Source organism: Rhodopseudomonas sp. BAL398, from assembly GCF_033001325.1.
Lineage (GTDB): Bacteria > Pseudomonadota > Alphaproteobacteria > Rhizobiales > Xanthobacteraceae > JARJEH01.
In genome coordinates, this window is the sequence record NZ_CP133111.1 from 5366084 (window position 1) to 5479207 (window position 113124).

106 protein-coding genes (1 of these 106 running past the window's edge) are annotated in these 113124 nt (G+C 65.2%); 57 read left to right on the forward strand and 49 right to left on the reverse strand.

The features are described from left to right. The first annotated feature begins 147 nt into the window (after window positions 1–147). From RBJ75_RS25265 to RBJ75_RS25365, 21 genes are all read left to right on the forward strand, one after another. The gene (locus tag RBJ75_RS25265; protein WP_044409492.1) at window positions 148–855 is read left to right on the forward strand and encodes a TetR/AcrR family transcriptional regulator; all 708 of its coding nucleotides are present in this window, start codon (window positions 148–150) and stop codon (window positions 853–855) included. A gap of 149 nt (window positions 856–1004) precedes the next feature. Further along, window positions 1005–1481, forward strand: coding sequence for a DUF2852 domain-containing protein (locus RBJ75_RS25270; RefSeq protein WP_044409489.1), 477 nt, complete (start codon window positions 1005–1007; stop codon window positions 1479–1481). A 332-nt stretch (window positions 1482–1813) separates the two neighbouring features. Then, window positions 1814–2527 carry a protein TolQ gene (gene tolQ / locus RBJ75_RS25275; RefSeq protein ID WP_044409486.1) on the forward strand — a complete coding sequence of 238 codons (714 nt, stop codon included), beginning with the start codon at window positions 1814–1816 and terminating at the stop codon, window positions 2525–2527. A gap of 37 nt (window positions 2528–2564) precedes the next feature. Further along, a complete protein-coding gene (locus tag RBJ75_RS25280) occupies window positions 2565–3038 on the forward strand; it encodes a biopolymer transporter ExbD (protein ID WP_044409483.1) in 474 nt (157 codons plus the stop codon). A gap of 52 nt (window positions 3039–3090) precedes the next feature. Beyond that, entirely contained in the window at window positions 3091–4044 is a 954-nt protein-coding gene (locus RBJ75_RS25285) for a cell envelope integrity protein TolA (protein ID WP_044409480.1), read from the forward strand. A 72-nt stretch (window positions 4045–4116) separates the two neighbouring features. After that, the gene (gene tolB, locus RBJ75_RS25290; protein ID WP_044409477.1) at window positions 4117–5448 is read left to right on the forward strand and encodes a Tol-Pal system beta propeller repeat protein TolB; all 1332 of its coding nucleotides are present in this window, start codon (window positions 4117–4119) and stop codon (window positions 5446–5448) included. A gap of 207 nt (window positions 5449–5655) precedes the next feature. Further along, window positions 5656–7992 carry a putative bifunctional diguanylate cyclase/phosphodiesterase gene (locus RBJ75_RS25295; RefSeq protein ID WP_044409475.1) on the forward strand — a complete coding sequence of 779 codons (2337 nt, stop codon included), beginning with the start codon at window positions 5656–5658 and terminating at the stop codon, window positions 7990–7992. A gap of 228 nt (window positions 7993–8220) precedes the next feature. Further along, window positions 8221–8961, forward strand: coding sequence for an N-acyl amino acid synthase FeeM domain-containing protein (locus tag RBJ75_RS25300; protein ID WP_044409472.1), 741 nt, complete (start codon window positions 8221–8223; stop codon window positions 8959–8961). A 328-nt stretch (window positions 8962–9289) separates the two neighbouring features. Beyond that, window positions 9290–9793 carry a peptidoglycan-associated lipoprotein Pal gene (pal, locus tag RBJ75_RS25305; RefSeq protein WP_044409469.1) on the forward strand — a complete coding sequence of 168 codons (504 nt, stop codon included), beginning with the start codon at window positions 9290–9292 and terminating at the stop codon, window positions 9791–9793. A gap of 228 nt (window positions 9794–10021) precedes the next feature. After that, complete coding sequence (gene ybgF, locus RBJ75_RS25310) at window positions 10022–10987, forward strand: tol-pal system protein YbgF (RefSeq protein ID WP_044409466.1); 966 nt, start codon at window positions 10022–10024, stop codon at window positions 10985–10987. Between the two features lie 132 nt (window positions 10988–11119). Then, a complete protein-coding gene (gene tilS / locus RBJ75_RS25315; RefSeq protein WP_044409463.1) occupies window positions 11120–12166 on the forward strand; it encodes a tRNA lysidine(34) synthetase TilS in 1047 nt (348 codons plus the stop codon). Between the two features lie 209 nt (window positions 12167–12375). Then, window positions 12376–14292, forward strand: coding sequence for an ATP-dependent zinc metalloprotease FtsH (gene ftsH, locus RBJ75_RS25320; protein WP_276156571.1), 1917 nt, complete (start codon window positions 12376–12378; stop codon window positions 14290–14292). Window positions 14293–14580: 288 nt separating this feature from the next. After that, window positions 14581–16245 (forward strand): ArnT family glycosyltransferase, encoded by a 1665-nt coding sequence (locus RBJ75_RS25325; protein WP_044417188.1) that lies wholly within the window; start codon window positions 14581–14583, stop codon window positions 16243–16245. 105 nt (window positions 16246–16350) lie between these two features. Continuing rightward, on the forward strand, window positions 16351–17085 hold the full coding sequence (locus RBJ75_RS25330; RefSeq protein WP_044417189.1) for an AzlC family ABC transporter permease: 735 nt from the start codon (window positions 16351–16353) through the stop codon (window positions 17083–17085). Then, a complete protein-coding gene (locus tag RBJ75_RS25335; RefSeq protein WP_044417187.1) occupies window positions 17082–17399 on the forward strand; it encodes an AzlD family protein in 318 nt (105 codons plus the stop codon). The genes RBJ75_RS25330 and RBJ75_RS25335 overlap by 4 nt, the downstream gene beginning before the upstream one ends. A 167-nt stretch (window positions 17400–17566) precedes the next feature. After that, window positions 17567–18241: a TetR/AcrR family transcriptional regulator gene (locus RBJ75_RS25340; protein ID WP_044417185.1), complete on the forward strand. Its 675-nt coding sequence runs from the start codon at window positions 17567–17569 to the stop codon at window positions 18239–18241. Between the two features lie 40 nt (window positions 18242–18281). Continuing rightward, complete coding sequence (locus tag RBJ75_RS25345) at window positions 18282–19775, forward strand: FAD-linked oxidase C-terminal domain-containing protein (protein WP_044417184.1); 1494 nt, start codon at window positions 18282–18284, stop codon at window positions 19773–19775. Between the two features lie 213 nt (window positions 19776–19988). Further along, window positions 19989–21230, forward strand: a complete 1242-nt coding sequence (locus RBJ75_RS25350; RefSeq protein WP_044413045.1) for an FAD-binding protein — start codon at window positions 19989–19991, stop codon at window positions 21228–21230. After that, a complete protein-coding gene (glcF, locus tag RBJ75_RS25355) occupies window positions 21227–22540 on the forward strand; it encodes a glycolate oxidase subunit GlcF (protein WP_044413033.1) in 1314 nt (437 codons plus the stop codon). The genes RBJ75_RS25350 and glcF overlap by 4 nt, the downstream gene beginning before the upstream one ends. Window positions 22541–22599: 59 nt before the next feature. After that, window positions 22600–23529 (forward strand): hypothetical protein, encoded by a 930-nt coding sequence (locus RBJ75_RS25360; RefSeq protein WP_052628959.1) that lies wholly within the window; start codon window positions 22600–22602, stop codon window positions 23527–23529. Between the two features lie 547 nt (window positions 23530–24076). Next, a complete protein-coding gene (locus RBJ75_RS25365) occupies window positions 24077–25009 on the forward strand; it encodes a TorF family putative porin (protein ID WP_044413047.1) in 933 nt (310 codons plus the stop codon). Between the two features lie 341 nt (window positions 25010–25350). Here RBJ75_RS25365 and RBJ75_RS25370 read toward each other — a convergent pair whose 3' ends face one another. Beyond that, entirely contained in the window at window positions 25351–27099 is a 1749-nt protein-coding gene (locus RBJ75_RS25370) for an ABC transporter ATP-binding protein/permease (RefSeq protein ID WP_044413035.1), read from the reverse strand. Window positions 27100–27352: 253 nt separating this feature from the next. On the opposite strand from RBJ75_RS25370, the gene RBJ75_RS25375 reads away from it, so the two are divergent. Continuing rightward, window positions 27353–27766 carry an META domain-containing protein gene (locus RBJ75_RS25375; protein ID WP_044413038.1) on the forward strand — a complete coding sequence of 138 codons (414 nt, stop codon included), beginning with the start codon at window positions 27353–27355 and terminating at the stop codon, window positions 27764–27766. A gap of 14 nt (window positions 27767–27780) precedes the next feature. Here the strand turns inward: RBJ75_RS25375 and RBJ75_RS25380 are convergent, their stop codons facing one another. The 4 genes from RBJ75_RS25380 to RBJ75_RS25395 form a co-directional block, all read right to left on the reverse strand. Next, window positions 27781–29253, reverse strand: coding sequence for a phytoene desaturase family protein (locus tag RBJ75_RS25380; protein ID WP_044413040.1), 1473 nt, complete (start codon window positions 29251–29253; stop codon window positions 27781–27783). A gap of 118 nt (window positions 29254–29371) precedes the next feature. After that, entirely contained in the window at window positions 29372–30556 is a 1185-nt protein-coding gene (locus RBJ75_RS25385; protein ID WP_044413042.1) for a hypothetical protein, read from the reverse strand. A 152-nt stretch (window positions 30557–30708) separates the two neighbouring features. Beyond that, window positions 30709–32364 (reverse strand): chaperonin GroEL, encoded by a 1656-nt coding sequence (gene groL, locus RBJ75_RS25390; protein ID WP_276156321.1) that lies wholly within the window; start codon window positions 32362–32364, stop codon window positions 30709–30711. A 145-nt stretch (window positions 32365–32509) separates the two neighbouring features. Then, on the reverse strand, window positions 32510–32806 hold the full coding sequence (locus tag RBJ75_RS25395; RefSeq protein ID WP_044419192.1) for a co-chaperone GroES: 297 nt from the start codon (window positions 32804–32806) through the stop codon (window positions 32510–32512). 305 nt (window positions 32807–33111) lie between these two features. On the opposite strand from RBJ75_RS25395, the gene RBJ75_RS25400 reads away from it, so the two are divergent. Further along, window positions 33112–33624: a hypothetical protein gene (locus RBJ75_RS25400; RefSeq protein WP_276156320.1), complete on the forward strand. Its 513-nt coding sequence runs from the start codon at window positions 33112–33114 to the stop codon at window positions 33622–33624. Window positions 33625–33901: 277 nt separating this feature from the next. Here RBJ75_RS25400 and RBJ75_RS25405 read toward each other — a convergent pair whose 3' ends face one another. Continuing rightward, window positions 33902–34684, reverse strand: a complete 783-nt coding sequence (locus tag RBJ75_RS25405; protein ID WP_044411429.1) for a protein phosphatase CheZ — start codon at window positions 34682–34684, stop codon at window positions 33902–33904. A 296-nt stretch (window positions 34685–34980) separates the two neighbouring features. Here RBJ75_RS25405 and RBJ75_RS25410 point away from each other — a divergent pair, with 296 nt between their 5' ends. Then, the gene (locus tag RBJ75_RS25410; protein ID WP_044411427.1) at window positions 34981–35808 is read left to right on the forward strand and encodes a L,D-transpeptidase; all 828 of its coding nucleotides are present in this window, start codon (window positions 34981–34983) and stop codon (window positions 35806–35808) included. 66 nt (window positions 35809–35874) lie between these two features. Here the strand turns inward: RBJ75_RS25410 and RBJ75_RS25415 are convergent, their stop codons facing one another. The 10 genes from RBJ75_RS25415 to RBJ75_RS25460 all read right to left on the reverse strand — a co-directional run bounded on the left by RBJ75_RS25415 (window position 35875) and on the right by RBJ75_RS25460 (window position 44647). Continuing rightward, window positions 35875–36705 carry a DUF2076 domain-containing protein gene (locus tag RBJ75_RS25415; RefSeq protein WP_044411445.1) on the reverse strand — a complete coding sequence of 277 codons (831 nt, stop codon included), beginning with the start codon at window positions 36703–36705 and terminating at the stop codon, window positions 35875–35877. A 114-nt stretch (window positions 36706–36819) separates the two neighbouring features. Beyond that, complete coding sequence (locus tag RBJ75_RS25420) at window positions 36820–37713, reverse strand: ChbG/HpnK family deacetylase (protein ID WP_044411424.1); 894 nt, start codon at window positions 37711–37713, stop codon at window positions 36820–36822. Next, window positions 37710–38756, reverse strand: a complete 1047-nt coding sequence (locus RBJ75_RS25425; RefSeq protein ID WP_044411421.1) for a glycosyltransferase family 2 protein — start codon at window positions 38754–38756, stop codon at window positions 37710–37712. The genes RBJ75_RS25420 and RBJ75_RS25425 overlap by 4 nt, the downstream gene beginning before the upstream one ends. Before the next feature lie 85 nt (window positions 38757–38841). Beyond that, a complete protein-coding gene (hisG, locus tag RBJ75_RS25430) occupies window positions 38842–39822 on the reverse strand; it encodes an ATP phosphoribosyltransferase (RefSeq protein ID WP_044411418.1) in 981 nt (326 codons plus the stop codon). After that, a complete protein-coding gene (locus tag RBJ75_RS25435) occupies window positions 39819–40988 on the reverse strand; it encodes an ATP phosphoribosyltransferase regulatory subunit (RefSeq protein ID WP_044411442.1) in 1170 nt (389 codons plus the stop codon). The genes hisG and RBJ75_RS25435 overlap by 4 nt, the downstream gene beginning before the upstream one ends. Before the next feature lie 154 nt (window positions 40989–41142). Next, on the reverse strand, window positions 41143–41907 hold the full coding sequence (locus tag RBJ75_RS25440) for a 16S rRNA (uracil(1498)-N(3))-methyltransferase (RefSeq protein WP_044411415.1): 765 nt from the start codon (window positions 41905–41907) through the stop codon (window positions 41143–41145). Between the two features lie 107 nt (window positions 41908–42014). Beyond that, the gene (locus RBJ75_RS25445; protein WP_044411412.1) at window positions 42015–43256 is read right to left on the reverse strand and encodes an MFS transporter; all 1242 of its coding nucleotides are present in this window, start codon (window positions 43254–43256) and stop codon (window positions 42015–42017) included. An 8-nt stretch (window positions 43257–43264) separates the two neighbouring features. Next, window positions 43265–43594 (reverse strand): hypothetical protein, encoded by a 330-nt coding sequence (locus tag RBJ75_RS25450; protein ID WP_044411409.1) that lies wholly within the window; start codon window positions 43592–43594, stop codon window positions 43265–43267. Between the two features lie 2 nt (window positions 43595–43596). Beyond that, on the reverse strand, window positions 43597–44160 hold the full coding sequence (locus RBJ75_RS25455; RefSeq protein WP_044411406.1) for an isochorismatase family protein: 564 nt from the start codon (window positions 44158–44160) through the stop codon (window positions 43597–43599). Window positions 44161–44194: 34 nt separating this feature from the next. Further along, window positions 44195–44647: a MarR family winged helix-turn-helix transcriptional regulator gene (locus RBJ75_RS25460; RefSeq protein WP_044411404.1), complete on the reverse strand. Its 453-nt coding sequence runs from the start codon at window positions 44645–44647 to the stop codon at window positions 44195–44197. A gap of 274 nt (window positions 44648–44921) precedes the next feature. Here RBJ75_RS25460 and RBJ75_RS25465 point away from each other — a divergent pair, with 274 nt between their 5' ends. Together RBJ75_RS25465 and ubiA are read left to right on the forward strand one after the other, a co-directional pair. Continuing rightward, the gene (locus RBJ75_RS25465) at window positions 44922–45593 is read left to right on the forward strand and encodes a hypothetical protein (RefSeq protein WP_044411439.1); all 672 of its coding nucleotides are present in this window, start codon (window positions 44922–44924) and stop codon (window positions 45591–45593) included. A gap of 60 nt (window positions 45594–45653) precedes the next feature. Then, window positions 45654–46589 carry a 4-hydroxybenzoate octaprenyltransferase gene (gene ubiA, locus RBJ75_RS25470; protein ID WP_044411402.1) on the forward strand — a complete coding sequence of 312 codons (936 nt, stop codon included), beginning with the start codon at window positions 45654–45656 and terminating at the stop codon, window positions 46587–46589. Between the two features lie 91 nt (window positions 46590–46680). Here ubiA and RBJ75_RS25475 read toward each other — a convergent pair whose 3' ends face one another. Together RBJ75_RS25475 and RBJ75_RS25480 are read right to left on the reverse strand one after the other, a co-directional pair. Further along, window positions 46681–47745 (reverse strand): alpha/beta fold hydrolase, encoded by a 1065-nt coding sequence (locus RBJ75_RS25475; protein WP_044411399.1) that lies wholly within the window; start codon window positions 47743–47745, stop codon window positions 46681–46683. Between the two features lie 14 nt (window positions 47746–47759). Beyond that, the gene (locus RBJ75_RS25480) at window positions 47760–48773 is read right to left on the reverse strand and encodes a DMT family transporter (RefSeq protein ID WP_044411396.1); all 1014 of its coding nucleotides are present in this window, start codon (window positions 48771–48773) and stop codon (window positions 47760–47762) included. Between the two features lie 124 nt (window positions 48774–48897). Here RBJ75_RS25480 and RBJ75_RS25485 point away from each other — a divergent pair, with 124 nt between their 5' ends. Next, entirely contained in the window at window positions 48898–49776 is an 879-nt protein-coding gene (locus RBJ75_RS25485; protein WP_160297939.1) for a LysR family transcriptional regulator, read from the forward strand. 83 nt (window positions 49777–49859) lie between these two features. Here the strand turns inward: RBJ75_RS25485 and RBJ75_RS25490 are convergent, their stop codons facing one another. Further along, a complete protein-coding gene (locus RBJ75_RS25490) occupies window positions 49860–50387 on the reverse strand; it encodes a DUF6101 family protein (protein ID WP_044411390.1) in 528 nt (175 codons plus the stop codon). 87 nt (window positions 50388–50474) lie between these two features. Next, on the reverse strand, window positions 50475–50717 hold the full coding sequence (locus RBJ75_RS25495; protein ID WP_152647720.1) for a hypothetical protein: 243 nt from the start codon (window positions 50715–50717) through the stop codon (window positions 50475–50477). Between RBJ75_RS25495 and RBJ75_RS25500 the strand changes: the two genes are divergently transcribed. From RBJ75_RS25500 to lpxK, 5 genes are all read left to right on the forward strand, one after another. Then, window positions 50686–52092 (forward strand): TldD/PmbA family protein, encoded by a 1407-nt coding sequence (locus tag RBJ75_RS25500; protein WP_173427356.1) that lies wholly within the window; start codon window positions 50686–50688, stop codon window positions 52090–52092. The genes RBJ75_RS25495 and RBJ75_RS25500 overlap by 32 nt on opposite strands. Continuing rightward, complete coding sequence (locus RBJ75_RS25505) at window positions 52079–52888, forward strand: 3'(2'),5'-bisphosphate nucleotidase CysQ (protein WP_044411384.1); 810 nt, start codon at window positions 52079–52081, stop codon at window positions 52886–52888. The genes RBJ75_RS25500 and RBJ75_RS25505 overlap by 14 nt, the downstream gene beginning before the upstream one ends. A gap of 39 nt (window positions 52889–52927) precedes the next feature. Then, on the forward strand, window positions 52928–53173 hold the full coding sequence (locus RBJ75_RS25510) for a DUF4170 domain-containing protein (protein ID WP_044411381.1): 246 nt from the start codon (window positions 52928–52930) through the stop codon (window positions 53171–53173). A gap of 110 nt (window positions 53174–53283) precedes the next feature. Further along, window positions 53284–54588, forward strand: a complete 1305-nt coding sequence (locus RBJ75_RS25515) for a 3-deoxy-D-manno-octulosonic acid transferase (protein ID WP_044411436.1) — start codon at window positions 53284–53286, stop codon at window positions 54586–54588. Then, window positions 54581–55597, forward strand: a complete 1017-nt coding sequence (gene lpxK / locus RBJ75_RS25520) for a tetraacyldisaccharide 4'-kinase (RefSeq protein WP_044411378.1) — start codon at window positions 54581–54583, stop codon at window positions 55595–55597. The genes RBJ75_RS25515 and lpxK overlap by 8 nt, the downstream gene beginning before the upstream one ends. A gap of 24 nt (window positions 55598–55621) precedes the next feature. Here lpxK and RBJ75_RS25525 read toward each other — a convergent pair whose 3' ends face one another. Then, window positions 55622–55849 (reverse strand): DUF2093 domain-containing protein, encoded by a 228-nt coding sequence (locus RBJ75_RS25525; RefSeq protein WP_044411375.1) that lies wholly within the window; start codon window positions 55847–55849, stop codon window positions 55622–55624. Window positions 55850–56026: 177 nt separating this feature from the next. On the opposite strand from RBJ75_RS25525, the gene RBJ75_RS25530 reads away from it, so the two are divergent. Further along, complete coding sequence (locus tag RBJ75_RS25530; RefSeq protein WP_044411372.1) at window positions 56027–56824, forward strand: dienelactone hydrolase family protein; 798 nt, start codon at window positions 56027–56029, stop codon at window positions 56822–56824. Between the two features lie 147 nt (window positions 56825–56971). Here the strand turns inward: RBJ75_RS25530 and xseA are convergent, their stop codons facing one another. After that, window positions 56972–58591: an exodeoxyribonuclease VII large subunit gene (gene xseA / locus RBJ75_RS25535; protein WP_044411369.1), complete on the reverse strand. Its 1620-nt coding sequence runs from the start codon at window positions 58589–58591 to the stop codon at window positions 56972–56974. A gap of 221 nt (window positions 58592–58812) precedes the next feature. Between xseA and purD the strand changes: the two genes are divergently transcribed. The 3 genes from purD to RBJ75_RS25550 all read left to right on the forward strand — a co-directional run bounded on the left by purD (window position 58813) and on the right by RBJ75_RS25550 (window position 62076). Beyond that, window positions 58813–60096, forward strand: coding sequence for a phosphoribosylamine--glycine ligase (purD, locus tag RBJ75_RS25540; protein WP_276156682.1), 1284 nt, complete (start codon window positions 58813–58815; stop codon window positions 60094–60096). 211 nt (window positions 60097–60307) lie between these two features. Beyond that, the gene (locus tag RBJ75_RS25545; RefSeq protein ID WP_044418511.1) at window positions 60308–61207 is read left to right on the forward strand and encodes an alpha/beta fold hydrolase; all 900 of its coding nucleotides are present in this window, start codon (window positions 60308–60310) and stop codon (window positions 61205–61207) included. Window positions 61208–61668: 461 nt separating this feature from the next. Further along, a complete protein-coding gene (locus RBJ75_RS25550) occupies window positions 61669–62076 on the forward strand; it encodes a DUF6968 family protein (protein ID WP_152647907.1) in 408 nt (135 codons plus the stop codon). 20 nt (window positions 62077–62096) lie between these two features. Here RBJ75_RS25550 and RBJ75_RS25555 read toward each other — a convergent pair whose 3' ends face one another. Then, on the reverse strand, window positions 62097–62543 hold the full coding sequence (locus RBJ75_RS25555) for a nucleoside deaminase (protein ID WP_044418509.1): 447 nt from the start codon (window positions 62541–62543) through the stop codon (window positions 62097–62099). Window positions 62544–62706: 163 nt separating this feature from the next. Between RBJ75_RS25555 and RBJ75_RS25560 the strand changes: the two genes are divergently transcribed. Both RBJ75_RS25560 and rsmD read left to right on the forward strand, forming a co-directional pair. Beyond that, window positions 62707–64869, forward strand: a complete 2163-nt coding sequence (locus RBJ75_RS25560) for a pseudouridine synthase (RefSeq protein WP_044418507.1) — start codon at window positions 62707–62709, stop codon at window positions 64867–64869. Window positions 64870–65167: 298 nt separating this feature from the next. Beyond that, window positions 65168–65725, forward strand: coding sequence for a 16S rRNA (guanine(966)-N(2))-methyltransferase RsmD (gene rsmD, locus RBJ75_RS25565; protein WP_044418979.1), 558 nt, complete (start codon window positions 65168–65170; stop codon window positions 65723–65725). A gap of 330 nt (window positions 65726–66055) precedes the next feature. Here the strand turns inward: rsmD and prmB are convergent, their stop codons facing one another. The 5 genes from prmB to uvrC form a co-directional block, all read right to left on the reverse strand. After that, a complete protein-coding gene (gene prmB / locus RBJ75_RS25570; protein WP_080901114.1) occupies window positions 66056–67177 on the reverse strand; it encodes a 50S ribosomal protein L3 N(5)-glutamine methyltransferase in 1122 nt (373 codons plus the stop codon). Further along, the gene (locus RBJ75_RS25575; protein ID WP_044414317.1) at window positions 67177–67653 is read right to left on the reverse strand and encodes a molybdenum cofactor biosynthesis protein MoaE; all 477 of its coding nucleotides are present in this window, start codon (window positions 67651–67653) and stop codon (window positions 67177–67179) included. The genes prmB and RBJ75_RS25575 overlap by 1 nt, the downstream gene beginning before the upstream one ends. Window positions 67654–67655: 2 nt before the next feature. Next, a complete protein-coding gene (gene moaD / locus RBJ75_RS25580) occupies window positions 67656–67907 on the reverse strand; it encodes a molybdopterin converting factor subunit 1 (protein ID WP_044414321.1) in 252 nt (83 codons plus the stop codon). After that, window positions 67904–68521 (reverse strand): CDP-diacylglycerol--glycerol-3-phosphate 3-phosphatidyltransferase, encoded by a 618-nt coding sequence (pgsA, locus tag RBJ75_RS25585; protein WP_044414323.1) that lies wholly within the window; start codon window positions 68519–68521, stop codon window positions 67904–67906. Before pgsA ends, moaD begins: the two co-directional genes overlap by 4 nt. 126 nt (window positions 68522–68647) lie before the next feature. Further along, entirely contained in the window at window positions 68648–70714 is a 2067-nt protein-coding gene (gene uvrC / locus RBJ75_RS25590; RefSeq protein WP_044414326.1) for an excinuclease ABC subunit UvrC, read from the reverse strand. A 268-nt stretch (window positions 70715–70982) separates the two neighbouring features. On the opposite strand from uvrC, the gene RBJ75_RS25595 reads away from it, so the two are divergent. Continuing rightward, window positions 70983–71612 carry an outer membrane protein gene (locus RBJ75_RS25595; protein WP_044414328.1) on the forward strand — a complete coding sequence of 210 codons (630 nt, stop codon included), beginning with the start codon at window positions 70983–70985 and terminating at the stop codon, window positions 71610–71612. 122 nt (window positions 71613–71734) lie between these two features. After that, window positions 71735–72598 (forward strand): class I SAM-dependent methyltransferase, encoded by an 864-nt coding sequence (locus tag RBJ75_RS25600; RefSeq protein ID WP_044414331.1) that lies wholly within the window; start codon window positions 71735–71737, stop codon window positions 72596–72598. A 33-nt stretch (window positions 72599–72631) separates the two neighbouring features. Here RBJ75_RS25600 and RBJ75_RS25605 read toward each other — a convergent pair whose 3' ends face one another. Together RBJ75_RS25605 and RBJ75_RS25610 are read right to left on the reverse strand one after the other, a co-directional pair. Next, complete coding sequence (locus tag RBJ75_RS25605; protein WP_044414332.1) at window positions 72632–72844, reverse strand: cold-shock protein; 213 nt, start codon at window positions 72842–72844, stop codon at window positions 72632–72634. A 294-nt stretch (window positions 72845–73138) separates the two neighbouring features. Continuing rightward, window positions 73139–73999, reverse strand: a complete 861-nt coding sequence (locus RBJ75_RS25610; protein WP_044414333.1) for a 23S rRNA (adenine(2030)-N(6))-methyltransferase RlmJ — start codon at window positions 73997–73999, stop codon at window positions 73139–73141. Between the two features lie 329 nt (window positions 74000–74328). Here RBJ75_RS25610 and RBJ75_RS25615 point away from each other — a divergent pair, with 329 nt between their 5' ends. Next, complete coding sequence (locus RBJ75_RS25615) at window positions 74329–74724, forward strand: response regulator (RefSeq protein ID WP_044414352.1); 396 nt, start codon at window positions 74329–74331, stop codon at window positions 74722–74724. 259 nt (window positions 74725–74983) lie between these two features. Here the strand turns inward: RBJ75_RS25615 and RBJ75_RS25620 are convergent, their stop codons facing one another. The 4 genes from RBJ75_RS25620 to RBJ75_RS25635 form a co-directional block, all read right to left on the reverse strand. Then, on the reverse strand, window positions 74984–75838 hold the full coding sequence (locus RBJ75_RS25620) for a TIGR01459 family HAD-type hydrolase (RefSeq protein WP_044414335.1): 855 nt from the start codon (window positions 75836–75838) through the stop codon (window positions 74984–74986). Between the two features lie 12 nt (window positions 75839–75850). After that, window positions 75851–77308, reverse strand: a complete 1458-nt coding sequence (locus tag RBJ75_RS25625) for an EAL domain-containing protein (protein ID WP_044414341.1) — start codon at window positions 77306–77308, stop codon at window positions 75851–75853. Between the two features lie 88 nt (window positions 77309–77396). Then, complete coding sequence (locus RBJ75_RS25630) at window positions 77397–78743, reverse strand: aspartate aminotransferase family protein (RefSeq protein WP_044414355.1); 1347 nt, start codon at window positions 78741–78743, stop codon at window positions 77397–77399. A gap of 114 nt (window positions 78744–78857) precedes the next feature. Next, a complete protein-coding gene (locus tag RBJ75_RS25635; protein ID WP_044414344.1) occupies window positions 78858–79604 on the reverse strand; it encodes a sensor histidine kinase in 747 nt (248 codons plus the stop codon). A gap of 299 nt (window positions 79605–79903) precedes the next feature. Between RBJ75_RS25635 and RBJ75_RS25640 the strand changes: the two genes are divergently transcribed. Together RBJ75_RS25640 and RBJ75_RS29535 are read left to right on the forward strand one after the other, a co-directional pair. Beyond that, window positions 79904–81475: a histidine--tRNA ligase gene (locus RBJ75_RS25640; protein ID WP_411194484.1), complete on the forward strand. Its 1572-nt coding sequence runs from the start codon at window positions 79904–79906 to the stop codon at window positions 81473–81475. 394 nt (window positions 81476–81869) lie between these two features. Then, entirely contained in the window at window positions 81870–82073 is a 204-nt protein-coding gene (locus RBJ75_RS29535) for a tautomerase family protein (RefSeq protein ID WP_044414348.1), read from the forward strand. A 266-nt stretch (window positions 82074–82339) separates the two neighbouring features. Here the strand turns inward: RBJ75_RS29535 and RBJ75_RS25650 are convergent, their stop codons facing one another. From RBJ75_RS25650 to RBJ75_RS25665, 4 genes are all read right to left on the reverse strand, one after another. Continuing rightward, entirely contained in the window at window positions 82340–84403 is a 2064-nt protein-coding gene (locus RBJ75_RS25650; RefSeq protein WP_044418168.1) for a membrane protein, read from the reverse strand. A gap of 118 nt (window positions 84404–84521) precedes the next feature. Continuing rightward, on the reverse strand, window positions 84522–87338 hold the full coding sequence (locus tag RBJ75_RS25655; RefSeq protein WP_044418170.1) for a DUF4159 domain-containing protein: 2817 nt from the start codon (window positions 87336–87338) through the stop codon (window positions 84522–84524). After that, window positions 87335–88279 (reverse strand): DUF58 domain-containing protein, encoded by a 945-nt coding sequence (locus RBJ75_RS25660; protein WP_044418172.1) that lies wholly within the window; start codon window positions 88277–88279, stop codon window positions 87335–87337. Before RBJ75_RS25660 ends, RBJ75_RS25655 begins: the two co-directional genes overlap by 4 nt. Further along, the gene (locus RBJ75_RS25665) at window positions 88279–89283 is read right to left on the reverse strand and encodes an AAA family ATPase (protein WP_044418174.1); all 1005 of its coding nucleotides are present in this window, start codon (window positions 89281–89283) and stop codon (window positions 88279–88281) included. The genes RBJ75_RS25660 and RBJ75_RS25665 overlap by 1 nt, the downstream gene beginning before the upstream one ends. A gap of 322 nt (window positions 89284–89605) precedes the next feature. On the opposite strand from RBJ75_RS25665, the gene RBJ75_RS25670 reads away from it, so the two are divergent. The 4 genes from RBJ75_RS25670 to RBJ75_RS25685 are packed head-to-tail and all read left to right on the forward strand — an operon-like array spanning window position 89606 to window position 92404. Beyond that, the gene (locus RBJ75_RS25670) at window positions 89606–90217 is read left to right on the forward strand and encodes a DUF1285 domain-containing protein (RefSeq protein WP_044418176.1); all 612 of its coding nucleotides are present in this window, start codon (window positions 89606–89608) and stop codon (window positions 90215–90217) included. 8 nt (window positions 90218–90225) lie between these two features. Beyond that, window positions 90226–90891, forward strand: coding sequence for a CoA pyrophosphatase (locus RBJ75_RS25675; RefSeq protein ID WP_044418182.1), 666 nt, complete (start codon window positions 90226–90228; stop codon window positions 90889–90891). After that, complete coding sequence (locus RBJ75_RS25680) at window positions 90888–91151, forward strand: DUF6111 family protein (protein ID WP_044418178.1); 264 nt, start codon at window positions 90888–90890, stop codon at window positions 91149–91151. Before RBJ75_RS25675 ends, RBJ75_RS25680 begins: the two co-directional genes overlap by 4 nt. Then, complete coding sequence (locus RBJ75_RS25685; protein WP_276156621.1) at window positions 91148–92404, forward strand: CCA tRNA nucleotidyltransferase; 1257 nt, start codon at window positions 91148–91150, stop codon at window positions 92402–92404. The genes RBJ75_RS25680 and RBJ75_RS25685 overlap by 4 nt, the downstream gene beginning before the upstream one ends. A gap of 64 nt (window positions 92405–92468) precedes the next feature. On the opposite strand, the gene RBJ75_RS25690 is transcribed toward RBJ75_RS25685, so the two are convergent. The 3 genes from RBJ75_RS25690 to RBJ75_RS25700 form a co-directional block, all read right to left on the reverse strand. Further along, a complete protein-coding gene (locus RBJ75_RS25690) occupies window positions 92469–92687 on the reverse strand; it encodes a DUF2158 domain-containing protein (RefSeq protein ID WP_044404855.1) in 219 nt (72 codons plus the stop codon). A gap of 92 nt (window positions 92688–92779) precedes the next feature. Next, entirely contained in the window at window positions 92780–93412 is a 633-nt protein-coding gene (gene queE, locus RBJ75_RS25695) for a 7-carboxy-7-deazaguanine synthase (protein WP_044404852.1), read from the reverse strand. 10 nt (window positions 93413–93422) lie between these two features. Next, window positions 93423–93878, reverse strand: coding sequence for a tRNA (cytidine(34)-2'-O)-methyltransferase (locus RBJ75_RS25700; RefSeq protein ID WP_044404849.1), 456 nt, complete (start codon window positions 93876–93878; stop codon window positions 93423–93425). 275 nt (window positions 93879–94153) lie between these two features. Here RBJ75_RS25700 and petA point away from each other — a divergent pair, with 275 nt between their 5' ends. The 3 genes from petA (at window position 94154) to RBJ75_RS25715 (ending at window position 97649) form a co-directional block, all read left to right on the forward strand. Continuing rightward, on the forward strand, window positions 94154–94681 hold the full coding sequence (gene petA / locus RBJ75_RS25705) for a ubiquinol-cytochrome c reductase iron-sulfur subunit (protein WP_044404861.1): 528 nt from the start codon (window positions 94154–94156) through the stop codon (window positions 94679–94681). Window positions 94682–94731: 50 nt separating this feature from the next. Continuing rightward, window positions 94732–96807, forward strand: a complete 2076-nt coding sequence (locus RBJ75_RS25710; protein ID WP_044404846.1) for a cytochrome c1 — start codon at window positions 94732–94734, stop codon at window positions 96805–96807. 167 nt (window positions 96808–96974) lie between these two features. Next, on the forward strand, window positions 96975–97649 hold the full coding sequence (locus tag RBJ75_RS25715; protein ID WP_044404843.1) for a dienelactone hydrolase family protein: 675 nt from the start codon (window positions 96975–96977) through the stop codon (window positions 97647–97649). Between the two features lie 495 nt (window positions 97650–98144). Here the strand turns inward: RBJ75_RS25715 and RBJ75_RS25720 are convergent, their stop codons facing one another. Continuing rightward, window positions 98145–98930, reverse strand: coding sequence for an SDR family NAD(P)-dependent oxidoreductase (locus RBJ75_RS25720; protein ID WP_044404838.1), 786 nt, complete (start codon window positions 98928–98930; stop codon window positions 98145–98147). Continuing rightward, the gene (gene pdxH, locus RBJ75_RS25725; RefSeq protein ID WP_044404837.1) at window positions 98927–99568 is read right to left on the reverse strand and encodes a pyridoxamine 5'-phosphate oxidase; all 642 of its coding nucleotides are present in this window, start codon (window positions 99566–99568) and stop codon (window positions 98927–98929) included. Before pdxH ends, RBJ75_RS25720 begins: the two co-directional genes overlap by 4 nt. A gap of 168 nt (window positions 99569–99736) precedes the next feature. On the opposite strand from pdxH, the gene RBJ75_RS25730 reads away from it, so the two are divergent. The 6 genes from RBJ75_RS25730 to RBJ75_RS25755 all read left to right on the forward strand — a co-directional run bounded on the left by RBJ75_RS25730 (window position 99737) and on the right by RBJ75_RS25755 (window position 105780). After that, complete coding sequence (locus RBJ75_RS25730; protein ID WP_317528556.1) at window positions 99737–100120, forward strand: RT0821/Lpp0805 family surface protein; 384 nt, start codon at window positions 99737–99739, stop codon at window positions 100118–100120. A 127-nt stretch (window positions 100121–100247) separates the two neighbouring features. Continuing rightward, entirely contained in the window at window positions 100248–101213 is a 966-nt protein-coding gene (locus RBJ75_RS25735; RefSeq protein WP_044404835.1) for a DnaJ C-terminal domain-containing protein, read from the forward strand. A 208-nt stretch (window positions 101214–101421) separates the two neighbouring features. Further along, on the forward strand, window positions 101422–102240 hold the full coding sequence (gene fabI / locus RBJ75_RS25740) for an enoyl-ACP reductase FabI (RefSeq protein ID WP_044404833.1): 819 nt from the start codon (window positions 101422–101424) through the stop codon (window positions 102238–102240). A gap of 216 nt (window positions 102241–102456) precedes the next feature. After that, on the forward strand, window positions 102457–103062 hold the full coding sequence (locus RBJ75_RS25745; protein WP_044404830.1) for a histidine phosphatase family protein: 606 nt from the start codon (window positions 102457–102459) through the stop codon (window positions 103060–103062). 53 nt (window positions 103063–103115) lie between these two features. Then, window positions 103116–104201, forward strand: coding sequence for a chorismate synthase (gene aroC, locus RBJ75_RS25750; protein WP_276156622.1), 1086 nt, complete (start codon window positions 103116–103118; stop codon window positions 104199–104201). A gap of 385 nt (window positions 104202–104586) precedes the next feature. Further along, a complete protein-coding gene (locus RBJ75_RS25755) occupies window positions 104587–105780 on the forward strand; it encodes an adenylate/guanylate cyclase domain-containing protein (protein WP_044418290.1) in 1194 nt (397 codons plus the stop codon). A gap of 134 nt (window positions 105781–105914) precedes the next feature. On the opposite strand, the gene RBJ75_RS25760 is transcribed toward RBJ75_RS25755, so the two are convergent. Further along, entirely contained in the window at window positions 105915–106670 is a 756-nt protein-coding gene (locus tag RBJ75_RS25760) for a hypothetical protein (protein WP_173427313.1), read from the reverse strand. A gap of 68 nt (window positions 106671–106738) precedes the next feature. After that, window positions 106739–107044, reverse strand: a complete 306-nt coding sequence (gene clpS, locus RBJ75_RS25765) for an ATP-dependent Clp protease adapter ClpS (RefSeq protein ID WP_044405240.1) — start codon at window positions 107042–107044, stop codon at window positions 106739–106741. 393 nt (window positions 107045–107437) lie between these two features. Here clpS and RBJ75_RS25770 point away from each other — a divergent pair, with 393 nt between their 5' ends. Further along, window positions 107438–108283 carry a DUF1194 domain-containing protein gene (locus RBJ75_RS25770; protein ID WP_044405239.1) on the forward strand — a complete coding sequence of 282 codons (846 nt, stop codon included), beginning with the start codon at window positions 107438–107440 and terminating at the stop codon, window positions 108281–108283. 206 nt (window positions 108284–108489) lie between these two features. Here RBJ75_RS25770 and RBJ75_RS25775 read toward each other — a convergent pair whose 3' ends face one another. From RBJ75_RS25775 to RBJ75_RS25790, 4 genes are all read right to left on the reverse strand, one after another. After that, a complete protein-coding gene (locus tag RBJ75_RS25775) occupies window positions 108490–109890 on the reverse strand; it encodes a carotenoid oxygenase family protein (RefSeq protein WP_044405237.1) in 1401 nt (466 codons plus the stop codon). Window positions 109891–109954: 64 nt separating this feature from the next. After that, window positions 109955–111322 (reverse strand): DUF2201 family putative metallopeptidase, encoded by a 1368-nt coding sequence (locus tag RBJ75_RS25780; protein WP_044405235.1) that lies wholly within the window; start codon window positions 111320–111322, stop codon window positions 109955–109957. Continuing rightward, window positions 111315–112424, reverse strand: coding sequence for an ATPase associated with various cellular activities (AAA) (locus tag RBJ75_RS25785; RefSeq protein ID WP_044405232.1), 1110 nt, complete (start codon window positions 112422–112424; stop codon window positions 111315–111317). The genes RBJ75_RS25780 and RBJ75_RS25785 overlap by 8 nt, the downstream gene beginning before the upstream one ends. A gap of 89 nt (window positions 112425–112513) precedes the next feature. Beyond that, window positions 112514–113124 carry the 3' portion of a hypothetical protein gene (locus RBJ75_RS25790; RefSeq protein WP_044405229.1) on the reverse strand. It continues 466 nt past the right edge of the window, so the window shows 611 of its 1077 coding nt (coding positions 467–1077); its start codon lies beyond the right edge, outside the window; its stop codon occupies window positions 112514–112516.

The window sequence follows — 113124 nt, forward strand, 5'->3', positions numbered from 1 at the left end:
TCACTTTGCCGCAAGAAATTTGCCCATGATTCCGGTGTCGCCGCCAAGCAGGGCGGCAACGGCAGGCGGGGATAAGCGTCCTCGGCGGGCCAGCCACGCGGCCAATGTTCGTGACCTTTGCGCGGCCCTCATGTAAAAGCCATTCACATGAGCTGGCGCAAGGAAACCCGCCGCGCCGAGCGCGGCTATCATCACGGCAATCTGAAAGAGGCGCTGCTGCAGGCGGCGCTCGGGCTGATCGCAGAGAAGGGGCCGGGCGGCTTCACCTTTGCGGACGCCGCGCGGACGGCCGGGGTCAGCCCGGCGGCGCCGTATCGGCATTTCCGCGACCGCGACGATCTTCTGTCCAGCATCGCCCAGCGCGGCTTCGAGAAGTTCGAGATGGAGCTGACCGCGGCCTGGGACGACGGCCGCCCCGACACCGTCACCGCCTTCGAGCGGGTCGGCAAGGCCTATCTGGCATTCGCCCGCAGCGAGCCGGCCTATTATTCGGCGATGTTCGAATCCGGCCTGCCGGTCGATCTCAACCCGATGCTGATGGCGGCGTCCGAGCGCGCCTTCGGGGTGATTCGCGCCGCCGCCGAGCGGCTCGCCGCCTTGACGCCGCCCGGCGTGGCGCGGCCGCCGGCGCTGATGATGGCGCTGCATATCTGGTCGATGGCGCATGGTGTGGCGTCGCTGTTCAGCCGCGGCGACGCGGCGCGGCGCAAGCTGCCGATGCCGCCAGAGGACCTGCTGGAAGCCGGCGTGCTGATCTATCTGCGCGGCCTCGGGTTTTCGGGCGAGCCCCCGGCAGCGTCGGAAAAGCCCGCCGAATCAAAGCCTTCCGGCCCTTGGGGCGCGGTCCCCAAATAGGTTCACTCAATTATATTTGAGCGCACCGATTCCGCTTTTTCACGTCGTCCTTGTTCCTCAACTTGACAACCGGCCGGGATGGTTTACGTATGTGAATGTTATTTACATTCACACGGCGATGGTGCCGGTGATGGTGGTAGGAGAGGCTGATGGCCGACACCGCGGGTTTCAATCGTTGGAGCGCTGCCGAGGAGCGCCGCTATCCGCAGCCGATGCTGCGGTCACCGTGGCATCCCGGATGGATCGTCATGACCGTTTTGGGTTTCATCATCTGGTGGCCGATCGGTCTGGCACTTCTCTTCTTCACGCTAGGGAGCAGGAAAATGGGTTGTTGGGATAATGGCGATCGCTTCGCCAACAAGATGGAGCGGATGCAGCACAAGATGGAGCGCATGAAGGGCCGCATGGAGCGCAGCGGCTTCGGCTTCGGCCCGCCCTCCAGCGGCAACCGCGCCTTCGACGAGTATCGCGTCGAGACGCTGCGCCGGCTCGAGGAAGAGCAGGTCCAGTTCAAGGAATTCCTCGATCGGCTGCGCCACGCCAAGGACAAGGAAGAATTCGACGCCTTCATGGCGCAGCAGCGGCCGCGGCCGACCACCCCGCCGAACGATCAGCCCCAGGGCTGAGCCACTCCAACAGCAAGATTGTCACCGCCCGCCTGTCCACCAGGCGGGCGGTTTGCGTTGTAAGGGGTTCAGAACACCCACATTCTCAAGGCGAAATCCAGCTTGGTAACCCTACCTTAACCAAGATTAGCGATTGGTTAGGGGCGCAAGGATGCGCCGATAGCCCTCGTTTTGACACGTTGGCAGGGGATGGAGGGCCCGGCTTCGGACGGGCCATCCCATGCGACAGACTCAGAATTAGGTGTCGGCGCTTCGTCGCCAGAAGCGGCGCGTGGTCGGATCGGCCGCGACCCGCCGCATAGCTAGACCATTGCGTTGAGAGGATATTGACGATGAATCCAGCCGAGGTGGCTCAGTCAGCATTGCCGCTGGCATCCAGCGACGTCTCGCTGATCGCGCTATTCCTGCAGGCGCATTGGATCGTCAAAACGGTCATGCTCGGATTGCTGGGCTGCTCGGTCTGGGTCTGGGCGATCGCGATCGACAAGATGTTCCTCTACGCGCGTACCAAGCGCGCGATGGATCGTTTCGAGCAAGCGTTCTGGTCGGGCGAATCGATCGACGAATTGTATCGCGCGCTGTCCGCCAAGCCGACGCAGTCGATGGCGGCGTGTTTCGTCGCGGCGATGCGGGAATGGAAACGCTCGTTCGAAAGCCAGGCGCGGTCGTTCGCCGGCCTGCAGATGCGCATCGAAAAGGTGATGAACGTCTCGATCGCCCGCGAAGTCGAGCGGTTGGAACGCCGGTTGCTGGTGCTTGCCACCGTGGGCTCGGCCGGTCCGTTTGTCGGCCTGTTCGGCACGGTCTGGGGCATCATGTCGAGCTTCCAGTCGATCGCCGCCTCCAAGAATACGTCGCTCGCAGTGGTCGCGCCGGGCATCGCCGAGGCCCTGTTCGCCACCGCGATCGGCCTGATCGCCGCAATTCCGGCGACTATTTTCTATAACAAGTTCACATCCGAGGTGAACCGGCAGGCGCAGCGGCTTGAAGGTTTCGCCGATGAATTCTCGGCCATCCTGTCGCGCCAGATCGACGAGCGCGCATGACGAACCAATATGACAAGCGCAGCGTGAGCACCACACCATGGGGATGAATTCGGCAGGAGCATCAGGCGGCGGAGGTCGACGCGGACGGCGTCGCGCCCCGGTGATGGCCGAGATCAACGTCACCCCGATGGTTGACGTGATGTTGGTGCTGCTGATCATCTTCATGGTCGCGGCGCCGCTGATGACGTCGACGATCGATATCGATTTGCCGGTGGCGCGCGGCGGCACCTCGCTGGCGTCGAACGCCCCGCCGCTGACGCTGTCGGTGAAGCGCACCGGCGGCAGCTGCAATTCGCAAGTGGAATTGTACTTGGGCGACACCTTGATCCCGGCGTCCGAATTGGAGGCCAAGATCAAGGCCGTGCGCGAGACTCGAACCGACGCCGACAGCGTGGTCTATCTTCGGGGCGACAAGGACGTTTGCTATACCGATATGATGAAGCTGCTGGGCACCATTCGGACCGCCGGCTTCAAGGCCAATATCGTCATCGTTCCCGAACAGGGAACTTGATGCGGATGACTGGCGCGACGCCGGCAACTGGAACGGAGCAGGAATCCTGAACGTGAAGCTCGATAAGATCGACAAGACCCTCGTTGCGTCGGTTGCGCTGCATGTGCTCGTGATCGGCTGGGGCTTGTTGTCGTTCTCGTCCAGGGCGTTCGAGCTGCCGCCGCAGGATGCGGTCGCGGTGGATACGATTTCGGAGGATCAACTGGCCAAGGTGATGGCCGGCACCAAGTCCGGCAAGAAGGAAAATCCCAAGCCGCTGGTGGAGAAGGTCGCCGAGGCCGAGCCTCCGCCGGAGGAGGCTGTCGGCAAGATCACCGAAAAGGCCCCGGTGGTGACCGAGACGACGCCGCCGCCGGCGCCGAAGCCGAAGCCCGAGGAAAAGCCGGTCGAGAAAAAACCCGATCCGCCGAAGAAGGTGGTCGAGGAAAAGCCGAAGGAAGAGCCGAAGCCAGTCGAGAAAAAACCTGAGCCGAAGGTCGATGCCATCGCCGAAGCCTTGAAGAAGGAAGAGAAAAAGCCGCCGCCGCCGCCGAAGCCGAGGCCGCAGGCTGCTGCCAAGCCGGCACCGACCAAGCCGAAGACCGAGCGCACCTTTGACGAATCGAAAATCGCCGCCCTGCTCGACAAGCGCGATCCGAGCCGGCATGCGGTCGCCGGCGAGACGCTGAACTCCAACGCGGCGCTCGGTCTGGCCAAGGGCAAGGCCGCCGACAATTCGGCGACCTGGGGCGCGCTGTTTCAGTCGCAGGTCGAACGCTGTTGGAAGAAGCCCTATGGGGGGATCGAAGCGCAGAGGGCCGAGGCCGCGTTTGTGATCCGGCTGAAACGCGACGGCACGCTGGAAGGCATGCCGCAGCCCGACGGCCATCCGGCGACGCCTTACCTGCGCGTCTATCAGGAGAGCGCGCTACGTGCGATCATCGAATGCCAGCCCTACAATCTGCCGCCGGCGTTCTTTGAGGAATGGAAATACTTCGCCCCGGTCTTCACCGATCGAAGGTCTTGACCGCGCGGAGGTGAGTGCGATCGTCGCCGCCAAGGAATTTGCAACAATCACCGACCCAATGGATTGCCTGACATGCCGTTTCGATTGAACCGCCGACAGATCATTTCCGGGATGGCCACGACCGGCGCGCTGCTGGCGATGCCGCTGCGTGACGCCTTCGGTCAGGCCCGCGTGCAGATCACCGAGGGCAACGTCGCCCCGCTGCCGATCGCGATTCCGAATTTCGTCGCCGGCACCCCGGCGGATGCCGAGGTCGGCGTCGGCGTCGCCCAGGTCATCACCAATAATCTCAAGCGCAGCGGGCTGTTCGCGCCGATCGACCAGGCCGCCTATATCGAGAAGATCACCAATATCGACACCCCGCCACAATTCGCCAGCTGGAAGAGCATCAACGCCCAGGCGTTGGTGACCGGCCGGATGACCCGCCAGGGCGACGGCCGGCTGAAGGCGGAATTCCGGCTGTGGGACGTTGCCACCGGTCAGCAGCTCACCGGCCAGCAATATTTCACCTCGCCGGAATATTGGCGCCGCATCGCCCATATCATTTCCGATCAGATCTACGAGCGGCTGACCGGCGAGAAGGGCTATTTCGATAGCCGCGTGGTATTCATCGACGAAAGCGGCCCGGCGGAGCGGCGCATCAAGCGGCTGGCGCTGATGGATCAGGACGGCGCCAATGTGCGCTACCTGACACGCGGCACCGACCTGGTTTTGACGCCGCGGTTTTCGCCGTCCACGCAAGAGATCACCTATATGGAGTTCGGTCAGGGCGATCCGCGGGTCTATCTGTTCAACATCGAGACCGGACAGCGCGAGATCGTGGGAAATTTTCCCGGCATGTCGTTTTCGCCACGGTTTTCGCCGGATGGCCAGCGGGTCATCATGAGCTTGCAGCAGGGCGGCAATTCCAACTTGTTCGTGATGGATCTGCGTTCCAAATCCACCACGCGGCTGACCGATGCGCCGGCGATCGACACCTCGCCGTCCTACGCACCGGATGGCGGTCGGATCTGCTTCGAATCCGACCGTGGCGGCAAGCCGCAGATCTATGTGATGGCCGCCACCGGCGGCCCGGCGCAGCGGATCTCGTTCGGCGAAGGCAGTTACTCCACCCCGGTGTGGTCGCCGCGTGGCGATTACATCGCCTTCACCAAGCAGGGCGGCGGCCAGTTCTCGATCGGCATCATGAAGCCCGACGGTTCCGGTGAGCGGCTTTTGACCTCCGGTTTCCACAATGAAGGCCCGACCTTCGCGCCGAACGGCCGGGTGCTGATGTTCTTCCGCGATCCCGGCGGCAATAGCGGTCCGTCGCTGTTCACGGTGGATATTTCGGGACGTAACGAATTGCGGGTGCCGACGCCGGGATTTGCTTCCGACCCGGCGTGGTCCCCGCTGCTGTCGTAGGATTAACGAAATCGAGAAAAGGCGAAACGAATCCTGTCGTCAACCTGAGCGGGAGCCGCTCGGCAAACCTTGCCTAGTTAGCTGTTATCATGAGTGAAAAAGCTTTTGCCCGCGGCCGAAAAAGAACTTGGTAACGATATTCACTCAGAAAGATTTCATCTCCATCGGTTAAAACCAGCATCTTGGCAATGGATGTGTGCGCGATCGATGCAGCTGGCTCCCCCGAGCGACGATCCGGATCGGCAAATGTCGCCGTCCATTTATGCTGGCTTGGTGGATTCGCTGTTCATGAATCCTTTGCCCATGGTTTTGGGCGCGTTCGGTCCGGCGATTGCCGGCACCGTGATCGGCTATGGCACCGGCGACCTGCTGATTTGGCTATGCGTGCCGCTGTTCGTCGTGGTCGGCGTCGCCCGCGCCCTGCAGATGTATCGCTACAAGTGCCGAAATTCTCCCTTGACCGCCGCCGAGGCGGATATCTGGGAGAAGCGCTACCGGCTTGGAGCGATCGTCTATGGAATAGCGCTCGGCATCTGGAGTCTCACGGTGCTGTTTCGCACCGACGATACGGCGGCCCACATGCTCTGCGCGACGACGGTGGTGGCCTATACGTCGGCGGGGGTTGGACGAACCTTCGGCCGGCCGCGAATCTTCCACCTGCAGGTCTTGCTGGCATGCGGCCCGCTGATCGCCGGGCTGATGCTCGTCGGCGGGGCCTATCATTTCGCGCTGGCAATCCTGAGCATCGTGTTCTTCGGTGCGATCCGACAACTCACCTTCAGTCTGCAGCGCATCTATCTTAACGCGTGGATTGCCAAGGAGCGCGAGGCGGCGCTGGCCAACCAGTTCGATACCGCGCTCAACAACATGCCGCACGGTCTGTGCATGTTCAGCGGGACCGACACCCGCTTGGCGGTGATGAACCAGCGCTTCGCCCAGATGATGAAACTGTCGCGCGATCTGATGCATCGCAGCGGCAGCGCTTCCGAGATCGTGACCGCATGCGTTGCCGCCGGGTCGATCTTGCCCTCCAGCGGCAGGATGATTATCGCGGAGATCGAAAACGCGCTGGCCGGCGAGATCATCACCGTTGATTCCGAATCCATCAATGCTCAAGCCTTTCTATGGACCTTTCAGCCGATGCCGGGTGGCGGCAGCGTGGTTCTGGTGGAAGACATCACCGAACGGCGCGATGCCGAGGCCAGGATCATCCATTTGGCGCGTTACGACGAATTGACGGCGCTGCCTAACCGGGTCAATTTCCGCGACGAGATCGAACGGTTGTTGGTGGCGTCGCGCGGCCAAGACGACGCCCGGCTGTCGGCGCTGCTGTTCATCGATCTCGATCAGTTCAAGCAGGTCAACGATACGCTCGGCCATCCGTGTGGCGATCGACTGCTGTGCGCCGTGGCCGATCGGCTGCGCAACATGCTGCGGCCGGAGGATGCCGTCGCCCGTTTCGGCGGCGACGAATTCGTGGTGTTTCAGCAAAATATCGGCTCCGACGACGAGGCTGCGGCGCTGGCGCGCCGGATCGTCGACCGATTGAGCGAGCGCTATGTGATCGACCATCATGTGGTCGAGATCGGCGCCAGCATCGGGATTGCGATGACCGCACCGGCGATCAAGGCCGACGTCCTGTTGAAGAACGCCGACATGGCGCTGTATCGCGCCAAGGCCGACGGCCGCGGCAATTTCTGCTTCTTTCGCGACGAGATGGCCCAGACCGTCGAGGCGCGCCGGATCCTCGAGCTCGATCTGCGCCGCGCGCTGGCGAACGAGGAATTCGAGCTTTATTATCAACCGCTGGTCAATCTCAAGACCGGCAGGATCTCGACCTGCGAGGCGCTGTTGCGCTGGAACCATCCGGTGCGCGGCACGGTTTCGCCGGTCGACATCATCCCGGTCGCCGAGGAGATGGGCCTGATCGTCGACCTCGGCCGCTGGATCCTGCGCAGGGCCTGTATGGAATGCAAGACGTGGCCGGAGCAGGTCAGCGTCGCGGTCAATTTTTCCTCGCAGCAATTCCACCAACGCGACGTCCTCAACGAAGTCCGCTACGCGCTCGAGGTGTCCGGTCTACCGGCGGCCCGGCTCGAAATCGAGATCACCGAATCGTCACTGCTGCGCAATACCCAATGGACCCATGACGCGTTGGCGCAGCTGCACGCCGAGGGTGTGCGGATCGTGCTCGATGATTTCGGCACCGGCTATTCCAGCCTGAGCTATCTGCACAACTTTCCGATGCAGAAAGTGAAAATTGATCGCTCTTTCCTCGAGGGCATCGACACCGTGCGCCCATTGACCCTGCTGCGCGGCGTGGCGCGCCTCAGCGCCGATCTCGGAATGGCGGTCGTGGTCGAGGGCATCGAGACCAACGAACAGCTCGACCTGATCAGCGCCGATGGCACCGTGACCGAGGCGCAGGGCTTTCTGTTCAGCCGGCCGGTTCCTGCGGCGCGGGTGCGTCAATTGCTGGCGGCGTCGCATGGCGACCGCAACGGCAATGACGCAACCAGAAGCCTGGCCCGCGTGATCGGCTAACCAACGCGGACCAGCGTTTTGTCTGTCCCATAAGCTCGACGCGCCGTCACGTTCAGCGGGCGTATCGATCGGTTCCCTCCAAGCTCCATGCCACAGATCCGCCAACGGCGAGGCCGCGCGCCAGTTTGGTTAACGCTTGGTTAACCCTAATGCATCGATGTCTTTGCAACGCCATAAGAAGTGATTAACCTTGCCGACGGAGTTTGGTGCGTCGGTTGGAGTGGACGAATGAGTGCCGCGTCAAAAGCAGAAAACATCAGTGGACCTTCGACCCGCACTTCAGAGCTTCTCGCCAAGGTCGTCTATCGGCGCGCCGAAACCGACGCAGAGAGAGAGGCGATCTACCGGTTGCGCTATCGTGCCTATTTGAAAGAAGGCGCAGTCTCGCCCAATCGCAGCGGTATCGTCACCGATCGCTATGACGACATGCCAAATTCCTGGATCTTCGGGATCTTTTTCGAGGACGTGCTGACCAGCTCGCTGCGCATCACCGTGGCGTCACCGGAAGATTCGGTCTGCCCGTCGATGGACGTGTTTTCCGATCTGCTCGAACCTGAACTTGCCAAGGGTCAGGTCATCGTCGATCCGACCCGCTTTGTCGCCGACCCGTCGCGGCTCAGCCGACTGCCGGAATTGCCCTATTTGACATTGCGCCTGGCCTACGTTGCCTGCGAATATTTTCAGGCGCAGCTCGGCCTTGCCTCGGTGCGCGCCGAACATCAGGCCTTCTATCGCAGGGTCTTCATGCATGCGGTTTGCCCGCCCCGGAACTATCCGGGGCTGCTCAAGCCAATCAGCCTGATGGCGATCGATTTCCCGGCATCCCACGCCAAGGTGTTTGCCCGCTATCCCTTTCTGCGCTCGACCGATTTCGAGCGTCGGATGCTGTTCGAAAGAGCCGGTGACCGGTCGCGGTCGACGCTGCATCGGGCCGACTTGCCGGCCGGGGCCAATTTGATCGCATCTTAATCGCATCATGATTGTGACAGCCAACTGAACTGGCGAGGGGCAGGGCTGGCTGGCACATGACCGCCAAAAGCGGTGCCTCCGACCGCTGATCCCGCCTTTGCGTCGGGTGCTGGCCGTTTCTCATCGCGGCGTCATCTGATGCTGCGGATGTCAAATTCACCGTCACGCCACATTTCCAATTCATTAACCATTACGATTGCTTTTCGCCGGCTGGGGGCATTTGATCGGGCCTGGCAACACCTCATCAAGGTTGACGGAACGTTCGCTTAACCAACCCGCTGTAGACCCAAAGTCAGTTAGAGAAAACGCGAGCGTTGGAGGCTCCCGAATGAACCAGAAAATGCGAATCCTCCAGGGATTGAAGCTGGCTGCGGTCCTCGCGGTCGCGCTGTCGATGGGGGCCTGCGCGAACCAGAATCCGCTCGGCGGCGCTGGAGCCGACGGCTCGTTGGCCGGCGCGGCGACGCCGGGAAGCCAGCAGGATTTCGTGGTCAATGTGGGCGATCGGGTGTTCTTCGAGAGCGACCAGACCGAATTGTCGCCGCAGGCGATCGCCACGCTTGAGAAACAGGCGCAGTGGCTGCGCAGCTACAACCGCTACTCCTTCACCATCGAAGGCCATGCGGACGAGCGCGGGACCCGCGAATACAACATCGCGCTCGGCGCGCGTCGGGCGCAATCGGTCCGCACCTTCCTGGCCTCGCGGGGGATCGACCCGTCGCGGATGCGGACGATTTCCTACGGCAAGGAACGGCCGGTGGCGGTGTGCAACGATATCTCCTGCTGGTCGCAAAATCGCCGCGCCGTCACGGTTCTGAACGCCGGCGCCTGAGCCCCCAACGATCATTGAAATTGATCATTGAAATTAACCGGCGCCCGCGGGCGCCGGTTTTGTTTTGGGCTTTGCTCCAGTCACATTTTTGGCGTAGTCCAGCTATCAATCACCTATGGTGAGCTGGCGCGAATGCGCGATTTCCGCGCCAACGACTTCTAAAATTTGGATGGCTCTCTTCGTCGGGCAACTCTCAAACACCGGGTCACCATGTCTTCAAGCTTTCCAATGTCTCCAAGCTTCCCAGTCCTTGCGCGCGCGTTTGCGGTGGTTGCGATGCTCGCATTCGTCGCTCCCGCACTGGCCCAATCCGACGGCGAGATGGATCCGGAGCTCAGGGTGCAGCAGCTCGAAAGCCAGTTGCGCGAGCTCACCGGCCAGAACGAGGAACTGCAATATCGCAACCGCCGGCTCGAAGAGCAGCTGAAGCTGCTGCAAGGCAACGCGCCGGGCGCGACGCCGCCGGCGGGCGCTCAGCCGGGCGTCGCCGCGGCGCCGGTCGGGCAGCCGCAGCAGGCGCTGCCGCCGGTCTATGGTCAGCAACCGGTGCAGGCGCCGATGGTGCAGGAGCAGGCGCCGCCGGCCTCGACGGGCCGCCGTGGTGATGCGTTCGATCCCAGTCAGAATCCGACCGCGCCGGGCGTGCCGCGTCCGCTCGGTGGCGGGCAGCTGCCGATCCCCGGCACTGCGGGCGGGCGCGATCCCGGCCAGCCGCTCGACCTGTCCAATACCGCCTCGCCGGCTTATGGCGCGCCGTCCGCGCCGGTGCGCAAGCCAGGTCCCGGGGCGCTCACCACCGCGCCGCCGTCGCAGAGCCCACGTGACGAATTCGATCTCGGTATCGGCTATATGCAGCGCAAGGACTACGCGCTGGCCGAAGAGACGATGCGCAATTTCATCAAGAAATATCCCAGCGATCCGCTCACCGCCGATTCGCAATATTGGCTCGGCGAAAGCTTTTTCCAGCGTCAGATGTATCGCGACGCCGCCGAATCATTTCTCGCGGTGACCACTAAATACGACACCTCCACCAAGGCGCCGGATGCGCTGCTGCGGCTCGGCCAGTCGCTCGCGGCGCTGAAGGAAAAAGAGGCCGCCTGCGCCGCCTTCGGCGAGGTCGGGCGCAAATATCCGCACGCCTCCAAAGGGGTGAAACGGGCGGTCGATCGCGAGCAAAAGCGCGTCAAATGCTGATGCGCTCTGCCGCGGCCTGACGCGGCACTGACGTCAACGGTGGCGTGCCCAGCGGGCGCCGCCGGATTGACGATCTTGCAGCAATCCGCCGGGACCTGCTCTAGGCTGCGGCCTTCGCTGCGGGGAGCCGCTATGGCTGACAACGACGGTTCGCCGATTTCGGTTCGTGAGGCCAAGCAGCTGTTCGCCGATTGGAAGGCCGTGCCGGCGATCGTGCTGGCGGTTTCGGGCGGTCCCGATTCGCTGGCGTTGATGTGGCTGGCGGCGCGCTGGCGCAAGTCGCTCCGTCGTGGCCCGCAGCTCATCGCCGTCACCATCGATCACGGCTTGCGGGGGGAAGCGGCCGGCGAGGCGCGGCAGGTCAAACGATTGGCGCGCGCGCTCGAACTGCCGCACCGCACGCTGCGCTGGCGCGACGTCAAGCCGGCCACCGGACTGCCGGCCGCGGCCCGCGAGGCGCGCTACCGGCTGCTGGCGAAGGCGGCGCGCGCCCATGGCGCAACCCACATGATGACGGCCCACACGCGGGATGATCAGGCCGAGACGCTGTTGATGCGGTTGTCGCGCGGCAGCGGCATCGCCGGCCTGGCCGCCATGCCGCGGCAGGCGCCGCGCGACGGCTTGATGCTGGCGCGGCCGCTGCTTGAGGTGCCCAAGGCGCGACTTGTCGCCACACTGGATCGGGCGAAAATCGCCTTCGTCACCGATCCCAGCAATGCCGACCCGCGCTTCACCCGGCCGCGGCTGCGCGGCCTGATGCCGCTGCTGGCCGACGAGGGCTGCGATTCGCGCAATCTGGCGCGGCTGGCGGCGCGATTCGCCCGCGCCAACGCGGCGCTGGAGCTTCTCACCGACGGCGCCGAGCGTTATCTGGCGCTGCAGGGGCATGGCGACGCAAAGCCGGGATTTGACGCCAGGGCGTTTGCCGGTCTGGCGGCCGAAATCCGGGTTCGATTGCTGCTGCGCGCAGTGAACAAAATCGGCCATGAAGGACAGGCCGAATTGGGTAAGGTCGAAGCGCTGGCGGCGGCGCTGGAGCAAGCCGGAGCGGAAACCGGGCCGGTAAGCCGGACAAAGGGCCGAATCCGGTTGAAACAGACCCTCGCCGGTGCGTTGGTGACGCTGACAGCCGAACGTCTGCGCATCGAACCGGCTCCGCCACGGCGGCGGCGCGATTGAGCGGCCCGCTTAACCACGGAGGCCGAAGCTGCCCGCGATTGCCACTATTTCAGCGGGAAGCGCAATATAGTACGTTAAATAGTCCTCGGTGGTTCCCTTGGCAGCGGGCCTGGGCGCACCTAGATTGGACTTAAGCCAGCCCAAGGTTATCCTTGAGGCGCACCCAAGGGCACCAGGCCGCGATCCGCGCGGCCAAAGAAGGAATACCGATGAACGCCAATCTGCGCAATTTCGCCCTCTGGGTCATTATTGTCTTGCTGCTGCTGGCGCTATTCACGCTGTTCCAGAACCCGAGCCAGCGCACCGCCGCGCAGGACATCTCGTTCTCGCAGCTTTTGACCGAGGTCGATCAGAACAAGGTTCGCGACGTTGTGATCCAGGGTCCGGAGATTCGCGGCACCTTCACCAATGGCTCGAGCTTCCAGACCTACGCGCCGAACGATCCGACGCTGGTCTCGCGCCTCTATAACGGCAAGGTCTCGATCACCGCCAAGCCGCCTGGCGACAACGTGCCGTGGTTCGTCTCGTTGCTGGTCTCCTGGCTGCCATTCATCGCGCTGATCGGCGTCTGGATCTTTCTGTCGCGACAGATGCAGGGCGGAGCCGGCAAGGCGATGGGCTTTGGCAAGTCGCGCGCCAAGATGCTGACCGAGGCCCATGGCCGCGTCACCTTCGAGGATGTCGCCGGCGTCGACGAGGCCAAGCAGGACCTGCAGGAGATCGTCGAATTCCTCCGCGACCCCGGCAAGTATCAAAGGCTGGGCGGGCGGATTCCGCGCGGCGTGCTGCTAGTCGGCCCTCCCGGCACCGGTAAGACGCTGATCGCGCGTGCGGTCGCCGGCGAAGCCAATGTGCCTTTCTTCACCATCTCGGGTTCCGACTTCGTCGAAATGTTCGTCGGCGTCGGCGCCTCCCGCGTCCGTGACATGTTCGAGCAGGCTAAGAAGAACGCGCCCTGCATCATCTTCATCGACGAAATCGACGCGGTCGGTCGTCATCGCGGCGCCGGTCTCGGCGGCGGCAATGACGAGCGCGAGCAGACCCTCAACCAGTTGCTGGTCGAGATGGACGGCTTCGAAGCCAATGAAGGCGTGATCCTGATCGCCGCGACCAACCGTCCCGACGTGCTCGATCCCGCCTTGCTGCGTCCCGGCCGGTTCGACCGTCAGGTCGTGGTGCCGAATCCCGACGTCGTCGGTCGCGAGCAGATCCTCAAGGTCCATGTCCGCAAGGTGCCGCTGGCGCCGGATATCAACCTCAAGGTGATCGCGCGCGGCACCCCGGGCTTCTCCGGCGCCGACTTGATGAACCTGGTCAACGAGGCCGCCCTGACCGCCGCCCGCCGCAACAAGCGGATGGTGACCCAGGCCGAATTCGAAGAGGCCAAGGACAAGGTGATGATGGGCGCCGAGCGCAAATCGCTGGTCATGACCGAAGAAGAGAAGATGCTGACGGCCTATCACGAGGGCGGTCACGCCATCGTCGGCCTCAACGTCATCGCCACCGATCCGATCCACAAGGCCACCATCATCCCGCGCGGTCGTGCGCTGGGCATGGTGATGCAGCTGCCGGAACGCGACAAGCTGTCGATGTCGCTGGAGCAGATGACCTCGCGGCTGGCCATCATGATGGGCGGCCGGGTCGCCGAAGAGCTGATCTTCGGCCGCCAGAAGGTGACATCGGGCGCCTCCTCCGACATCGAGCAGGCCACCCGCCTGGCGCGAATGATGGTCACCCGCTGGGGCCTGTCGGAAGAACTCGGCACGGTGTCCTATGGCGAGAACCAGGATGAGGTGTTCCTCGGTATGTCGGTGTCGCGGACCCAGAATGCGTCCGAGGCGACGGTCCAGAAGATCGACGCCGAGATCAAGCGGCTGGTCGAGGAGGGCTACAACGAAGCCACCAGGATCCTCACCGAGAAGCGCGCCGATCTCGAGGCGCTGGCCAAGGGACTGCTCGAATTCGAAACCCTGAGCGGCGACGAGATCACCGACCTTCTGAATGGCAAGAAGCCGAAACGCGAATCGGTGCTTGAGCCCGCCGGCCCGCGGACCTCTGCGGTGCCGCCCGCCGGCAAGCCGCGCCCACGCCCCGACGCCGGGCTGGAGCCGCAGCCGCAGGCGTAAGCCAGCGACCGCATCGGCCATCGAAAACGACAAACGCGGCGGCGACGCCGCGTTTTTGTTGTGTGGTGCACCCCGACCGGCAATTCGCGCCGCGCTGCGTTGCATATTGCCAATTCGGTTCCGTTGCCGTAGAGCCTCGCGGACTCTGGGATGGGGTATGCTGGGACCGTTAACGGGACGATGGAATTTGCAGTTCTCGACGCGTGCCTCGATGTGTTTGGTTAAGCCGTGACCGCATTCGCCCGCGATCGGGTCGAAAATGCCGGGTTGCCGCGAGTCCGATCCGCTATGGCGTTGGAATGGGCGCGGACCAGGCGCCGGCTGACGGCGATCAATCCGTATGATTTCGGATCGCTGGTGCTGCTCGCACTGTTGTCGATTCTGGTGCTGGCGACGTTCCGCGACTACGCGATCACTAATGACGAATGGGTCCAGCAGCGCTACGGCGAGTTGATCGTCGCCTATTACAAGAGCGGTTTTTCCGATCGCTCGGTGTTCGAATTCGACAATCTCTATCTCTATGGCGGCCTGTTCGACGTCGCGGCGGTGCTGCTGCATCAGGTCTCGACGCTTGATCTGTTCGACCTGCGGCATTTGATGAGCGCCACGATCGGCGTGGCCGGTGTCGGCGCGGCGATCGCCACGGCGCGAATGATCGCCGGCCCGCGGGCGGGACTGCTCGCGGGTATGGCCCTGGCCGTCTGCGGCTCCTGGTATGGGGCGATGTTTCACCACACCAAGGACATTCCGCTTGGCGCGGCGATGGCCGGCGCTCTGTATTTCCTGATCCGCGCCGCCCGCGATTGTCCGCGCCCGCAACTGCGCCACGTCGTCGGTTTCGGCGTGCTGACCGGCGCCGCTCTCGGCATCAAGGTGCTGGCGCTGCTGCTGGTGTGCTATATCGGTGTCGCCGTGGTGCTCAACATGCCGGATCCCTCCGGGCGGCCATGGCGCGAACTCGGCGGTCATTTTGCTCGCTCATTGGCGGGCTTTGTGCCGGCACTGCTGATCGCCTATGCGATCATGATCCTGACCTGGCCCTGGTCGGCGCTGGCGCCGCTCAATCCGTTGCGCGGATTGCTCAGCTTCGGGGATTTTCACTACCCGATCCGCACCATTCTCGCCGGCCAAGTCTATCTGATGGCGACGGTGCCGCGCTGGTACATCCCCGCCTACCTTGCCATCAGGACACCGCTGCTGATGCTGGCGGGAGCCGCGCTGGCGCTGATCGCCATGGCTGTGCCTCGCCTGTCTCGGGGGGTGTCAGGCCGGGTACGACGCGACACCGCCGTCGTGGCGGTGGCTGCCTTGGTCCCGGTGCTGTGCGAAATCGTCGTCCGCGGTCCGGCCTTCTGCGGTCTGCGGCATTTTCTTTACGTCTTGCCGCCGCTCGCCATGCTGGCCGGTATCGGTCTCGACCTCGCCGCCAAGGCCATCGCCAGGCGGCATGTTGCACTGGGCGGCCTGACGATGGGGCTGATTGCCGTCGGCCTGTCGTGGAACGCGGTCACGCTGTCGCGGCTGCATCCCTACGAATATCTCTACTACAACCAGCTGGTCGGCGGCTTGAAGGGCGCGTCGCGCAACTACGTCACCGACTACTGGTTCACCATGATGCCGGAGGCCGTCGACGGACTCGAGGCTTACCTCGCGCGGACCGATCCCCCCGCCGCGCGCGGGCAGACCTACACGGTCTCGCTGTGCGGCGAGCGGGCCGCCTTCCTGCGCAAGGCGCCGCCGCATCTGCGCTGGGCCCAAACCTGGGAGACGTCTGATTTCTTCATAGCGCCGACCCATATGAATTGCGACCGCGACATCGACGCCAAGATCGCGGTGACGGTCGCGCGCCTGGGCGTGGCGATCGGCTACGTCAAGGATCAGCGCGCCAAGACCCGCGCCCCCCACGGGCTTAAAATCAGCGCCAATATCCCGCCGGCCGTTCTGGTCCCGTAGCGACGCGGTCTCGGGCCGACAATCGCCCGCATGCGGCCATGCGGCCGAGATGGGTTGACGCGCCGGCGCAATGCAAGCACGCATCCGCGCCATGCGGACCGCACCATGACCACACACATTCCGAAAGCGCCGGCCTATTGGTCGCGCGATGCGATCTGGCCCGGCGTGGTCGCGGTCGGCCCGCTACTGCCGGGGACGTTTGCCTTCGGCATGGCGTTCGGCGCCTTGTGCGCGCAGAAGAATTTTACCCTGGCCGAGCTCGAGGTGATGATGGGCACGGTCTATGGCGGGTTGTCGCAATTCGTCGCCGTGCAGGCCTGGCCGGATCGGCTGACGCCGTCCTCGATCGCCGCGCTGGCGCTGCTGACGCTCACCGTCAACATCCGCTTCGTGCTGATGGGCGCGACGCTGCGGCCATGGTTCGGCAGCCTGCCGTCGTGGCAGGCCTATCCGACGCTGCTGCTGGTCACCGATGGCGGCTGGCTGGTCGCGATGCGTTACCGCGATCATGGCGGCGCCAATGCCTGGTTCTATCTTGGCGGCGCGGTGGTGCTGTATCTGGTGTGGCTGGTTTCGGCGATTCCCGGATTTCTTTTGGCCGAGCAATTGGCCGACCCGAAGAAATACGGCGTCGATCTGGTGATGCCCGCATTCTTCGCAGCATTGCTGGTGCCGGCCTGGAAGGGCCCGCGGCGGGCGATCCCCTGGGCGGTCTCGGGCGTCGTCGCGCTCACCGTGCATTGGCTGGCGCCGGGCTGGTGGTTCATCATTGCGGGCGCCGCCAGCGGCGCGATCTCCGCCGGGTTGATGGACGATCCGCCGCATGGCCACGCCAGATGAGCGAGTTTCTGCGCAGCGACGTGATGGTCGCCTTCGCGGTGATGACCGCCGTCACCGTGCTCTCACGGCTCGCCGGCTATTGGCTGATGGGCTATGTGACCGTCACGCCGCGGGTGCGCCGCATGCTCGACGCGCTGCCGGGATCGATCATCGTCGCCGCGGCCCTTCCGGTAGCGGTCAATGGCGGCCCGATCGTGATGTTCGCGATCGCCGCCGCGATCGCAGTCTCGATCGTTCTTCGCAACGATTTCATCGCGGTGATCGCCGGGATGGCGGTCGCGGCGATTGCCCGGGCGCTGGGGTCGGCCGGATAGATCCAATTCATTTCAAGCTTGTAACTCGTTCTGAACTGGTGTTCACTTTTTTCAACGATTTGGGGCGAGGCCTCGGAAAATTTCCCGCGGCTCGTTCCAAGGCATTGAAAAAATGACTGATTCCCTGACCCTCGGGTGGGGAACTGGATCGGGGAGCGACGCAAGCCATGGTTTACCGGCGTACCCAACAAGTTGTGAAGCGCCTTGCCGCCCGCCGCAGCGCCATTCTGGCGGCGGCGCGTGAGACCGCGGCGGCAGGCGGGATGGCGGCGGTGCAGATCGCGCCGGTGGCGAGCCGCGCCAATGTCGCTGCCGGCACCGTGTATCGCTACTTTCCGTCCAAGGCCGAGCTGATTTCCGAATTGATCGCCGATGTCTCGCGCGACGAATTGGCGGCGATCCGCCGTGCCGCCGACGCCGCGCCAGGACCATCCTCGGCGCTGGCCGCCGCGGTCACCACCGTCGCGGTGCATGTGCTGTCGCATCGCAAGCTGGCCTGGGCGATTCTCGCCGAGCCGGTCGACGTCGATGTCACCGCCTCGCGGCTGGCCAGCCGCCGCGAAATCGCCGGCGAGATCGAGTTGCGGATCGAGGCGGCGGTACGCGCCGGGCATCTGCCGGCGCAGGATACCGCGTTGGCGGCGACCGCGCTGCTCGGCGCGGTGCATGAATCACTGGTCGGGCCATTGGCGCCCGACAATCTCGACGATCCGGGACGCTTGCGCGACGCGGTGCAGACCGTCACGCTGCTGGCGTTGCGCGCGGTCGGCGTGATGGATGCGCGCGCCCGCGGCCTCGTGGTACAGGCGGTGATGCCGGCGCGGACCCTGGTCGGAGCCTGATCGCCGCAACCGGTGCCGAGCCAGCGCAGGAGGATGTCCGATGACCATCTTGATGCCCGAACCGGACCAGGCGGTGCTTGCCCGCCGCGATGACATCATCGCCGCCTTGCGCCAGATCGTGCCGGGGGAGGGCGTGATTTCCAGCGCCGCCGAAATGGTGCCCTATGAATCCGATGGGCTGATGGCCTATCGGCAGCCGCCGATGGTCGTCGTGCTGCCGGACACCACCGCGCAGGTCTCAAAGGTTCTGCGCTATTGTCATGACAACGGCATCAAGGTGGTGCCGCGCGGCTCCGGCACCTCGCTGTCCGGCGGCGCGCTGCCGCTGGCCGACGGCGTGCTGCTGGGCCTGGGTAAATTCAAGCGGATCCGCGAGATCGATTTCGACAATCGCTGCGTGGTGACCGAGCCCGGCGTCACCAATCTGGCGATCAGCCAGGCGGTCGATCATGCCGGCTTCTACTACGCGCCGGACCCGTCATCGCAGATCGCCTGTTCGATCGGCGGCAATATCGCGGAGAATTCCGGCGGCGTGCACTGCCTGAAATACGGCATGACCACCAACAATGTGCTGGGCTGCGAAATCGTGCTGATCACCGGCGAGGTGATCCGGGTCGGCGGCAAGGCGGCGGAAACCTCGGGCTACGATCTGATGGGCATCATCACCGGCTCCGAGGGACTGCTCGGCGTCATCACCGAGGTCACGGTGCGGATCCTGCAGAAGCCGGAGACCGCGCGGGCCTTGATGGTCGGCTTTGCCGAAGTCGAACAGGCCGGCAAATGCGTCGCGGACATCATCAGCGCCGGAATCATTCCGGGCGGCATGGAGATGATGGACCGACCGGCGATCCACGCCGCCGAGGCCTTCGTCCATGCCGGCTATCCGCTCGACGTCGAGGCGCTGCTGATCATCGAGCTCGACGGCCCATCGGTCGAGGTTGACGAGCTGATCAGCCGCGTCGAGGCGATCGCGCTGGGCTGCGGCTCAACCACCTGCCAGATCTCGACCTCGGAGAAACAGCGGCTGCTGTTCTGGTCTGGCCGCAAGGCGGCGTTCCCGGCGGTGGGACGGATCTCGCCGGACTATCTGTGCATGGACGGCACCATCCCGCGCGCGCAATTGCCGCTGGTGCTGCGGCGGATCAAGGAGATGTCGGCCAAATACGGCCTCGGCGTCGCCAATGTGTTCCACGCCGGCGACGGCAATCTGCACCCGCTGATCCTGTACGACGCCAACAAGCCCGGCGAAATGGACGCCGCCGAAGCCTTCGGCGCCGACATCCTGCGGCTCTGCGTCGAGGTCGGCGGCGTGCTGACCGGCGAACATGGCGTCGGCATCGAGAAACGCGATCTGATGCCGCAGATGTTTTCCGAGATCGATCTCGGCCAGCAGCAGCGGCTGAAATGCGCGTTCGACGCGGGCGGCCTGCTCAATCCCGGCAAGGTGTTTCCGACCCTGCATAATTGCGCCGAACTTGGCCGCATGCACGTCCATGGCGGCAAGCTCGCGTTCCCAGACATTCCGAGGTTTTAGGCGGATGGATCTGAATTCAGTCAAAGCGGGCGGCCTTTTCCCTCCCCCTTGTGGGGAGGGTGGCCCGGATGAGCGCAGCGAAGCCGGGTCGGGTGGGGGGCCGCAAGCACTGTCCTCGCGGCACCCCCACCCCGGCCTCCGCTTCGCTCGGCCGACCCTCCCCACAAGGGGGAGGGACTTCGTCGGCGCCTTCCCCCCAAAGAAGTGCTGATCGTGGACACCCTGAAAGTACGAGACGCCCAGGAGGTCGAGGACGTGGTGCGCGCGGCGATCGCGAACGAGCAGCCGTTGGAGATCGTCGGCCATGGCTCCAAGCGGCTGATCGGGCAGCCGATGGCCACCAACGCGCTGCTGGATCTGTCGGCGCTGAATGCGGTGACGGCCTATGAGCCCAACGAATTGATCATCACCGTGCAGGCCGGCGCGCCTCTGGCCGACGTGCTGTCGCTGATCGATTCCAAGAACCAGCAATTTGCCTTCGAGCCGATGGAGACCAGCGTGCTGCTCGGCACGCCGGCGCAGCGCGGCACGATCGGCGGCATGATCGGCGCTGGCCTGGCCGGTCCGCGCCGGATCAAGGCCGGCGGCGCCCGCGATCACCTGCTCGGGGCGCATGCGGTGTCGGGCTTCGGCGAGAGCTTCAAGGCCGGCGGCCGGGTGGTCAAGAACGTCACCGGCTATGACCTCTGCAAGCTGCTGGCGGGCTCCTGGGGCACCTTGGCGGTGATGACCGAGGTGACGCTGAAGGTGACGCCGCGGCCGGAAAGCGAGCGCACCTTGGTTTTGCGCGGGCTCGACGACGTTGCCGCCAACAAGGCGATGACGGCGGCGCTTGGCTCGCCGTTCGACGTCTCCGGCGCCGCGCATCTGCCGGGCTCGGCGCTGCGCACCACGCAGGCGCCGCTCGGCGAGATCGGCGCGCCGGATCAGGCGCTGACGCTGTTGCGGCTCGAAGGCATCACCCAGTCGGTCGCGCATCGCGCCGAATCGCTGCGCGCCTTGCTGGGATCATATGGGCCGGCCGACCTCATCGAGGATGCGGACTCCGCCGCGGCCTGGGCGGCGATCCGCGACGTCGCGCCCTATGCGGCCAGCGGCCCGCGCGCGCTGTGGCCGGTGTGGCGGATCGTCTGTCCGCCGGCTGCCGGCGGCGCCTTCGGCCAGGCGCTGGCGCGGGAGAGCCAGGGTGAGGTGTTTTATGATTGGGGCGGCGGATTGATCTGGGTGGCGCTGCCGCCATCCGGCGATGCCAATGCCAAGGCGCTACGTCAGCGCGTCAATGCGATCGGCGGCCATGCCACGCTGATCCGGGCCGCCGACGACATGCGCCGCGCGGTGGACGTGTTTCATCCGCAGGCGAGCGGCCTCGCCGCGCTCGGGCAGCGGGTCAAGCACAGCTTCGACCCCAAAAACATTCTCAATCGCGGCCGAATGGCGCGAGGACCCGCCACATGAAGACCGAATTCAGCCTTGCCCAACTCGCCGATCCCGACATCGCCGTCGCCGATCAGATCCTGCGCGCCTGCGTGCATTGCGGCTTCTGCACCGCAACGTGCCCGACCTATGTGCTGCTCGGCGACGAACTCGACAGCCCGCGCGGGCGAATCTACCTGATCAAGGAGATGCTGGAGAAGGACGCGCCGCCGACCGCTGAGGTGGTGAAACATATCGACCGCTGCCTGTCCTGCCTCGCCTGCATGACCACCTGTCCGTCGGGCGTGAACTACATGCATCTGGTCGATCAGGCGCGGGTCCGGATTGAGCGCGACTACAAAAGGCCGCTCGCCGATCGCGGTATCCGTGCGCTGCTGGCCTGGCTGATGCCGCATCCGGGGATGTTTCGCCTCGGCATGGTGATGGCGCGCGTCGTGCGCCCCTTAGCCGGGTTGCTGCCCTCCGCCCGGAGTCAGGCGACGCCGACTTTGCTGAACCGAATCAAGGCGATGCTGGCGCTGGCGCCGGCCCATCTGCCGCCCGAGGGGCCGTCCTCCGGCACCGTGTTTCCCGCGCTTGGGGCGCGTCGCGGCCGGGTCGCGCTGCTGCATGGCTGCGCCCAGCAGGTGCTGGCGCCGCGGATCAATCGCGCGGCGATCAATTTGCTGACGCGGCACGGCATCGAGGTCGTGCTGGTGGCGGAGGAGCAATGCTGCGGCGCGCTGATCCATCATCTGGGACGCGACACCCGGACGCTGGAATTCGCGCGCGCCAACATCACCGCGTGGCTCAAGGAAGCCGAGCGAGGCGGACTCGATGCCATCCTGGTGACGACATCCGGCTGCGGCACGGTGATCAAGGACTACGGCTTCATGCTGCGCGAGGACGCACAATTCGCAGGCCCCGCCGCCAAGGTGTCAGCATTGGCCAAGGACATCAGCGAATATGTCGGCGGCCTGGAAATGACTGTGCCGCAGCCACGCGATGATATCGTCATCGCGTATCACTCCGCTTGCTCGCTGCAGCACGGACAGAAAATCACGCAGCTTCCCAAAGAATTGCTTTCCAACTGCGGATTCGTGGTGAAAGATGTACCAGAGAGTCATTTGTGTTGTGGTTCGGCGGGCACCTACAATATTCTCCAGCCTGACATTGCGGGCAGATTGCGCGATCGGAAGGTTGCCAACATCGCGACGCTCAAGCCGGACATGATCGCTGCGGGAAATATCGGCTGCATGGTGCAGATCGCCAGCGGAACGTCGGTCCCTGTGGTGCACACGATTGAACTTCTCGATTGGGCGACGGGCGGTTCCCGGCCGGGGTTGAACTGATCGATCGGGGCCCGTGCTGACCGCTTGCTGAAAGCGATCCATGCAACAGGAGGACCACGATGGCTAAAGACAAAAAGGGCAAGAAGGATAAGAAATCCAAGAAGGCCAAGAAGCTGCTGTTAGCCAAGAAGGCCGCCACCAAGACGACGAAGAAGGCCGCGAAAAAATCCGCCAAGAAAGCTGTGAAGAAGGCGGCCAAGACCCCCGCCAAGAAGACAACGAAGAAAACAGCCAAGAAAACAACCAAGAAAACAACCAAGAAGGTCGTGACGAAGTCGGCAGGGAAGACTGCCAAGAAGGCCGTCAAGAAGACCGCCAAGAAATCACCGCCAAAGGCCGCGAAGGCCAAGACCGCGAAGACGTCGGCGAAGAAGAAGTCGGTGAAGACGGCCGCAAAGGCCAAGGCTCCGACCGCCACAAAGACCGTCAAGAAGGTCGCGAAGAAAGCCGCGAAGAAGGCAGAGCCGAAGCAGACAGCGCCGCGGAAATCCGCCAAAACGGCAAGCTCGACGATGCCGACCGGCGCGCAGGATGTCGCCGCCATGACCGAGGCATCACCGTCGCCCGCGCCGGTGGCCGCAAAGCCCGCCGCGCCGAGGAAGCCGAGGCCGAAGAAGCCGGTACCGGCGCCGGTGGAAGACGGCGCGCGCTGGGAATCTGCGCAGCCCGCTGCGACTCCATCTTCTCCAGCAGAACCGCTCGCTGACGATCCGTCCCCAGCGGAGACCTCCGCGATGGATTTGTCGGCCGAGGACGCGTCGACTGACCGCTGGTCTCCCGACGCCGACTCAGAAGGAGGCGCCTCGCAAGACGACGACTCCCACGAAGACGACTCACAAGAGGACGACTCACAAGAGGACGAGTCGCAAGAGGAGGCCTCTGCGGTGGATCCGTCCCCCGCCGACCCATCATCATCCGATCCCTATCCGGCGAGTTCGGACGAAGACGATGTGGAAAGGGAAACCGCGCCGTCTCGGGATCATAGATAGTTCTGATGCGCTGCCGTGCCGGCAGCGCTGCTGGTCAAAGGCCGCGGCATCGCCGCGGCCTTTTGCTTGTCGCTTGCTGGCCGATTCCCTTGTCCGCGGATCTTGGTTGCGCGCCGTCGGCGGTCCCCACTCAGACTGTGCTCTGGTTGCAACAGGCCTCGCCCGGGTAGAAGAGATTCGGCCGCAACAGAGGGGGGGCGCGCGCCGCCGCCGCGTCCCTCGATGGGCGATTCGCCTGCGGCAGAGACGGAAAGCACATTCGTCGGCCATCCCTAGATGACCCAACAGGTGTGTCTATTGATCGGTCCTGGACATAATAGTTCGGAATATCTCGCAGAAGGTGTGCTTGGAATGCAACACCCAGAAACTACTATCACCCCAAAAGCTCATATTGCTCATTAACTAGGCACTTGCTTGTGTTTTTCGCTTCACGGTTCGCGCACTTCCCCGCAGATTGGGATCAAGTTTACGGGATGTAGCGGCAGTCGGTATCGTTCTCGCCTCAAGGCAATCGGATCGGACTGGCATTCAATCGATGGGGATCGTCATGAATAAAACTTTGTTGTCAGTCGCAGCGGTGCTCGCGATCGGGGTTGGTTCGGCTCAGGCTGCTGATTTGCCGGCCAAGTATTACAAGGCGCCCCCGGTGGTCGCGCCGTTCGATCCCTGGGATATCGCCTTCGGCAGCTCGATCTCCAGCGAGTACATCTTCCGCGGCATCGCGCAGTCCAACCACAAGCCGTCGGTCACCGCCTATTTCGAGCCGCGCTACAACATCAACCCGAACCTGCAGCTCTATGCTGGCGTGTCGGCGTCGAGCATTTCCTTCACCAACCGCGCCGCGGCTGAGCTCGACGGCTATGTCGGTATCCGCCCGACCTTCGGTCCGCTCTCCTTCGACGTTGGCTTCTGGTACTACGGCTATCCGGGTGGCGAGTGCATCGACACCGTTCAGGGCGGCGGCGTTCTGTGCCCGCTCGGCTCCAGCGCCATTGCCAACGGCAACGTCATGAAGAAGGACGTCAGCTTCTACGAAGTCTATGGCAAGGTCGGCTACGCCTTCAACGACGTGTTCTCGGTCGGCGTCAACGTCAACTATTCGCCTGACTTCCTGAAGTTCGGTACCGAAGGCACCTACCTGTCGGGCACCGCCAAGGTCGTGATGCCCAGCACCTTCTTCGGCACCAGCGGCATCGGCTCCTATGTGTCGGGTGAGTTCGGTCGTCAGTGGCTGGGCACCACCGATGGCTTCTATGCCTTCACCGCGCTGCCGGATTACAACACCTGGAACGTCGGTATCGGCCTGACCTACAAGGTGTTCACCCTCGACCTGCGATATTCGGACAGCGACCTGTCGAAGGCTGGCTGCCAGGCGATCACCAGCGACTTCACCTCGAACGGCGTGACTTCGGGCTGGTGCGGCGCGCGCTTCGTCGCCAAGCTGTCGGCTGACCTGACCATGGTGTCGAACCTGAAGTAACACTTCCTCTTCTACGCAAAGGGCGGCAGAGCAATCTGCCGCCCTTTTTGTTTGTGAGGTCGTCAAACCCGAGCCTGGCGGTGATCGGCTTCCATAAAGCTGGTGGCGACAAATGCGGTTCTCCAGACGCAGTGCTCTCTGCCACACTTGCAGCGTGTGCGCGGTAGAGCCGGTCCCGGTTACTTGCGGCGTCCGACCGGGGTCCGGTTCTCCGACGCGGCCCTGGGCGCCGCATCGCGCCCGGGACACGATGCCTCACAATTCCCGCGGGGGCTTTCCGGCTTGCAGCGCTATGATTGCAAGGCGATCCAACGCCGCGCGGGCCGGGGTGGTTTCGGCGGTCAGGCGCTTGGGGTGGCTTCCTCGACCCGGTCCTGCAGGGCGAACCCGTCGCCGTCGCGGCCGAGGCGGACGTCGCGTTGATGGAACGCCTCCAGGGTCGAGCGATGGCCGATCGAGACGATGGTGGTGGCCGGCAGCTTGCGTTCCAGCAGCCGGTACAGCGCGGCTTCCGACGGTTCGTCCAACGAGGCTGTGGCCTCATCCAGAAACAGGAATTGCGGTTGATGCAGCAGTGCGCGGGCGAGGCCAAGGCGCTGCTGTTCGCCGAGCGACAACATCCGATTCCAGTGGGCGTGTTCGTCCAGCCGCGGCGCCAATGCGGGCAGCCCGACGTCAGTCAACACCTCGGTCACGCGCCGTGCGGAAAAATCCGCTTCCTCCGCCGGATAGGCGATCGCGGCGTGCAACGCGCCGACCGGAAAATAAGGTCGCTGTGGCAGCATCATCAGCGTGGCGCCTGAGGGAATTGCGATCGATCCCGACGCGAACGGCCAGATCCCGGCAATCGCCCGGAACAAAGTGGATTTTCCCGAGCCGGACGGGCCGGTGATCAAGGTGCGCTCATTGCCGCGGAACTGGAAATCCGCGGCGCTGACCAATTGACGCCCGCCGGGAAGATGGACGATCAAATTGGTGAGGTCGATCGCGCCGCTCCCTGTGGGCGCGACCTGGATGATGTCGGCCTCGGATTTTCTCACGGCGGCCTTGTCGATCGCGGTTTCGAAACCGTCGAGCCGCGCCACCACGGCCTGCCATTCCGCCAGCGTGCGATAGGCGGAGATGAAGAACGACAGCGCGTCCTGCACGCTGTTGAAGGCCGAGGCGGTCTGCATCATGCCGCCGAGCTGGACGCGCTGGGCGAAATAGGCGGGCGCCACCAGAATGTAGGGAAAAATGATCGAGGCCTGCGAATAGCTGGCGGTGAAGGCGGTGATCTTCTTGTTTCGGGTCATGATGCCGAGCCAATTGTCGAATACCCGCCCGAAACGCTCCGACAGCCGGCCGCGTTCGGCCGTCTCGCCGCGCAGCAGCGCGATCTGTTCGGAATTTTCCCGCGCGCGCACCAGGTTGAAGCGGAAATCGGCCTCGAGCCGCTGCTGCTGGAAGTTCAGCCCGACCAGCGGCCGGCCGATCCAATGGGTCAGTGCGGTGCCGATCGTGGCGTAGATCAGCGCCCCCCACACCAGATAGCCGGGGATCGGGATGTCCCTGCCGAACAGATGCAACGGCGCCTCGTCGGACAGCCCCCACAGGATGACGACGAAGGATGCCAGGGTGACGATCGCGCTGAGCAAGCCGACGCCCAGCCCCAGCGTCTGCTGGACGAACATCTGGGTGTCCTCGGCAATGCGCTGGTCGGGGTTGTCGGCGGCGTCGCCCAGCAATTGCATCTGGTAGTGGTTGGCGTCGTGCAGCCAGCCGCCGAGATAGTGTTCGGTCATGAAGCGGCGCCAGCGGATCTGCAGCCACTGGTTGAGATAGAGCTGGTAGACTTTCAGCGCGATCCAGATCGTCGCCAGCACGCAGAAATAACCGATCTGATATTTGAAGACGTCGTAATTGCGCTCTTGCAGCGCATTGTAGAACACGTTGTTCCAGCGGTTGAACAAGACTGTCAGCCCGACCACCGCCAGTTCGATGCCCACCACCGCCGAGAGCAGCAGCCAGGCCATTCGCCGGTCATCGGAACGGAAATAGGGCGCGGCGATCCGCCATACGGTCGCCAGCGTGGATCGGATGTTGCTCACTGATTGCCGTCTCCGGGAAGGGCGCGCGGCCCAAGGGACATCGAGAACCGCAGCTCAAGACTGCGGGCAAAGACCCGCAGCGCCATGGCCAGGCATTGCCGCAGCCTAGCATGGTGGGAATCGTGGGTTTCTTAAGCTTTGGCAATTCGCGCATTTGTGAGCGGCTGGCATGTCTCAGGGCGCGGCCGGCCGTCTGGTCAAGGCCATGGCCGGCGGCTAGAAACGCGAACCTTCATCGAGACTTCGAGGCAAGATGACATCTGCAACCGATCTGAAATCCGCCGCCTTGTTTGCCGCCATCGTGATGGCGCTGCCGGGCGTCGGGCCGGCCCATGCCGCTGAGGAGTTTCCGTTCGGGCTGGAAATGACCCTGGACGCGGCGCGCCAGCCGGGCTCGAAGCGGCTGCCGAGCCTGGAGATCGGGCAGAATGGCGAGACCCGGGTGGAGCTGTGGTGCAAGGGCGGCAAGGGGCAGTTCTCGATCGCCGGCAACACCGTGGTGTTTCTGCCGGGGGCGATCGAGGACCGTGGCTGCCCGCCGGACAAGGTGCAGGCCGACGATGCGCTGGTCGCCGCGCTGAGCGAAGCCACCACCTGGACCCGGCAGGGCGATCTGATCTCGTTCGTCGGCGCCCAGACGCTGCGGTTCCGGCTCAATACCAACTGATCCGATATCTGCGCTCAGGCGTCGCGCAGCATCATGTCGGCGCAGACCGCGGCCGACTGCACCACGCCCGTATAGCCGCCAAGGCCCGCATAGGCCGAGGCCAGATACAATCCCGGCAGCACCGTGCGCGGCGAGCGGCTGGGTTGCGGTCCGTTCGGCTTCGGCACGATCGGCGCGAAGCCGTAGACCGCGCCCTGCGGCGCGTTGAGATATTGCTGCACCGATAGTGCCGTGTTGAATGACGAGGCCGTCACCGCCGCGGCGAGCCCAGGATATTGCGCGTCGAGGTAGTCGACGATGGCCTGCTGCCAACGCGCGCGCTTGGCGCGATAGGCCTCGGGCGCAAGCTCGCTCCAGTTCGACAGACGATCCGGCCCCACCACGGACAAAACATAAGGCGGCGCCGGCACGCCGGAGTCGATCGCCGCGTAATCGACGATCGCCAGCGGCGGCATCCGCCCGCCAGGCTCCTCGGCCATCAGCGACTTGCCCTGCGCGTAGTCCGCGAGCGTCGTCATCCAGTCCGGCAGCAATTGCGTCGCATAGCTGTCGATGCCGAAGCTGCGCGGCTGCGTCGACAGGCCCAGCGTCAGGGCGAACAGCGAGATCGACGGTGTCAGCTGCGCGTAGCTGTCGGTCAAGCGCGTCGCGTCGGCTTCCGGCAGCAGCGTCGCGAGCGTCTCTGGCGCGGCGTTGCCGATGATCCGCGCGCCCTCGATGGTCTGCGGATCGCTGCCATCTCGCGCGGTGTGGGTGATGTGGCGGGCTTCGCCGTCGGCATTCAGCGCGATGGCGCTGACGGTCCGGCGCAGCAACACCTCGCCGCCCGCCTTTCGGATGGCGCGCGCCAGCGCGCTCGACAGCCGCTGCGAGCCGCCCTGGATGAAGCAGGCGCCGCCGCGCAGAAAGATGCCCTGCGCCGCGGCGAAGCTCGCCCACCGCAACGTCTTGGGGTCATCGTGATAATAGGACAGATTGGCGGCCAGCGCGCATTTGACGGCTTCATTGTCGCCGAACAGCTGATCGAATCTGTCCGACAGCGACAGATCCTGATCGGTGAGCGCGGTCTCGGTCGCGGCGATCCGTTGCATCTCGTCGAGCGCCTGTTCGATGCCGTCGCGCGCTTGCGGAAACCGTTCGATGAGCGCGCTACGCGCCGAGGCGAAATTGGCGGGAAGCACGAAGGGCTGTGTCAACGGTCCGCCGCGAGCCTGATAGAGCGCGCCGGCCGGAATCCATTTGACCGCGTCGAGCACGCCGGCGCGGGTCAGCGGGGCGTGTTTGGGATCGTCGCCATGATGCGGGTCGCTGGTCAGGTGCAGCGAGCTTTCGACGAACAGGTCGCCGGCCTTGTAGCTCGACGCGGCGCCTCCGACCGAATTGCTGCGCTCGATCACCACGACCTTGCGCCCCTCGCGGGCCAGGATGGCGCCCGCCGTCAAGCCGCCGAGGCCGGCGCCGATCACCACTGCGTCAAAGCGCGCCATTCAATGAGATGTCCTGCAGTCAGAGGGAAGCGCTTCATTGCCGCAACGCAACGCCATGTCAAATCGCCGGTTCGGCGAGTTCCGCCCTCGATCGCCTCGGCTCAGAGTCGCTCGCGCCCTATTTCCATGCGGCTTTGTCCGAATCCCAGCGCTGTGCCGAAAACGCCTTGGCCAGCGCGGCGAGCGAGCCGCCGGTATCCTCCGGCTCGCCCTCTTCGTCGGCGCCGGTATCGTCATTCAGGTTAAGCTTGGCGCCCGGCGTCTCGTCGGCGGTCGAGATTGCCGGGGCGCCGACCCACAGCATCAGCCGATCGGTCGCTCCGGGCTTGTCGGGGCCGACCAGCGCGGTGACTTCGAGGGTCTCGGTGAGCCCCAGCGCGGGCAGCAAGGGGCTCGGGCGCTTGAAAATCAGCGTCAGCTTGCCGGTGGTGTCGCTCCACGTCTCTGCGGACAATTTCGCCGCCAGCGTCTTCGACAGCACGGCCGCGATCGCGCCAGACAGCTTGTCCCGGTTCAGCCTGTCACCGTCGCGCCAATTGGCCGCGGCGAAGCGGATGCTGCGATCCATGTCGAAAATGCCGGTGGTCCAGCCGGCCTTGACGACGCCCGGCTGGGTCCTGGCATTGGCAATGAAGGCCGCCGCGCGCGTCGGGTCGACCGAAAGCGTGATGGTCTGCTCGCCGGCACGCAGCGCGTCGCAGCCGGCATTGAGGCTGCTGAGTGCGACCTCGATGTTCTGGCCCTTGAGGCTTTTGAGGAAATCCAGCGCCGAGTCCAGCTTCACCTTGACGCCGACCGCCTCCGGCGAGACCTCGGTGAAATCCTCCGGCGCCGCGGTGATGCTGTCATCGGTCGACTGGTTGTCCCGGTATTCCTGCTCGCTGAGGTCGGAATTGTCGCGCGAGACGATCTCGGTGACGGTGGAGCCGATCTTGACCTTGCCGGTGAATTTGTAGGTTTCCCCGGTTTGCTTGCGCGTCAGCGTGACCGAGACCGGGAGCTTGTCGCCAAGGCTCTGGGTGGTTCCGGTCATGGTCTGGCCGCGCGGCGCCAGATCGGCGACAAAACGGTCCCGGCGGTCGGAGGCCTTGTCGGCGGGATAGCAGACGTCGATCACCGCGGAAGTGACGGTGTCGCCCTGCCGGGTTTCCTTCAGGATGACGTCCGCATTGCCGTCCATGAAACCGTCGATCGAGGTGAAATAGCGGATGTCCGTCCCGGGCTGTGCGGGGGGCTTTGCCTGCGCCAGTGCGGCATCGGCCGCGGGAACCAGCAACAGCAGACTGAAGATGAGCGCGCGCATTCCACAGTTCCTCGCAGAGCATTGGATGGGTGAGTCGTCTCGATTCGTTGTCGTCAGACCAGGGCGTTGCCTAGCAAATCCCGATGCAAACGCCAAAAAGAAGGCCGCCCGAGCGGGGCGGCCTTCGATCGAATTTGTCGGTTGGTGTGGCGTTAGAAGCCCATGCCGCCCATGCCACCCATACCGCCCATGCCACCGCCGCCGCCCGGCATCGCCGGAGCAGCTTCGCGCGGCAGTTCGGCGACCATGGCTTCGGTCGTCACCAGCAAGGCTGCGACCGAGGCCGCATCCTGCAGCGCGGTGCGCACCACCTTGGCCGGATCGACGATGCCCTTGGCGAGCATCTCGACATATTCCTCGGTCTGCGCGTCGAAACCGAAGGTCTCGGACTTGTTCTCGAGGATCTTGCCGACCACGATCGAGCCTTCGACGCCGGCGTTTTCGGCGATCTGGCGGATCGGAGCTTCGAGCGCCTTCAGCACGATATTGATGCCGGCCTGGACATCCGAATTGTCGTTGTTGATGCGGCCGACGGCCTTCTTGGCGCGCAGCAGCGCCACGCCGCCGCCCGGCACGATGCCTTCCTGAACCGCGGCGCGGGTCGCGTTGAGGGCGTCCTCGACGCGGTCCTTCTTCTCCTTGACTTCGATTTCGGTGGCACCGCCGACGCGGATCACCGCGACGCCGCCGGCCAGCTTGGCCAGCCGCTCCTGCAGCTTCTCGCGATCATAGTCCGAGGTGGTTTCCTCGATCTGACCCTTGATCTGGTTGACGCGGGCTTCGATGTCCTTCTTCTTGCCGGCGCCCGAGACGATGGTGGTGTTTTCCTTGTCGATGACCACCTTCTTGGCGCGGCCGAGCATCGCCAGCGTCACGCTTTCGAGCTTCATGCCGAGTTCCTCGGAGATCACCTGACCGCCGCTCAGCACCGCGATGTCTTCGAGCATCGCCTTGCGGCGATCGCCGAAGCCCGGCGCCTTGACGGCGGCGACCTTGAGGCCGCCACGCAGGCGGTTCACCACCAGGGTCGCGAGCGCTTCGCCCTCGACGTCCTCGGCGATGATCAGCAGCGGCTTGCCCGACTGCACCACGGCTTCCAGCACCGGCAGCATCGCCTGCAAGCCGCTCAGCTTGGACTCGTGCAGCAGCACATAGACGTCCTCGAGCTCGACGCTCATCTTCTCGGCATTGGTGACGAAGTAGGGCGACAGGTAGCCGCGGTCGAACTTCATGCCTTCGACGATGTCGACTTCGGTCTCGAGCGACTTGTTTTCCTCGACGGTGATGACACCCTCGTTGCCGACCTTCTGCATCGCCTGGGCGATCATCTTGCCGATCGCGGCGTCGCCGTTCGACGAAATGGTGCCGACCTGGGCGATCTCGGCCGAGGAGGCGACCGGGCGGGCCCGCTTCAGCAGATCCTTGACGACGGCCTGAACGGCGATCTCGATGCCGCGCTTCAGATCCATCGGGTTCATGCCGGCGGCGACCGATTTGGCGCCCTCACGGACGATCGCCTGAGCCAGCACGGTGGCGGTGGTGGTGCCATCGCCGGCCAGATCGTTGGTCTTGGAGGCGACTTCGCGCAGCATCTGCGCGCCCATGTTCTCGAACTTGTCGTCGAGCTCGATCTCCTTGGCGACGGTGACGCCGTCCTTGGTGATGCGCGGGGCGCCGAAGCTCTTTTCGATCAGGACGTTGCGGCCCTTGGGGCCGAGCGTCACCTTGACCGCGTTGGCGAGGATATCGACGCCGCGCAACATGCGGTCGCGCGCGTCTCCGGAAAACTTGACGTCCTTGGCTGACATGTAATTCTTGCTCCTTGGGTTGTCGACGCGCTCTCGGGATCGTCGTTGCCGGGTGTGAGCCGGCAATCCATCGCGATGTCGAAAGGATGGATGCCCGGACCAGGTCCGGGCATGACGCTGAGAACGCTGATGTGGGTCGTGCGGCTTAGCTCAGTACGCCCATGATGTCGGATTCCTTCATGATCAGAAGTTCCTCGCCATCCAGCTTGATCTCGGTGCCCGACCACTTGCCGAACAGCACCTTGTCGCCGGTCTTGATGTCGATCGGGAGCAGCTTGCCGGCCTCGTCGCGTCCGCCGGGGCCGACCGCGACGACCAGGCCCTCCTGCGGCTTCTCCTTGGCACTGTCGGGAATGATGATGCCGCCCTTGGTCTTGGTCTCGGCATCGACACGCTTGACAACGACACGGTCGTGCAAGGGGCGAAAATTGGTCTTGGCCATGAGAGTTTCCTGTGTGGTTGCTTGATCGCCTTGCTTGGAAGGCCAGTTAACCCGTGCGGAGCAGCAGGCTGATGCGGTGACGTTCTTGGCAATCGTGCTGCGGGAGTGCTAATTGTAGGTCCGCAATATGTGTTGCGGCCGATCCTGTCAAGCAAGGGCTTAAGGCCTTAGTGAGGTCAAGATAGGATGGTTCAGAAAACCAGATCAGAGCACCTGCGCAGTGAATGTCGCTGCATTGCTCTGTCGGAAGTTTTGCGCTTGTGTGCTTGCTGGGCGCGTTGAGGACGTTTCTCTTGGGGATAGATATGGTCAGTTCATGCTACGCACGCGCTTTTTCTCGCCTGGGGCTCGCTTCGGTGCTGGCGCTAAGCCTCGGGGCTTGTGGCACCGTCGGCGGTTTCGGCGGAGCGCAGCCGGTTGCGGTGCAAGAACCCCCTCCAGAGCCGGAATTGCCGGCGACGATTCGCGCCGATGAGCTGGTCGGCCGCTGGGGACTGGCTTCGTACATGAATCCGAACGACCGGGTGCGCACCGAAAACGCCGCGCGCGGCCAATGCAAGAACCCCTATGTGATCGGCGCCGGCACCTCCGGCGGCGTGATCATGCATCTGGCCGACCAGGCCACGCCGCAGGAATTGCGGCTGAAGGGCAGCACCAGCGGCAAGAATTATATCGGTCCGCCCGGCCCGGCCGGTGGCGACCAGGACCGCGAGATCGTGTCGTTCGACGGCAAGGTTCTGGTGACCCGCTTCATCGACAAGGACGCGGCGACTCGTTACGGCAACATGGTCTATGTCCGCTGCGCGCCGCGCGCCTGAGCGAGGGTCTTCGCACTGGTTGATGCCATGAGGGATGGCGCGGCTGGGGAACCCGGTGGGTTCAACGCGCTGGCAAGCCGTCGCCGGCACCGCTTCTGTGCCGGGGCGTAGGGGCCAGCCGATCGACCGCCGATCATTTTATCGCCTGTGCCGACGGCGTCGCGACCGCGGCTGTCCGTGCGTGGCCCGCGCACGTTGGCGCCGGGCCGTCACTCAGTTTGCTGGCGATCGGGCTGGCGCGCATTGCCGCGCGCGCTTGGCGCCGCGGTCGCTGCGCTCAGTTGAACAGCGCGTCGATATCGTCCTGCGAGGCATGGCCGACGTCGTCGTCCAGCTTGGGGCCGTTCAACAGCTTGGCATCGCCCTCGCGGCTGTCCACGATCGGCGGCGCGTGCGCCTTGATTTCATCGACCCCACCCCAGATGTCCATCATCGAGATGATATGATTCTCGATGAATTTCATCGTCGTCATCACCTTGTTGATGCGCTGGCCGGTCAGGTCCTGGAAGTTGCAGGCCTCGAAGATCGAGATCACGCGCTCCTGGATTTCTTCGCTGAGAAGCTTCTGTTGGTCGGGCGAGTTCACCTTGGTCGAGGCGCTCGCGGCCAGATCGATCGCCTCCGCGGCTTCCAGGATCTGCTGCGTCGCCTCTTCGGTGCCGCCGACCACCGCCCCGAGTTCGCCATTGACCTTGGCCATCTCGTCGCCATTGAAACTCTTGGTATGCAGCAACGCGATTTCCCGTTTGGTCTGGGTGATGGCGTTGTGGATGAGATCGAGCTCGATTTTGAGCTTTTCACATTGCTCGACCTGCGCCCGGTAACTGGCAAGCATCGCCTTGGCTTCGGCTGCTTCGCTTTCGATCGACTGGTCGATCTCCCTTGTGCCCTGGACGACCCGCGACGGGCCCGACATCTGCTCGCGGATCGCGCGCAGCTCGGTCATGATCTCATCGTGACCGGAATGACCGGAGCTGGTGTCGTCATTGACGCTCGCGAAAATCGGCGCGTGGCCGTTGACGAGTTCTTCAATGCGAAAGCGCTTGCGTTGGACAGACATCGGTTCATCCCAGTTCCCAATCAATAAGCCTTGATAGTACGTTCTGTTTAACGACGCGTTCACGGCGGATAGCGCCCTTTGGTGCCCAATGCCGAACGCGCAATCATCAATGATTAACCATGAGTTCGGCGGGTTCATCGAAAATAAACGCTACCAGCAAGAACTGCCCGCTATTGGCGGCGTGGTGAATCCCGATCCCGGTTCTGTTTACTAAACCGAGGCGATCTTGATCTTAATTAATCACGTTCACAGGCGCTCACGGGCGCATCCGCGACGCAACAGTGCAGAGTACGTCGATGTTCAGAAAATCCACCATTGCATTACTTACCAGCGTGTCTTGTCTCGGCGTTGGATTGCAGGGCGCAGCCGCGTTCGACTCCTCGCAAATCGTCCAGCCCTCGGTGATCTATGCCGATCAGCCCGCGCCGCGGCAATTGCCGGTTCGTCCCGTGTCGGCGCAGCGTTCGTCGATGGGCGGCGGGTTCATCGAATTCCTGTTCAGTGACGGAGCGCCGTCGCGCTACGAGCAGCCGCCGGTCTACGAGCCGAGCTACCAGCCGAACTATCAGCCGCGCGACGAGCAGGGCTACGACCAGCGCCGTGAATTGCTGCCGCCGATCGAGCCGCAGCAATCGATGGGGCAGCAGGAACAGGAGATCGAGCCGGCGCATCCGGCATTCGATCCGAAGTATGAAAAGCAGCTTGTCGAGTATAGCGGCAAGGAGAGCCCCGGCACCATCGTCATCGATACGCCGAACAAGTTTCTGTATCTGGTCCAGGGCGACGGCCGGGCGTTGCGTTACGGGATTGGCGTCGGCCGGCCCGGCTTCACCTGGTCCGGGGTGAAGACGATTTCGGCGAAGAAGGAATGGCCGGGCTGGACCCCGCCGCCGGAAATGCTGGCGCGCCGTCCCGATCTGCCGCGCCACATGGAGGGCGGCCCGCAGAACCCGCTCGGCGCACGCGCGATGTATCTCGGCTCATCCTTGTATCGGATCCACGGCTCCAACGAGCCGTGGACGATCGGCACCAACGTCTCGTCGGGCTGCATCCGGATGCGCAATCAGGATGTCATCGATCTCTATGGCCGCGTCCGCGTCGGCGCGCGGGTCGTGGTGATCTGATCGAGCCGGTGACCAACAGAAACGGCCGCCCGATCGGGCGGCCGTTTGCGTTGTGCCATTCGATGCTCAGGCGAAGTCGCTGTCGCCGCCGCCATCGTCGAAATCGTTCCCATCCAGATCCATGTCGTCGTGGTCCTCGTTCGAGGCCTGGTCGAACATGCCCTGACGCGACGAAGGGTCATCGGCGCGCAGTCCCGACGGATCGTTGGTATTGCCGATGTCGTTGAGGCCGGCGTCACGCGCCAGACTGCCGCCGGACTGGTCTCCAGCCCACGGGTTTTGAATGCCGCCGCCGAGCGCGGACTGATCGCCGAAGCCATGCTGCGTTCCGCCCATCATCGAGCGGATACTGCCGAGCAACAGCGATCCGCCGACCATGCCGGCGGCGGCCGCCGCGGCGGTGCCGAGGAACGAGCCTCCACCGTTCGCTGCCGGCGGCGCGCCATAGGAGCCCGGTTGCGGTTGACCATACGGGCCGCCTTGCGGTTCCGCATAGGGCCGATCCTGCCGGGGATTGTATTGGCCTTGGGTCGAGCCCAGCACCTGACCGGTATTCCAGGCCGGACGGCTGCCGAGATCGGGCGGGCGAACATTCGGCACCGAGCCGCGCGGTTGCGACTGATCGCGGCCGAAGATGGTCTCGCGCATCGAGTCGAGAAAGCCGCCGCGCTCCTGCTGGGGCTCGTCGGTGCCTTCCAATTGCTGGATGCGGTCATGGGCACGCTTCAGCGCTTCGTCCTGCAACAGGACGGTCTGCACCAAGGCGTAAGTCGCATTGGGCGCAGTTCGCAGGCCCTGCGTGATCGCCGCGGTGGCGTCCGGATCCCGCGGCGCGGTTTCGACGTGGGCGAGCCTCTCGAACAGATCGTCAACCAGTTGGCGTTCTTGCGGTGTCATGATGGTCTCCCTGAGCATCGCATAACCGCGCGACGACGCTTGATCGGCAGCGATCCGTCGCGGCGGCGTGGCAGATGTAGGGAAGCTTTGTGACGCAATAAGTGCCCGGCCGGATTAAATTTCCGTAGGCGACAGAGCGGGCGTTGCCGGCTGATTCGCCGGCCGCGCCGTCAGCGCGACATTGTTGGCGGCGAGCAGCGGCAGGAACTCCTCGCCGGCGAGGAAGGCATGTTCGCGCTCTCGCTGATCGGTGAACGGGTCGAGATTGATCAGGGTCTCATCGACATGGCCGGGATGGCACATCACCAGCCCGCCATCGGGCAGGCCGTCGAGAAAGTCGCCCATCAGCGCCGCGAAATTCGTCTCCCGACGAAAATCATAGGCGCCGGCAAATCCGGAATTGAAGGCGATGCCGGCGCGCGCGGCGCGGGCGCGAAACTGCACGCTGAGATGATCGAGCAGCAGCGCTTTCGGCTGGCCGAGCCGCCGAGCCAGCGCGCGGCTGCGGCCGCATTGCCGGACCCAGGCCTTCGGCGCCGCGGCCTGCACCGCCGTCAGGAATGCGTCGCGCACTTGCGGAAACAGCTGCACATGCTGGTGGCCGTCGACATAGTCCGGCGTCCGCCCGAACAGCGCCACGAAGGCGGCGATCTGCGCGGTCAATTCGGCGGCGATCATTTCGCGGTCGAGCCGCCGCAGCAGGCCAGACCGCAACATCGCGCCCAGTGGCAGAAACAAACCGCCATGCAGCGGACGGAAATGCATCGTCAGCGGGCTGAACGGCGAGGTCAGCGTTGCATGCAGGCCGATCGCGCAATCTGGATTGCCGGTGGCGGCGTCGTTCAGTGCGCTGATGTCGTCGCGCCCGATCGCCGGACCCACCACCATCACCGACGTCGCGTTGATCCGCCGCCGCGCGATCAGCTCGACGATGGCGCGGTTGACGCCCGGGCTGATGCCGTAATCGTCGGCGCACAGCCAGATCCGGCGCGGCGCGGCGCTGTTCATTCGGCGGCGGTTCGTTCGCTGGGGTTGGCGCCAGCCGAAGCGTCAGCGCGTTTGACGCTGTGTTCGGCGACGAAATAGATCGGGCGTGCTTTCAGCTCAGACAGGATCTTGCCGATATATTCGCCCATGATGCCGATCATGATCAGTTGCACCCCGCCGATCGTCATCAGGCCGACGACGAGCGACGGATAGCCCGGCACCGAATGGCCGCTCACCAGGGTCTCCCACAGGATCGACAGGCCGAACAGGAACGCCCCGAATGCCAGCAGCAGACCGAGCATGCTGGCGAGCCGCAGCGGCGCCACCGAAAACGAGGTGATACCTTCGATCGACAGCCCGACCAGCTTGGAAGCGCTGAACGAACTGACCCCGTGGGCCCGCGGCGCCGGTTCGTAGTCGACGCGGAGCTGGCGGAAGCCGATCCAGCTCGCCAGCCCCTTGAAGAAGCGGTTGCGTTCGGGAAGCTGGCGCAGCGCCGCCGCCGCGCGCGGCGACAGCAGGCGGAAATCGCCGGCGTCTTCCGGGATCTTCTGCCGCGCGCGCCAATTGATCAATGCGTAGAAGCCGTGGACTGCGGTGCGCCGCAGCCAGGATTCGTTGTGGCGATGCGCCTTGGCCGTATAGACGACGTCGTAGCCGTCATCGATCCAGTGGGCGACCAGCTTCTCGACCAGATCGGGGGAATGCTGGCCGTCGCCGTCCATGAACAGCACCGCGCCGCGCCGCGCGTGGTCGAGCCCGGCCATCAGCGCGGCTTCCTTGCCGAAATTGCGCGACAGCGACACCACCTGGACGTCGAGCGCGGGGGCCGGCAGAAGCCCGCGGGCGATGCTGAGCGTGGCATCGGCGCTGCCGTCATCGACATAGATCACCTCGCAAGCGAGGCCATGGCGCTGACGCAGTGTGGCGGCCAATCCGATCAGCCGGTCATGCAGCGCCGACAGTCCGGCCGCCTCATTATAGACCGGCACTACGATCGACAGCCCAAGGGCTGCGGCCGAGCCTCCACTGGACAGGCCAGCGACGTCAATACCCAACATCATCGATCGGTTTCCAGGAGAAGGGCGCCCGCCCAACATAGGCCACTTGCCGCGCTGTCGCCATCGCGGGGCATGACGGTTTGCGGCATTAATGCCCGAGGAATCCTGCAAGTTTGCTGAACAGCGGATTTTCCCGGTCCAGCACGTATTCCAGCGAGGCGACCGAGACGGTGTCGGCACCGTGTGCGCGCAGGAAGCTGCCGAGCGCATAGATCTGCGCCGGCGGGCAGTGCAGCGTCAGCATCCCCGACGATGTCGGGCCGCCGAATGGCGACACCACGCCGAAGCGGTTATGCGCTTCCGCCAGCAATGCGGCGTCGCAACCGGCAAAGCGGGTGCGGACTTCCTTGTATTTGTTGGCGCGGGCGCGCGAGGCGATATGGTCGAGAATGACCCGCGCGGTTTCCAGGGCTTCCGGGTTCCAGTCGGCCCCGCGCGAGGCCACCAGATTGGCCTGGCTGCGCAGGATCACGCCGTCATCGAGCACCTTCAGCCCGTTGGCGACCAAAGTTGCGCCCGTTGTGGTGATGTCGACGATCATTTCCGCGGTCCCAACCGCAGGCGCGCCCTCGGTGGCGCCCGCGCTTTCCACGATCCGGTAATCGACGATACCGTGGGACGCAAAGAAGGTCCGGGTGAGATTGATGTATTTGGTCGCCACCCGCATCCGGCGGTTGTGCTGGGCGCGGAACCCGGTGGTGACGTCGTCGAGATCGGCCATAGTGCGGACGTCGATCCAAGCCTGCGGCACCGCGACAATGACATTGGCGCTGCCGAAGCCGAGGCCATCGATCAGCGCCACGCGCTTGTCGGCGTCCGCAATGCTCTCGCGCACCAGATCCTCGCCGGTGATGCCCAGATGCACCGCGCCGCGGGCCAGCTGCGAGGCGATCTCGCTGGCCGACAGATAGGCGATCTCGACATTGTCGAGGCCGGCGATGGTGCCGCGATAATCGCGAACGCCGCGCGGCTTGGCCAAGGCCAGGCCGGCGCGGGCGAAGAATGCCTCGGCGTTTTCCTGCAATCGGCCCTTCGAGGGCACCGCAAGCACGAATGGCGTGGTGGTCATGACGCGCTCCCGGACAGGCGGCTTGCGGGGCTTTCCGACCGGGTCAGCGCCTCGATCCAGATCGAGAACCCGACCGCGGGGATCGGCGCACCGGCGCTGAGCTGGGTCATCAAGCCGTCATAGCGTCCGCCCGCCACCAGCGGCTCGTCGCCATTGCCCTTGCGGTGCAGCTCGAATTCGAAGCCCGTATAATAATCGACGCCGCGCCCGAACGAGGTCGAGAACCGGGTCTTGGCGAGATCGATGCCGCGCGCCGCCATGAAGCCGATCCGGCTTTCGAACTGATCGATCGCGGCGTCGATCGCGAGCCCAGCGTCGGCGGCGAGCGCGCGCAACTGGCCGAGCGCCTGGTTCGGATCGCCGGTGATAGCGAGAAACCGCTTGATCTTGTCGAGCGCGTCGCGCGGCAGACCGCCGCCCGTCAGCGTCGATTGTTCGAGAAAGCGGTCGGCGATTTCCGCCACCGAGCGGCCGCCGACATTGCTGGCCCCGGCGATCGACATCAGGTCGGTGACCAGCGCCAGCGCGGCCTTGCGGTCGGAGCCGGCCAGCGCCGCCAGCACGCCCTCATATTCGTTGCGCGGGGTTGCGGTGGCCAAAGTCAGCCGTTCCAGATCCTGCGCCAGGCTGGCCTTGCGGTTGAAATCCTTCATCAATCGCCGCCGCCATACCGGCAACAGGCCGAGCGCATCGATCAGCGCGCTGAACAGCGCGACGTCGCCGGTGCGGATGTCGATCTCGGTGACGCCGAACGCCGCGGTGGCTTCGAGCCCGAGCGCCAGAATTTCGGCGTCCGCCGCGGCGCGGTCCTGGCGGCCGAAGGATTCAATGCCGGCCTGGAGAAATTCGCTGGGCCGGCCGCCGCGCTGGCGGAACACCGGCCCCAGATAACAGAACCCGGCCGGCTGGCCGGCCTGGCCCGAGGCCAAATAATCCCGCGCCACCGGGATGGTGAGGTCGGGGCGCAGGCAAAGCTCCTCGCCGCTGGAATCGGTGGTGAGATACAGGCTCTTGCGGATGTCCTCGCCAGACATGTCGAGAAACGGCTCCGCCGGCTGCAGAATGGCCGGATGCGCCTGCACATAGCCGGCCGCGCCGAAGGACAATAGCAATGCTTCCGCCAACTCGGCGGGTCCGGTCGCGCGAGCGGCGTTGGTCTTGGTCATGTCGAGGTCCAGCAATAGCGGCGGGATTAGGGTTGGCGCAGCCCTTAACATGGCCGCAGCGGAGTTTCGACCCGTGATCGCCAGGAATGGTGAGGATTGGCCAAGCATTGGCGAAGTGGCTTAACCGCGCGGCCCGGCAGAGTTCGAATATTACCTAAACACCTCTCCAGTCGCCGACAACCGCCTGCACCAGCGCCAGCGCGGCCACCGCGGCGGTGTCGGCCCGCATGATCCGCGGTCCGAGCGCCAGCCGCAGGATATTGGGCTGGCGCAATAGCGCGTCGCGTTCTTCCGCGGCGAAGCCGCCTTCCGGGCCGATCAGCAGTTCGATGCCGTGCTGGGCGGACGGCGCGGCTTGGCGCAGCGCCGCCAGCGGGTCGGCGATCTCGGCGGCCTCGTCGCAGAACACCAGCAATCGCTGGGCGTCCGGCTGGTCGCGGCGCTGGCCGAGATATCGCTCCAGCGTCACCGGCTCGTCGACCGTGGCGATGCTCAAGATCCCGCATTGTTCGGCGGCTTCGACCACATTGGCGCGCATCCGCTCGGTATTGACCCGGCTGACCTGGGTGTGGCGGGTCAGGACCGGCCGCAATGCGCCGGCGCCCATTTCGACCGCCTTTTGCACCATATAATCCAGCCTGGCGTGTTTCAGCGGCGCGAACACATAGCCGAGCTTGGCCAGCGCGTCCTGGGGCCGAATTTGGCTGATCAGATCGAGGCGGTCGGGGCGCTTGCCGCCGCCGATCGCGGCCAGCCATTCGCCGTCGCGGCCGTTGAACGCCAGCACGGTGGCGCCCGCCGCCAGCCGCAGCACATTGCCGAGGTAATTGCTCTGATCGCGGTCGAGCGGCACCTTTGCGCCTTGACCAAGCGCGGCGTCGACGAATAGCCGGGGACTGCGAAAATTGATCTGAGACATGCCTGGTTCCAACGGATGCGGCGGTTGCGCTCTCAGGGCGCGCCCTGAAACGGAGGTCGGGTTTGCCCCGGAACCGCAGCCCGTTCAAGCTCGGCGCACATTCCGGATCAGGGCGCCTCGCGCAGCGGCGCGACGGCGTCGACGCCGGGGCGGCGTCGCGTGGCCAGGTAAGCCAGCCCGACTATTGCGGCGATCAGGCCCGCGGCGGCGCCGACGCCGATGGCCCAGCGCGGGCCGACATGATCGGCCACAAAGCCGACGATCGGCGCGCCGACCGGGGTGCCGCCGAGCGCGATGGCGAGCAGGATTGCCACCACCCGGCCGCGCATCGCCGGCTCGGTCGAGAGCTGCACCGTGCTGTTGGCCGTGGTGGTGAAGGTCTGCGCCGCCATTCCGACGATCACCAGCGCGGCGCCGAACAGCCAGTAATTCGGCATCGTCGCCGCCAGCGCCAGGCCGAGGCCGAACAGCGCGGCCCCGGTGACCAGCAGGCCGATGCCGGGTCGCTCCCGCCCCGCCGCCAGCAGGGCGCCGGCGACCGAGCCGATCGCCATCATCGAACTCAGCAAGCCATATTGGCTGGCGCCGGCATGAAACACCGTGACCGACATCGTCGAGATGAAGATCGCGAAATTGATGCCGAAGGTCCCGATCAGGAAGAACATCACCAGCACGACCTTGAGGTCGTTGCGCCGCCAGAGATAGCGAAAGCCATCGACGAAGCCGCCGCGGCCACGCCCGGCCTTGTCGCTGCGATATAGCTGATCGCGGCGCAGCAGGCTCAGCGAGCCGAGCACGGCGACGAACGAGGCGGCGTTGATCAGAAACACCCAGCCGGTGCCGACCGAGGCGATCAACAGGCCGGCGATCGCCGGACCAATCATCCGGGCGGCGTGGAACGAGGTCGAATTCAGCGCCACCGCGTTGGACAGATCGGCCTCGCCGACCAGCTCGGAGACGAAAGTCTGGCGCGCGGTGGAATCGAAGGCGGTGACGCAGCCCTGCAGGAAGGCGAACACATAGACCTGCCACAATTGCACGGCGCCGCTGATCGTAAGTAGTCCGAGGCCAAGCGCGAGCAGGCCCATCGCGCCCTGGGTGGCGAGGAGCAATTTGCGGCGGTCGAAATGATCCGAGGCAAAGCCGCTGAGCGGCAGCAGCAACAGCAACGGGCCGAATTGCAGCGCCATCACGATGCCGACCGCAGTGGCGTTGTTGTTGGTCAGCTGGGTCAGCACCAGCCAATCCTGAGCGGTGCGCTGCATCCAGGTTCCGACATTGGAGACGATCGCGCCGCCGGCCCAGATCCGATAGTTGTGGCCGCTCAATGAGCGGAAGGAGCCCTTCACCGCGCTCCTCACAAGGCCGAGGGGGTGTTGCCGCCGTTGAAGCGCCCGAACCACCACGCCAGCATCAGGCTGATGGCCAGCGCGCCGGCCGCCGCTGCCATGATCTGATCGCTCGCATGCAGGTCAAAGTCGCCGACCCGGCATAGCAGCACGTAGCTGAGTGCCAGATTCAAAAATCCCCAGACCACATTGACGATCGCAGATGATCGCCCCTGGCCGCGGGGCTTGGCGAACGGGGTTTGAAACGGTTGGCCGAGCAGGCCGCTGACGAGATGCGGGATCGCATTGGCGAGGACGGCCCCGCCGAACAGATAGCTGAGATCGTGTTGGCAGGGCATGATCAGATCGCTCCTTTTTCAAGCAGTGCGATGACCTGCGCGGTCGAGCCGGTTTCGCCGAGTCTCGGAAAGATCCGGGTAACGCTGTTGGTGTGGGCGTCGGCGTTGGTATCGGTCATGGCGTCGGTCGCCAGGGTAACGTTGAAGCCCAGCCCATAGGCCTGGCGGGCGGTGGTTTCGACGCCGATGCTGGTGGAAACGCCGCAGATCACCAGCTGGGTGACGCCGCGCGTCCGCAGATGTTGCTCGAGGTCGGTGGCGGTGAAGGCGCCCCAGCTGCGCTTGGTGACGGTGATGTCCGAGGGCTGGGCGTTCAGCTCGGGTACCAAATCGGCCCATCCGGCCGGCAGATCGCCAAGGCGGCGGCCCTGTTCGGTGCGGCCGGGCGCGGCGCCGGCGACGTTGACCAGCACCACCGGCTGGCCGCTGCGGCGGAACGCATCGGCCAAAGCGGCGGCGCGTTGCACGATTTCGGCCATCGAGTGGACGCCGGGCAAGGCGACGATGCCGTTCTGCAGATCGATAACCACAAGCGCGGTGATCGGATCGAGGGAGGTGAGTGCCATCAGATGGTCCTTTGGGTGACGGGAATTCGACGGGTCAGGGGCCGACCAGGCGCTTGAGCAGGCCGAGGGCGGCGGCGAGCTGGGCCTGTTCGTCGGGCGCCAGATGGGTCTGAATTGCATGCAGCAGCCAATCCTCGCGGGCGGCGCGCCCGGCCTTGATCCGTTCGCGGCAGGCTGCGGTCAGCGACAGAAGGGTCTGCCGGCCATCACCGGGGTCCGGCGCGCCGCTCACCAGCCCGGCGGCCTCCAGCGCCGCGACGGTGGCCCCCATCGATTGCGGACGGACTCCTTCAGCGCGGGCGAGGGTGGTCACCGTCATCGGCCCTTCGCGTTCCAGATGGCCAAGCACCGAGATCTGCGACCAGGTCAGGTCGCCGATATCGGCCTGTTGGCGCAGCCGCCGCTTCAATTTGCCGATGACGACGCGCAATTCGCCAGCCAGCGCCAATGCGCTTGCGGCCTCAACATGGTCTGAGGGCTCGATCATGTCCTTCCCATAGCATATGCGAAGCTAAACTACAAAGGAAACCTTCGGATATCGCCGAGCGCATCCCTATATTGTCTAATGTGGCCCGCATCGCGGCGCTTCGCCGCGCTGTCGCCCGATTCGACGGGTTGTTAAGGTGGATCACGACTCGTAAAAGGCCCGCAACGCGGTCAGCATCGCGTCCGCGCGGCCATGCCCGCCCGATTTATCGGGGGTTCACAATTCTGGGGCTAGATTCTTGATGCGATCGAATTTTGCCGGAGGAACAGCCTTGATCAGCCGACGATGGATTGTGCCGCTGGCGCTGGCCGGTTTCGTCATTCAATCCGGCCTGCTGCCGAGCGGACCTGCTCTGGCGCAAGGCGCCTTTCCGGCGCCATTGCCCAGCCAAATGACCAATGACCCGGCGTTCCCGCCGGTCAACGGCGCGCCCAGCGCATCGTTCGGATCGACCCGCAGCCCATTTCCGGCCACCGGGGCGGCGCCGATTCCCGGCGCGGGATTTGGCGCGCCGCAGGCCGGCCCGCCGCCCGGCGACGACCAATGCATGAAGGGGTTCATGGTTTTGCGGCAAGACGCCGAAAAGCGCGGCGCCGCGATCAAGGCCGCCAGCGAGCGGCATGCGCCTCCCGAGGAGGCCTGCAAGCTGATCGGACGGTTCTCGGCGGCCGAAAGCAAAATGGTCAAATACGTCGAGGCCAACAGCCAGAAATGCGGAATCCCGGCGCAAATCGCCCAGCAACTCCGCACCGGACACAAGAACACCGAGGCGATGCAGCGCAAGGTCTGCAACGTCGCGCAGCAACAGCAGCAGCGCGGCCCGGCTGGACCGAGCCTGAGCGAATTGCTGGGATCGTCGGCGGCGGTGCCGGAAGCCAATGTGTCGACCAAACGCGGCGCAGGTACCACCTTCGACACCCTCAACGGCAATGTACTGACGCGATGAGCCCCCGCGCCGCGTGCCATGAGACGTTTGCCATGAGACGATTCTCATGAGCCGCTTGCCATGACCGACGCGGCCACACGCGTCGCGGACGCGCCAACCGGCAATTGGGTCGACACCCACGCGCCGCTATGGGCGCGGCCCTATTTGCGGCTCGGGCGGTTCGATCGCCCGATCGGCTCCTGGCTGCTGTTGCTGCCGTGCTGGTGGTCGACCGCGCTGGCCGCCGGCGTTGCCGGCGATATCGGCCAGCTGCCGGGTTTCGCCGCGCTGTTCTTCATCGGCGCCTTCGCGATGCGCGGTGCCGGCTGCACCTGGAACGACATCACCGACCGCGATCTCGACGCCATGGTCGAGCGCACCCGGTCGCGGCCGATTCCGGCAGGGCAGGTCAGCGTCAGACAGGCCGCGGCGTTCCTGGTGCTGCAATCGTTGGTGGGCCTGGTGGTGCTGCTGCAGTTCAACCGCTTTGCGATCGCCACCGGGATCGCGTCGCTGATCATCGTCGCCGCCTATCCGTTCATGAAACGGATCACTTATTGGCCGCAGATCGTGCTCGGCCTGGCGTTCTCCTGGGGCGCCTTGATGGGATTCGCGGTGACGTTCGGGCGGATCGACCCTGCGGCGCTATTGCTCTATGCCGGCTCGATCGCCTGGGTGATCGGCTACGACACCATCTACGCGCATCAGGACAGCGAGGATGATCTGCTGATCGGCATCAAGTCGACGGCGCTGTTGTTCGGCGCCCGCACCAGGCCGGCGCTGATCGTGCTGTATGGCCTGGCCGTCGCGCTGATCGGCATGGCGTTGATGCTGGCGCAGGCGCATTGGCCGGCATGGCTCGGACTAACGGCCTTCGCTACTCATCTGGCTTGGCAGATTTCACGGCTCGATATCCGCGACACCACGCTGTGCCTGAGGCTGTTCAAGTCGAACCGCGACGCCGGGCTGATGCTGTCGGCGGGGCTGTTGGTCGACGCGGTACTGAGAGCCGCCTGAGCCAAGCTGCGAGCCGCCGCCCGCCCGCTCCGCAGCTGTCGGGCAGTCGAATCCGCAGGCACATGCGCTGCAGCCCATCACTATGCGGCCATCAAAGGTCTTTGGTCGTTAGCCATGTACGGACGGCCTGACTGAGATCCACCTTGCGTTCCAGTGGCAGCCAATGGCCGGCGGGCATGCTCGTAATGGTGAGGTCGGCACAGGCCGCGCGCATCGGGTCGCCCTGATGATTTCCGGTGATGGTGCAGATTTGATCATAGTCACCGTTGACGAACAGCACGGGTTGCGACAAGCGGCCGCCATCGGGTGCCTCGCGGGCATAGGCGATATCGGCGCCGTCATTCATGTACCACGCACACGAGGGACGAAAGCCGTGCGCGTTGAATGTCTGCACCAGCACCGCAAAATCCGCCGGTGGCCAGAGATCCGGGTTGGGGTGGATCGGCGGTGCCCGGTGCGCGGCGCCGAAACGGCCTCCCTTGCGCGTGACCAAAGCATTCGGCGAAACCTTGCCGATCCCGGCAGGGTCGCCGGGTTGAAAGATTGACGCCAGCGATGCGGCGATGTCTGCGTCGAGGTCGGCGACGGCCGCCTCAAACTGCGTGGTGTAGTAGCGGTAATAGTCCCACTGCCCGTCCGGATAGCGATCGGCCGGATAAATCCCGCGGTCTACCAGTGGGACGATCGTGCGCAGCGCATGCCCGCCGGGTTGATACGCCAGCGAGGTCAGCACGACGCCGCGGCTGCGCTCCGGCGCATGCGCGGCCAGCTGACCGACCACCACCACGCCCCAATCGTGGCCGACCCAGATGGCTGGGTTGCCGCCGAGATGGTCATGGAGCTCCGTCATGTCGGCGACGATTTCCCTGATCGTGTAGGCCTCGGTGGCGGCAGGCGCGGAAGATCCGCCGAAGCCCCGCAGATCGGGCGCGACGCAATGCCAGCCCTCGGCGGCGAACGCGTCCATCTGGGCGCGCCACATCAAACCGATGGTCGGCCAGCCGTGGAGGAAGATCATCAACGGTCCGTCGGCAGGCCCGCTCTCGAGGTAATGCGTTGTGTGTCGAGCCGAGGTGAAAGCGCGCGAGATCAGCGTGGAGGACGACGGCGTCGCCCGCGCTGCGCTCGAACCGGGCGGTTGAAGTGAGGCTGTCATGATCAGAAACTCCGTTATCCTCGGATCTTACTCGGAGGTGAAAGCGATCCCTGAGGAGGCTGCGGCTCACCGCGATCGCGAAGCCGGCTGCCCTTGCTCTGTGCCGCGGTCGGCAGTGTGTCGAGGGTTTTGCGATCAATCATCAGCGCAACGCCCATCAGGGCGACGCCGCCCGAAACCAGTTTCACGAGGGTCAAAGCTTCGCCAAGCAGCAGCGCGGACAGGCACAGCGCGACCACAGGCGCGGCATAGTTGAAGGTGTTGGCGAGCGTCGGTGAAACCTGGTTGAGCGCCAGGAACACGGCGTAACCGATCAACGTGCTCGCCACGACAAGAAAGCTCAGCGCGCCCCACGCGACCAGCGGCACGCCCGCGAGGTGCGTCGCCGTGGCGATACCCGACGCGGTCGTGATCGCACCCAGCACGATGCTTGCCGCGGCCAGTTGCACGGTCAGCCCAATGAAGGGGTCGCGCGGCAGCGCCAGTCGCGGCGCAAGCAACGACCCGGCCGCCCAAGCCGCCGCCGCGGCGAGCGTGAGCATCGCGCCGATCAGCTGGAAGTCGCGGCCAGTGGCGGATGTCGAGCCCATCAACACGAGTCCGACGAGGCCGATGGTGACACCAGCCACCTGGCGGCGCGTCAATGGCCGATGAAATAAGCCCCATGCAAAAAGGGCCAGGAAGAGCGGGGCGGACGAGCCGAACACTGCGGCCACCCCGGCCGGCAGAAAATGCGTGCCCCAGATTGCCAGCGCCTGGCCGGCCACCAGCATCGTGACGCCGAGCACCGCTGCGCCACCCAGTTCTTGCAACGACACCGGCGACCGCCGCCAGCGTCTGAGCGCGAAGGGAAGCAGGATCAGCGTCGCAATCGAGAAGCGAAGCGTCGCGACCATCAGTGGATGCAGGGTGTCTCCGGCGACCTTGAAGGCCAGGAAATTGGCGCCGTTGTAGAACCATTGATAGCCGACCGCGGCGGCGACCAGCCCAGGATGCTTACTCCAGTCGGTCTCTGTTGTGGCCGCCACGTCATGCTCCCGTCAGCTGAGCTGGAAACGCGGCTCGGACCAAATCGGTCGCCTTTTTTATGATGACGATGTAGCATCACCTGTGGCAGAAATTGCATCAAGCGACCTCAACCCGAGGCGGCACGTGGAACTCAAGGATCTCCGTTGTTTCATCGCGGTAGCGGAGTCAGGCGGATTCCGCAGTGCTTCTCGGCGGCTCGGGGTTGAACAGTCGATCGTCAGTCGGCGGGTCGCGTCCCTGAAGGATGAAATCGGTGTTTCGCTGGTCGAACGCGGCCGCAGCGGGATCCGGCTGACCGCGGCCGGCGGACGTTTTCTCGACCAGGTGCGGATCTCGCTGTCCCAGCTGGACGTGGCGGTCTCGGGCGCACAAGCGGCGGGCGAGGCGGCTGCCGGCCGCGTCAGGATCGGGATCACCGGGTCTATCGCTTCAGGGTTCGTTCGTGAACTGATTGCCGCGTGGCGCAACGAGCATCCCGACGTCGCCATCGACCTGGTCGAAGGGGCCCCCAATGAGCACGTCGCAGCGCTGCTCGCTCATGAGCTCGATCTCACCTTCCAGTTGAGTTCGGTCGGCCATGAGGGTCTCGATGCCGAGCAACTATGGGTCGACCGCGTCTTCGCCGCCGTCCCGGCCGATAGTTCGTATGCGGGTCACACTCACTTCAGGATCGCCCAGCTCTCCGATGCTAATTTCATTGTGAGCACGCGCAATTCAGGGCCTGACATTCGCGACTTTCTGACGACCCGGCTTTACCAGCTCGGCAACAGTCCGACGATCCGGATGATCGATGTCGGTCGCGAAGCGCTGATGCATTGCGTCGGCCTGGGTATCGGTGTGACGATCACCACGAGCGCCGACGCGGCGATCGGTTATCCGGGCGTCAACTTCGCAGAAATTCTCGACGAGCGCCTGCCGTTCAGCGCGATCTGGTCGCCCCGCAACGACAATCCGGCGTTGCGACGGTTCCTGAGCGCCGCTCGGATACGCTCCCGCAGTTAAGCGCCAGCATCCCTGAGAAGGAACTTCTGTCGACCCTATGAGGGCGCCTCATCCGGCTGTGACTGGGCAGCCGTGGCGCTTGCCTAATCCCGCGCGATGATCTCGCGCTCGCCCTGATAGTTGCCGGGCGCATTGAGCAAGGCCCCGGGGCGGCGTCGCACCAGGAATTTCGGCCGTCGCGTCTTGATGACGTTGTGGCGGCGGCGGCGTTGCGCCGGCTCGCGGGATTTGTCTTCCGGCAGTTGCGGCAGCGCGAAGATCTCGCACCATGATTGCCACGCGGTGTCGATCTCGTCGGCATCGGCGCTGACGCACAGCGGGATCGACAGCGCCGGATCGCGATGCACCAGCACCAGCATCCGGGCGTCGTCGAGCCCGCGCGACGCGACGCCGAGGAAGTCGCTGACGCGGACGTTGACCGCCATCCGCATGCCGGCAACCTGGCGGCGTAGCACCACCCGTTCACGATGCAATTCGACTTGCCGGATGCCGCCGTCGGCGCGCGCGTCCTGCGCGTCGAAACGGACCGGGAGTGAGAGGGGGTCGAGTCGCAATGCGCGACTCGACCCCGCGGGATAGGCCCCGCTTGTTGCTGCTGTTTGACGCCTCACGGCTTTGTTCTCCCCGCCGGGTTTATGGCCCCGGTCGTTGCCTGAGAACTTGCCAGAGCGGCGTCCGAAATCGCTTAAAAAGCCTGGTTAATCGACTCTCACCGGCGCTGCTTCGCTGCGCATGATTGACAGATCCTTGGCCGACATGATTGACGAGGTGTTGCGCGATTGCGGATAATCTTTCGCGGCAATGCCGCTTCCACGGTTGAAGTCCGCGCCCAATAGGCACATCTGATAGGGCACAACTCTCATTGCGGCCGCCTCGGCGCTGCCTTCAATTTTCGGGATTTCATTTGTGATCTCTTCATCGGACGCGACCTCATCCGGCACCACGGCCTCGCGGACCTCCGCCAATGCGGAGCTGTTCGATCAGTCCGCGCTCAGCACGCTGGCGCAGCGCCTGGTGGAGGCGGCCAAGCGCGCCGGCGCCGACGCCGCCGACGCGGTGGCGGTGCGCGGGGTCTCGCATGGCGTCGAAGTGCGCGATGGCAAGGTCGAGGAATCCGAGCGCTCGGAAGGCGACGACGTCGGCCTGCGGGTGCTGGTGGGCCGGCGCCAGGCCGTTGTGTCGACCAATGATATCAGCGGCGACGGCGTCGCCCGGCTCGCCGAACGCGCGGTGGCGATGGCGCGCGTCGCGCCCGACGATCCCTATGTCGGGCTCGCCGATCCTGCGCTGCTGGCGCGGGATTTTCCCGATCTCGATTTGCTCGATCCGCAGACGCCGTCGACCGCCGAACTGGAGCGCCGCGCCTGCGTCGCCGAGGCGGCGGCGCTGGCCGTCAAGGGCGTCAGCAAATCGGGTGGCGCCTCGGCCTCGTCGAGCATCGGCGGCATGGTGCTGGTGACCTCGACCGGCTTCCACGGCGCCTATCTGCGCTCGAGCCAGGGCATCTCGATGACCGCGATCGTCGGCGACGGCACCGCGATGGAGCGCGACTACGATTATAGCTCGGCGCTGCATGCGGCCGATCTGGCGTCCCCCGAAAGCGTCGGACGGACGGCGGGCGAGCGCACCGTGGCGCGGGCCAATCCGCGCAAGGCCGCGACCTGCAAGGTGCCGGTGGTGTTCGATCCGAGGGTGGCCGGCTCGCTGGTCAGCCATCTGGTCAACGCCGCCAACGGCGCCTCGATCGCGCGCAAGACCAGCTTTCTCAAGGACCGTCTCGGCCAGCGGCTGTTCGACAACGATATCCGGATTATCGACGACCCGCTGAGGGTCCGCGGGCTACGCTCGCAAAGCTTCGACGCCGAAGGCGTCGCGGTGAAGCCGTTGGCGATCATCGATGACGGCGTGCTGACCTCGTGGCTGCTGGATTGCGCCACCGCGCGCGAACTCGGGCTCACCACCACCGGCCACGCCCATCGCGGCGTGTCGTCGTCGCCGTCGCCCGGCGCCTATAATCTGCATCTTGCGCCCGGCGAACAGACCCCAGCGGAATTGATGTCGGACATCAAGGAGGGGTTTTACGTCACCGACCTGATCGGCTCCGGCGTCAACGGCGTCACCGGCGATTATAGCCGGGGCGCCGCCGGGTTCTGGATCGAGAACGGCGAATGCACCTATGCGGTGAGCGAGGTGACGATTGCCGGGCATCTGCTCGAGATGTACAAATCGCTTCGCGCAGCGAACGATCTCGTGTTCCGCTACGGCATCAATGCACCGACGCTGCGGATCGAGGGATTGACGATTGCCGGACGCTAATGTCGTCGCACGACAGCAGACACTGAATCGCGACGCCGCGCTGCTGGCAGATACCGTCCGGGAAGCCGGCGCGCTGGCGCTGAAGATGTTTCGCACCGAATTGCGGACCTGGACCAAGGGCGCCTCGTCCCCGGTGTCGGAGGCCGACATCGCGGTCAACGATCTGATCCAGCGCCGGCTGCAGGGCGCGACACCGGAATATGGCTGGCTGTCGGAGGAAAGCGCCGACGATTCCGCGCGGCTTGGCAAATCGCTGGTCTGGATCATCGATCCGATCGACGGCACCCGCGGCTATCTGGCCGGCCGCGAGGATTGGTGCGTCTCGGCGGCATTGGTGGCGGATGCCGTGCCGCTGCTGGCCGCGGTGTTCGCGCCGGCGACCGATGAATTCTATTGCGCGATCCGCGGTCAGGGGGCCTTTCTCAATGATGTGGCGATCCACGCCACGCCGGGCATCGAGCTGGATTTCGCCAAGGTCGCCGGGCCCAAGCCGCTGCTCGAGCGGCTGATGCCGCCCGAGGCGGCGCTGCATCCGAGGATCGGGTCGCTGGCGCTGCGGTTGTGTCGGGTGGCGGATCGCAGGCTCGATGCCGCCTTCGCCGGAGGCCAAAGTCGCGACTGGGACCTTGCCGGGGCGGATTTGATCGTGCACGAAGCGAATGGTAGAATGACGACGCTTGCGGGCGACGCGATCGTCTATAACCGTCCCGACGTCGCGCATGGTGTGCTGGTGGCGGCGGGACGCGATCGCCATGCTTCTATCGTCGAGCTCTTTCGCAATCGCCCCACAGGCTAACCGTTCGCGCTCCCGTCAGCCGCGGCAAGGAACATTTTGATGTCGAACAATGCGCAGCAATTGCTTCATCTCGTAATCGGGGGCGAATTGACGGACCTCGAAAACACCACGTTTCGGGACCTCGATAAACTGGACATCGTCGGCGTGTATCCGAGCTACGCGACGGCGCTCGCGGCTTGGAAAGCCAAGGCGCAGCAGACGGTCGATAACGCCCACATGCGCTATTTCGTGGTTCACCTCCATCGGTTGCTCGATCCCGGTCAAGATACGAAACTCCCCCGCTGACATGTCGCCCTGCGTTTCGCTGCGTTCCGCTCGCCGCTTTGCCGCTGGAATCCGCCCGCACCGATCTGAATGGCTTGTCGAATGCGAAGCCGGGACCGGCGAGGCCGAGCATGTCTGATCGCCTGCCGCTGACGTTGCGCGCCTATCAGCGTCTGTCGACCGCCGCGGCGCCGCTGGCGGCCGTTCTGATCGGCCGCCGGCTGAAGCAGGGCAAGGAAGATCCCGCGCGGGTCAATGAGCGACGCGGCATTTCCACGGCGGTCCGGCCGCCGGGGCCGCTGGTCTGGATCCACGGCGCCAGCGTCGGCGAGGTGCTCGCCGCCGCCGCCTTGATCGAGCGGCTGCGGGCGCTGGGCATGCGGATTTTGCTGACCTCGGGCACCGTGACCTCGGCGGCGGTGGCGACCAAGCGGTTTCCGGCCGATATCATCCATCAATACATCCCCTATGACTCGCCGCGCTTCGTTGCGCGGTTTTTCGAGCATTGGCGGCCCAGCCTGGCGCTGTTCATCGAATCCGACCTGTGGCCCAATCTGATTCTGGCCGGCGCCGAGCGCCGAATGCCGATGGTGCTGATCAACGGCCGGATGTCGCAGCGCTCGTTTCCGCGTTGGCGCCGCGCGGCGGCCACGATCGGCGCCTTGCTCGGCCGCTTCGATATCTGCATGGCGCAATCCGGCGTCGACGCCGAGCGGCTTTCGGCGCTTGGCAGCCGCAACGTCATCACCACCGGCAACCTGAAGATGGATGTCGCGCCGCCTCCGGCGGACCCGGCCAAACTGGAACAGCTGATGGCGGCCACGCGCGGCCGGCCGGTGATCGTGGCGGCCTCGACCCATCCGGGCGAAGAGGAAATCCTGATCGAGGCGCATCAGGCGCTGAGCACGCTGTTTCCGTCGCTGCTGACCGTGATCGTGCCGCGGCATCCGCATCGCGGCGAATCGGTGGCCTGCATGATCGCGGCCTCCGGCCTGCAAGTGGCGCTGCGATCGCGCGGGGAATTGCCGACCGAGGCGAGCGCGATCTATGTCGCCGACACCATGGGCGAACTCGGGCTGTTCTACCGGATGGCGCCGATCGTGTTCATGGGCGGCTCGCTGGTCGCGCATGGCGGCCAGAATCCGATCGAAGCCGTCAAGCTGCGCGCCGCGGTGGTGCACGGTCCACATGTCTCCAATTTCACCGACATCTACACGGCGCTCGACAGCGCCGGCGGCGCCTGTCAGGTCGATGATACCAAGGCGCTGGTGAAGCGGTTCGGCGTGCTGCTGGCGGATCCGAAGGAGCAGCGCAGCTCGATCGCGGCCGCAACCCGCGTGGTCGACCGGCTCGGCGGCGCGCTCGATCGCACGCTGGCGGCGCTGGAGCCCTATCTTCTGCAGCTGCGCATCGAGATGGGATCGGCCGATGCATGAGCCGGCCTTCTGGCATCGGCCGTCATCCTGGATCGCGCGATTGCTGCAGCCGCTCGGCCTCCTCTACGGCGCCGTGGCCGCGACCCGCATGGCGCAATTTGGCGTTGCGGCCGGCGTTCCGGTGATCTGCGTCGGCAATTATCACGTCGGCGGCGCCGGCAAGACGCCCACCACATTGGCGCTGGCCGCCTTGCTGCGGCAGCTCGGCGAGACCCCGGTGGTGCTGAGCCGCGGCTATGGCGGCAGGCTACGCGGCCCGGTCAGCGTCGATCCGGAGCGGCATGGCGCAGCCGAGGTCGGCGACGAGCCGCTGATGATGGCGCGCATGGTGCCGGTCGTGGTCGCCAAGGACCGTGTCGCCGGCGCGGCGCTGGCGCGCTCGCGCGGCGCCAGCGTGATCCTGATGGATGACGGCTTTCAGAATCCGGCGATCGCCAAGGATGCGTCGCTGATCGTGATCGACAGTCATCGCGGGCTCGGCAACGGCCGCGTCTTTCCCGCAGGTCCCTTGCGCGCGTCGCTTGCGCCGCAATTGGCGCGCACCGATGCGCTGATCATTGTCGGTGACGGCCCCGCCGGCGCGCCGCTGGCATCCGCGATCGAAGCCCAGGGCGGTCTGGTGCTGCGCGCGACGTTGACTCCCGACGACGCCTCGGTCGCCGCGCTTTCTGGCAGGCGGGTGCTGGCCTTTGCGGGGATCGGCGATCCCGCGCGGTTCTTTGTAACGCTGCGGCAGAGCGGCGTCGATGTCGTGGCGCAGCGAGCCTTTCCCGATCATCACCCGTTTTCGTCGGCCGATATCGATGGCCTGATCGAGATGGCGCGTCGCGACGATCTGGCCTTGGTCACCACCGAAAAGGATCTGGCGCGCCTCAGCATGCGCGCGCCATCATCGCCGCCGATCGTCGCCTTCGCGGTGACGATGCAATTTGGCGATCAGGCGACGCTGCGCCGATTTCTGGTCGATCGCCTAGCCATGGCGCGGGAGCGCAAGTTTCAAACGCAGTGAGTAGGGATCGGCACCGGCGCTCGATCAGCCCGCCGGCTTCAGCGCGGCGGGGTAATGCCGCTGCAGCACGGCCTCGGGCGTCGCATAGGCTTCCTTCAGATCGACGCTCCAGTATTTCAACTCGTCGAGTGGAATATGAACCCCGCTGATGGCGCAGCGGACATAGGTGCCGGGCGAGATCACGCGGAAATCGCCGTCCAGATATTGCACCTGCGCTTCGCCCGAGCCCGAGGGGCCGAATTTATTCAGCACGGTTCATCTCCAGAAATTCCGGCGGAAGAGGTCAATCTCCGGCCACCAATGCATATGATCTAGCACAAATATGCCGTGGCCGCGGCTTTGCAAACCACCCACTTGTGATGAATCGGGGTTTTTGTGCATGGTAATGTCGAATTTGCCGAACATTCCTGATGTCGAGGACGTTGCGCGATGCGCCTGCTGTTGATCCTGGCGTATGCGGCGGCGTTCGCGGCTGGCGATGTCGCGCACGCGTCGTCGCTGCCGGCGCCGCGCGCGGTGGAGATTCCGGACGGCGGTGGCACACTCCATGGGGTGCTCTACAAGCCCGACGGCGACGGGCCGTTTCGCGCGGTGATCGCGCTGCATGATTGCGACGGGCTGGCGGCGAAATCCGACCCGGTGCAGCCGCGCTATGCCGACTGGGCGAAACGATTGCAGCGGGCCGGCCGCGCCGTGCTGCTGCCCGATAGCTACGCCTCGCGCGAATTGGGGCCGCAATGCGGGATCAAGGACCGGCCGGTGCTGGCGCGTCGCCAGCGCGTCGGCGATATTCTGGCGTCGCGCCATTGGCTTTCGCAGCAGAGCTGGGTCGCGCCCAATCGAATCAGCCTGTTGGGCTGGGGAAACGGCGCCAGCGCGGTGCTGTGGTCGGTGCGGCCGCAGCTCGCAATCGATGCGCGCGGACCGGATTTTCACAGCGCCGTGGTGTTCTATCCGGACTGCCGCCGCTCGGCGCGGCTGGGATGGAGCGCGCGGGTCCCGACGCTGCTGCTGATCGGCGGCAATGACAATGTCAGCTCGCCCGCGGCATGCCGGCAGATGATCGACGGCGCCCGCGGACGCAGCGCGCTGGCCCGGATCGTGGTCTATCCCGGCGCCAAGCATCGGTTCGACCGCGACGATATGGTCAAGCGCGGCCATCACGGCGGCGATGCCGCCGCGCGCGCCGACGCGCAAAAGCGTGTCGCCGAGTGGCTGGGCGAATAGCAGTTGGCGTCTGGCGAAGCCCGAGGATTGTCCAGATGAGGTGACTGGCCTCATCAAGCGCCCGTCATTCCGGGGCGCGAGCAGCTTTGCTGCGAACGCCCCGGAATGACCCCACGTTAAGGCCGCTCCACTCAGCTGAAAGACTCGCTAAAACAGCGTTCCCTGATCGACCGGCTTGGCGCTGCGCTTGGCCGCGCTGGCGCGCGCGGCCGGCTTCGCCGCGGCCGGCCTGGCTGAATCGCCGGGATGCGCGCCATCCGCGGTGGCGCCGACGCGGCCGTCGGCGAATTCCAGGCTGAGCCTGGCGCCGGCGCCGATTGCGGCGGCGGCATGGATCGACTGGCCCTGCGCGTCGCGCACGAGGGCAAAGCCGCGCGCCAGCACCCCGCGATAAGCCAATGCGCCGAGCAATTGCCCGGCATGGCCGACGCGAGCCTGCTTGCGCTCAATCAGCGTGGTCAAAGCGCGCCGGGCGCGTTCGGCAAGCCGCAGCGTGCGCTCGCGTTCATTGCCGATCCGGATGCGTTGCGCCTGCGCATTGGCCAGCTTCGAGGCCTGCAGCCGGATCGTCAGTCCCGAAAAGCGCTCGCGACGCTGCCGCAAAGCGGCGCGGGCGCCGTATGTGAGCCGTTCGCCGGTCACCGCCAGCCGCTGCGCCGCATGCGCGACCTGATCGCGCAGCACCCGCAGCGTCAGGCCGGCGCTAGCCTGGGCGAAGCGGCGATGATGCGCATGGGTGTTGGCGCGCAGCGCGCGCGGCAACGCGGCGCTGGCGCCGTCGAGCCGCTGCCGCGGGATCGCCAGCAAGTCGCCGGCCGCCGGCAGCGCCCGCGCCGCGGCGCGCAATTCGTTGCGGCGCGACTCCTGGGCGCGTTGCCAGCACAGCATGGTGCGGCGGCTGAGGCCTTCGACCTCGACAAACAATTCGGCGCGCACCGGCACCGCCATTTCGGCTGCCGCTGTCGGCGTCGGCGCGCGGCGGTCGGCGGCGAAATCGATCAGCGTGATGTCGGTCTCGTGACCGACCGCCGAGATCAGCGGGATCATGCTTTCGGCCGCGGCGCGGACCACGATCTCCTCGTTGAACGACCACAGATCCTCCAGCGAGCCGCCGCCGCGCGCCACGATCAACAGATCGGGGCGGGGGATCTTGCCGCCTTCGGGCAGCGCGTTGAAGCCATGGATCGCGGCGGCGACCTGCTCGGCCGAGCCTTCGCCCTGCACCTTGACGGGCCACACCAGAACGTGGCGCGGGAAGCGGTCTTCGAGGCGATGCAGGATGTCGCGGATCACGGCGCCCGTCGGCGAGGTGATGACGCCGATCACGTCGGGCAGATAGGGCAATAGCTGCTTGCGCGCCTCGTCGAACAGGCCTTCGGCGCCGAGCTTGCGCTTGCGCTCCTCCATCAGGGCCATCAGCGCGCCGACACCGGCCGGCTCGATCGCCTCGATGACGATCTGGTATTTCGACGAGCCCGGATAGGTGGTGAGCTTGCCGGTGGCGATGACCTCGAGGCCTTCCTGCGGCTTGAACCGCATTCGTCCATGCACGCCCTTCCAGATCACCGCCTCGATCTTGGCGCTCTCGTCCTTCAGCGCGAAATAGCAATGGCCGGAGGAATGCGGGCCGCGAAAGCCGGAAATCTCGCCGCGCACCCGGACATGCCCATAGGCGTCCTCGACCGTCCGCTTCAACGCTGAGGACAGTTCGGAGACGGTGAATTCCGGCGAGTTCACAAGAGATTCGGGCGCCAGCAGCTTTGCCATCGATTCGGGACTTTCAGTTTCGTGGGCGAAGTTAGGGTGTTTTGTCCGGCTGTGCCAATCAACCCTTGAGCGGTCACATTTTGAGCATGGCGGGTTCCGCGAGGCCGATTCGGCGGCGCGATCATGCGCTGCCGACATATCCACACCTGGCCGCCGGCATTTTTGCGATGCGGCTGCGCCGTGTTACACCTCGCCCAACGCGCGCTGGGGGCTGCTGGTCGATGAATATTCTGCTGCTCGGTTCGGGTGGGCGCGAACACGCGCTGGCGTGGAAGATCGCAAGATCGCCGCTGCTGACCAAATTATGGTGCGCGCCGGGCAATGCTGGCATCGCCGAACAGGCGGCCTGCGTGGCTCTCGATATCGCCGACCATGCGGCGGTGATCGCGTTCTGCAAGGCCAACGCCGTCGATTTCGTCGTGGTCGGGCCGGAGGCGCCTCTGGCGGCCGGCATTGTCGACGATCTCGCGAGCGCCGGCATCAAGGCGTTCGGCCCGAGCAAGGCAGCGGCGAGGCTGGAGAGCTCCAAGGGTTTTACCAAGGACATCTGCCAGGCCAACGCCATTCCGACCGCGGCCTATCAGCGGTTCAGCGACGCCGACGCGGCGAAAGCCTATATTCGCCAACAGGGCGCGCCGATCGTCATCAAGGCCGATGGGCTGGCCGCCGGCAAGGGCGTCGTGGTGGCGATGACGCTCGACGAGGCGATGGCGGCGATCGACATGATGCTGGGCGGCGGCTTTGGCGATGCCGGCGCCGAGGCCGTGGTCGAGGAATTCATGGTCGGCGAGGAGGCCTCGTTCTTCGTGCTGTGCGACGGCGAGCACGCGCTGCCGATGGCGACTGCCCAGGACCACAAGCGCGCCTTCGACGGTGACAAGGGACCGAACACCGGCGGCATGGGCGCCTATTCGCCGGCGCCGGTGATGACCCAAGCGCTGACTCGGCAGGTGATGGACGAGATCATCTATCCGACGCTGCGGGCGCTGAGCGCGATGGGCACGCCCTATAAGGGTGTGCTGTTCGCAGGCTTGATGATCACCGAGGAAGGCCCGCAGCTGATTGAATACAATGTCCGCTTCGGCGATCCGGAATGCCAGGTGCTGATGCTGCGGATGATGTCCGACATCGTGCCGGCGCTGCTGGCGTGCTGCGAGGGGCAATTGGATAAAGTCAGCCTGGACTGGTTTCCCGATCCGGCGCTGACCGTGGTGATGGCCGCCAAGGGCTATCCCGGCACTTACGAAAAGGGCACGCGCATCGCCGGCCTCGACCGCGCCGCGAAGATTCCCGGCGTCGAGATTTTCCACGCCGGCACGCTGGCGTCGGGCGACTGGATTCTCGCTAATGGCGGCCGCGTGCTCGACGTCACCGCCTCGGCCAAGACGGTGGCCGAAGCGCAGCGCCGCGCCTATGAGGCGATCGGCGTCATCAACTGGCCGGAGGGCTTCTGCCGCCGTGACATCGGCTGGCAGGCAGTGGCGCGGGAACGCCGCGGCAAGTAATTTGCCTCACGTTTACGTGCCCCGGACGCGGTGCAACGCGCCGCGAAGCGGCGTGGTGCGCCGTAGAGCCGGGCCCCGCTTGACTTGTCGAGGGTTGAACCGGGGTCCCGGTTCTGCGAAGCGGCACTGCGTGCCGCATCGCGCCCGGGACACGAGATAGATTCGCTTGAGCCCGGTCGTACAGTAGCTGGAAATTCAAAGGGAGTGAGCCATGCCTGATCTTGCCGACCTGTTTCCCGGCTACGCGGCCGAATGGATCGACACTTCGTCGGGGCGCATTTTCGCCCGCGTCGGCGGCGACGGGCCGCCGCTGTTGCTGCTGCACGGCTTTTCCGAAACCCATGTGATGTGGCACCGCGTCGCGCCGCAATTGGCGCAGAAGTTCAAGCTGATCATCGCCGATCTGCCGGGCTATGGCTGGTCCGACATGCCGCGCAGCGATGCCGAGCACACGCCCTACACCAAGCGGGCGATGGCGGCGCAGCTGATCGAGGCGATGGAGAAGCTCGGCCATGTGCATTTCGCGCTGGCCGGCCACGATCGCGGCGGCCGCGTCAGCTACCGGATGGCGCTCGATCATCCCGGAAGGCTATCGAAGCTCGCGGTGCTGGATATCCTGCCGACCTATGAATACTGGATGCGGATGGACCGCGCCTACGGCCTCAAGGTCTATCACTGGACCTTCCTGGCGCAGCCGGCGCCGCTGCCCGAAACGCTGATCGGCGCCAGCCCGGATTTCTTCCTCAAAAACAAGTTGGCGAGCTGGAGCAAGACCAAGGACCTCAGCGTGTTCGATCCGCGCGCCTTGCAGCATTACCTCGCCGCGTTCAACGATCCGATGCGGCTGCACGCGATGTGCGAGGATTACCGCGCCGGCGCGCACGCCGATTTCGACCATGACAAGGCCGACCATGACGCCGGCAACAAGATCGCGGTGCCGATGCTGGCGCTGTGGGGCGATGCCGGCATCGCACAATCAGCGGCGACGCCGCTCGATACCTGGAAGAAATGGGCGACCGACGTGCGTGGCGGCCCGGTCAATTCCGGGCATTTTCTCACCGAGGAAGATCCCGACGCCACCGCGCAGGCGCTGCTGGCGTTTTTTACCTGACCGTCGAGGTTGACCACGAAAGTCGGGATGGCCCCGCCGTGATCGCGTGCCGGCATCGGGCGATTTCCCCGGTCTCGCGTTGACGAGGGCGAATGACGGTCGCCGCTCTCTGCGACTTGACGATAGGAATAAAATCCGATATCAATATCCTTTCGTACGAAAGGATATTGCATGCGATCAATCCTTGAAGAAAGAGACAACCTACGCAAATCCAAGCAGGAGCTTGCCGAAGTAAGATTCGGTTTGAGATACCTTCGGTATCTCCGCGCGGCCATCAAAGCGGGCTTTAATCCCGACCAGCCACGCGACGAAATTGGAAGGTGGACGGATGCCCCGGGGGGTGCCGTCAGCGAAGCTACAGGCAATGTTTACATTAGCGCAGCGCGGCGGATCGAATCGGATTGCGATGCACAATATGCGAAGGACAAGCTGATCTGCAATTTGGTGAGAACTCCGTTGTGTTGGGCACAAGCCGCGGAGCGATACGGCGCCTGTCTGAGCGGCCGTCCGATTCCCCAATTGAGGTTCTGATGATGAACGAACTCATCTCGCGCAAACTGAGACTTGACGGCATTGGCGGCGAAGTCGACGTTCCGATCCGCGTCTACTGGCCTGTCGAGGAGAAGGCTGCCTGGAATTGCCGCTGGCAGATCGATTGGCCGGATCGGCAGCGCGCGAATTCGGCGCGCGGCATCGACGCAATCCAGGCGATCCTACAGGCGCTGACAATGGTCGGCGCCGAACTCTATTGCAGTGAAGAACATCGATCGGGCCGTCTGTCCTGGCGATCGGACTGGAAAGGATATGGCTTTCCGCTCCCCGCCAACCTTCGCGACATGCTTGTCGGCGATGACGCGGGCTTCCTTTAGGATTTGGGTCGGTCGACTCCTTACCGCCGCGCCTTGAAGAATTCCCGCAGCAGCGTCGCTGACGGGGTCTCGCCGACGGCGGAATAGATCTCCGGCGCGTGGTGGCAGGTCGGGGAGGCGAAGAACCGCACGCCCGACTCCACCGCGCCGCCCTTGGGGTCGGCGGCGCCGAAATACAGCCGCCGGATCCGCGCGAAGGAGATCGCGCCGGCGCACATGGTGCACGGCTCCAGCGTGACATAGAGGTCGCAATCGACCAGCCGTTCGCTGCCGATGAGGCGCGCGGCCTGCCGGATCGCCAATATCTCGGCGTGGGCGGTCGGGTCGCGGTCGGTCAAGGTTCGGTTGCCGGCGGTGGCGATCACCTCGCCGGCGCGCACGATCACGCAGCCGATCGGCACTTCCCCGGCATTTTGCGCATTTTGGGCGGCTTTCAGCGCCAAATCCATGAAAGATGCCGCGGTCATATCTCGTATCAACCCGAAAAACCTGCTAGGAGAGCGTATTCAGCAAAAGTGGATGCCGGTTTTGCGTGACAATGCGCCTTGGTCAAAGAGTGCGCGTCAGCGTCGCGCGAGCCCGTTCCCGTCAGCCTGATCGCCATTCCGAACGCCCGAAGTGAGACCAGTCATGCCCCGCGACAACGACAAAAACAACGGCCCCTCGCGCGGCCGACCGCCCGGCAGATCCGGTGGCGCGTCCAGCGGCAAAGGTCGCTCCGGCGCCGCCCGCGGGCCGGAGAAGAAATTCGCCAAGAAGGCCGGCAATTATGTCGCCAGGCCGGAGAGTGCGGCCGGCGAGCGCAAATCCTTCGGTGCCAAACCGTTCGGCGCCAAATCCTTCGGGGCCAAGCCCTATGCGGGCAAGCGCGACGACGCGCGGCCGCCGCGTCGTGACTTTTCCGACTCGCCGCGCCCGGCGCGCGGCGGCGACCGCCCGGATCGCGGCCCGCGCAAGGAATTTTCCCCGCGCGACGGCGGCGGCGACAAGCGTCCCTACACGCCGCGCGACGGTGGCGGAGACAAGCGCCCCTATACGCCGCGCAGCGATCGCGGCGAGGCGAGGGGCGAGGGCCGGCCGCCGGCGCGGTTCGGCGGCGACAAGAAATTCGGCGACAAGCGCCCCTACACGCCCCGTGATGGCGGCGGTGAGAAGCGGCCCTATAGCCCGCGCGAGGGCGACAAACGGCCCTACACGCCGCGCGGCGAGGGCTTCGGCGATCGGCCGCGGCCCTCGGGCGATCGTCCGTTTGGCGCGCGTCCGTCGCGCGATAGTGACAAGAAATTTGGCGGCGAGCGCAAATTCGGCCGCGGCGCGCCGGATCGCGGCCCACGCAAGGATTTCGGCAGCCGGCCGGATCGGGGCCAAGATCGCGGCCAAGATCGGGGCTATGATCGTGGACCGGATCGCGGCGAGACCAAGCCGTGGCAGAAGCGCGATGCGTCGTCGCCCGACCATGAGGGCCGCAATTCACGTCCCTCGCGCGACGGCGAGCGCAGCTTCGATAGGCCGCGTTTCGACAAGCCCCGCGAGGAACGCGCCGAGCGGCCGCGCTTCTCACGGCCGCGCGAGGACCGTCCGGAGCGTTCGGGCGGCGATCGTCCGTTCCGCGAACGGCCGACATTCGATCGGCCGCGCGAGGACCGCGGCGACTGGCACGAGCATCCGCGCAATGACGCTGGCGCCGAGCGCCCGCGCCGCGACAATGAAGACGACAGCAAAGTGTTCGCCAAGCGCCCGGCCTTCGGCGGCCGCGGCGCCTATCGCGAGCGCAAGCCGGATTTCGAAAAGCGCGCCGCGCGGCCGCCCAAGGAAAAGAAAGCCGGCGAGCGCATCGCCAAGGTGGTGTCGCGCGCGGGCCTGTGTTCGCGCCGCGACGCCGAGGCATGGATCACCCAAGGCCGGGTCTCGGTCAATGGCCGCCAGATCAACTCGCCGGCGCTCGACGTCACCGTCAACGACGTCATTACCGTCGACAACAAGCCGTTGCCGGCGCGCGAGCGCACGCGACTGTTCCTGTTCCACAAGCCGCGCGGCTTGATGACGACGCATGCCGACCCCGAGGGGCGGCCGACCGTGTTCGACAATCTGCCCGAGGGCCTGCCGCGGCTGATCTCGATCGGCCGGCTCGATTTCAACACCGAGGGCCTGCTGCTGCTGACCAATGATGGCGGGCTGGCGCGGGCGCTGGAATTGCCCGACACCGGCTGGCTGCGGCGCTACCGGGTCCGCGCCCATGGCGAGGTCACGCAGGGCCAGCTCGATGAATTGCAAAAGGGCGTCGAGGTCGACGGCGTCAAATATGGCGAGATCGACGCCAAGTTGGAGCGCGACCAGGGCGCCAATGTCTGGCTGGTATTCGCGATCCGCGAAGGCAAGAACCGCGAAGTCCGCAACGTGCTGGCGCATCTCGGGCTCGAGGTGAACCGGCTGATCCGTGTGTCCTACGGCCCGTTCCAGCTCGGCGAATTGCCCGAGGGCGAGGTCGAGGAGGTCAAGACAAGGGTGCTGCGCGAGCAGCTCGGCGAGAAGATCGCCGCTTTGGCCGGCGCCGATTTCGGCCGCCCGACCGCCAGCAAGGGCGACACCGATCTCGATCCGGTGGTGGTCAAGAAGCCGGTATTCAAGCGCGGCGCGGTCGAGGATCGCAAGGGCCGGCGCGTGCTGGTGCAGCGCACCGGCAGCGACGAAGCCCGCGCCCGCAACGAGAGCGAAGCCAATGGCTATGGCCCGCCGCGCCGCCCGACCCGCGGCTATCACGGCAAGCGCGACCTCACCCCGCGCGACGAATAGGCGAGGCTTCCATGCTGTCGATCGTGGCTGTTCAGCTCGCTCCGCGCCGGCGGGGAAGGGGCGCTGCATCTGAGAGTTTGCAGCTGGCGGTGCTGATCTCCCTCCCCCTTGCGGGGAGGGTCGGCCGAGCGACGGCGATGCGCAGCATCGACGGAAGCGGAGGCCGGGGTGGGGGTGCCGCCGGCACTGAGCCCGTGGCTACCCCCACCCCCGACCCCTCCCCGCAAGGGGGAGGGGGGCGCGCATCCGTTGCGGCGCGGCCGAGGCTGGTGCCGCTTGATCGGCGAGGCGAATTCCAATGCGGGTGATCGGCGGACGGCTGAAGGGCCGCAACATCGTGGCGCCGTCGTCGCGCGATATTCGCCCGACCCAGGACCGCTTGCGCGAGTCTCTGTTCAACATCCTGATGCACGGCTACGGCAACCCGATGCTGGATGCGCGCGTGCTCGACCTGTTCGCCGGCACCGGCGCGCTCGGCATCGAGGCGGTGTCGCGCGGGGCTTCGTTCGCGCTGTTCGTCGACAATGGCGCCGAGGCGCGCGCGCTGCTGCGCAACAATGTCGAGGCGCTCGGACTCGGCGGCGTCACCAAGGTCTATCGCCGCGACGCCACCAATCTCGGCCCGGCGCATCCGATGGAGCCGTTCGGCCTGGTGTTTTGCGATCCGCCGTACCGGATGAAACTGGCCGAACAGGCCTTGGCGTCATTGCGCGACGGCGGCTGGCTGGCGCCCGAGGCGCTGGTCGTGGTCGAGGAGGCCAAGGATGCCGGCTTTGCCGCGCCGCAAGGTTTCGAAGAGCTCGACCGCCGCGCCTATGACGATAGCGAATTCACGTTTTTGAAAGTCGGCGGTTAGGCCTGACACCGAGCAGGGCCCTCATCCTGAGAGCCCGGCTGAAAAAACGATCAACAAAACGAGACGATCAAGGTCGTCATTGCGAGGAGCTCTTGCGACGAAGCAATCCAGTCCTTGCTTGACGCCCCTGGATTGCTTCGCGGTCGGACGGCGCGATGCGCCGTCCTCGGCTCGCAATGACGACATCAAGGTCGGTTTTTATTGGCTTCTTTTTGAGTCAGACACTGACGAGCCGCGCATCTTGCGCTGCGTCTCGAAGGATGTCCCGTGGCCTCATGGTTCGAGACGCCCGCCAAAAGGCGGGCTCCTCACCATGAGGGGAGAATGTCCTCATTCGCGAAGAGCGAGGAGAGGCCGCCTCGCTTCCAGATCCGCCGCTGCGATCCAGAACACTTCGCCGTCCGACTCTTCGGTGTCGAGCCACAGCAGCGGCAGCTGGGGGAATTCATTCTCGATCAATTCGCGGCCGCGGCCGATCTCGCAGAGCAGGCCGCCTTGCGGCGTCAGATGCTGCTTTGCCTCGGCCAGGATGCGGCGGACCACGTCGAGCCCGTCGAGGCCGCCGTCGAGCGCCATTTCGGGCTCAAAGCGGCATTCGTCCGGCAGATCGTCCATGCCCTGGGCGTCGACATAGGGCGGGTTGGAGATGATCAGATCATAGCGGGTGTCGGCCAGCGGCGCGAACAGGTCGCCCTGATACAGCGTCACATGATCCTGCAGCTCGTAGATGTCGACATTGTGCGCGGCGACTTCGAGCGCGTCCGGCGACAGGTCGACCGCGTCGATCCGCGCATTGGGAAAGCGCTGGCTGGCCAGCACCGCGAGACAGCCGGAGCCGGTGCACAGGTCGAGCACCGATTCCACCGCCTCCGGATCTTCGATCAGCGAACCGTCCCCGCCGTCGAAATGCGACCCGAAAATCTCGCCGATGAAGGAGCGCGGCACGATCGCGCGCTCGTCGATATAGAACGGCAGGCCGAGCATATAGGCCTTGTTGACCAGATAGGCCGCGGGCTTGCGGGTGGTGACCCGGCGATGGATCACGTCGAGCACCTGTTCGGCCTCGGCCGCGGTGATGTGCGCCATCGCGAACATATCGAACTGCTCGGGATGCAGATTGAGCGAGTCGCAGACCAGGAAGGCGGCTTCCGCCAGCGGGTCGGTGGTGCCATGCGCGAAGGCCAGATCGGCTTCGGCGAAGCGGCTGACCGCATAGCGGACGAAATCGAACAAAGTGCGCAATTCGCCGGGCTTCACCGGGAATTGCGAGGCGGGCGCTGCGCCGCGCGGGGCCTGCTTGGCGCTGGGCGCTTTGCTTTTGCTCGCGGTTTTGCTCTTGCCGGCTGTTTTGGCAGCTGTCTTGGCAACAGTTTTGACAGCCGATTTGGCGGGCGCCTTGGCAGTCTTGACGGCCTTCTTCGCCTTGGCCTTGGTGGTTGTGGTCTTTGCCATCAAATTTTGTCCCAGCGCGCGGCGGCCGCGTCATCATGCTGTTGAGCCTCGACCCATTTCGAGCCGTCGGCGGCTTCCTCACGCTTCCAGAACGGGGCGTGGGCCTTGAGATAATCCATCAGGAACTCGGCGGCCTGAAACGCTGCCTGACGATGCGCCGAGGCGGTCAGCACCATCATGATATTGTCGCCCGGCACCAGCCGGCCGAAGCGGTGAATCACCGTGACGCCGGCCAGCGGCCAGCGCGCGCAGGCTTCGGCGGCGTGGCGTTCGATCTCGGCCTCGGCCATGCCGGGATAGTGCTCCAGCGTCATCGCCGCGATCTCGTGGCCCTTGTCGCCACCGCGGCAGACGCCGGTGAACGACGCCACGGCGCCGATCTCGCTGCTGTTTCCGTGGCTGCTGGCTTGACGCAGCGCGGCGATTTCTTGGCCGACGTCGAAATCGGCTTGCTGGATCCGGACGGTGACGGTCATGCCTAGCCGCCGGTCATCGGCGGAAACAGCGCGACCTCGTGGGCGCCGGCGATCGAGGCCTCGGGCTTGACGTGGGTCTGGTCGATCGCCGCGCGGATCACGCCCGGAACCTCGAACGCATAGGCGTAGCCGTCGCCACGCCCGGCCAGCCAGCCGATCAACTCGCCAACGGTGCGGATGTCGGCCGGCGGCTCCAGCGTCTCTTCGGTCTTGCCGACCCGCTCGCGAACCCAGGCGAAATATTTGATCTTCATTCCGCATCCTCCGCGATCAAATGATGGATGCCGGCGCGGAAATAGTCATAGCCGGTATAGATGGTGAACAGCGCCGAGATCCACAGCAGCAGCAGGCCGAGCTGGGTGGTGAACGGCAGCACCCGGTCGCCGGCCTCGCCGGCCAGCAGGAACCCGATCGCGATCAGCTGGATCGTGGTCTTCCATTTGGCGACCTTGGTGACCGGGACGCTGACCCGCAGCGCCGCCAGATATTCCCGCAGACCCGAGACCAGGATCTCGCGGCATAGGATCACGATCGCGGCCCACAGCGTCCAGCCATGGATGATGCCGTCGGCCGCCAGCATCAACAGGCAGGATGCTACCAGCAATTTGTCGGCGATCGGGTCGAGCATGCGGCCGAACGCCGAATGCTGGTCCCAGATCCGCGCGTAGTAGCCGTCCAGAAAATCCGTGATCGCCGCGGCGATGAACACCGCCAGCGCCATCCAGCGCAGCCACAGCGGTCCGTCCATGATCGACTGCGCATAGATGCAGCCCACCACCACCGGGATCGCGGCGATTCTGGCGTAGGTCAGGAGGTTCGGGAGCGACAGCGAATGCTTCGCCGACCTGCTGGTCGAAACATTATTCATGCGTGTTACCAATACTGCCCGCGCTTCAAGGTCAACCTCCCGCAGCCATCGCGGCGTTCGGTTTCAGGAAAAGGTGAATCCACGCGCCGGTTCCGTCCTTTGATGTGGGTGAATGGCAGCAACCCGCTACCCCGGCTTGGCGTGGAAATAGTCGAAGATCCTGCGGGCGCTCTCGGCGCTGATTCCCGGAACTTTGCCGAGATCGCCCATCGATGCCCGCTCGATTTCCTTCAAGGTGCCGAAATGGTGCAGCAAGGCCCGCTTGCGGGTCGGGCCGATGCCGGGAATCTCCTGAAGGCCGGCCTCGCGGATATCCTTCTTACGCAGCTTTCGATGCGAGCCGATGACAAAGCGGTGCGCCTCGTCGCGCAATCGCTGGATGAAATACAGCACCGGATCGCGTGGCTCCAGCTTCAGCGGATCGCGGCCCGGTACGAACAGGGTTTCGCGGCCGGCGTCGCGGTCCGGCCCCTTGGCGACCGCCATCAGCGTCACCCCGGTCAATCCCAGTTCGGTGAAGATCTCCTGCACGGCGTTGAGCTGGCCGCGACCGCCATCGATGATGACGAGGTCGGGCCATTGCGGCACGTCGTCGTCCCTCGGCTTGCCGGCGCCGTCGGCCGGTGGCGCCAGCAGCCGTTTGAAGCGGCGATGCAGCACCTCCTTCATCATGCCGTAATCGTCGCCGGGCGCGAGCCCCTCGGATTTGATGTTGAACTTGCGGTATTGATTCTTCACGAAGCCGTCGGGGCCGGCGACGATCATCGCGCCGACCGCATTGCTGCCCTGGATATGGCTGTTGTCATAGACCTCGATCCGCTTCGGCGGATGCGGCAGCCCGAGCGTGGTGACCAGCCCCTGCAGCAGCCTTGTCTGCGTTGCGGTGTCGGCGAGCTTGCGGCCCAGCGCCTCGCGCGCATTGGTCAGCGCGTGGGCGATCAGCTCCTTCTTTTCGCCGCGCTGCGGCACCGCGACCTCGACCTTGAAGCCGGCCTTGATGCCGAGCGCGCTGGCCAGCAGCTCGGTTTCCTCGATGGCGTGCGACAGCAGGATCAGTTTCGGCGGCGGCTTGTCGTCGTAGAACTGCGCCAGGAACGAGGCCAGCACCTCCTCGGCGGTGAACGATTTCTCGGCGCGCGGGAAATAGGCGCGGTTGCCCCAGTTCTGGCCGGTGCGGAAGAAGAACACCTCGACGCAGGAATAGCCGCCCTCCTGATGGATCGCGAATACGTCGGCTTCCTCGACGGTGCGCGGATTGATGCCCTGCTGCGACTGGATCGCCGACAGCGCCGCCAGGCGGTCGCGATACAGTGCCGCGGTCTCAAATTCGAGTTCGGCGGAGGCCTTTTCCATCTCGGCCGCCAATTGCTGCTTCACCACCCGGCTGCGCCCGGAAAGAAAGTCGGTGGCCTCGCGCACCAGCTCGGTATAGCCGGGAAAATCGATCTCGCTGGTGCAGGGCCCGGCGCAGCGCCGGATCTGGTACAATAGGCACGGCCGGGTCCGGCTTTCGAAAAACGAATCGGTGCAGGAGCGCACCAGAAACGCCCGCTGCAGCGCCGTGATGGTGCGGTTGACCGCGCCGACCGAGGCGAACGGCCCGAAATAGCGGCCCGGCCGCGACTGCGCGCCGCGATGTTTGAGGATCTGCGGCGCCCAGTGATCGCCGCTGATCAGGATATAGGGAAACGACTTGTCGTCGCGCAGCAGCACGTTGAAGCGCGGCCGCAGCTGCTTGATCAGATTGGCCTCGAGCAGCAGCGCCTCGGTCTCGGTGGCGGTGGAGATGATTTCCACCACCACGGTGGCGGCGATCATCCGGGCGATGCGCATCACATGGCCGGTCGGCCGCGCATAGGACGACAGCCGCTTCTGCACGTTCTTGGCCTTGCCGACATAGAGCACGTCGTTGGCGGCGTTGAGCATCCGGTAGACGCCGGGCGAGGTCGGCGCATGGCGCACCGCATGGGCGATCGCGGCCCGACCGACCGCGAGCGGGCCTTCCGCCACGGCCTCCGCGGAATCGTCGATTTCCTCCGGCAGCCGCGACTCGTCGTCTTCGTCGGCGGCCAGCGCGGCGGTGGCGGTGTCGATGTCCGGCGCTGGCGAAGGCTCGGGCGAGGCCGGCGTCGACGCGGGGGCTGGCACTGATGCGGCCAACGCATCGGGGATCTCGGTGGGGTCGTCAATCATGGTTCTAAACTAGGTGTTCCAGGGCGCCGCTGCCAGCGCGGCAGCGGGCCGGGCAGCGGTTCCGCTACGGCGAAATTAGGATTCTGTTAAGAACAATCCTTTGCCATCGTGCTGGATTAACGACTGCTTAAGCTAAAACTTTCCATAAACCTTATCAGAAAAAGTCGGAAACCCTTAGCCATACGGGTTCGCTTGCGGCCCTCATTTTCGAAGGCTGCCGGCATGACGGGCGATCGTCACACCGGTCGCGACGTCGAGGAGAGTTGATATGCGTAAATGTGCAATGGCAGCGGCGGCCCTGTTTGCCGCAGGAATGACAGTCGCGCAGGCGGCGGATCTGCCCTACGGATCTTATGGTGCGCGCGCGCCCTATACGGTGAATCAGCCGCTCAATGCCTATAGCTGGGCCGGCCCCTATCTGGGCGGCAATCTCGGCTACAATTGGGGCGACACCACCAATAACCCCACCAAGCCCTCGGGCTTCGCCGGCGGCGTTCAGGCCGGTTACAATTGGCAGTCCGGCGCGCTGGTGTTCGGCGCCGAAGGCGACATTCAGGCCAATGGCGCCGAAGAGACCTTCGCGCCCTGGAAGTTTTCCAACCCGTGGTTCGGAACCGTGCGCGGCCGGGTCGGCTATTCCTTCGCCAATGTGTTGTTCTACGGCACCGCCGGTCTGGCGTTCGGCGAAGTGCGCGGCGAGACCTACGGCCTGTCGGAAAGCCACACCACCGCCGGCTGGACCGCGGGCGTCGGCGCCGAATTCGGCTTCGCGCCGAACTGGAGCGCCAAGGTCGAATATCTCTATGTCGATCTGTCCAACAGCCGGTTCAGCATCACCGGGATGCCCAACGGCTACGAGTTCGGCCTGGTTCGCGCCGGCGTGAACTATCACTTCTAATCGCGACCCAAATATTCGCGATAAAAAACGGCACCACCAAAACTCCCGGCCCGCTTGGCCGGGATTTTTTTGTGATCGACCACGCGATGGACAGGGCTTCGGCCGGCTTCTAACATTGCGGAATGGAACCCGGACAACCCAGTCGAACCGCACTCGGCGCCGCCGGGCTTCGCGCCGCCCATCAGGTCCTGGACCATGGAGCGATTTTCTCCGATCCGCTTGCGGTGCGGATCCTCGGTGGCGATGCCGCGCAGTTGATGCGTGACGCTGAGGCCGACCCGTGGCGGCAGCGCTTGCGCTGGTTCATCGCGATGCGTAGCCGGCTGGCCGAAGATGCGCTGAAGGCCGCGGCAGAGCAGCGCGGTGTGCGCCAATTGGTCGTGCTCGGTGCCGGGCTCGATACCTTCGCGTATCGCCGCGTGGTCGACGGTTTGCGGGTGTTCGAGGTCGACCATCCGCAGACCCAGATCTGGAAGCGACAGCGGCTGGCCGATGCGTCGATTGCGTTGCCGGATATGCTCTGTTTCGTGCCGGTCGATTTCGAACGCGACGGTCTCTCCGAAGCGCTGGCCGCTGCCGGGTTCAAGGCGGCCGAGCCGGCGTTCTTCAGCTGGCTCGGTGTGGTGCCATATCTGACCGAGGAGGCGATCTTTGCGACGCTCGGTTTGATCGGCCGCCTGCCGGGCGGCGCCGAAGTGGTTTTCGACTATGTTAATCCGAGCGCGTCGAGGGCCGCGCCCGCCGGCAGCGATGCCATCGCGGCGGAGACAGCACGGCAGGCGCTCAAGGACCGGGTTGCCGAACTCGGCGAGCCGATCCACAGCTACTTCGAGACCGACATCCTTTGCGCCCGACTGGCGCAACTCGGATTTGATGGCGTCGCGGATTTCGGACCCGAGCAATTGGCGGCGCGGTTTTTTCCGGGCCGTGCGCGGGCAGGTTCGGGCGGCGGCGCGCACATCATGCATGCAATGGCGGGCGCCTGATCCTGCAAGGGCGACCGGCGCCGTGGCCGGCAATCAGCTCACCACCAGATTGACCGCCTTGGGGCCTTTGCCCTTCTTGTCGGGTTCGACCTCGAAAGTGATGCGCTGACCTTCGATCAGGTCTTTCAAGCCGGCCCGCTCGACCGCCGTGATATGCACGAAAACGTCGCGGCCGCCATCATCCGGCTTGATGAAGCCGTAGCCGCGTTCACCATTGAAGAACTTCACCGTTCCCGACATCGCCATCCGGAAACTCCTCCCCCGCAATGCTAGCCGCTGCGCGCCCGCGCATCGACGCGAGCTGGCATTGCGCTGCCGGAAAGCTTGGCCATGCAAGCGAGACCTGCGAGCCGCGGGTCCTTGGAAATACGCCTTAAGGCCTTGTCACTCCGCCGCCCCCATTCGCGGAAGCGGAACGTAACGCCAGTCCTAATGAACTAAAGCATAATACGGTTTTGCCGGGATTGCCTACGGTCCTGATGCGACTTTTCGTACCGAGCCGGGATTCGCAAACAAGTAGCTGAATTTCGCGGCAAGTAGCTAAAGTTTTGGCAGTTCAAGCCGGAAGCGGCCCGCGCCGCCCTGGCCCAACGGCTTTTCCAGCTCGGGCAGGATCGCCTTCAACTCGCCGGCCAGCGTCCAGGGCGGATTCACCACCAGGACACCGGCGGAGGTGAGGCCGCCCTCGGCGCTCTGCGGCGCCACGCTGAACTCCAGGCGCAGGCATTTTCCGGTACCGCCGGTCGAACTGACGATCTCGGTGACATGGCGGGCGAGGGTGTCGGTGGCGCGGCGGCTTTTCACCGGATACCACAGCAGATAGCTGCCGGTCGGCCATTTCGCATAGGCCGCGCTAAAACCGTCGGCCATCCGCTCGAACTCGTCCTTGCGCTCGAATGGCGGATCGATCAGCACCAGGCCGCGGCGCTCCTTCGGCGGCACGAAGGCCGGCAGTGCCACCCAGCCGTCGAGATCGACCACCCGGGCCTGGGTGTCGCGGCGCAGCGCGTCGACAAGGCGTTTGCGGGCGCCATTTTCGATTTCGCAGGCCACCAGGCTGTCCTGCGGCCGCAGCAGCGCGCGGGCGATCAGCGGCGACCCCGGATAGGCGGCGAGGCCGCGCTGCGGATTGAAGGCCCGGACGATATCGAGATAGGGCGCCACCAGCGGCGCGGCCTTCTCGGACAGCCGCGCCTGCATCAGCCGGGCGATGCCGGTGAGCCATTCGCCGCTGCGCTGGGATTCCTCGCCGGTCAGATCGTAAATTCCGGCGCCCGCATGGGTGTCGATCACCCGAAACGGCGCCGGTTTGTCCTGCAAATAGGTCAGGATCCGAACCAGCACGAGATGTTTGATGACGTCGGCAAAGCCGCCGGCGTGGAAGGCGTGGCGATAATTCATCGCCAAGCACTAGCAGGCCGCGGCGGGCACCGCCACGCCTGAGCGGCCCGCCGTGGTCGAATCGCCGGCCAGCCTGGCCCAGTAGGAGCACGAGGCCGCCGAACCGCCGCAAATTTCCTAAAAATGCCGATTGTGGGAAAATGCCCCTCCATAGCCACAGCGCCACGGCGCGGCGGCGCGGCAAGATTAACGGGCTGTTTAACCACCGGTGCTACTCATGGTCGACCGGAAAGCCGGCGGGCTGTTGCCCGCGCTGTTTCGGGCGACCCGGTCGTGGCCGGAAGATCGATATTTCGGTGCACCCGCGCGGTGGGCTATGGGAGTTGAAGATGGCGGTTGATCTAACGATGTCGGTGCTGGTGGTCGACGACTACAACACCATGATCCGTATCATTCGCAATCTTCTCAAGCAGATCGGTTTCGAGCATATCGACGATGCCAGCGACGGCTCGGCGGCGCTGGAAAAGATGCGGGTGAAGAAATACGGGCTGGTGATCTCGGACTGGAACATGGAGCCGATGACGGGTTACGACCTGCTCAAGGAGGTCCGCGCCGATCCCAATCTGGCGATGACCAAATTCATCATGATCACCGCCGAATCCAAGACCGAGAACGTGATCGCGGCCAAGAAGGCCGGCGTGAACAATTACATCGTCAAGCCGTTCAATGCCGCGACGCTGAAGACCAAGATCGACGCCGTGTTCCCGGATCACGTCCCGGCCTAACGCCGGGCTTCGCGACCGGGCCACACGCCCGGCGGCGTGCTTCACGGCCGGCCGAAAAGAAACTGATAGAACCCCGCTTGATTTCGTCATTGCGAGCGCAGGGCGGCGCGCAGCGCCGTCCGCCAGCGACGCAATCCAGGGGCGCCAGGCGCAGACTGGATTGCTTCGTCGCTTCGCTCCTCGCAATGACGACGTTGAAGGCCTGGTTTCGTTGATCGGCTTTTGAGTCAAACTCTCAGGATGACGTCCAGCCGCGTTTCTACCAGCGCAGCTCGCGGGTCAGCGCCAGCGGCGGATGCCCGAACAATTCCTTCACCGCCACGGAATCCAACTGATCGATGCCCGCAAAGGCGTCGGCGTGGATGCCGCGGGTGACGAACAGGCAGTCGATCCCGAAGCCTTGGGCGCCGGTCAGGTCGGTGCGCACCGAATCGCCGATCGCCAGCACGCGCTCGACCGGCGTCGCGGCCTTGCGGCAGGATCGCGCGATCGCCATCGCCCGATCATAGATCGGCCGGTGCGGCTTGCCGTAGAAAATCACCTCGCCGCCGAGTTCGCGATACAATTCGGCGATCGCGCCGGCGCAATAGATCAGACGGTCGCCGCGCTCCACCACGATATCGGGATTGGCGCAGACCAGCGTCAATTTGCGCGCCAGCGCCTCGCCCATCATCTGGCGATAATCCTCGGCCGATTCGGTCTCGTCGTCGAACGGGCCGGTGCAGATGATGTAGTCGGCCTTGTCCAGCGGCGTCATCACCATGTCGAGTCCGCGATGGATCGAATTGTCGCGATCGGGACCGAGCCAGAACACCGCCTGGCCGGGATGGTCGGCGATGAAGTTGCGGGCGAGATCGCCGGACGAGACGATCGCGTCGTAGCAATCATCCGGCACCTGCAGCTTGCGCAATTGCCGCTGCACCGAATCCGCCGGCCGCGGCGCGTTGGTGATCAAGATCACCGTGCTGCCCTGGGCGCGGACCGCGCGCAACGCCGCGCAAGCCTCGGGAAAGGATTCGAGGCCGTTATGAACCACGCCCCAGATATCGCTGAGCACGACGTCGACGCCGCCGACCAGATCGCGCAAATGTTCGACAAAACGCAGTGTGGTCATGGCGTCAAGCGCTCAGCCCGGGCCGCTCGCGCGGCGCGCCAGCGCGGCATTGCCGGTGAGGCGGGGCGGATCGATCCGGCCGGCCTCCCGGGAGAACTCGATCTGCGGGGGCTTGCCTGCGTCATGATGGGGGGCTCGGGAATCCGGTTGTGAGATGTTGGGGGCGGCCGCTGAGGCGGGCGCGGCTTCGGGCCGCAACGGGCGCGGCGCCGCGAACAAGAACCCCTGCCCAAAGCGCACATCGTAGTCAAGCAGATCGACCACCGCGCGCTCGCCCTCGATCCGCTCGGCGATCAGGTCGATGCCGAAGCGGCCGAGCAGATCGGACAAGTCGGCCGGATGAATGTCGGAGGCCGGATATTCGCGCGGATCGAGCAGCAGCATCGCCGGCACCTTGATGTAACGCACGCCACGATCGGCCAGTTCGCGCGGATCGATGCGCAGATCGGTGACGTGGTCGATCGAGAAGCGGTAGCCGCGCTGCGCCAGCGCCGCCAGATGCTCGACCTCCGCGGGGCCGAGGTTGCGGAACATGGACTGCTTGAATTCGAGGACGAAGGACGACGCCAGCGCGCGGTTGGCCTCCAGAAAATCCAGGCACTGGGCAAACCCGTCGGGGTCGGCCAGCGTGGTCGCGGCGACGTTGCAGAACACCCCGACTTCCTTGTTGCGGACCATCAGCCGGCGCAACACCTGCATGCAACGCAGCATCACCGCATGGTCGATCTGCCCCATCAGCCCGGCCGATTGCGCGGTCGGGATGAATTCATCCGCGGTGACGACCAGATTGCCGTCGTCGCGCAGCCGGGTCACCGCCTCGTAGAACCGCACCTTGCGTTGCGGCAGCGTTACCGTCGGTTGCAGATAGATATCGATGCGATTGGCCTCGACCGCGTTGCGGATGATGGCCAGCAATTGCGCCGCGTCGCGCTGCGCGGGCGCCGGCGCGGCGGCAGTTGTGGCGGCAGTTGTGACGGGCTGCCCGACGCTCGGCGCGGCAATGGCCTCGCTTGCTTGCGCCGGCCTATCGGGTTCGGCCGCAGCCGGCTTTGCGGCAGGGATGCCGGCTTCGAGCATCTCTTCATGGTTGGCGACCGACACCGCCAATTGCTTGACCAGGCCGCCCAGTTCGTCGATTTCGTTGAGCGCGGCCTGAACGCGGTCGTGATTGGCCGAATTGGCGGAGACCACCTTGCCCTCGATGGCGGCGAGCCGGCGGCCGAATTCGGCGATCTGGTGGGCCAGTTCGGCGGTGCCGCGCGACAGATCGGCGACCTGGCTGCCGACGTCGGAGCGGTCGCGCAGCCGCGCCGCGACCGAATTATAGAGGACAATAAAGGTCAGCGTCGTCAGCGCCACGATCGCGGATTCTGTGGCGCTGAATGCAGCCGTCGAATACAGCACCATGCCGAGCGATGCTGCGACCAGCACCATGCAGATGGCGATGAAAATCGTCGAGATGCGGACCATTAAGGCGAGGTTTCCCTGCTGATCCGGCTATCTTTGGGTGATTCGGCGGACGAGTGCACTCGTTTCGTCCGCCGCAATCCCAGGTTGCTCAGGCGACCGCGCGGATCACCTTGGCCAGCTTGTCGACGATCTCGCCGATCTGGTCCTCGCTGACGATCAATGGCGGCGTCAGTACCACGGTATCGCCGGCGATTCGCAGCATCATGTCATTGTCGTGGAAGGCGCTGTTCATCGCCTCGAAGCCGCGCTGGCCCACCGCATCCGGGCGCGGGGCCAGGTCGAGCCCGGCGGTGATGCCGACGGTGCGGATATCGAGCACGTTCGGCTCGCCCTTCAGCCCCATCACCGCGTCGGCGAACATCGGCTCGAGCTTCTTGGCGCGCTCGAACAGCTTCTCGTCGCGGTAGATGTCCAGCGTCGCCAGACCGGCGGCGCAGGCCAAAGGATGGGCCGAATAGGTGTAGCCGTGGGCGAATTCCACGGCGTAATCGGGGCCGTTCATGAAGGCGTCGTGGATGGTCTCGCTGACCAGCACGCCGCCCATCGGCGCCGCGCCATTGGTGATGCCCTTGGCGAAGGTCAGCATGTCCGGCACCACGCCGTAGCGTTCGGCCGCAAAGGCATGGCCGAGGCGGCCGTAGCCGGTGATGACCTCGTCGAAGATCAGCAGGATGCCGTGCTTTTGGGTGATCTCGCGCAGCCGCTTCAGATAGCCCTGCGGCGGCGGCAGCACGCCGGTCGAGCCCGACATCGGCTCGACGATCACCGCCGCGATGGTGTTGGCGCCGTGCAGATTGACCAGGCCTTCCAGCGCCTCGGCGAAATGCGCGCCGTATTCCGGCTCGCCCTTGGTGAAGGCCTGCTTGTCGCGGTCATAGGTGGTGGGCAAATGGTCGACGCCGTTGAGCAGCGTGCCGAACATCTTGCGGTTGTTGCCGATGCCGCCGACCGCGGTGCCGCCGAAGCCGACGCCGTGATAGCCGCGCTCGCGGCCGATGAAGCGGGTGCGCGACCCCTGGCCGCGGATCATCTGCCAGGCCATCGCCATCTTCAGCGCGGTGTCGGCGGCCTCCGAGCCGGAATTGCAGAAGAACACATGGTCGAGCCCTTCCGGCGCCAGATCGACGATCCGGTTGGCGAGCTCGAACGACTGCGGATGGGCGAACTGGAACGGCGGCGCGTAATCGAGATTGGCGGCCTGCTTGGCGATCGCCGAGGCGATCTGTTCGCGGCCGTGGCCGGCATTGCTGCACCACATGCCGGCGGCGGCGTCGATAATCTTGCGCCCGTCGGTGGTGAGATAGTGCATGTCCTTGGCGCCCGCGAGCATCTTCGGCGCACGCTTGAAAGCGCGGTTCGCGGAGAACGGCATCCAGAACGCATCGAGGTTGTTCGGCACATTGACGGCGGAGGTGGGCTGGCTCTTGTCTAACATGGCGGTCCTCATGCGAAGCGGGATCTGGGTCGGGATTCAATCAAGGCGCTGGAATGCAAGGCGCTGGAATGCCCGCCAAGGTATCATCTTCATCCCGACGCGCCAGCGGCAGCGTCAGATTTCCATAGGGCCAGATGCCTGCAGCGAGGCCAGCGGCGCGTCCAGCGTATAGACGAAACCGCCTGCCGCATAAGCGAGGTCGACCTTGCCGCTGAGCTGCTTGCCGAGCGTCTCGATCAGCCTGGTGCCGAAACTCTGGCGGGTCGGCGCCGCGACCGCGGGACCGCCGGATTCCGTCCAGCTCAAGCGCAGCCGCTCGGCGTCGACACTCCACTGGATCGCGATCCGTCCGCCCGGCACCGACAGCGCGCCGAATTTGGTGGCGTTGGTGCACAATTCGTTCAGCGTCATCGCCAGCGCCAGCACCGCGCCCGAGCTGATGCTGAGTTCCGGTCCCGAAATCGTGAAGCGGGCGGCGTCCTGGCTCTCATAGGGCGTGGTGGCGCCGCGGACGATGGTGGCCAGGCTGGCGGCGGTCCAGCGCGCCTGCAACAGCAGGTCATGGGCGCGGCCCAATGCCATCAGCCGCCCGGCGATCGCCTGCTGGCCGTGTTCGATGCTGGTGGCGTTGCGCAGGCTCTGTGAGGTGATCGCGCCGACCGTGGCCAGCGTATTCTTGATGCGGTGGTGCAGCTCTTCCAGAATCAGCTTTTGCAGCTTGTCGGCGGCCTCACGCTCGCGCGCCTCGATGCCGGCCTGAGCCAGCAGCGCCCGGGCGTCGATGCCGGCCTGTTCGAGCAGCAAGCGCAGACCGGCATTCTCGGCCTGCAGGACCCCTTGCGGGTGCGTCGGGGCAGTCATGGTCACCTAGCCCCGGAGGACTTCCTCTCATTTGTGACCCGTTGCTAGCACGTTTATCCGGCGGCACCAGGGCATTTTCCGGCACCGGACATAGGCCGACGGGGCCTTGCGGGTTCCATCCGGCGCAGGAGGGAGCCCAACGTCGCCTTGCCGCTGCGCGCCGGCGCTGGTACCACCCCGGACCAGAGCGAGATTGATGAAAAATGGCTGAAAAACCCAAAAAACCGCAAAAACTCCGCGCCCGGCTGCCGCGCGGGCTGGCCGATCGCGGCCCCGCCGAGATCGCCGCCACGCGAGCGATGGTGGAGAAGATCCGCGAGGTCTATGAGCGCTACGGCTTCGAGCCGGTCGAGACCCCGGCCTTCGAATACACCGACACGCTGGGCAAGTTCCTGCCCGACCAGGATCGCCCCAACGAAGGCGTGTTCTCGTTCCAGGACGATGACGAGCAGTGGATCAGCCTGCGCTACGATCTCACCGCGCCGCTGGCGCGCTATGTGGCGGAGAATTACGGCACCGAGAAGCTGGTGCTGCCCTATCGCAGCTATCGCAACGGCTGGGTGTTCCGCAACGAAAAGCCCGGCCCCGGCCGATTCCGCCAGTTCATGCAATTCGACGCCGACACCGTGGGCTCTGCCTCGCCCGCCGCCGATGCCGAAATGTGCATGATGGCGGCCGACACGATGGAAGCCCTCGGCGTGCCGCGCGGCAGCTATGTGGTGAAGGTCAACAACCGCAAGGTGCTCGACGGGGTGATGGAGAGCATCGGGCTGGGTGGTGATGAGAATGCGGGACGCAGGCTCACGGTGCTAAGGGCGATTGACAAGCTGGATAAGTTTCCGGTCGATGAGATACGCAAGCTGCTGGGCACAGGCCGATGGGACGGTGGTGAAGAAGGAAAAGGCGATTTCACCAAGGGGGCAGAACTGGCTCAAGACGAAATTCATGAAGTCATGACATTGGTGGGATCCACATTTGACGTTGAAGATCCCAAAGCTCTCCCAGATTGGCTTCTTAGCGATTCGGTATTCGTGAAAGGCGCTGTTGATCCTGCTTCTGGCACCTTCAAGACGCAATTGACCCAAGAGAACGGTGTGGACGCGACGCCCATCACAAATCATGCGACGGTCCGAAAGCTACGCGCGCACTTTTCAGGTTCTGATCTCATCACTCAAGGGCTTGATGAACTAGAGCAGATTGCTGAGCTTTCACAGTCCGCGGGATATGGAAGCAAGCGCATCCGCATCGACACCTCCGTCGTCCGCGGCCTCGAATATTACACCGGCCCGGTCTACGAGGTTGAATTGCTGCTCGAAACCAAGGACGAAAAGGGCCGCCCGGTCCGGTTCGGTTCGGTCGGCGGCGGCGGGCGTTATGATGGGCTGGTGTCGCGGTTTCGCGGCGAGCCGGTGCCGGCCACCGGCTTCTCGATCGGCGTGTCGCGACTTCAGGCGGCGCTGACGCTGCTCGGCAAGCTGGATACAAGGCCGCAGGCCGGCCCCGTCGTCGTCACCGTGTTCGACCGCGACCGCGTCGCCGATTATCAAAAGATGGTGGCAACGCTGCGCGCCGCCAACATCCGCGCCGAGCTCTATCTCGGCAATCCGAAAAATATGGGCAATCAGCTGAAATACGCCGATCGCCGGAACGCGCCTTGCGTGATCATCCAGGGCTCCGACGAGAAGAACGATCCGGCCGGGCCGCAGATCATCGTCAAGGATCTGATCCTGGGCGCCGAATTGGCGTCGCTGGAAAAGGACCGCGACGAATATCTGCAGAAGCAGGCCGAGGCGCAGCACAAGGTGCCACAGAGCGATCTGCTCGACACGGTGCGCAAGATCCTCGACAAGCACGGGGTTAAATGGGGATGATGGCCCTCATGGACTGAGGCCGCGCGATGCCCCTCATGGTGAGGAGGCGCGCAGCGCAGTCTCGAACCATGAGGATGTTCGGCTCATCCTTTGCGACGCCCGGCTTCGCTCTTCGAGCTGCGCCGGGCTCCTCAGAGTCTGACCGAAGAAGCGATCACCAAAACGAGGCCTTCCACGTCGTCATTGCGAGGAGCACTTGCGACGAAGCAATCCAGTCCGTGCTTGATGTCCCTGGATTGCTTCGCTGTCGGACGGCGCGCTGCGCCGTCCTGGGCTCGCAATGACGAAATCAAGCTTGATTTTAGTGGTTTCTTTTCGTCAGATTGCTCAGGATGAGGACGGTGCTTGCGGCACGCCAGAAGTAACAACACAGAATAACAACAGGGAGAGACCAATGCCCGAGATCACCGTCAACATGGCCGAGGGCCGCAGCGACGAGCAGAAGGCGGCGATGATGCGCGACATCACCAAGGCGCTGGTGACGCATCTGGGCGTCGACGCCGAGGCCGTGGTGATCCAGATCAATGAGGCGCCGCTCAAGCACAAGATGAAGGGCGGCCAGACCTTCGTCGAGCGCAAGGCCGCCGCGGCGAAGTAGCGGCCATTGCCGGCAGCGCCAATGCGAAGCGAGCTGTCGCATTGACCGAGCTGTCGCATTGAATGACGTCAAAGCTCGTCATTCCGGGATGCGCCCCGCTTGGGGCGCAGGCCCGGAATCCATACGCCGCAGCGCTGCGTGTGGTGATGCCGTCGTTCCAATCCAGGCCAGGGGTTATGGATTCCGGGCTCACTCGCAGCTGGCGCTGCTCGCGCCCCGGAATGACCGATCGGGACGTGGTCAGCTCAATCCGGCTGCGCCATGCGCTACCTTCCCTCGCGCAGCCAAGTCGCCGCGAAGGCGCCGAGCAGCAGCAGCAGGCCGATCAGGCCGGAGAACATCGGCAGTACGCCGACGCCGCGCACCACGCTGGCGTCGCGCATCCGCAGCCCGAGCCAGCCGTCGCCGCGAAACACGCTGGCGGATTGCACCGGGATGATCCGCGGCAGCGTGACGCCGGAGGCATCGGCGATCCGCCTGGAATCGCCGCCGGTGGCCTGGGTCAGCGGCGCCAGCGTGTCGGTGGTCGAGGTGACTTGCGAAAACTCCTTGGGGTTGATCGGCCCGACATTGATCAGCGCCTTCAAGGCGCCGTCGCTGGCCTGCCACAGCCCGAGTTCGTCGGCCGGCGTGGCGGCGCGCCACAATCCGGGTTCGCTGGCGGTCAATGTCAGCTCGCGGGTGGCGCCGGAGGGCGAGGTCACCGTCACCGGCGCCACGCTGTCCGCCATGGTCTGGCGCGACACCACCAGATCCTTGCCCTGGGTCGACAGCCGCAGCGCCTCCTCGTCGAGGTCGGGCTGCTTCATCAGCCAGTGCGAGGTTCGCCGCAGCAGGTCGAGATGCGGCCCGCCGCCCTCATAGCCGCGCGCCCATAGCCAGATCTGGTCGCTCAGCAGCAGCGCGACGCGGCCCTCGCCATAGCGCGACAGCAGCAGCAAAGGCTTGCCGTCGGCCCCGGTCATCACCGGCGGGGTGATCGGATTGCGGGTGTCGACGGTGCGGAAGAAACGGCTCCAATGCGGCGGCTCGAAGCCGGAGCCTTCCAGCCCGCGCGTCACCGGATGGCGTTTGCCGGCCTCGCTGAGATGCGCGTAGAACGGCTTCTCGGTGACGCCGACCGGCTCCGCCGGCAGCACCGCATCGAGCGGGGTGCGCCAGATGCTGGTGGTCGAGGCGTAGTCGGGACCGGCCGACACCAGCACCGCGCCGCCATTCTTCACATAGCGGGTGATGTTGTCGAAATACACCGTGGGCAGCACGCCCTGGCGGGCGTAGCGGTCGAAGATGATCAGCTGAAACTCGTTGATCTTCTGCTGGAACAATTCGCGGGTCGGAAACGCGATCAGCGACAATTCATTGATCGGGGTGCCGTCCTGCTTTTCCGGCGGCCGCAGAATCGTGAAGTGGACCAGGTCGACGCTGGCGTCGGATTTCAGCAGATTGCGCCAGGTGCGTTCGCCGGCATGCGGCTCGCCCGACACCAGCAGCACTCGCAATTTGTCGCGCACGCCGTCGATCGCCACCACCGCGCGGTTGTTGACCAGCGTCAGCTCGTTTTCCATCGGCGAGGCTTCGATCTCGACGATGTTCGGCCCGGCATGCTTGATGTCGATGTCGACATTGACGGTCTGGCCGCTCAGCACGGTGCGCTCATTGATAACGTCGCCATCGCGGCGCACCGTCACCTTGGCGCGCTGGCCGCTGACGCCCTGATCGTCGAGCCGGTAGGTGATGGTCTGCGGCTGGCCGACAATGCCGAAGCGCGGCGCGGCGGCGATCGCGATGCGGCGGTCGCGCTCGTCCTTGCGCCCGGTGATCAGCGCATGAACCGGGGCCTGGAAGCCCAGCGCCGCGGCGTTCGGCGGAATGTCGTGGACCCGGCCGTCGGTGATCAGGAAGGCGCCGGCGACGCGATCGGTCGGCACGTCGGCCAGCGCGGTGCCGAGCGCGCCGAACAATTTGGTGCCGTCGGTCTCGCCGTCGGCCTGGCCGGCCTCGACGACGCGGACCTCGAGGCCCTTGATCTGCTTCAGCCGGTCGACCAGAGCTTCCTTCGCCTGCGCGGTCTCGCGATTGCGCTCGCCGAAATTCTGGCTCGGGCTCTTGTCGATCACCACGGCGGCGACCGACGATAGTGGCTCGCGGTCCTCGCGGGTGAACGACGGATTCGACAGCGCCAGCAGGATCAGCGCCAGCGCGCCAAGCCGCACCCAGGCGCCGCGGGTCCGGCCGAGCAGCAGCAGCACCGCGATCACCGCGATAGCGGCCAGCGCGATCCACAGCACCAGCGTCGGAACCAAAGGCGCGAAGGCGATGCCGTATTGCATCAGGCACTAGCTCCATCGTCATTGCGAGGAGCTCTTGCGACGAAGCAATCCAGTCCGGCCTCGGGGCCCTGGATCGCTTCGCTTCGCTCGCGATGACGGCTGAACATTTCTTGTTTCCTCATTGTCCCAGCCTCTCGATCAGCGCCGGGGCATGGACCTGGTCGGCCTTGTAGTTGCCGGTCAGGGTGTACATCACGATATTGACGCCGGCGCGGAAGGCGTATTCGCGCTGCCGCGGCTCGCCCGGCGTCAGCGGCAGCATCGGCTGGCCGTCGGGGCGCAGCGCCCAGGCGCCGGCCAGATCGTTCGAGGTGATGATGATCGGCGAGACGCCGTCGCCGCCGCGCGCCGGCCGCGACGCGGCCTCGTCATTGTCCTGGCGCGGCAGCGCTTCGACCCAGGTCTGGCCGGAGATGAAGCGGCCGGGAAACTCGCGCAGCAGATAGAACGTCTTGGTCAGCACGTGCTCGCGCGGCACCGGCTCCAGTTCGGGGACGTCGAGCGAGGACAGGATGGTGCGCAGCGCCAGCATGCCAGGGGTCTGGGATTCGCCGTTCGGTCCGGGCGGCGCCTCGATCGCGTCGCGGGTATCGAACAACACGGTGCCGCCCTGTTTCATATAGGCGTCGATGCGGTTGATGGCGTCCTGCGGCGGCTTCGGCGCGCCGGCGATCACCGGCCAGTAGATCAGCGGGAAGAATGCCAATTCGTCGCGGGCGGGGTCGATTCCGATCGGCTCGCCGGCTTCCAGCGCGGTGCGCTGCGCCAGGAACAGGGTCAGCCCGGTCATCCCGGCCTTGACGATTGCATCGACGTCGGCATTGCCGGTGATCACATAGGCCAGCCGGGTCTGCGCCACCGCCTTGATGGCGAATTCGTCGCTGGCGGCGTCGGCGCGCGCCAGGGTGGGCGCGGCGACGAGCGCCGACAGCGCCAGCGCGATCACCAAGGCGGCCGGCGCCACGCGGCGGCGCAGCAGCGCCGCCAAGCCGCCGCCGAGCAAAGCGACGATCACGGCGTCGATCAGGAACAGCGCCAGCGCGGCCGACAGCAGCATGCCGCGCAGGTCGCGCGGCTCGGCGCTGGTATAGCTGGCGCGACGCGCATTCAACGCAGAACTGTCGAGCGGCGCCAAGCGATCCGCGGCCGCCAGGGTGTTAACCGCGAGCGGGCCATCGGCGGGGCCGTAGAAGCCCGGCGGATGATCGAGGCTGGCGCGGTCGCGATAATCGGCCGGCAGCGGCTTGGCGGTCGAGGGTGGCGGGCCGAAGGCGCCAAAACCGTCGAGCGTGCGTAATGGCGCCACCGTCTCGGCCGTGGCGTCAGCAGCGACGCCGGCACCGGGTTTGGAGGTGTAGCCGGATAGATCGACGATTCGTCGCAGCATTTCGACGAAGGTGCCGGACATCGGCAGATCCGACCAGCGCATATCGGCGCTGACATGGAATAGGGTGACCAGACCCTTGCCGCGATGTTCGCCGGTCACCAGCGGGGTGCCGTCGACCAGCGAGGCCCAGCTTTTGGTCGCCAGCGCGGCGTCGGGTTCGGCCAGGACCTGGCGGTTGACGGTGACGTCCTTCGGCACCGCGAGCCCGGCGAATGGCCCGTCATCGGCGAACGACGCCAGATGCTGCGGCTTTTCCCAGGTCAGGCTGCCGCCGAGGCTGCGGTCGCCGTTGCGCAATTTCACGGGCACCAGATCGTCGTCGGTCTGCTGCGCCAGCCGCGGACCGGCGAACCGCACCAGCACGCCGCCTTGGTCGATCCAGGCATTGAGCCGCTCGCGAATCTCCGGCGACAGCGCGCCGATATCGGCCAGCACGATCATCGGCAGCTTCTGGTCGAGAAACTGCGCGATCGCCAGCTGCGGCGCGCCGCGACCGCCGGTGCGCACATCGGCGAACGGCGCCAGCGCCCGGGTCAGGTAGAACGTTGCCGCCAGCAGCGGCTGCGCGGTGTCGCTGCTGGCGCCCGAGACGATGCCGATGGCGCGGCGGCGCCAGCGCTTGTCGAGCAGTTGCACCGCGCCGGCCGAGCGCTCGCCGGCAATCTCCAGCCGCGAAATGTCGTTGCGCAATTCGACCGGCAGCTCGAACGACGCCTCGGTGTCGCGATCCTGCGGGGCGAAATTGTAGCGCGCTTCGCCGATCGGCGCGCCCTTCTGGTCGAGCGCGCGGATCACGCCGGCGTCGATGCCGCCGGTCGCGGCGCGCAGCACCTTGACGGTCATCTTGGCGGCGGCGTTCTCGGCCGCGGCCAGCGCATGGGTCGGCGGTGCGCCGCCTTCGACGATGGTCAGGGTGCGATCCCCGATCAGCTTGCCCAGCCCGGCGACGAATTCGTCGCCGCGCCCGGTGTCGACGCCGTCGCTGAGCCAGACGAGCTCGGCGTCGCCGGTAGCTTGAAGAAACCGCCCGATCGCCGGCAGCGTCGCCGCCCGATCGACGGCATAGGGCTTTGGTGTCAGCTGCCGCAGCGCCACCCGCGCGGTGCCGGCCGGCATCAAGGTGGCCTCGCGCAGCGGTTCCGACAGCGGCACCAGCGCGACGCTGCGCCGGGCATTGTCGGCCTCGGCGATCAATTGATCGGCGGCGGTGATCCGCGCGTCCCAGCTCGCCGCCGCGCTCCAGCCGTCGTCGAGCAGCATCACCAGCGGCGCCTTGCTTTGGGCGGTGCCGGTCTGCGGATTCCAGATCGGCCCGGCCAGCGCGAAGATCACCAAGGCGGCGGCGAGCAGCCGCAGCGCGGTCAGCCACCACGGCGTGCGCGACGGGGTTTCTTCCTTCGGGGCGATCTCGAACAGCAGGCGGGTCGGCGGAAAATCGACCCGCCGCGGCCGCGGCGGCATCACCCGCAGCAGCCACCACAGCGCCGGCAGCGCGACCAGGCCGAGCAGCAGCAGCGGTTCGGCGAAGGACAGCGGGAGCCCCATCATGCGCCGCGTCCCACTTTGACGCCGGCGCGCTCGGCGCCCTTGTTGACCATCATGCCGGCATGCAGGAACAGCAGCAGCTCCGCGGCCGACCGGCTGGTGGTGTGGGTCGAGAACAACCAGTCGAGCTTGCCGGTCTCGTCGCGGATCTGGTCGCGATGCAGCGCCACCCGCGCCACATAGTCGGCGGCCCAGGTCTCGGCGCGGCCGGCGGTGATCATGGCGCCGCCCTCGGGCTCGACGAATTCGACCCGGCCCGAATAGGGGAAGCTTTCCTCGGCGGGATCCACCACCTGGACCAGCGTGCCATGCGCGCCGGAGGCCGACAGCCCCGCCAGCATGGCGCGGATCTCGCCGATCGGCGACCAGAAATCCGACAGCACGACGATTTCGGCCAGTGCCGTCGGCACGAAGGACGGCGGCAGGCTGGCGCGATTGGCGCTGTCGTGCAGCATCGCCTGCGCCATCTTGTCGATCACCTTGTTGCTCGAGGTCGGGTTCATCAGGCCGGGCACGCCGACCCGTTCGCCGCCGGCGACCAGCAATTCGGCGAGCGCGAAAGTGACGATCAATGCGCGCTCGAGCTTGCTATCGCGCGCGGTCTTCGAGGCGAAGGCCATCGAGGCGGAGCGGTCCGGCCACAGCCAGACGGTGTGCGCGGCCTCCCATTCCAGCTCGCGGACATAGAGATGATCGTCGCGCGCCGAGCGCCGCCAGTCGACATTCTGCGACGGCTCGCCGGAGACGAAGCGGCGATATTGCCAGAAATTCTCGCCGGCGCCGGCGCGGCGGCGGCCATGCAGGCCGTGGGTGACATTGGCGGCGATGCGGCGGGCTTCCAGCATCAGGCGTGGCAGTGACGCGGCGAGCGTTCGGCTTTCGCCATCTGCGCGTCGGACTGCCAGGATCTCCTGTTCTGCGTGCCCCGTCGTCGCCTGTGCCATCAGCCGATCCGGATTTTCAACTGCCGGATCACGTCCGGAATCGTCCGGCCCTCGGCGCGCGCCGCGAAGGTCAGCGCCATGCGGTGTTTCAGGATCGGTTCGGCGAGGTCGAGCACGTCGTCGATCGACGGCGCCAGCCGGCCGTCGAGCAAGGCGCGGGCGCGGACCGCCAGCATCAGCGACTGGCTGGCGCGCGGGCCGGGGCCCCAGGCGATCAGCTTGCCGGCGTCGCCGGCCTCGGGACCGGGACGCGCCGAGCGCACCAGGGTCAGAATCGCTTCGACCACCGAATCGCCGACCGGCAAGCGGCGCACCAGTCGCTGCGCGGTGATCAGCGTCTCGGCGCTCATCGCCGCCTTGGCCAGGGTCTGGTCGGCGCCGGTGGTGTCGAACAGGATGCGCCGCTCGGCGTCGCGATCCGGATAATCGACATCGATCTCCATCAGGAAGCGGTCGAGCTGGGCTTCGGGCAGCGGATAGGTGCCTTCCTGTTCGAGCGGGTTCTGCGTCGCCAGCACATGGAACGGCTTCGGCAGATCGTGGCGGGCGCCGGCCACGGTGATGTGCTGCTCCTGCATCGCCTGCAGCAGCGCCGATTGGGTGCGCGGGCTGGCGCGGTTGATTTCGTCGGCCATCAACAATTGCGCGAACACCGGACCGGCGATGAAGCGGAACGAGCGCTTGCCGCCGACGCTTTCATCCAGCACTTCGGCGCCGAGAATGTCCGACGGCATCAGATCGGGCGTGAACTGCACCCGCTTGGCGTCGAGCCCCAGCGTGGTCCCCAGGGTTTCCACCAGCTTGGTCTTGGCAAGGCCGGGAACGCCGATCAGCAGCGCGTGGCCGCCGGACAGGATCGTCACCAGGGTGTTTTCCACCACCCGTTCCTGGCCGAAGATCACATTGGCGATGGCGTCGCGCGCGGCGCGAATCTCGCCGGCCACCTGCTCGGCCGATCGCACGATGACGTCTTCGAGCTTTTCAATACTGTCTGCGCCGGCCATCCCGTCTCTCCTTGTCGTCATCCGACCTGTCGTCATCCGACCCTGTCGCCATCCGAGGCGGTGGCGTCGTGCTGTCGCCAAGCGCATGCTAGGCTCTTGCGGGAGCCAAGCGAAGGCCATGGATTCGTTGACCAAAACTTTCCCGATAGTATGGGCCTCGCGGATCGTGAACCGCATCACGATGTGGAGAGTTGACACAAGCGACGCCGGACTCACGGCGCTCTCCACGATGTGCGGCAATGCGCAACGTTCAACATATCGGATCGATCGTGCAAAAAGCATCAATCGTGCCAATCTCAGGCGATCAAACTCAGGGTAAACCATGGCGAAGCAAGGGCAGACTGCAAACCAAACCCTCGATGGGCTGACCGCGGCCGCGCGGGATGCCGCCGCGGCCTCGGCGTCGGGCAAGGGTTTGCCGCCGGTGCATCTGTGGGATCCGCCGTTCTGCGGCGATCTCGACATGCGGATCGCCCGCGACGGCACCTGGTTCTATCTCGGCACGCCGATCGGGCGGCCGGCTCTGGTGCGGCTGTTCTCCACCATTCTGAAGCGCGAGAACGGCAAGCACTTTCTTGTGACGCCTGTGGAAAAGGTCGGGATCCAGGTCGAGGACGCGCCGTTTCTCGCCGTCGAGATGATCAAGGACGCGGATTCGGACGGCCCTCTGCTTCGGTTCCGCACCAATGTCGATGATTGGGTGAGCTGCGATTCGGCGCATCAGCTGCGCTTTGCGGCCGCGGCTGATGGCGGGTTGACGCCCTATCTGCATGTTCGCGCCGAGCTTTGGGCCAAGGTGACGCGGGCTCTGTATTACGATCTGGTTGACATGGGCGAGGAGCGGGTGGTCGATGGCCGTCCGATGTTCGGGATTGCTTCCGGCGGCGCCTTTTTCGCGATGGCCGACGCGGAGCAAATGAGGGAAGCGCATTGAACGAGCCGATGTTGAGGACCGATCCTGCCGCCGGCAGCATCCGTTCGGCTGAGTTTTTCGCCCGCGCTCGCGAGCGCTTGCGCTTCGAGGTGCCGCCGGGGCTGACCGACGCCAGCATCGTTCCGCATACCGGCGATCACGGCAACGACCGGATGCTGCAGATGATCGCCCAGGAGCTGCCGATTCGGCCGGCCGCGGTGCTGATCCCGGTGATCGAGCACGACGAGCCGACCGTGCTGCTGACGATGCGCGCCGCGCATATGAAGGATCACGCCAGCCAGATCGCATTTCCAGGCGGCAAGATCGACGCCACCGACCTGTCGCCGCTCGATGCGGCGCTGCGCGAGGCCGAGGAGGAGGTCGGTCTCGACCGTTCCTTCGTCGATCCGATCGGCTATCTCGATCTGTACGGCACCGCGTTCGGCTTTCGGATTCTGCCGACGGTGGCGCGGATCAAACCAGGCTTCGTGCTGACCATCAACAAATCCGAAGTCGACGATGCCTTCGAGGTGCCGTTGTCCTTCCTGATGGACCCGGGCAATCACCAGCTGCACAGCAAGGAATTCCGCGGCGCGATGCGCTCCTACTACGCGATGCCGTTCGCCGAGCGCTATATCTGGGGCGCGACCGCGGGAATCCTGCGCATGCTTTATGAGCGAATTTGCCTGCCATGATCCGTCCTATTCTGACTGAAGTCGCCATCTTCCTGATTCCCTTCGTGCTGTACGCGGCGTTCCTGTTCGCCAGCCGTTCCGTGGTGTTGCACCGAACGTCGTGGCCGCTTCCGGTGATCGGCTGGCTGGTGTTGGCGGCGCTGCTGCTCACCGTCATCAGCATGCTGCTGCTGGTGCATTATTCGGGCGCGCCACCGAAATCGACCTATGTGCCGGCGCATCTCGAAAACGGCAGGCTTGTGCCAGGGACCGAGAAATGAGCGAACGGCCGCTGCTCACCTCCGCGCCGTGGCTTGAATCGGGGCCGGCCGCGCGCATGCTGGCGCTGCTCAATGGCGACGGCGAAGAGGCCAGGGTGATCGGCGGCGCGGTCCGCAACGCCTTGCTCGCGCTGCCGATCGGCGACGTCGACATCGCCACCACCGCGCTGCCCGGCGAGGTGGTGCGCCGCGCCAAGGCGGCCGGCATCAAGAGCGTGCCGACCGGGCTCGAGCATGGCACCATCACCTTGGTGCTCGACGGCCAGCCATTCGAGGTCACCACGCTGCGCGAGGACGTCGAGACCTTCGGCCGCAAGGCCAAGGTCGCGTTCGGCCGCGACTGGGTGCGCGACGCCCAGCGGCGCGATTTCACCATCAACGGGTTGTCGGTTTCCGCCGACGGCGTGGTGCACGATCACGTCGGCGGGCTCGACGATATCGCGGCGCGGCGGGTGCGCTTCATCGGCGATCCGGACCAGCGCATCGCCGAGGATTATCTGCGCATCCTGCGGTTTTTCCGCATCCACGCCGCCTATGGGGCGGGCGAGCCCGACCGCGCCGCCTATCTGGCCTGCATTCGCGGCCGCGCCGGGCTGTCGACCTTGTCGGCCGAGCGGATCCGGATGGAAATGCTGAAGCTGATGGTGGCCGATGGCGCGCTGGCCTCGGTGGTGGCGATGGGTGAGGCCGGGCTGTTGCTGGCGGTGTTCGGCGGCGTGGCGTTTCTCGGACCGTTCGCCGCGATGATCGCAGCCGAGCGCGCGCTCGGGCTCGATGCCGACCCGGTGCGCCGGCTCGGCGCGCTCGCGGTCGCCGTCACCGAGGACGCGCGCCGGCTGGCGCAACGGCTACGGCTGTCGAAGGTCGAGACCAAACGGCTGGATTCGATGGGGCATCGCTGGTGGCGGCTGGCCGGCATGGACGACGCCACCGCGCGGCGCCGGCTGTACCGGCTCGGCGAACCGCGATTCCACGACCGCATGATGCTGGCCTGGGCGCGCGCCGGCCGCGCCGCCGATCCGGCGCCGTGGCGCGCGGCGATCGCGCTGCCGCAGCGCTGGCGCGCCCCGGTGTTTCCGCTGAAGGCTGCCGATTTCATCAGCCGCGGCTTCGCCCAGGGGCCGGTGCTCGGGCATTTGCTGACGCTGGCCGAGGATGCCTGGCTGGCGGCGGATTTTCCGCTCGATCCGCCGGCGCTGCGCGCCATCGCCGATCAGACCGCCGCGCGGTTCGCGCGCGACCATCTGCTGTAAGGCCGGTCACCGCTGTGACGCGCGAGCCGGCCGCCGGTCCTGTGCCGGCGACCGTCGTGGCGGCTCAGGCGACCTTGCTGTCGTCTTCGTCGCTCTCCTCATCGTCGTCATCGAGGATTTCGATTTCGGCGCGTTCGATGACGGCGAGCGGCAAGGTTTCGCGAAACAGATCGCCTTCTTCGCCCATCCACATGCATGCGACGGAGTCCTTGTGGACTTCGGCGACGGTCATCGCCAAGCCACCGGATTTCAAAATGACGACGTCGCCTGGTTTCAGGTCCATGATTCGTTCCTTCAAATGGGTTGGCACATAGACAACCTAGCGCTTCGTCATGACGGGCCGAATACGGCCAAGAGGCCGCGGCCGATCGCCGGCTAGCGAATCCCAAGCGTCTTGTGCGTCTGCACGCTCATCCGCCATTGCGGATGGCGCAAGCAGTAATTGATCGTGCGGGTGGCATTGTCGACGGCGTCCGGTCCGTCCATCGGCTGCAGCGAGAACCGTTCGAAGCGGAGGGCTTCGAATTGCTCGGGCGGCGCATCCTGCTGCGGATAGACCAGCTTGAGTTCGTGACCCTGCCGCACCCGCAATTCGGCGCCGGCCTTGGGGCTGACGCAGAGCCAGTCGATGCCGGCGGGCGGTTCGATCGTGCCGTTGGTCTCCACGCCGATTGCAAAGCCGTGGCCATGCAGCGCATCGATCAGCGCGGCGTCGAGTTGCAGCAGCGGTTCGCCGCCGGTCAGCACCACGTAGCGATCCGAGGTGGAGCCGATCCATTGCCCGGCGATCGCATCGGCGAGTTGCGCGGCGTCCGGATAGCGCCCGCCCAGCGTGCCGTCGGTGCCGACAAAATCCGTGTCGCAGAATTTGCAGGTGGCACCGGCGCGATCCTGCTCGCGGCCGCTCCACAGATTGCAGCCGGAAAACCGGCAGAACACCGCGGCGCGGCCCGCATGAGCGCCTTCGCCCTGCAACGTCAGGAATATTTCCTTTACCGCGTAACTCACTATCAGTCCTTCATCTCGGCGCGGTCTGGCGCAACGCTTCGCCCAGCACCATGGCGGCGGCCATCGCAACATTGAGCGATCGCAGCCCGGCCTGGATCGGAATCACCACCCGCGCGTCGGCCGCGGCGGCCACATCGGCCGGCACCCCGGCGGATTCGCGCCCCAGCAGCACGACGTCCGAGCTGCGATACTGAACATCGAGATAGTGCTGTTGGCCTTTGGTTGTAAGTAAAATCAGCCGGCAGTCATTTTCCGCCTGGCGCCATTCCTCGAATTTCGACCAGGAATCGTGACGCACGATCGTCACCTGATCGAGATAGTCCATCCCGGCACGGCGGAAATGCCGGTCCGAGACCGGAAAACCGGCAGGTTCGATGATATGCGCCTCGACATTCAGGCAAGCGCAGAGTCGCAGGATAGTCCCGGTATTCTGCGGAATGTCGGGCTGGTAAAGCGCAATCCGCATCTGGCAGTGGCCTGTCCGCTCGCCATGAACTTATGGACTATCATCAGGGTGGGCAGATTTCATGCAATGCTCACCACTGAGCCGATAGCGGGCTTGCGCTCAATCGGCAAGGGTGCCAATAGAACGATTCTGGACTGTCTGTTCCATCGGGTTGACATTATAAGTCCCACCCGTCAGCCATGGACGGTGCGGACGCCGGCAGCCTCTCTCCCCCGATCGCATTGCGTATCGCGGGAGCAGGTTCACCGGATGCAGATATGAAAGGGCTAGAGATCGTGACGACAGAGGCTTCGGCGGAACCGACCCGCCGTGATTTTCTCTACATCGCAACGGGAGCAGTGGCAGGTGTCGGCGCAATCGCCGCCGCATGGCCCTTCGTCACGCAGATGAATCCGGATGCATCGACGATTGCCGCCGGCGCGCCGATCGAAGTCGATCTGACCCCGGTCGCCGAAGGTCAGGACATCAAGGTGTTTTGGCGCGGCAAGCCGATCTATATTCTGAACCGCACCAAGAAGCAGATCGAGGAAGCCAAATCCGTCGACGTGTCCAGCCTGCCGGATCCGCAAACCGACGCGGCCCGGACCAAGGAAGGCCACGAGCAGTGGCTGGTGGTGGTCGGCATCTGCACCCATCTGGGCTGCATTCCGATGGCCTATGCCGGCAATTATGACGGCTTCTTCTGCCCCTGCCACGGTTCGCAATATGATTCCTCGGGCCGTATCCGCCAGGGGCCCGCTCCCGCCAATCTGCCCGTCCCGCCCTACACCTTCGTCTCCGATACCAAAATCCAGATCGGCTGACGCGGATCCCACCGATCAGTGTTGCCATATTAATTGCTTAGGATCGCACCATGAGCGGACCATCGACCTATCAGCCCAAGAGCCCCATCATGAAGTGGATGGAGGAGCGCCTGCCGATCGCAGGGCTGGTTCATTCCTCGTTCGTGGCCTATCCGACGCCGCGTAACCTGAACTACTGGTGGACCTTCGGCGCCATCCTGTCGATGATGCTGGCGGTGCAGATCATCACCGGCATCGTCCTGGCGATGCACTACACCCCGCAGGTCGATCTGGCCTTCGATTCGGTCGAGCGACTGGTGCGCGACGTCAATTACGGCTGGCTGCTGCGCAACATGCACGCCGCCGGCGCCTCGATGTTCTTCATCGCGGTCTATATCCACATGTTCCGCGGATTGTATTACGGGTCCTACAAGGCGCCGCGCGAGGTGTTGTGGATCCTCGGCGTGATCATCTACCTGCTGATGATGGCGACCGGGTTCATGGGCTACGTGCTGCCGTGGGGCCAGATGAGCTTCTGGGGCGCCACCGTCATCACCAACCTGTTCTCGGCGATTCCGGTGGTGGGCGACAGCATCGTCACCTTGCTGTGGGGCGGCTATTCGGTCGGCAATCCGACGCTGAACCGCTTCTTCTCGCTGCATTACCTGCTGCCCTTCGTGATCGCCGGCGTCGTCGTGCTGCACATCTGGGCGCTGCATGTCAGCGGCCAGAACAACCCGACCGGCGTCGAGCCCAAGACCGAGAAGGACACCGTGCCGTTCACCCCCTACGCGACCATGAAGGACGCGTTCGGGATGTCGTGCTTCCTGGTGTTCTTCGCCTACTTCATCTTCTACATGCCGAATTATCTCGGCGAGGCCGATAACTACATCCCGGCCAATCCGGGCGTGACGCCGCCGCACATCGTGCCGGAATGGTATTACCTACCGTTCTACGCGATCCTGCGCTCGATCCCGAACAAGCTGGCCGGCGTCATCGCGATGTTCAGCGCCATTCTGGTGCTGCTGTTCCTGCCCTGGCTCGACAGCTGCAAGGTGCGCTCGTCGCGCTACCGCCCGCTGGCCAAGCGCTTCTTCTGGGCCTTCGTGGTGGTCTGCATCCTGCTCGGCTGGCTCGGTGCGCAGCCCGCCTCGGGCATCTACACCACGATGGCGCGGTTTCTCACCTTCGCTTACTTCGCCTATTTCCTGATCGTGCTGCCGCTGCTGAGCCGGTCGGAAAAGACGCTGCCGCTGCCGAACTCGATCGCCGACGACATTCTGGCGAAGAACAAGACCTTCGGCACCTCGACGACGGCGAGCCTGATGATCGGCGCGGCGCTGGCGGGAACGCTGATGCTCGGCGGCATCCGGGATGCCAAGGCCGAGACCGAACAGCCGACCCCGCCGTCGCAGGAATGGTCGTTTGCCGGCCCGTTCGGCAAATTCGATCGTGCCCAGTTGCAGCGCGGCTTCAAGGTCTACAAGGAAGTTTGCTCCGCCTGCCATTCGATGAAGCTGTTGTCCTACCGCAACCTGGCGGATCCGGGTGGACCGGGCTTCACCAAGGAGCAAGCCGCGGCGGTCGCCGCCGAGGCGACCGTCAAGGACGGGCCGAACGACGCCGGCGAGATGTTCGAGCGTCCCGGCCGCCTGGCCGATCCGTTTCACTCCCCGTTCCCCAACGAGATGGCGGCGCGTGCGGCCAATGGCGGCGCGGCTCCCCCGGATATGACGCTGCTGGCCAAGGCTCGCTCCTATGAGCGCGGCTTCCCGCAGTTCATCTTCGACTTCTTCTCCATGTTCCAGGAGCAGGGCCCGAACTATATCGACGCGCTGCTGCAAGGCTATGTCGATCCGCCGCCGGAAGGCTTCACGCTGCCCGATGGCTCCTACTACAACAAATATTTCCCCGGCCATTCGATCAAGATGCCGCCGCCGATTTCGGACGGTCAGGTCACCTATGAGGACGGCTCGCCGGAAACGCTGCCGCAATATGCCAAGGATGTCGCCTCGTTCCTGATGTGGACCGCAGAGCCTCATCTCGAAGCGCGCAAGAAGCTAGGTCTGCAGGTGATGATCTTCCTGCTGATCCTGAGCGGGTTGCTCTACTTCACCAAGAAGCGGATCTGGGCCGACGCCCACTGAAGCCCGCGGCAAGCCGCAACAACGTGACTTGAAAAGCCCCTTCGGGGGCTTTTTTATTGGGCAAATATCGGTGCATGCGGCCACGTCGCGACGGCCGGTTGCATCGCGTTGCAACTGCGGACAAAGTGCATCGAGCAAACCAATTCGTACAAAGTCGTGGAGGACCCATGGGCACCAGCATCACTTTCAAGCGTCCGGACGGCAAGGATGCCAGCGGCTATCTCGCCAACGCGGCGCGCGGCAATGCGCCGGGAGTCGTGGTGATCCAGGAATGGTGGGGGCTGTCGGAACAGATCAAAGGCCTGACCGACCGCTTCGCGCTAGCCGGCTTCGATGCACTGGCGCCCGATCTCTACAATGGCAAGGTGGTTCCGTATCACGACACCGACGCCGCCAATAAGGAAATGGGCTCGCTGGATTTCATCGACGCCACCACCCAGACCGTGCGCGGCGCGGTCAATTATCTGGCCCGCAATGGCGCCAAGGTTGGGCTCACCGGCTTCTGCCTCGGTGGCGCGGTGACGGTGATCGGTGCCTGCAAGATTCCCGAACTCAGTGCCGGCGTGGTGTTTTACGGGATTCCGCCGGAACAGGCCGCGACCCCTGCCGAGGTCAAGATCCCGCTGCAGTGCCATTTCGCCAGCCGCGACGACTGGTGCACGCCGGCGGTGGTCGATGCGTTCGAGCAGGGCTTGAAGGCGGCCGGAAAGAGCGCGGAGATCTTTCGCTATGAGGCCGACCACGCCTTCGTCAACGAGCAACGCGCGGCGGTGCATGACCGCGAGGCGGCGGAGCTGGCTTGGGGCCGCGCCGCCGACTTCTTCGCCAAGCATCTGAGGTAAACCTCGAAATTATACGTGGGTCGTAACCTTTGCGAAACGACGCGGCGAAGGACCGTATTTCCCCGTAAAATTTGAGCTTTCGGCGGAATATTTGACATAAGTGTTGCTGCGATAAGGCTGTCTCACGCCACGAGGACAGCTATGGTTGAGAACACATCGAGACGCGAACGCAACATTGTCGACTTCGTCAATTATCAGCGCGCGTTGCGCCGAAACGAACCGACCGCGATCGGCAACCGCTGCTGCCGGCATTGCGGCGCCGCACTCGGCGAAGGCGAATCGGAGGATGATTGTTCGACGGCAGGAATCGCCGTCGAGCAGGCTGGCTGGGCGCGCCAGCCGCGCAGGTTTCGCGCGGATTGACCAGGTTCGGCGCCACGTCGCGCGTTGAACGTTAAAGCGTTCTGCCGCGACGTGGTTACGGTTCGCGCGAAGAAAACGCGTTAAAACAACAGTCCGGCACTCCGGTTCTGATCGATCAGAACCGGAGTTGCCTTAAACGTGCTGGCCGCCATTGATGTGGATCTCGGCGCCGTTCACATAGGATGAGGTCTCGGTGCACAGCACGTAGATGATCTTCGCCACCTCGTCCGGGGTGCCGAGCCGATGCATCGGGATCTGCTCCTCGACGATCTTGCTGGTGCCCGGCGACAGGATCGCGGTGTCGATCTCGCCCGGGGCGATCGAATTGACCCGGACCCCGACGCGGCCGAAATCGGCCGCCATTTCCCGGGTCAACGACGCCAGCGCCGCCTTCGAGGTGGCATAGGCCGCTCCCGCGAACGGATGCACGCGCGAACCGGCGATCGAGGTGACGTTGACCACCGATCCCTTGGCGGCCTTCAATTCCTCGATCAACCCGCGCGCCATCATGATCGGCGCGAAAAAGTTGACGTGGAAGACGTGCTCCCAGGTGTCCATCTCGGTATCGATCGAGCCGAGCCGGGCGCCGCCCGCCGCCTTGGGCGAGATCGCCGCATTGTTGACCAGCGCGTGCAACTGTCCGCCATCGAGCCGCTCGCGGATCTCCGCGATGCCGCGCAGCGTGTCGCCGCGGTCGCCGAGGTCGATCTGGATGTGGTCCTCGGGGCCGGCGCCCCACGGGCATTCCTCGGGGAACGGATGCCGCGAACAGGTGAGGACGCGCCATCCGGCGCTGGAAAACCGGATCACGGTGGCATGGCCGATGCCGCGGCTGGCGCCAGTCAGGATCATCGTGCGCCGCGGCGCATTGTTGTCCGAGCTCGGCGAGGGGCGCGGCTTGGGGGAATCGGGGCTCATGGATATAGCCTTGTCTTGGTCCAGGGGTGATCCGGGGCGTCCCGGCGAAATTCGATGCGGTCGTGCAGACGGAATGGCCGATCGTGCCAGAATTCGAATTGCGCCGGCGCAATTCGCCAGCCGCTCCAGCCCGGCGGTCGCGGCACCTCGCCGATGACATGGCGGGCGGCGGCCATGGCGATGGCCTGTTCGAAGGCAAAACGGCTTTCCAGCGGTTGCGATTGCTTGCTGGCCCAGGCGCCGATCTGGGCCTGCTTCGGTCGGCTGGCGAAATAGGCGTCGGCCTCGGCGGCGCTGACCGGCGTCACGCTGCCGCGAACCCTGACCTGCCGGCGCAGCGATTTCCAGTGGAACACCAGCGCCGCCTTGGGATTGGCGGCGAGCTGGCGGCCCTTCTGGCTGGCGATATGGCTGTAGAACACGAAACCCTGGGCATCAAAGCCCTTCATCAGCACCATGCGGACGTCGGGCAGGCCGTCGGGGTCGGAGGTGGCCAGCGCCATCGCGTTCGGGTCGTTGGGTTCAGCGGTCACGGCTTCCGCCAACCACTCGGCGAATAGCGCAAAAGGCTCCTCGGCGGCGGTGAAATCACCAGACGTTAACGGAGTTGGGTGTTTGATGGAGCTGGTATCGCTCATGCGAGGATTTCCGAGTTGCAGGTCACCACGGTCCAGACCGCGTTACGGGTTCTGTTTAGGTCAGACCTATATAGGGCAGGATGGGGCGTTGGCCTATCGGCGATCAGGCCGATGGCGACGAGTGCGATAGCTATTCTAATTGCCGTCGGACTCGGCGGTTGCAGCGTCATGCGCAATGACGCCGCCTTCGCCCAAATGGACGACAGTGCCAACGCCCAGGACTTCACCGGATCGATTACCGCCTTGGCGCCCTCGCGAATGCAATCCGATGGGCCGAGCGAGGCCGATCTAGCCTTGATCCGCAACGCGGCGTCGGACGTTCTGACCAAGGGCGACAAGGATTCCAGTCAGCCGTGGGAAAATCCGACAACCGCCGCGCGCGGCTCGGTCACGCCGGTCGCGGCGTCCTATTCCTTGGATGGCCGACCGTGCCGGGATTTCCTGGCGAGCTACGTCAAGGACAAGTCGGAAAGCTGGTTGCACGGTGTGGCCTGCAAATCCGGACAAGGCCGCTGGGCGATCGGACCGCTGAAGGCGTGGCGTCGCGGTTGAAATGGCGCCCCGGCGCCGCGATTCCAGTTGCAAAAATGACACGAAGACCCCAGATGAATGAAGGTCCGGCCATCGGGCCAGATTGTTTCGATTCAACTTTATCAGTTCCCTGAAGGAGACGTGACGGATGCGCGACCCCTATGAGGTCCTGGGGGTGCGGCGGGACGCCAGCGCTGCGGCGATCAAAAGCGCCTATCGCAAGCTGGCCAAGAAGCATCACCCGGACAATAACAGGAACGATCCGAAATCCGCGGCGCGGTTCTCTGAGGTCAATTCGGCCAATGAGATCATCGGCGACGAAGATAAGCGCAAGCAATTCGATCGCGGCGAGATCGACGCCGAGGGCAAGCCCAAATTCCAGGGCTTTCCCGGTGGCGGGAGCGGCCGCGGCGCCTCGCCGGGCGGCGCCGGCTTCGAGCACAGTTTCCGCACCGGGCCGGGCCCCGGCGGAATGGGCGGCGGCGCCGGCTTCGAGGATATTCTCAACAGCATGTTCGGCGGAGCCGCGGCCGGGCGTGGCCCGCGCGGCGGCCAGACCTTCGATTTCGATACCGGCGGCCTCGCCGCCGATCTCGATCTCAGCGTTGCGATGACGGTCGGGCTCGAAGAAGCCGTCAAGGGCACCGAGAAGCGGGTCCGGCTGCCGAGCGGCAAGGAACTCAATGTCAAGATTCCGGCCGGCGTGACGTCAGGCCAGCAGATCCGGTTGCGCGGGCAGGGCGAGACCGCCCCCGGGCATCGCCCCGGCGACCTGCTGATCACCGTCACCATCGCCGCCCATCCGTTCTTCAAGGTCGATGGCAGCGACCTGCGGGCCGATCTGCCGATCACGCTGTATGAAGCGGTGCTGGGCGGCAAGGTCCGGGTCCCGACTCTCACCGGCGCGATCGAATTGTCGATCCCGAAGAATACCTCGAGCGGTCGCACCTTCCGGCTCAAGGGCAAGGGCATGCCGAAGGCCGGGGCCACGACCGGCGATCTGTTCGTCACCACGCGGATCGTCTTGCCGGATGGCCACGACGCAGAGCTCGAAACCCTGATGGAAAAATGGCGCGACGCCCGCCCCTACCATCCGCGCAGCGAGATCGGCTGATCGGGCCGGCAAGGGATGCTGCAATGCGGGCGGCGCGCGCCGAGGCTGAAATCCGACCAAGCGCGCCCGCAGCATAACACCGCAGCCAAGGGACTGTTCAGGATCATCGGGCAAAGGCCCAAACTGCTGAATTCCGGGGCGGATTTGCACTGTACCAAGCCCAAGCGCTGGTGTACCTCCAGTGCCTATCAAGGCGATGGGAAACGGAATGACGGCAGATTCAGGCCTTATGAAGGGCAAGCGCGGGGTCATCTTCGGCCTGGCCAATAACCGCTCGATCGCGTGGGGCATCGCCAAGGCTTGCCGCGCCCAGGGCGCCGAAATCGCGCTGACCTGGCAAGGCGATGCGCTGCGCAAGCGGGTCGAACCGCTGGCCGCGGAGCTGGGCGCGCTGTTGCTCGGACATTGCGACGTCACCGAACCCGAGACCATCGATGCCGCCTTCGCGATCCTGAAGGAGAAGTGGGGCAAGATCGATTTCGTGGTCCACGCCGTGGCGTTCTCCGACAAGGACGAACTGGTCGGCCGCTATGTCGAGACCACCGCCGAGAATTTCTCCAAGACCATGCTGATCAGCTGCTATTCGCTCACCGCGATCACCCAGCGCGCCGAGAAGCTGATGCCGGACGGCGGCTCGATCGTGACGCTGACCTATTACGGCGCCGAGAAGTGGATGCCGCATTACAATGTGATGGGCGTCGCCAAGGCCGCGCTGGAAGCCAGCGTGCGCTATCTCGCCGCCGATCTCGGCGAGAAGAATATCCGCGTCAACGCGATTTCGGCGGGGCCGATCAAGACCCTTGCGGCGTCCGGGATCGGCGATTTCCGCTACATCCTGAAATGGAATGAATATAATTCGCCGATGCGGCGCACCGTCACCATCGACGAGGTCGGCGACAGCGCGCTGTATCTGCTCAGCGATCTGTCGCGCGCCGTCACCGGCGAAGTCCACCACGCCGATTCCGGCTATCACGTCGTCGGCATGAAAGTGCCGACCGCGCCCGACATCAGCCTGGCGAAGGACTGAGCGGGTCTTGCACAGCGGCAATTAACATCGCCGTTGCGGCCATCGCATCGTGTCCCGGGCGCGGTGCAGCGCCCCTCGCGCTGCTGCGGAGAACCGGGACCCCGCGCTTGCCAATCACCGGGGCCCCGGCTCTGCAGCGCACCACGCCGCCAAGGGCGGCGCGCTGCGCCGCGTCCGGGGCACGTAGTTTCGAATTCGCAATGACGTGAAAGCCCGATGCCCACGATCTATTACATCCGCCACGGCGAGACCGATTGGAACGCCACCGGCCGCTTCCAGGGCACTCAGGACATCCCGCTCAACGACAAGGGCCGCGGCCAGGCGATCCATGCCGGCGGCGTGCTGCGCGATCTGCTGGCGCGGCAAGGCTGCGATGCATCGAGCCTCGGTTTCGTGGCCAGTCCGCTCGGACGTGCGCGCGTCACCATGGAACTGGTGCGTGGCGCGCTGAAGCTTGCGCCGGACGATTACGCGCTCGACGACCGCCTGCGCGAAATCCGCTATGGCGCCTGGGAAGGTTTTACCCTGGCGCAGATGGAGACATCCGATCCCGAAGTGTTCACGGCGCGCCATGCCGATCGCTGGAGCGTCGCGCCGCTCGGCGGCGAAAGCTATGCCGGGCGGTTGCCCTTCGTCGCCGACTGGCTGGGCTCGCTGAATCGGGACACCGTCGCGGTCGGCCATGTCGGCACCGCGCGCACGCTGTTGGTGGCGCTGGGCCTGGCCACGCCCGCGGAGGCGATCGCAGGACCGATCCTGCAGGGCGCCGTCTATCAATTCGCCCCAGGCGGGCTCACCATCCACCGCGGAACGGGCGTTTGACCGGCCCATAATGGCGCGTTACCACATCGCCCACCACTGACAGTCCAGGCGCCATGTCCCATAACACCTTCGGCCATCTATTCCGGGTTACTACCTTCGGCGAGAGCCACGGGGTCGCGATCGGCTGCGTGGTCGATGGCTGCCCGCCGCTGCTGCCGCTGACCGAGGCCGACATTCAGGGCGATCTCGATCGCCGCCGGCCGGGGCAGTCGCGCTTCACCACCCAGCGCCAGGAGGCCGATCAGGTCAAGATCCTGTCGGGCGTCATGGCGCATCCGCAGAGCGGCGAACAGGTCACCACCGGCACGCCGATCGCGCTGTTGATCGAGAACACCGACCAGCGCTCGAAAGACTATTCGGAGATCAAGGACAAATATCGTCCGGGTCACGCCGACTTCACCTATGAGGCCAAATACGGCATCCGCGACTATCGCGGCGGCGGCCGCTCCTCGGCGCGCGAGACCGCCAGCCGGGTCGCCGCCGGCGCGATCGCCCGCAAGGTGGTGCCGGGCATCACCGTGCGCGCCGCTTTGGTGCAGATGGGGCCGCACCGGATCGACCGCGACAAGTGGGACTGGAACGAGGTCGGCAATAACCCGTTCTTCTGCCCGGACAAGGACAAGGCCGCGTTCTTCGAGGACTATCTGGACGGCATCCGCAAGAGCGGCTCGTCGATCGGCGCAGTGATCGAGGTGGTGGCCGAGGGCGTGCCGGCGGGCTGGGGCGCGCCGATCTACGCCAAGCTCGACACCGACCTTGCCGCCGCGCTGATGAGCATCAACGCCGTCAAGGGTGTCGAGATCGGCGACGGCTTTGCCACCGCGGCGCTGACCGGCGAACAGAACGCCGACGAGATGCGGATGAGCAATCACGGCCCGAGCTTTCTGTCCAACCATGCCGGCGGCATTCTGGGCGGCATCTCCACCGGGCAGCCGGTGGTGGCCCGCTTCGCGGTGAAGCCGACCTCGTCGATCCTGGCACCGCGCAAGACCATCGATCGCTCCGGCGCCGACACCGACATTCTCACCAAGGGCCGCCACGATCCCTGCGTCGGCATCCGCGCGGTGCCGGTCGGCGAGGCGATGATGGCCTGCGTCCTGGCCGATCACTTCCTGCGCCATCGCGGCCAGGTCGGGTAAGCGGCCCTTTCGCGGAGCGTGACTAAAAAAGCGATCAATAAAACGAGGTCTTCAAGGCCGTCCTTGCGAGGAACTCTTGCGACCAAGCAATCCAGTCCTTGCCTGATGTCCCTGGATTGCTTCGCTGTCGGACGGCGTAATGCGCCGTCCTCGGCTCGCAATGACGAAATCAAGGTCGATTTATTGGCTTCTTTTCCTCAGTCATTCCGGGGCGGGCGCAGCGTCAGCTGCGAGCGAACCCGGAATCTCGCCGCAAAGGACGCTGCGCTCCAGCCTGCCGCAAGATTCCGGATTCGCTCGGCCTGTCGGCCTGGCGCCCGGAATGACACGATGTTGGCGCGGCAATTGATCTGCAAAACGCCGCCGACTACGCTAAGCTTTGCCGATGCAATCCAAACTCAGAGCCATCAGCGATTGGCTGGTCGACGGCGCGCGGTCGGCGCCGGAGCCGAGCGCGATGATGATGCAGACCTGCGAGCGGCTGGTGGCGGCCGGGCTGCCGCTGTGGCGGGTCGGGGTGTTCGTGCAGACATTGCATCCCGACGTGTTCGGCCGCAATTTCGTCTGGCGGCCCGGCGCCGAGATCGCGATCGGCACCGCCTCGTTCGACGTCAGAGATTCGCCGGAATTTCTCAACAGCCCGCTGCGCCTGCTGTTCGAGAGCCAGCACGAGGTCCGGTTCCGGCTCGACGATCCGCGCAGCCAAGCGTTTCCGTTCTTCGACGACATGCGCGGCGAAGGCGTCACCGACTATATTGCGTTGCCGCTGCTGTTCGTCGACGGCAAGGTCCACGCCTCGAGCTGGACCACCAAACAGCCCGGCGGCTTCACCGAGGCGCAGCTCGACGGGTTGCGCATGGTGGTGCCGCCGCTGGCGCGGCTGATCGAAGTGATCGGGCTGCGTCGCACCGCCACCACGCTGCTCGATACCTATGTGGGCAATCGCGCCGGTGAACGCATTCTCGCCGGCCAGATCCGCCGCGGCCACGCTGAGACGATGCAGGCCGCGATCTGGTTGTCGGATCTGCGCGGCTTCACCGCACTGTCCGACCGGCTGCCGCCGGAGACCATGGTGAAGGTGCTCAACGCCTATTTCGACTGTCAGGTCGGGCCGATCCTGCGCCATGGCGGCGAGGTCCTGAAATTCATGGGCGATGGGCTGCTCGCGGTGTTCCCGATCGCCGAGGACGGCACCGACAGCGCCGCGGTCTGCGCCCGGATGCTGGAGGCGGTCCAGGAAAGCCGCCGCCATGTCGACGCCATGCGCTACGCGGAAGGCAACCACGTCATCGACAGTTTCCGCTTCGGCGTGGCGCTGCATCTCGGGCAGGTGCTGTACGGCAATATCGGCGGCGGCAACCGGCTGGATTTCACCTGCATCGGTCCGGCGATCAATCTCGCGGCTCGGCTGGAAAAGATCGCCGGAAAGCTCGGGCGCACCATCGTGGCGTCGCAGGCCTTTGCCGATCTCAACGAGGATGGCTGGCACGATCTCGGCGAATTTCCGATCGCCGGGTTTGCGAAGGCCGAGCACGTGTATGGCAGAATGGACGAGACTTCGAACAGCGTCACGTCATGAACGATGCCGGGGCGCGTCCAGGGAACGAAAACTAGAGCAATTCCGGTTCTGATAAAATCAGAACCGGAGCTCTAGATTCTTGTTTTGACGCGTTTTCTTCGCGCGAACCGGTACCCACTTCGCTCGAAAACGCTCTAGCTGCCGCGAATGTAGGACTGCTTCAATCCGAAGGTCAGGATCAGCAGCGTCATCCACAGCCGCAGCATTGCAAAGCTCAAGATGAAGACGAAATAGATCAAGTTCTTGAGGATCTGGTTTAGGGGCGAATGAAGCCAGAAATCCATCAGCACTACGCGTATTGCATCCTGAACGAAGCCAAGCGCGACATAGCCGACCGTGAGGACGACGATCGAAGCGGCCAGCCAGATGCGGCGCTGAACCAGTTCCCTGCCGGCGGCCATCATGGCGGGTTGGCCTGCGTTATGCTCGGCGTGGATGACCATGAGCAGTACCAGTGTCGCGATGAAGGCACTCCACCACATGCTCAACGTGTTGACATGGGCGAAGGCCATGCCGTCGATGCCCGTCATCATGGTCGCCGCGAGCGAATGGCCGCCGACGGAATTGACCGCGAGCGCGGCGGCCGCCATCAACAGTCCGATCCGCGTGAGGATCGCCAGCGACAGCTTCAGGGACGTCCGCAGGGTCTGTTCGCCGAGGTCGGTTTGCCCGCCAGCCAGTTCGATGGACCGCTGGGCTACGACAATAAACGCGTTCAGCACTGCGATGCTGGCGAAAACCAATGCCAGCATTGCAAGCGGTCCGACGCTGAATGATATCACGCGCATTGCTGCGGCTACCGCCAGCCACGGCAATGCCTCCAGGAAACGGAGCGGCCCGAACGTAATGTTCGGCCGAGGCATCGACCGGCTGCTCAGCGCATGGAACATTTTGCCACGCTACCGGGGGCAGTTAAAATTTTGGTTTTGAGGCATGGTAAAATTCGAATGAACGTCCGTTACTCTTCCGGCTCTGTAGTGAACAGCAGCGGATAGCCCTTGGCGCGGCCGGCGTCGGTGGCGCGGGTCGCCTTGGTCTCGGCGACGTCCTTGGTGAACACCGCGACCACGCAGGCGCCGCGCTGATGCGCGGTGATCATCACCTTATGGGCCTGATCCTCGGTCATCTTGAATTCGCCTTGCAGCACGCGAACCACGAATTCGCGCGGCGTGTAGTCGTCGTTGATCAGAATCACCTTGTGCAGCTTCGGTCGCTCGACCTTCGGCTTGGTCTTGGTGGTCGGTTTGACAACGGTGTCACTCATAGGGGCTCACGCATGAAGCTCGACCGACGCTTGCCGACGGCCAACGCATGCTAGCCATCATTTGGGGCGGCATTCAGCCAAGCCGCCCCGTCGTTGACGGCCGCCGCCGCGCTCCGGCGCAGTCTACAGCCTCGCCGGCCGTCGGGAAACCGGGGGTGGCTACGTGCCGGGCGGTGCCTGCTCCGCCAGCCGCCGCGTCGCCTGCTGGCCGCTGCATGGCGCTCACAGGGCGGGCTTGGCTTGCTTAGTAAGCGCGACACGGCACGACCCTGTCTGCGCACCGCACTGGCCTGGCGGCGTCCCTAACTTGATTGTGAACGGGAACCGGGTTTGTCGCTTTCCGGCATTGCGTTTGCATGGCACGATCGCTCACTCATTCGACGGAGGGCCGCCATGCGCTGGGTCTCGATCGGGGCGATGCTTGTCGCGGCTGCGGTGGCAGCCGGAGGCGGGGCGGCTGAGGCCGCGCCGAGCCGGACTCCGCAGCTCGCTGCCGACCCGGACGCGGCCAAGCAGGTCGATGTTGAACTGGTGCTTGCAGTCGACGTCTCCTATTCGATGGACACCGAAGAGCTGGCGATCCAGCGCGAGGGCTACGCCGAGGCGCTGGTCTCCAAGGATTTTCTGCTGGCGCTCAAGAGTGGCCCGACCGGCAGGATCGCGGTCACCTATTTCGAATGGGCGGCCTCGGGCGACCAGAAGATCATCATGTCCTGGCAGCTGATCGACGGCCCGGAATCCGCCGACGCGGTCGCCGCCGCGATCCTGAAATCGCCGATCCGGCGGGCGTCGCGCACCTCGATCTCCGGCGCGATCAATTTCGCGGTGCCGCTGTTCGAGCAGAATCCCTATCACGGCCTGCGCCGGGTGATCGATGTCTCCGGCGACGGTCCGAACAATAACGGCCTGCCGGTGACGCTGGCGCGCGACGCCGCGCTGGCCAAGGGGGTGATCATCAACGGCCTGCCGATCATGATCAAGGAGCCGTCCTATTCGACCATGGATATCGAGCACCTCGATCAATATTACGAGGATTGCGTGGTCGGCGGGCCGGGCTCCTTCGTGGTCACGATCAACGACCGCGACAAGTTCAAGGAAGCGATCCACACCAAGCTGGTGCTCGAAGTCGCCGGGCGCATGCCCGAGCGCCACCTCATTGCGATGGCGGATAAAGAGAGAGAGCCGCGGGTGTCCTGCACGATCGGCGAAAAGATCTGGCAGGACCGCTGGGGCAGGTAGCTCTCACCAAGGCGAAGCCTGCGACCGAGATGGTCAAGTCGAAGTCGTCATTGCGAGTCGTCATTGCGAGCCAAGGGCGGCGCATCGCGCCGCCCGACAGCGAAGCAATCCAGGGCCGCGAGCAAGGACTGGCTTGCTTCGTCGCAACCGCTCTCGCAATCACCACCTCAACGAACTGCTTCGACCGATCGCTTTGAGTCAGCCAGTCAGGCGTCCGGCACCCAATTGCCGTGGAAGCCGTTCGGCATGCGGTGGCCGAGCTGGACCAATGCCACCGGGCCGGCGGCGATGTCGCTGGCTTCGAACACCGCCAGATCGCTGCGGTTCTCGCTGCCGCGCCAGATCACCGCCAGCAGCCAGCCGTCGCCCTCGGCGGCATCCTTATGGCGCGGGACGAACACCGGTTCGCCGACGGTGTCGCCGCGCGGCAGCTGATATTGCGCGCGCCGGGCGCCGGCGCCGTCGACATGGACCAGACCGCACAACGCCCCAAGCGGCAATGATGGATCGGCGCAGGCGTACCAGCCGTGGCCGCTGCGCAGGCCGGCGCGGCGCTCGTCGATGCGCGGAAATTCGCCGCTGATTTCGTCCAGATAGGTCCGGGTGAAGTGATCGGAATTGCCGGCGAGATTGAAGCCCCAGCGGCACAGCCGGGCGCGGGATTTCTCCGGGTCGGTACGTCGTCCGTCGGGATGCGGAAACAGCGGCGCCGCCTCGGACTGCATCACGTCGGCGAAGACCCAATCGCCGTCGTCCCAGGCGTTCATGACGTGAAACACGAAACAGGCTTCGCCGCGAAACCACTGGATATCACCGGCCCGGCCGCCGCGCTTCATCACCCCCACATAGGAGCCCTTGGCCGGATCCCACGCGTAAGGCGGCTTGCCGCGCAAGGCCCGCCAGATGCTGCCGGTCAGCGGCAGGATCGGAAACAGGATGTGCCGCTCGGTGACGGCGAAGTCGTGCACCATGCTGGCATAGGGTGCCTTGAAGCGCTCGAACCGGGTCACCTTGCCGGATACATCGACGCTGCCAAAGGACATCGCCCGCGTCATCGGCCCCTTGGCGTTGTAACCGAAGAACAGCATCTCGCCGGTCGCCGGATCGATCTTGGGATGCGCGGTGAACGGGCCGGAAATGGCCTGGCCAAAATCGCAATAGCCGCGCGTCGCGAGACTCCCTGGCTCAATCTCGGTCGGCAAATGGGCCTCTTCCAGCGCCAGCAGTTTGCCGGCGTGAAACACGATATTGGTATTGGCGACGCCGCCATCGACCGGTGCGGTCGACGGCGCGTCCGCCAGCCGGCGATTGAAACTGCCATAGAGCGGCCGGCCGGCTTCGTGCTCGGCGATCCATTTCGGGGTGCGGATCCAGCGGTTGCGATAGCTGGCGCGGCCATTGGCGAGCCGGAACGCGTGCAGCATGCCGTCGCCGAAGAACCAATGCGCGTCGGGCGTGGCGAATTGCGGATTGGCGCCGTTGCGATACAGCGTGCCGTTGAGGTCGCGCGGCAGCTCGCCGCGGACCACCAGATGCGGCGCGTCGCACTCCATCGGAATCGGCGCCAGATTGCTGATCGCATCCGGAATTCCCATCACGTGCAGCATGTCAACCTCCCGAATGCCTATGCTCGACTGCGTCTCCTTGATCGCGGGCGGGCCGCGGGATCGCTCAATTGATTGTCAGCTTGCGCCCGAATGGCGGCACCGCCGCCGAACTAATATCGGGAACGGCCCAGATCACCGGCCAGCGCGGGCGGACATTCGCCGGGCCTTCGAGGTCGGTCAGCACCACGCAGATGTCCGGATGGTGCCGCTCGGCCTCCGCCAGCAACGGCGTGAAATCGGTGCCGCCGCCGCCGGAAAACGCCATCGCGCCAAGGTCGATCGGGTCGCCGGGCTCGAAGATCTCGACCTTGCGCACCCGCTCGTCGCCGATGATCAGCACCAGGCCGGCCTCCTGACGCCGTGTGATCGATTCGATCTCGACGGCGAAGCGCTCCATCAGATTGTCGTCGATCGAGCCGGAGACGTCGATGATCAGCGCCAGCCGCGGCGAGATCTTGGTCGGGCTGGTGCCGGGCTCGAACGGCATCCGATGGTTGCCGCTGCGTCCCTGATTGGCGATGTAGGAGCGGGTCGGCCGCGACCAGGAGATCGACGGCTTGCGCGCCAGGCCCCGCGCCAGCTGCACCCGCAACACATGGCTCCATGGCGTGCGGCTTTGCGGCAGATCGGCGATCAGCGCCCGCAGCATCGAGAACGCGCCGTCGCCGGCGTGGCCGCGCATCAGCCGTTCGCTCCATTCGCGGGCCTGTTCGGCCTCGGCTTCCGGCGCGCCCTGCGCTTCCGGGCTGGGCACCAGATCGATCGCACCGTCCTTGCCGAGGTCGCGTACCTTGGCGGATTTCGGCCCGTCGTCACGGGCGTCGGCGCGCTGCTGCTCGCCGGCCGATTCCGGCTGATCCTGGCCGCCGGCGCCCGGATTGCTGGCCTTGCCGCCTGAATCCGATTTGTTGCCGCTTTGCTGCTTGCTGCTTTGCTGCTGCATCCGGCGATCGTCGATGCTGCGATACAGCCGCTCGACGTCCCATTCCAGCAACGCCACCTCGGCGTCCTGCTTGCGCTGCAGCGCCTTGGCGAGGATCTGTTCGAGAAACACCGAACCCGACGGCAGCGTCAGCCAGCTCAGATGCGCCAGGGTCGAGTTGACGATGGCGTCGGCGCAGATGTTGAACAGTTGCAGGTCGACGTCGCCGAGCACGCGCTGCAGATCGACGAAGCGCTGCGGATGGCGCAGCGCGATGTGCAACACCTCATGCGCCACCACGCCGACCTGCTCGGGCAGCGGCAGGGCCTCGAACGCCGCGCCGTAAAACACCGTATGGCCGTCGGTCATCACCACCGGCGCCTCGGCGTCGGCGGCCAGATCCTGGTGCCGGACCCACAGCGCCAGCCCGCCGGTGGAGGGCGCATATTCCACCATGCGCTGGATCGCGCGGGTCCCGCGATGGCTATACAGCGCGGTGGTATCAAGCATGCTGGCTTTCCAGCTGGCGGCGTTCGCCGTAGCGATGATAGGCCGGGCTGTCGAGGATCGCGGCCTCGAGCCCGTTGTCGAGCCCGCGCTGCATGAACAGCTCCATTGCCAGGGTCTGGGCTTCGCGGATCGGCAACGGCATGGTGCCGCGGATGTCGGGCAATTGCTCGATGATCTCCATCGCGCGCGCCAGCGCGGCGGCATCCTGGCTGGCGGCGAGCAGGCCGTAGATCATGCCGTAAAGGCCGTCCAGCGTCTTCGGCAGCAGCGCCGCGGTGTCCGGCCCCGGACGCGCCGCCAGCAGCCGCACCACGTCGGTCCCGGCCTGGATCTCGCGCAGCACGCCGAAGAACTCCGCGGCATTGGCGGCGCCGATGCGGCCCTGCACGAACAGCTTCTTGGCGGCCTCCGACAGGCCGGACTTCAGCACGTTGGAGATATCCTCCCAGCCGCGCGGGCTCGAGCCGATCAGATGGTCGCCGGCGAGCTGCGCCTGGGTATCGTCGAGCTTGTCCGGCCGGATCTTCAGATAGGCCATCACCTCGGGGGCAAAATCGGCGGCGATCGCATGCGCCAGAAAGGCGTCGATCACGGTCTGCACATTGAAGTGGAACATGCGGTCGGCCAGCGCCGTGCCCATGTCGTGGCTGATCGCGCCATGGAAACTGGCATTGCCGGCGGCCACCACCTGCCAGCCATCGGGCAGGTGATAATTGCCGACGCGGCGATCCAGGATCAGCGAATAGGCCGAGATCTGCAGCCGCTGATCGGCGGCGGTGAGTTCGTCGAGAAACAGCAGACCCTCGGACTGGTCCGGCGTCGGAAGAAATTCCGGCGGAAACCACACGGTCTTGGCAAGCGCCTCGTCGGCATAGATCGCGCCCCTGATATCGACCGGCTCGATCGTGGTCAGCCGCAGGTCGACCAGCGGGATGTCGAAATGCCCGGCGACCTGGCGCACGATCGAGGACTTGCCGACCCCGCGCGTGCCCCACAGCATCGAGGCGCGACGCCGCAGCGTCGGGTCCGAATATTGCTCGATCAATGCGGCCTTGGCCGCGGCGATGGAGACCGGCGGAATGTTCATCGGGTTGCCGTGCATGGAGCCTCACACTTCTTTCGTCTGATGGCGTTCTCTGTGCTGTTCTGTGTTTGTCGTCTGCTATTGGTGTTCGTCTTGTATTCCGGTTGTCATTCCGGCCGGAAAAGCGTGCTCCGGTCGGATGAAACGTCGCGCGCCGCGATCAGCGGCACCGCGGCCAGCTGCGGCCACTTGCCGACCTTGGAACGCCGGGGCAATGGCGGCACTTCCAGTCGCGGCGTATCGCGCATCCCGAACGCGCCGAACATCAGCAGCGGCGGCGCGCCCATGATCAGCAGATTGAGGATCGAGCCGCTGGGGATCTCCACCTGGGTCAGCGCGCCGGCCCCGGCGATCAGCACGGCGAAGAACAACAGCGGCGACGCGCGGCGAAACACCACCGCCCAGCGCGCCCGCCGCAGCTTCTCGTGGAACAGATGCGGCGGCTTCGCCAGGGTCTGGGTCAGATGCGCGATCATAGGGTCCAGCCTGGCTTCGATCTTGCGACTGACATCCGGCTCGCCGCCGCGCACCCGCAGCTTGCCGCTCCATCCCACCGGGCTTTTGTGCAGCGGTCCCCAGGCCCAGCCCATCACCGCGAGCAGGTCTTCCGGCAGCACGACGTCGGCGCTGTTCGGGATCAGATCGATATCGGCGGGATAGCCTTTCACATTCGCCGCGTGAACGATCACGTTCAGCCCTGTCACGGCCGCCTCTGCCC

Bases quoted from the DNA above. Each gene is read 5' to 3' on its own strand.
- RBJ75_RS25265 (WP_044409492.1), top strand. From the start codon at position 148: ATGAGCTGGCGCAAGGAAACCCGCCGCGCCGAGCGCGGCTATCATCAC.
- RBJ75_RS25270 (WP_044409489.1), top strand. From the start codon at position 1,005: ATGGCCGACACCGCGGGTTTCAATCGTTGGAGCGCTGCCGAGGAGCGC.
- tolQ (WP_044409486.1), top strand. From the start codon at position 1,814: ATGAATCCAGCCGAGGTGGCTCAGTCAGCATTGCCGCTGGCATCCAGC.
- RBJ75_RS25280 (WP_044409483.1), top strand. From the start codon at position 2,565: ATGGGGATGAATTCGGCAGGAGCATCAGGCGGCGGAGGTCGACGCGGA.
- tolB (WP_044409477.1), top strand. From the start codon at position 4,117: ATGCCGTTTCGATTGAACCGCCGACAGATCATTTCCGGGATGGCCACG.
- RBJ75_RS25295 (WP_044409475.1), top strand. From the start codon at position 5,656: ATGCAGCTGGCTCCCCCGAGCGACGATCCGGATCGGCAAATGTCGCCG.
- RBJ75_RS25300 (WP_044409472.1), top strand. From the start codon at position 8,221: ATGAGTGCCGCGTCAAAAGCAGAAAACATCAGTGGACCTTCGACCCGC.
- pal (WP_044409469.1), top strand. From the start codon at position 9,290: ATGAACCAGAAAATGCGAATCCTCCAGGGATTGAAGCTGGCTGCGGTC.
- ybgF (WP_044409466.1), top strand. From the start codon at position 10,022: ATGTCTCCAAGCTTCCCAGTCCTTGCGCGCGCGTTTGCGGTGGTTGCG.
- tilS (WP_044409463.1), top strand. From the start codon at position 11,120: ATGGCTGACAACGACGGTTCGCCGATTTCGGTTCGTGAGGCCAAGCAG.
- ftsH (WP_276156571.1), top strand. From the start codon at position 12,376: ATGAACGCCAATCTGCGCAATTTCGCCCTCTGGGTCATTATTGTCTTG.
- RBJ75_RS25325 (WP_044417188.1), top strand. From the start codon at position 14,581: ATGGCGTTGGAATGGGCGCGGACCAGGCGCCGGCTGACGGCGATCAAT.
- RBJ75_RS25330 (WP_044417189.1), top strand. From the start codon at position 16,351: ATGACCACACACATTCCGAAAGCGCCGGCCTATTGGTCGCGCGATGCG.
- RBJ75_RS25335 (WP_044417187.1), top strand. From the start codon at position 17,082: ATGAGCGAGTTTCTGCGCAGCGACGTGATGGTCGCCTTCGCGGTGATG.
- RBJ75_RS25340 (WP_044417185.1), top strand. From the start codon at position 17,567: ATGGTTTACCGGCGTACCCAACAAGTTGTGAAGCGCCTTGCCGCCCGC.
- RBJ75_RS25345 (WP_044417184.1), top strand. From the start codon at position 18,282: ATGACCATCTTGATGCCCGAACCGGACCAGGCGGTGCTTGCCCGCCGC.
- glcF (WP_044413033.1), top strand. From the start codon at position 21,227: ATGAAGACCGAATTCAGCCTTGCCCAACTCGCCGATCCCGACATCGCC.
- RBJ75_RS25360 (WP_052628959.1), top strand. From the start codon at position 22,600: ATGGCTAAAGACAAAAAGGGCAAGAAGGATAAGAAATCCAAGAAGGCC.
- RBJ75_RS25365 (WP_044413047.1), top strand. From the start codon at position 24,077: ATGAATAAAACTTTGTTGTCAGTCGCAGCGGTGCTCGCGATCGGGGTT.
- RBJ75_RS25375 (WP_044413038.1), top strand. From the start codon at position 27,353: ATGACATCTGCAACCGATCTGAAATCCGCCGCCTTGTTTGCCGCCATC.
- RBJ75_RS25380 (WP_044413040.1), bottom strand. From the start codon at position 29,253: ATGGCGCGCTTTGACGCAGTGGTGATCGGCGCCGGCCTCGGCGGCTTG.
- RBJ75_RS25385 (WP_044413042.1), bottom strand. From the start codon at position 30,556: ATGCGCGCGCTCATCTTCAGTCTGCTGTTGCTGGTTCCCGCGGCCGAT.
- groL (WP_276156321.1), bottom strand. From the start codon at position 32,364: ATGTCAGCCAAGGACGTCAAGTTTTCCGGAGACGCGCGCGACCGCATG.
- RBJ75_RS25395 (WP_044419192.1), bottom strand. From the start codon at position 32,806: ATGGCCAAGACCAATTTTCGCCCCTTGCACGACCGTGTCGTTGTCAAG.
- RBJ75_RS25400 (WP_276156320.1), top strand. From the start codon at position 33,112: ATGGTCAGTTCATGCTACGCACGCGCTTTTTCTCGCCTGGGGCTCGCT.
- RBJ75_RS25405 (WP_044411429.1), bottom strand. From the start codon at position 34,684: ATGTCTGTCCAACGCAAGCGCTTTCGCATTGAAGAACTCGTCAACGGC.
- RBJ75_RS25410 (WP_044411427.1), top strand. From the start codon at position 34,981: ATGTTCAGAAAATCCACCATTGCATTACTTACCAGCGTGTCTTGTCTC.
- RBJ75_RS25415 (WP_044411445.1), bottom strand. From the start codon at position 36,705: ATGACACCGCAAGAACGCCAACTGGTTGACGATCTGTTCGAGAGGCTC.
- RBJ75_RS25420 (WP_044411424.1), bottom strand. From the start codon at position 37,713: ATGAACAGCGCCGCGCCGCGCCGGATCTGGCTGTGCGCCGACGATTAC.
- RBJ75_RS25425 (WP_044411421.1), bottom strand. From the start codon at position 38,756: ATGATGTTGGGTATTGACGTCGCTGGCCTGTCCAGTGGAGGCTCGGCC.
- hisG (WP_044411418.1), bottom strand. From the start codon at position 39,822: ATGACCACCACGCCATTCGTGCTTGCGGTGCCCTCGAAGGGCCGATTG.
- RBJ75_RS25435 (WP_044411442.1), bottom strand. From the start codon at position 40,988: ATGACCAAGACCAACGCCGCTCGCGCGACCGGACCCGCCGAGTTGGCG.
- RBJ75_RS25440 (WP_044411415.1), bottom strand. From the start codon at position 41,907: ATGTCTCAGATCAATTTTCGCAGTCCCCGGCTATTCGTCGACGCCGCG.
- RBJ75_RS25450 (WP_044411409.1), bottom strand. From the start codon at position 43,594: ATGCCCTGCCAACACGATCTCAGCTATCTGTTCGGCGGGGCCGTCCTC.
- RBJ75_RS25455 (WP_044411406.1), bottom strand. From the start codon at position 44,160: ATGGCACTCACCTCCCTCGATCCGATCACCGCGCTTGTGGTTATCGAT.
- RBJ75_RS25460 (WP_044411404.1), bottom strand. From the start codon at position 44,647: ATGATCGAGCCCTCAGACCATGTTGAGGCCGCAAGCGCATTGGCGCTG.
- ubiA (WP_044411402.1), top strand. From the start codon at position 45,654: ATGACCGACGCGGCCACACGCGTCGCGGACGCGCCAACCGGCAATTGG.
- RBJ75_RS25475 (WP_044411399.1), bottom strand. From the start codon at position 47,745: ATGACAGCCTCACTTCAACCGCCCGGTTCGAGCGCAGCGCGGGCGACG.
- RBJ75_RS25510 (WP_044411381.1), top strand. From the start codon at position 52,928: ATGTCGAACAATGCGCAGCAATTGCTTCATCTCGTAATCGGGGGCGAA.
- RBJ75_RS25515 (WP_044411436.1), top strand. From the start codon at position 53,284: ATGTCTGATCGCCTGCCGCTGACGTTGCGCGCCTATCAGCGTCTGTCG.
- lpxK (WP_044411378.1), top strand. From the start codon at position 54,581: ATGCATGAGCCGGCCTTCTGGCATCGGCCGTCATCCTGGATCGCGCGA.
- RBJ75_RS25530 (WP_044411372.1), top strand. From the start codon at position 56,027: ATGCGCCTGCTGTTGATCCTGGCGTATGCGGCGGCGTTCGCGGCTGGC.
- xseA (WP_044411369.1), bottom strand. From the start codon at position 58,591: ATGGCAAAGCTGCTGGCGCCCGAATCTCTTGTGAACTCGCCGGAATTC.
- purD (WP_276156682.1), top strand. From the start codon at position 58,813: ATGAATATTCTGCTGCTCGGTTCGGGTGGGCGCGAACACGCGCTGGCG.
- RBJ75_RS25545 (WP_044418511.1), top strand. From the start codon at position 60,308: ATGCCTGATCTTGCCGACCTGTTTCCCGGCTACGCGGCCGAATGGATC.
- RBJ75_RS25555 (WP_044418509.1), bottom strand. From the start codon at position 62,543: ATGACCGCGGCATCTTTCATGGATTTGGCGCTGAAAGCCGCCCAAAAT.
- RBJ75_RS25560 (WP_044418507.1), top strand. From the start codon at position 62,707: ATGCCCCGCGACAACGACAAAAACAACGGCCCCTCGCGCGGCCGACCG.
- rsmD (WP_044418979.1), top strand. From the start codon at position 65,168: ATGCGGGTGATCGGCGGACGGCTGAAGGGCCGCAACATCGTGGCGCCG.
- prmB (WP_080901114.1), bottom strand. From the start codon at position 67,177: ATGGCAAAGACCACAACCACCAAGGCCAAGGCGAAGAAGGCCGTCAAG.
- RBJ75_RS25575 (WP_044414317.1), bottom strand. From the start codon at position 67,653: ATGACCGTCACCGTCCGGATCCAGCAAGCCGATTTCGACGTCGGCCAA.
- moaD (WP_044414321.1), bottom strand. From the start codon at position 67,907: ATGAAGATCAAATATTTCGCCTGGGTTCGCGAGCGGGTCGGCAAGACC.
- pgsA (WP_044414323.1), bottom strand. From the start codon at position 68,521: ATGAATAATGTTTCGACCAGCAGGTCGGCGAAGCATTCGCTGTCGCTC.
- uvrC (WP_044414326.1), bottom strand. From the start codon at position 70,714: ATGATTGACGACCCCACCGAGATCCCCGATGCGTTGGCCGCATCAGTG.
- RBJ75_RS25595 (WP_044414328.1), top strand. From the start codon at position 70,983: ATGCGTAAATGTGCAATGGCAGCGGCGGCCCTGTTTGCCGCAGGAATG.
- RBJ75_RS25600 (WP_044414331.1), top strand. From the start codon at position 71,735: ATGGAACCCGGACAACCCAGTCGAACCGCACTCGGCGCCGCCGGGCTT.
- RBJ75_RS25605 (WP_044414332.1), bottom strand. From the start codon at position 72,844: ATGGCGATGTCGGGAACGGTGAAGTTCTTCAATGGTGAACGCGGCTAC.
- RBJ75_RS25610 (WP_044414333.1), bottom strand. From the start codon at position 73,999: ATGAATTATCGCCACGCCTTCCACGCCGGCGGCTTTGCCGACGTCATC.
- RBJ75_RS25615 (WP_044414352.1), top strand. From the start codon at position 74,329: ATGGCGGTTGATCTAACGATGTCGGTGCTGGTGGTCGACGACTACAAC.
- RBJ75_RS25620 (WP_044414335.1), bottom strand. From the start codon at position 75,838: ATGACCACACTGCGTTTTGTCGAACATTTGCGCGATCTGGTCGGCGGC.
- RBJ75_RS25625 (WP_044414341.1), bottom strand. From the start codon at position 77,308: ATGGTCCGCATCTCGACGATTTTCATCGCCATCTGCATGGTGCTGGTC.
- RBJ75_RS25630 (WP_044414355.1), bottom strand. From the start codon at position 78,743: ATGTTAGACAAGAGCCAGCCCACCTCCGCCGTCAATGTGCCGAACAAC.
- RBJ75_RS25635 (WP_044414344.1), bottom strand. From the start codon at position 79,604: ATGACTGCCCCGACGCACCCGCAAGGGGTCCTGCAGGCCGAGAATGCC.
- RBJ75_RS25640 (WP_411194484.1), top strand. From the start codon at position 79,904: ATGGTGGAGAAGATCCGCGAGGTCTATGAGCGCTACGGCTTCGAGCCG.
- RBJ75_RS29535 (WP_044414348.1), top strand. From the start codon at position 81,870: ATGCCCGAGATCACCGTCAACATGGCCGAGGGCCGCAGCGACGAGCAG.
- RBJ75_RS25650 (WP_044418168.1), bottom strand. From the start codon at position 84,403: ATGCAATACGGCATCGCCTTCGCGCCTTTGGTTCCGACGCTGGTGCTG.
- RBJ75_RS25655 (WP_044418170.1), bottom strand. From the start codon at position 87,338: ATGATGGGGCTCCCGCTGTCCTTCGCCGAACCGCTGCTGCTGCTCGGC.
- RBJ75_RS25660 (WP_044418172.1), bottom strand. From the start codon at position 88,279: ATGGCACAGGCGACGACGGGGCACGCAGAACAGGAGATCCTGGCAGTC.
- RBJ75_RS25665 (WP_044418174.1), bottom strand. From the start codon at position 89,283: ATGGCCGGCGCAGACAGTATTGAAAAGCTCGAAGACGTCATCGTGCGA.
- RBJ75_RS25670 (WP_044418176.1), top strand. From the start codon at position 89,606: ATGGCGAAGCAAGGGCAGACTGCAAACCAAACCCTCGATGGGCTGACC.
- RBJ75_RS25675 (WP_044418182.1), top strand. From the start codon at position 90,226: ATGTTGAGGACCGATCCTGCCGCCGGCAGCATCCGTTCGGCTGAGTTT.
- RBJ75_RS25680 (WP_044418178.1), top strand. From the start codon at position 90,888: ATGATCCGTCCTATTCTGACTGAAGTCGCCATCTTCCTGATTCCCTTC.
- RBJ75_RS25685 (WP_276156621.1), top strand. From the start codon at position 91,148: ATGAGCGAACGGCCGCTGCTCACCTCCGCGCCGTGGCTTGAATCGGGG.
- RBJ75_RS25690 (WP_044404855.1), bottom strand. From the start codon at position 92,687: ATGGACCTGAAACCAGGCGACGTCGTCATTTTGAAATCCGGTGGCTTG.
- RBJ75_RS25700 (WP_044404849.1), bottom strand. From the start codon at position 93,878: ATGCGGATTGCGCTTTACCAGCCCGACATTCCGCAGAATACCGGGACT.
- RBJ75_RS25710 (WP_044404846.1), top strand. From the start codon at position 94,732: ATGAGCGGACCATCGACCTATCAGCCCAAGAGCCCCATCATGAAGTGG.
- RBJ75_RS25715 (WP_044404843.1), top strand. From the start codon at position 96,975: ATGGGCACCAGCATCACTTTCAAGCGTCCGGACGGCAAGGATGCCAGC.
- RBJ75_RS25720 (WP_044404838.1), bottom strand. From the start codon at position 98,930: ATGAGCCCCGATTCCCCCAAGCCGCGCCCCTCGCCGAGCTCGGACAAC.
- pdxH (WP_044404837.1), bottom strand. From the start codon at position 99,568: ATGAGCGATACCAGCTCCATCAAACACCCAACTCCGTTAACGTCTGGT.
- RBJ75_RS25730 (WP_317528556.1), top strand. From the start codon at position 99,737: ATGCGCAATGACGCCGCCTTCGCCCAAATGGACGACAGTGCCAACGCC.
- RBJ75_RS25735 (WP_044404835.1), top strand. From the start codon at position 100,248: ATGCGCGACCCCTATGAGGTCCTGGGGGTGCGGCGGGACGCCAGCGCT.
- fabI (WP_044404833.1), top strand. From the start codon at position 101,422: ATGACGGCAGATTCAGGCCTTATGAAGGGCAAGCGCGGGGTCATCTTC.
- RBJ75_RS25745 (WP_044404830.1), top strand. From the start codon at position 102,457: ATGCCCACGATCTATTACATCCGCCACGGCGAGACCGATTGGAACGCC.
- aroC (WP_276156622.1), top strand. From the start codon at position 103,116: ATGTCCCATAACACCTTCGGCCATCTATTCCGGGTTACTACCTTCGGC.
- RBJ75_RS25755 (WP_044418290.1), top strand. From the start codon at position 104,587: ATGCAATCCAAACTCAGAGCCATCAGCGATTGGCTGGTCGACGGCGCG.
- RBJ75_RS25760 (WP_173427313.1), bottom strand. From the start codon at position 106,670: ATGTTCCATGCGCTGAGCAGCCGGTCGATGCCTCGGCCGAACATTACG.
- clpS (WP_044405240.1), bottom strand. From the start codon at position 107,044: ATGAGTGACACCGTTGTCAAACCGACCACCAAGACCAAGCCGAAGGTC.
- RBJ75_RS25770 (WP_044405239.1), top strand. From the start codon at position 107,438: ATGCGCTGGGTCTCGATCGGGGCGATGCTTGTCGCGGCTGCGGTGGCA.
- RBJ75_RS25775 (WP_044405237.1), bottom strand. From the start codon at position 109,890: ATGCTGCACGTGATGGGAATTCCGGATGCGATCAGCAATCTGGCGCCG.
- RBJ75_RS25780 (WP_044405235.1), bottom strand. From the start codon at position 111,322: ATGCTTGATACCACCGCGCTGTATAGCCATCGCGGGACCCGCGCGATC.
- RBJ75_RS25785 (WP_044405232.1), bottom strand. From the start codon at position 112,424: ATGCACGGCAACCCGATGAACATTCCGCCGGTCTCCATCGCCGCGGCC.